This is a genomic window from Cohnella sp. OV330 (genome assembly GCF_900112065.1).
Lineage (GTDB): Bacteria > Bacillota > Bacilli > Paenibacillales > Paenibacillaceae > Cohnella.
In genome coordinates, this window is record NZ_FOKE01000017.1 from 1 (window position 1) to 91,333 (window position 91,333).

Annotated in this window: 87 protein-coding genes, 2 rRNA genes and 1 riboswitch; of the genes, 16 read left to right on the forward strand and 73 right to left on the reverse strand. The window is 60.3% G+C overall.

All coding sequences use genetic code 11. The features are described 5' to 3' along the window. The 10 genes from BM235_RS29185 to BM235_RS29230 form a co-directional block, all read right to left on the reverse strand. Nucleotides 1-162 (reverse strand): 16S ribosomal RNA (locus tag BM235_RS29185); the annotation flags it as partial. A gap of 490 nt (nt 163-652) precedes the next feature. After that, nucleotides 653-2,173: a lysine--tRNA ligase gene (gene lysS, locus BM235_RS29190; RefSeq protein WP_090117793.1), complete on the reverse strand. Its 1,521-nt coding sequence runs from the start codon at nt 2,171-2,173 to the stop codon at nt 653-655. A gap of 140 nt (nt 2,174-2,313) precedes the next feature. Continuing rightward, the gene (greA, locus tag BM235_RS29195) at nt 2,314-2,790 is read right to left on the reverse strand and encodes a transcription elongation factor GreA (protein WP_090117794.1); all 477 of its coding nucleotides are present in this window, start codon (nt 2,788-2,790) and stop codon (nt 2,314-2,316) included. Nucleotides 2,791-3,029: 239 nt separating this feature from the next. Then, nucleotides 3,030-4,049 (reverse strand): tRNA dihydrouridine synthase DusB, encoded by a 1,020-nt coding sequence (dusB, locus tag BM235_RS29200; RefSeq protein WP_090117795.1) that lies wholly within the window; start codon nt 4,047-4,049, stop codon nt 3,030-3,032. Between the two features lie 12 nt (nt 4,050-4,061). Beyond that, on the reverse strand, nt 4,062-4,565 hold the full coding sequence (folK, locus tag BM235_RS29205) for a 2-amino-4-hydroxy-6-hydroxymethyldihydropteridine diphosphokinase (RefSeq protein ID WP_369803571.1): 504 nt from the start codon (nt 4,563-4,565) through the stop codon (nt 4,062-4,064). Nucleotides 4,566-4,595: 30 nt separating this feature from the next. Further along, nucleotides 4,596-4,955, reverse strand: a complete 360-nt coding sequence (gene folB / locus BM235_RS29210; RefSeq protein WP_090117796.1) for a dihydroneopterin aldolase — start codon at nt 4,953-4,955, stop codon at nt 4,596-4,598. Between the two features lie 16 nt (nt 4,956-4,971). Beyond that, nucleotides 4,972-5,835 (reverse strand): dihydropteroate synthase, encoded by an 864-nt coding sequence (gene folP / locus BM235_RS29215; protein WP_090117797.1) that lies wholly within the window; start codon nt 5,833-5,835, stop codon nt 4,972-4,974. Continuing rightward, nucleotides 5,832-6,764: an aminotransferase class IV gene (locus tag BM235_RS29220; RefSeq protein ID WP_090117798.1), complete on the reverse strand. Its 933-nt coding sequence runs from the start codon at nt 6,762-6,764 to the stop codon at nt 5,832-5,834. Before BM235_RS29220 ends, folP begins: the two co-directional genes overlap by 4 nt. Then, the gene (gene pabA, locus BM235_RS29225; RefSeq protein WP_090117799.1) at nt 6,761-7,339 is read right to left on the reverse strand and encodes an aminodeoxychorismate/anthranilate synthase component II; all 579 of its coding nucleotides are present in this window, start codon (nt 7,337-7,339) and stop codon (nt 6,761-6,763) included. Before pabA ends, BM235_RS29220 begins: the two co-directional genes overlap by 4 nt. Then, a complete protein-coding gene (locus tag BM235_RS29230) occupies nt 7,336-8,964 on the reverse strand; it encodes an anthranilate synthase component I family protein (RefSeq protein WP_255374655.1) in 1,629 nt (542 codons plus the stop codon). The genes pabA and BM235_RS29230 overlap by 4 nt, the downstream gene beginning before the upstream one ends. A gap of 197 nt (nt 8,965-9,161) precedes the next feature. Here BM235_RS29230 and BM235_RS29235 point away from each other — a divergent pair, with 197 nt between their 5' ends. From BM235_RS29235 to BM235_RS29245, 3 genes are all read left to right on the forward strand, one after another. Further along, the gene (locus BM235_RS29235) at nt 9,162-10,325 is read left to right on the forward strand and encodes a copper amine oxidase N-terminal domain-containing protein (RefSeq protein WP_158544141.1); all 1,164 of its coding nucleotides are present in this window, start codon (nt 9,162-9,164) and stop codon (nt 10,323-10,325) included. Between the two features lie 123 nt (nt 10,326-10,448). Beyond that, complete coding sequence (locus BM235_RS29240; protein WP_090117801.1) at nt 10,449-11,897, forward strand: NAD-dependent epimerase/dehydratase family protein; 1,449 nt, start codon at nt 10,449-10,451, stop codon at nt 11,895-11,897. A gap of 113 nt (nt 11,898-12,010) precedes the next feature. Beyond that, nucleotides 12,011-12,391: a hypothetical protein gene (locus tag BM235_RS29245; protein ID WP_090117802.1), complete on the forward strand. Its 381-nt coding sequence runs from the start codon at nt 12,011-12,013 to the stop codon at nt 12,389-12,391. A 93-nt stretch (nt 12,392-12,484) separates the two neighbouring features. Here BM235_RS29245 and cysK read toward each other — a convergent pair whose 3' ends face one another. The 7 genes from cysK to nadA form a co-directional block, all read right to left on the reverse strand. After that, nucleotides 12,485-13,423 (reverse strand): cysteine synthase A, encoded by a 939-nt coding sequence (cysK, locus tag BM235_RS29250; RefSeq protein WP_090117803.1) that lies wholly within the window; start codon nt 13,421-13,423, stop codon nt 12,485-12,487. A 150-nt stretch (nt 13,424-13,573) separates the two neighbouring features. After that, on the reverse strand, nt 13,574-14,542 hold the full coding sequence (locus BM235_RS29255; protein WP_090117804.1) for a peptidylprolyl isomerase: 969 nt from the start codon (nt 14,540-14,542) through the stop codon (nt 13,574-13,576). Between the two features lie 24 nt (nt 14,543-14,566). After that, nucleotides 14,567-15,445, reverse strand: coding sequence for an Hsp33 family molecular chaperone HslO (gene hslO, locus BM235_RS29260; protein WP_090117870.1), 879 nt, complete (start codon nt 15,443-15,445; stop codon nt 14,567-14,569). Between the two features lie 77 nt (nt 15,446-15,522). Beyond that, nucleotides 15,523-16,287, reverse strand: a complete 765-nt coding sequence (locus BM235_RS29265; protein WP_090117805.1) for a type III pantothenate kinase — start codon at nt 16,285-16,287, stop codon at nt 15,523-15,525. Then, the gene (gene nadC, locus BM235_RS29270) at nt 16,284-17,183 is read right to left on the reverse strand and encodes a carboxylating nicotinate-nucleotide diphosphorylase (protein ID WP_090117806.1); all 900 of its coding nucleotides are present in this window, start codon (nt 17,181-17,183) and stop codon (nt 16,284-16,286) included. The genes BM235_RS29265 and nadC overlap by 4 nt, the downstream gene beginning before the upstream one ends. Further along, the gene (gene nadB, locus BM235_RS29275) at nt 17,176-18,789 is read right to left on the reverse strand and encodes an L-aspartate oxidase (RefSeq protein ID WP_090117807.1); all 1,614 of its coding nucleotides are present in this window, start codon (nt 18,787-18,789) and stop codon (nt 17,176-17,178) included. Before nadB ends, nadC begins: the two co-directional genes overlap by 8 nt. Before the next feature lie 41 nt (nt 18,790-18,830). Continuing rightward, nucleotides 18,831-19,769 carry a quinolinate synthase NadA gene (nadA, locus tag BM235_RS29280; protein ID WP_090117808.1) on the reverse strand — a complete coding sequence of 313 codons (939 nt, stop codon included), beginning with the start codon at nt 19,767-19,769 and terminating at the stop codon, nt 18,831-18,833. A 633-nt stretch (nt 19,770-20,402) separates the two neighbouring features. On the opposite strand from nadA, the gene BM235_RS29285 reads away from it, so the two are divergent. From BM235_RS29285 to BM235_RS29295, 3 genes are all read left to right on the forward strand, one after another. Further along, nucleotides 20,403-22,235, forward strand: coding sequence for a methyl-accepting chemotaxis protein (locus BM235_RS29285; RefSeq protein ID WP_158544139.1), 1,833 nt, complete (start codon nt 20,403-20,405; stop codon nt 22,233-22,235). 171 nt (nt 22,236-22,406) lie between these two features. Next, nucleotides 22,407-22,892, forward strand: coding sequence for an RNA polymerase sigma factor (locus BM235_RS29290; RefSeq protein ID WP_090117871.1), 486 nt, complete (start codon nt 22,407-22,409; stop codon nt 22,890-22,892). Beyond that, on the forward strand, nt 22,885-24,039 hold the full coding sequence (locus BM235_RS29295; RefSeq protein ID WP_090117810.1) for a hypothetical protein: 1,155 nt from the start codon (nt 22,885-22,887) through the stop codon (nt 24,037-24,039). Before BM235_RS29290 ends, BM235_RS29295 begins: the two co-directional genes overlap by 8 nt. Before the next feature lie 114 nt (nt 24,040-24,153). Here BM235_RS29295 and ftsH read toward each other — a convergent pair whose 3' ends face one another. The 12 genes from ftsH to BM235_RS29355 form a co-directional block, all read right to left on the reverse strand. Further along, nucleotides 24,154-26,172 (reverse strand): ATP-dependent zinc metalloprotease FtsH, encoded by a 2,019-nt coding sequence (gene ftsH / locus BM235_RS29300; RefSeq protein ID WP_090117811.1) that lies wholly within the window; start codon nt 26,170-26,172, stop codon nt 24,154-24,156. A gap of 104 nt (nt 26,173-26,276) precedes the next feature. After that, nucleotides 26,277-26,819, reverse strand: a complete 543-nt coding sequence (gene hpt, locus BM235_RS29305) for a hypoxanthine phosphoribosyltransferase (protein ID WP_090117812.1) — start codon at nt 26,817-26,819, stop codon at nt 26,277-26,279. 23 nt (nt 26,820-26,842) lie between these two features. Continuing rightward, entirely contained in the window at nt 26,843-28,291 is a 1,449-nt protein-coding gene (gene tilS / locus BM235_RS29310) for a tRNA lysidine(34) synthetase TilS (RefSeq protein ID WP_158544137.1), read from the reverse strand. 23 nt (nt 28,292-28,314) lie between these two features. Continuing rightward, on the reverse strand, nt 28,315-29,238 hold the full coding sequence (locus BM235_RS29315; protein WP_255374657.1) for a protein kinase domain-containing protein: 924 nt from the start codon (nt 29,236-29,238) through the stop codon (nt 28,315-28,317). Further along, nucleotides 29,222-29,974, reverse strand: coding sequence for a vWA domain-containing protein (locus BM235_RS29320; RefSeq protein ID WP_090117814.1), 753 nt, complete (start codon nt 29,972-29,974; stop codon nt 29,222-29,224). Before BM235_RS29320 ends, BM235_RS29315 begins: the two co-directional genes overlap by 17 nt. Nucleotides 29,975-30,089: 115 nt before the next feature. Then, entirely contained in the window at nt 30,090-31,226 is a 1,137-nt protein-coding gene (locus tag BM235_RS29325; protein WP_090117815.1) for a GerAB/ArcD/ProY family transporter, read from the reverse strand. Nucleotides 31,227-31,244: 18 nt separating this feature from the next. Continuing rightward, entirely contained in the window at nt 31,245-31,478 is a 234-nt protein-coding gene (locus tag BM235_RS32395; RefSeq protein WP_090117816.1) for a hypothetical protein, read from the reverse strand. Further along, nucleotides 31,468-32,619, reverse strand: coding sequence for a Ger(x)C family spore germination protein (locus tag BM235_RS29335; RefSeq protein ID WP_090117817.1), 1,152 nt, complete (start codon nt 32,617-32,619; stop codon nt 31,468-31,470). Before BM235_RS29335 ends, BM235_RS32395 begins: the two co-directional genes overlap by 11 nt. Before the next feature lie 40 nt (nt 32,620-32,659). Next, complete coding sequence (locus BM235_RS29340; RefSeq protein WP_158544135.1) at nt 32,660-34,099, reverse strand: spore germination protein; 1,440 nt, start codon at nt 34,097-34,099, stop codon at nt 32,660-32,662. A gap of 189 nt (nt 34,100-34,288) precedes the next feature. Continuing rightward, a complete protein-coding gene (locus BM235_RS29345) occupies nt 34,289-35,023 on the reverse strand; it encodes a hypothetical protein (protein WP_090117819.1) in 735 nt (244 codons plus the stop codon). A gap of 12 nt (nt 35,024-35,035) precedes the next feature. Continuing rightward, nucleotides 35,036-37,735: an Ig-like domain-containing protein gene (locus BM235_RS29350; RefSeq protein ID WP_090117820.1), complete on the reverse strand. Its 2,700-nt coding sequence runs from the start codon at nt 37,733-37,735 to the stop codon at nt 35,036-35,038. A gap of 263 nt (nt 37,736-37,998) precedes the next feature. Beyond that, nucleotides 37,999-38,874 carry an SDR family oxidoreductase gene (locus BM235_RS29355; protein ID WP_090117821.1) on the reverse strand — a complete coding sequence of 292 codons (876 nt, stop codon included), beginning with the start codon at nt 38,872-38,874 and terminating at the stop codon, nt 37,999-38,001. A gap of 118 nt (nt 38,875-38,992) precedes the next feature. On the opposite strand from BM235_RS29355, the gene BM235_RS29360 reads away from it, so the two are divergent. Next, nucleotides 38,993-40,165 carry a helix-turn-helix transcriptional regulator gene (locus tag BM235_RS29360; protein ID WP_158544133.1) on the forward strand — a complete coding sequence of 391 codons (1,173 nt, stop codon included), beginning with the start codon at nt 38,993-38,995 and terminating at the stop codon, nt 40,163-40,165. A 202-nt stretch (nt 40,166-40,367) separates the two neighbouring features. On the opposite strand, the gene BM235_RS29365 is transcribed toward BM235_RS29360, so the two are convergent. Beyond that, on the reverse strand, nt 40,368-40,985 hold the full coding sequence (locus tag BM235_RS29365; protein ID WP_090117823.1) for a hypothetical protein: 618 nt from the start codon (nt 40,983-40,985) through the stop codon (nt 40,368-40,370). A gap of 37 nt (nt 40,986-41,022) precedes the next feature. Then, nucleotides 41,023-43,629, reverse strand: a complete 2,607-nt coding sequence (gene spoIIE / locus BM235_RS29370) for a stage II sporulation protein E (RefSeq protein ID WP_090117824.1) — start codon at nt 43,627-43,629, stop codon at nt 41,023-41,025. 376 nt (nt 43,630-44,005) lie between these two features. Between spoIIE and BM235_RS29375 the strand changes: the two genes are divergently transcribed. After that, nucleotides 44,006-44,734, forward strand: coding sequence for a peptidylprolyl isomerase (locus tag BM235_RS29375; protein WP_090117825.1), 729 nt, complete (start codon nt 44,006-44,008; stop codon nt 44,732-44,734). Between the two features lie 528 nt (nt 44,735-45,262). Here the strand turns inward: BM235_RS29375 and BM235_RS29380 are convergent. From BM235_RS29380 to mazG, 7 genes are all read right to left on the reverse strand, one after another. Then, entirely contained in the window at nt 45,263-45,721 is a 459-nt protein-coding gene (locus BM235_RS29380) for a S1 domain-containing RNA-binding protein (protein ID WP_090117826.1), read from the reverse strand. Nucleotides 45,722-45,864: 143 nt separating this feature from the next. Then, nucleotides 45,865-46,182: an FtsB family cell division protein gene (locus BM235_RS29385; protein ID WP_090117827.1), complete on the reverse strand. Its 318-nt coding sequence runs from the start codon at nt 46,180-46,182 to the stop codon at nt 45,865-45,867. A gap of 116 nt (nt 46,183-46,298) precedes the next feature. Next, a complete protein-coding gene (yabQ, locus tag BM235_RS29390; protein WP_090117828.1) occupies nt 46,299-46,922 on the reverse strand; it encodes a spore cortex biosynthesis protein YabQ in 624 nt (207 codons plus the stop codon). After that, a complete protein-coding gene (yabP, locus tag BM235_RS29395) occupies nt 46,919-47,200 on the reverse strand; it encodes a sporulation protein YabP (RefSeq protein WP_090117829.1) in 282 nt (93 codons plus the stop codon). The genes yabQ and yabP overlap by 4 nt, the downstream gene beginning before the upstream one ends. A gap of 124 nt (nt 47,201-47,324) precedes the next feature. Beyond that, nucleotides 47,325-47,606: an RNA-binding S4 domain-containing protein gene (locus BM235_RS29400; RefSeq protein WP_090117830.1), complete on the reverse strand. Its 282-nt coding sequence runs from the start codon at nt 47,604-47,606 to the stop codon at nt 47,325-47,327. A 3-nt stretch (nt 47,607-47,609) separates the two neighbouring features. Then, entirely contained in the window at nt 47,610-47,882 is a 273-nt protein-coding gene (locus BM235_RS29405; RefSeq protein ID WP_090117831.1) for an HU family DNA-binding protein, read from the reverse strand. A 188-nt stretch (nt 47,883-48,070) separates the two neighbouring features. Next, complete coding sequence (gene mazG, locus BM235_RS29410) at nt 48,071-49,555, reverse strand: bifunctional methyltransferase/pyrophosphohydrolase YabN (RefSeq protein ID WP_090117832.1); 1,485 nt, start codon at nt 49,553-49,555, stop codon at nt 48,071-48,073. Nucleotides 49,556-49,750: 195 nt separating this feature from the next. Between mazG and BM235_RS31800 the strand changes: the two genes are divergently transcribed. Next, nucleotides 49,751-50,155, forward strand: coding sequence for a hypothetical protein (locus tag BM235_RS31800; protein ID WP_143106753.1), 405 nt, complete (start codon nt 49,751-49,753; stop codon nt 50,153-50,155). A 121-nt stretch (nt 50,156-50,276) separates the two neighbouring features. Here BM235_RS31800 and BM235_RS29420 read toward each other — a convergent pair whose 3' ends face one another. From BM235_RS29420 to spoVT, 3 genes are all read right to left on the reverse strand, one after another. Next, nucleotides 50,277-51,968, reverse strand: coding sequence for an oligosaccharide flippase family protein (locus BM235_RS29420; RefSeq protein WP_158544131.1), 1,692 nt, complete (start codon nt 51,966-51,968; stop codon nt 50,277-50,279). Between the two features lie 575 nt (nt 51,969-52,543). Further along, entirely contained in the window at nt 52,544-53,563 is a 1,020-nt protein-coding gene (locus BM235_RS29430) for a LacI family DNA-binding transcriptional regulator (protein ID WP_090117836.1), read from the reverse strand. 173 nt (nt 53,564-53,736) lie between these two features. Then, nucleotides 53,737-54,279 (reverse strand): stage V sporulation protein T, encoded by a 543-nt coding sequence (spoVT, locus tag BM235_RS29435; protein ID WP_090117837.1) that lies wholly within the window; start codon nt 54,277-54,279, stop codon nt 53,737-53,739. A 348-nt stretch (nt 54,280-54,627) separates the two neighbouring features. Here spoVT and BM235_RS29440 point away from each other — a divergent pair, with 348 nt between their 5' ends. From BM235_RS29440 to BM235_RS29455, 4 genes are all read left to right on the forward strand, one after another. Then, the gene (locus BM235_RS29440) at nt 54,628-56,259 is read left to right on the forward strand and encodes a plastocyanin/azurin family copper-binding protein (protein WP_158544129.1); all 1,632 of its coding nucleotides are present in this window, start codon (nt 54,628-54,630) and stop codon (nt 56,257-56,259) included. Nucleotides 56,260-56,272: 13 nt separating this feature from the next. Further along, nucleotides 56,273-57,049 carry a plastocyanin/azurin family copper-binding protein gene (locus BM235_RS29445; RefSeq protein ID WP_090117839.1) on the forward strand — a complete coding sequence of 259 codons (777 nt, stop codon included), beginning with the start codon at nt 56,273-56,275 and terminating at the stop codon, nt 57,047-57,049. Nucleotides 57,050-57,189: 140 nt separating this feature from the next. Next, complete coding sequence (locus BM235_RS29450) at nt 57,190-57,756, forward strand: RNA polymerase sigma factor (RefSeq protein ID WP_090117840.1); 567 nt, start codon at nt 57,190-57,192, stop codon at nt 57,754-57,756. A gap of 5 nt (nt 57,757-57,761) precedes the next feature. Next, the gene (locus BM235_RS29455; RefSeq protein ID WP_158544127.1) at nt 57,762-58,547 is read left to right on the forward strand and encodes an anti-sigma factor; all 786 of its coding nucleotides are present in this window, start codon (nt 57,762-57,764) and stop codon (nt 58,545-58,547) included. 369 nt (nt 58,548-58,916) lie between these two features. On the opposite strand, the gene BM235_RS29460 is transcribed toward BM235_RS29455, so the two are convergent. The 4 genes from BM235_RS29460 to pth form a co-directional block, all read right to left on the reverse strand. After that, entirely contained in the window at nt 58,917-60,083 is a 1,167-nt protein-coding gene (locus BM235_RS29460) for a peptidylprolyl isomerase (protein ID WP_090117842.1), read from the reverse strand. Further along, entirely contained in the window at nt 60,070-63,594 is a 3,525-nt protein-coding gene (mfd, locus tag BM235_RS29465) for a transcription-repair coupling factor (RefSeq protein WP_090117843.1), read from the reverse strand. Before mfd ends, BM235_RS29460 begins: the two co-directional genes overlap by 14 nt. 109 nt (nt 63,595-63,703) lie before the next feature. Then, nucleotides 63,704-63,934 (reverse strand): anti-sigma-F factor Fin family protein, encoded by a 231-nt coding sequence (locus tag BM235_RS29470; RefSeq protein WP_090117844.1) that lies wholly within the window; start codon nt 63,932-63,934, stop codon nt 63,704-63,706. 171 nt (nt 63,935-64,105) lie between these two features. Next, nucleotides 64,106-64,669, reverse strand: a complete 564-nt coding sequence (pth, locus tag BM235_RS29475; protein WP_090117845.1) for an aminoacyl-tRNA hydrolase — start codon at nt 64,667-64,669, stop codon at nt 64,106-64,108. A gap of 110 nt (nt 64,670-64,779) precedes the next feature. On the opposite strand from pth, the gene BM235_RS29480 reads away from it, so the two are divergent. Next, nucleotides 64,780-64,983, forward strand: a complete 204-nt coding sequence (locus BM235_RS29480; RefSeq protein WP_255374658.1) for a hypothetical protein — start codon at nt 64,780-64,782, stop codon at nt 64,981-64,983. 205 nt (nt 64,984-65,188) lie between these two features. Here the strand turns inward: BM235_RS29480 and BM235_RS29485 are convergent, their stop codons facing one another. From BM235_RS29485 to BM235_RS29560, 16 genes are all read right to left on the reverse strand, one after another. Then, complete coding sequence (locus BM235_RS29485) at nt 65,189-65,836, reverse strand: 50S ribosomal protein L25 (protein WP_090117846.1); 648 nt, start codon at nt 65,834-65,836, stop codon at nt 65,189-65,191. Between the two features lie 146 nt (nt 65,837-65,982). Then, nucleotides 65,983-66,939 (reverse strand): ribose-phosphate diphosphokinase, encoded by a 957-nt coding sequence (locus BM235_RS29490; protein WP_090117847.1) that lies wholly within the window; start codon nt 66,937-66,939, stop codon nt 65,983-65,985. Between the two features lie 91 nt (nt 66,940-67,030). Then, on the reverse strand, nt 67,031-68,455 hold the full coding sequence (gene glmU, locus BM235_RS29495; RefSeq protein WP_090117848.1) for a bifunctional UDP-N-acetylglucosamine diphosphorylase/glucosamine-1-phosphate N-acetyltransferase GlmU: 1,425 nt from the start codon (nt 68,453-68,455) through the stop codon (nt 67,031-67,033). 160 nt (nt 68,456-68,615) lie between these two features. Next, complete coding sequence (gene spoVG / locus BM235_RS29500; RefSeq protein ID WP_067781204.1) at nt 68,616-68,903, reverse strand: septation regulator SpoVG; 288 nt, start codon at nt 68,901-68,903, stop codon at nt 68,616-68,618. Between the two features lie 218 nt (nt 68,904-69,121). Continuing rightward, nucleotides 69,122-69,304, reverse strand: coding sequence for a hypothetical protein (locus BM235_RS29505; RefSeq protein ID WP_090117849.1), 183 nt, complete (start codon nt 69,302-69,304; stop codon nt 69,122-69,124). Nucleotides 69,305-69,368: 64 nt separating this feature from the next. Continuing rightward, nucleotides 69,369-70,280, reverse strand: a complete 912-nt coding sequence (locus tag BM235_RS29510) for a helix-turn-helix transcriptional regulator (protein WP_090117850.1) — start codon at nt 70,278-70,280, stop codon at nt 69,369-69,371. Nucleotides 70,281-70,483: 203 nt separating this feature from the next. After that, nucleotides 70,484-71,311, reverse strand: coding sequence for a pur operon repressor (purR, locus tag BM235_RS29515; RefSeq protein WP_090117851.1), 828 nt, complete (start codon nt 71,309-71,311; stop codon nt 70,484-70,486). A gap of 121 nt (nt 71,312-71,432) precedes the next feature. After that, complete coding sequence (gene ispE / locus BM235_RS29520; RefSeq protein WP_090117852.1) at nt 71,433-72,290, reverse strand: 4-(cytidine 5'-diphospho)-2-C-methyl-D-erythritol kinase; 858 nt, start codon at nt 72,288-72,290, stop codon at nt 71,433-71,435. A 185-nt stretch (nt 72,291-72,475) separates the two neighbouring features. Beyond that, a complete protein-coding gene (locus BM235_RS29525) occupies nt 72,476-72,661 on the reverse strand; it encodes a small, acid-soluble spore protein, alpha/beta type (RefSeq protein ID WP_090117853.1) in 186 nt (61 codons plus the stop codon). Between the two features lie 145 nt (nt 72,662-72,806). Next, on the reverse strand, nt 72,807-73,079 hold the full coding sequence (gene veg, locus BM235_RS29530; protein WP_090117854.1) for a biofilm formation stimulator Veg: 273 nt from the start codon (nt 73,077-73,079) through the stop codon (nt 72,807-72,809). A gap of 152 nt (nt 73,080-73,231) precedes the next feature. Beyond that, nucleotides 73,232-74,116 carry a sporulation peptidase YabG gene (gene yabG / locus BM235_RS29535; RefSeq protein ID WP_090117855.1) on the reverse strand — a complete coding sequence of 295 codons (885 nt, stop codon included), beginning with the start codon at nt 74,114-74,116 and terminating at the stop codon, nt 73,232-73,234. Nucleotides 74,117-74,218: 102 nt separating this feature from the next. Then, complete coding sequence (gene rsmA / locus BM235_RS29540; protein WP_304441425.1) at nt 74,219-75,136, reverse strand: 16S rRNA (adenine(1518)-N(6)/adenine(1519)-N(6))-dimethyltransferase RsmA; 918 nt, start codon at nt 75,134-75,136, stop codon at nt 74,219-74,221. Then, nucleotides 75,133-75,726, reverse strand: a complete 594-nt coding sequence (gene rnmV / locus BM235_RS29545; protein ID WP_090117875.1) for a ribonuclease M5 — start codon at nt 75,724-75,726, stop codon at nt 75,133-75,135. Before rnmV ends, rsmA begins: the two co-directional genes overlap by 4 nt. A gap of 251 nt (nt 75,727-75,977) precedes the next feature. After that, a complete protein-coding gene (locus tag BM235_RS29550) occupies nt 75,978-77,129 on the reverse strand; it encodes a 3D domain-containing protein (protein ID WP_090117856.1) in 1,152 nt (383 codons plus the stop codon). Nucleotides 77,130-77,443: 314 nt separating this feature from the next. Then, nucleotides 77,444-77,655: riboswitch (cyclic di-AMP (ydaO/yuaA leader) on the reverse strand. A 154-nt stretch (nt 77,656-77,809) separates the two neighbouring features. Next, entirely contained in the window at nt 77,810-78,607 is a 798-nt protein-coding gene (locus tag BM235_RS29555; protein WP_090117857.1) for a TatD family hydrolase, read from the reverse strand. Nucleotides 78,608-78,671: 64 nt separating this feature from the next. Beyond that, nucleotides 78,672-79,964 carry an HD domain-containing protein gene (locus tag BM235_RS29560; RefSeq protein WP_090117858.1) on the reverse strand — a complete coding sequence of 431 codons (1,293 nt, stop codon included), beginning with the start codon at nt 79,962-79,964 and terminating at the stop codon, nt 78,672-78,674. Nucleotides 79,965-80,280: 316 nt separating this feature from the next. Here BM235_RS29560 and BM235_RS29565 point away from each other — a divergent pair, with 316 nt between their 5' ends. Continuing rightward, nucleotides 80,281-80,529: an AbrB/MazE/SpoVT family DNA-binding domain-containing protein gene (locus BM235_RS29565; RefSeq protein ID WP_067781230.1), complete on the forward strand. Its 249-nt coding sequence runs from the start codon at nt 80,281-80,283 to the stop codon at nt 80,527-80,529. A gap of 90 nt (nt 80,530-80,619) precedes the next feature. Here BM235_RS29565 and rsmI read toward each other — a convergent pair whose 3' ends face one another. From rsmI to BM235_RS29620, 11 genes are all read right to left on the reverse strand, one after another. Continuing rightward, nucleotides 80,620-81,651: a 16S rRNA (cytidine(1402)-2'-O)-methyltransferase gene (gene rsmI / locus BM235_RS29570; RefSeq protein WP_090117859.1), complete on the reverse strand. Its 1,032-nt coding sequence runs from the start codon at nt 81,649-81,651 to the stop codon at nt 80,620-80,622. A gap of 3 nt (nt 81,652-81,654) precedes the next feature. Further along, nucleotides 81,655-82,467 (reverse strand): tRNA1(Val) (adenine(37)-N6)-methyltransferase, encoded by an 813-nt coding sequence (locus BM235_RS29575; protein WP_255374659.1) that lies wholly within the window; start codon nt 82,465-82,467, stop codon nt 81,655-81,657. A gap of 328 nt (nt 82,468-82,795) precedes the next feature. Next, a complete protein-coding gene (locus BM235_RS29580; RefSeq protein WP_369803573.1) occupies nt 82,796-83,179 on the reverse strand; it encodes an initiation-control protein YabA in 384 nt (127 codons plus the stop codon). A gap of 55 nt (nt 83,180-83,234) precedes the next feature. Continuing rightward, on the reverse strand, nt 83,235-84,035 hold the full coding sequence (locus BM235_RS29585) for a PSP1 domain-containing protein (protein WP_090117861.1): 801 nt from the start codon (nt 84,033-84,035) through the stop codon (nt 83,235-83,237). A gap of 41 nt (nt 84,036-84,076) precedes the next feature. Then, a complete protein-coding gene (holB, locus tag BM235_RS29590; RefSeq protein WP_090117862.1) occupies nt 84,077-85,060 on the reverse strand; it encodes a DNA polymerase III subunit delta' in 984 nt (327 codons plus the stop codon). A 57-nt stretch (nt 85,061-85,117) separates the two neighbouring features. After that, entirely contained in the window at nt 85,118-85,561 is a 444-nt protein-coding gene (locus BM235_RS29595; protein WP_090117863.1) for a YaaR family protein, read from the reverse strand. A 24-nt stretch (nt 85,562-85,585) separates the two neighbouring features. Beyond that, nucleotides 85,586-85,915 carry a cyclic-di-AMP receptor gene (locus BM235_RS29600; RefSeq protein WP_067781248.1) on the reverse strand — a complete coding sequence of 110 codons (330 nt, stop codon included), beginning with the start codon at nt 85,913-85,915 and terminating at the stop codon, nt 85,586-85,588. A gap of 144 nt (nt 85,916-86,059) precedes the next feature. Next, a complete protein-coding gene (gene tmk / locus BM235_RS29605) occupies nt 86,060-86,698 on the reverse strand; it encodes a dTMP kinase (RefSeq protein WP_090117877.1) in 639 nt (212 codons plus the stop codon). Between the two features lie 46 nt (nt 86,699-86,744). Further along, nucleotides 86,745-88,340, reverse strand: a complete 1,596-nt coding sequence (locus BM235_RS29610; protein WP_090117864.1) for a glycan biosynthesis hexose transferase WsfD — start codon at nt 88,338-88,340, stop codon at nt 86,745-86,747. Next, a complete protein-coding gene (locus tag BM235_RS29615; RefSeq protein WP_369803574.1) occupies nt 88,337-89,812 on the reverse strand; it encodes an aminotransferase class I/II-fold pyridoxal phosphate-dependent enzyme in 1,476 nt (491 codons plus the stop codon). The genes BM235_RS29610 and BM235_RS29615 overlap by 4 nt, the downstream gene beginning before the upstream one ends. A gap of 141 nt (nt 89,813-89,953) precedes the next feature. Beyond that, nucleotides 89,954-90,139 carry a sigma factor G inhibitor Gin gene (locus tag BM235_RS29620; protein ID WP_090117866.1) on the reverse strand — a complete coding sequence of 62 codons (186 nt, stop codon included), beginning with the start codon at nt 90,137-90,139 and terminating at the stop codon, nt 89,954-89,956. A gap of 157 nt (nt 90,140-90,296) precedes the next feature. On the opposite strand from BM235_RS29620, the gene BM235_RS29625 reads away from it, so the two are divergent. Continuing rightward, nucleotides 90,297-90,824, forward strand: a complete 528-nt coding sequence (locus BM235_RS29625) for a hypothetical protein (RefSeq protein WP_090117867.1) — start codon at nt 90,297-90,299, stop codon at nt 90,822-90,824. Nucleotides 90,825-91,008: 184 nt separating this feature from the next. Here the strand turns inward: BM235_RS29625 and rrf are convergent. Further along, nucleotides 91,009-91,125: ribosomal RNA gene (gene rrf / locus BM235_RS29630) — 5S ribosomal RNA — on the reverse strand. Nucleotides 91,126-91,333 lie beyond the last annotated feature (208 nt).

A 91,333-nucleotide genomic window follows, 5' to 3' on the forward strand; every position in this document is an offset into this window, starting at 1 on the left:
TTCCGAATGTTATCCCGGTCTTTAGGGCAGGTTGCCTACGTGTTACTCACCCGTCCGCCGCTAACTCAGTTTGTAGCAAGCTACAAACTAAATCCGCTCGACTTGCATGTATTAGGCACGCCGCCAGCGTTCGTCCTGAGCCAGGATCAAACTCTCCATAAAGGGTAGTTCGACTTGCTCATGATAAAGCTGGTATAACTTTTGCTTCCGCCCCGAAAGGCTTCAGCGTCCGTTTGTTTTAACGCTCGATGTTCAGTTTTCAAGGAGCAATCTCGTCTTCGCTCTCGGCCTCTTGCTCGGCGGCCTCTCAGCGGCGACTTGAATAATATATCACAGGCGCCCAGACGATTGCAACACCTTTTTAGAAAGAATTTTAAAAACATGAGAATCGCGTCTACATCGCTTAGCGAAGGCGGTTTATCTCCTGCATATTCCCCTAGCATACTTACCCTCTTTATAGAAGGTTCCCGCAGAATCGGAGCCATCGATCGGTCGATAAGCTCATTCCTGTCCGAAGGGGATATTGTTCAAATGGAACGCACGCGCATATACGCACGCTAGCTTGCTCGCCGAATGCCGCACCATTCTCGTACAAGCACGACAAATGAAAGAACCGGCCGCCATCAGGCGACCGGCTCTCCATCTATTCAAATTACTCCCCGCGCATATGCGGGAACAGCAACACGTCACGGATGGACGGCGCGTCAGTCAGCAGCATGATCAGGCGATCGATGCCGATGCCGAGACCGCCGGTAGGCGGCAAGCCGTACTCGAGCGCGCGGATGAAATCCTCGTCGAGATCCTGCGCCTCGTCGTTGCCCGCTTCCTTCTCCACCAGTTGTGCTTCGAAACGCTGGCGCTGATCGATCGGATCGTTCAGCTCGGTGAAGGCGTTGGCGTGCTCGCGGGCGACGATGAACAGCTCGAAGCGATCCGTGAAGCGCGGATCCTCGGCGTTCTTCTTCGCCAGCGGCGAGATCGCAACAGGGTGTCCGGTCACGAACGTAGGCTGAATGAGCGTGTGCTCGACAAATGTCTCGAAGAAGGCGTTCACGATATGGCCGAACGTCATATGCGGCTCGACCGGCACCTTGTGCTCCTTCGCCAGGCGATGCGCTTCCTCGTCGCTCATGTCGGCCGTGAAGTCGATGCCTACGGCCTTCTGGATCAACGAGGTCATGGACTCCCTGCGCCATGGCGCGGACAGGTTGACCTCCTGCCCTTGATAGACGATCTGCGTCGTGCCGAGCACTTCTTCGGCCAGATGAACGACCAGGTCCTCCGTCAGCTTCATGATGTCCTTGTAATCCGCGTAAGCTTCATACAGCTCGAGCATCGTGAACTCCGGGTTGTGGCGCGTCGACATGCCTTCGTTGCGATAGACCCGTCCGATCTCGTATACCTTCTCCAAGCCGCCGACGATGAGCCGCTTCAGGTGAAGCTCGATCGCGATCCGCATGTACAGCTGCATGTCCAATGCATTGTGATGCGTGATAAACGGCTTGGCCGCAGCGCCGCCGGCGATGGCGTGCAACGTAGGCGTCTCGACCTCGAGATAGCCGCGTCCGTCCAGATAACGCCGCATCGATTGGATGATGCGCGAGCGCGTAATGAACGTCTTTTGCACTTCCGGGCTGACGATCAGGTCTACGTAGCGCTGACGATAGCGCGTCTCCACGTCCTTCAGGCCATGGAACTTGTCCGGCAGCGGCAGCAGCGACTTGGTCAGGACGGTCAGCTCCGATACCTTGATCGAGGTCTCGCCGGTACGCGTCTTGAATACGGTGCCTTTGATGCCGATGACATCGCCGATATCGAGAATGCCGAACGCCTTGTATTGATCCTCCGGCACGGAGTCCTGACGCACGTAGATCTGAATCTTGCCCGTCAGATCCTGGATATGCGCAAAGGAAGCCTTGCCCATCGAACGCTTCTGCATGATGCGTCCCGCTACGCTAACTTCTTCGGCGAGCTCGTCCAGCTCTTCTGTCGACTTGGCGTCGAGGCGCGCGAGGATGTCGCCTGCGGCAGCCGTACGCTCGAACTTCGTGCCGAACGGATCGATGCCCAGCTTGCGAAGCTCGTCCAGCTTGCCTCGGCGGATCTGCAGCATCTCGCTGAGTTCGGCGGCGGTAGGTTCGGCGCTTGCCTGTTGATCCAAATCTTGACTCATGATGTACACCCTTTCCTAACTAAATATCCGTCAGAACGCGGGCCACCCCTCTTTCGTTCAAAAAAGCTTCCGCTGCCGGAAGCTTTTTCGCGCTCACAGATGGCCTTTTTAGCTGGCTTGGCACGGGGCCTCGCAGCGGATTACCTTTTGATATCTACGATCTTGTATTGAATAATGCCCGCGGGAACGCTGACTTCGACGGTCGTGCCCTTCGACTTGCCGATGATCGCGCGTCCGACAGGGCTCTCGTTGGAGATCTTGTTCTTCAGCGGGTCGGACTCTGCGGTGCCGACGATCGTATATTCAAGCGTCTCGTTGAATTCGAGGTCTTCGACGACGACGGTGGAGCCGATGCTCACGGTGTTGAGATCGATCTCGTCGTTGTTGATGATGCGAGCGTTGCGCAGCATCTTCTCGAGCGTGATGATGCGGCCTTCTATGAATGCCTGTTCGTTCTTGGCATCTTCATATTCCGAGTTTTCGCTGATGTCGCCGTAACCGATTGCAACCTTGATTCGCTCGGCTACCTCGCGGCGCTTGACGGACTTCAGGTTCTCCAGTTCCTCTTCGAGCTTCTTGAGCCCATCCGGGGTCAGAAGCACTTCCTTTTCGCTCATCTCACCGATCTCCTGTCGAAGATATGATATCCATGCCGGGCATGAAGGCTTGCTTGCGGAGGCTGCGCCGCGAACCGCGCGGCGGGACGCGCACCTTGAATACAGTTATATGGCGAATTGCCGCCGACATGACTGGGAATGTCCCGGCCAGCCGCGGCAATCTCGACCGTCTTGCGAATATTGCTTAGAATTATATTTCAACCCCTATTAAATGTCAATTAACAGGAATCGGCGCGAAATCAATGCACGACGGCGGGTCCGTCCTCGGTCTGCGCGGCGGCGTCGAGGTCGGCCAACGACTCCACGTATTCGTCGAGCCTGCGCGCGACGTCGGCGCGGCGCGTCATTTCCATGATCTCGTTTTTGACGCCCGCGGCATCCGGCAGCCCCTTGAGGTACCAGGCCAGATGCTTGCGCATCTCGCGTACCGCCTGCCCCTCGCCCTTAAGGTTGATCAAGCGGTCCATATGCAGCATGGCGATCCGCATCTTCTCCCCGGGATTCGGGTCAGGGAGTTTCTCTCCCGTGGTCAGGTAGTGGACCGTGCGGTACAGCATCCACGGATTGCCCAGCGCGCCGCGTCCGATCATGACGCCGTCGACGCCCGTATGCGCGAGCATGCGCTCCGCGTCTTCAGGCGAGAAAACGTCTCCGTTGCCGATAACCGGAATGGAAACGGCCTCTTTGACGTCCTTTATGATATCCCAGTTCGCGTGACCCGTATACAATTGTTCCCTGGTGCGTCCGTGCACGCTGATCGCAGCGCCTCCGGCACGTTCGACAGCCCGGGCGTTTTCCACCGCGTAGATATGCTCGTCGTCCCAGCCGATCCGCATCTTGACCGTCACCGGCTTCTCTGCGGCGTCCACCGCATAAGAGACCATCTCGTAGATCTTGGCCGGATCGAGCAGCCACCTGGCGCCCGCGTCGCACTTCGTGACCTTCGGCACGGGGCAGCCCATATTGATGTCGATAATGTCGGCGTTCGTGTTCTTGTCGACGAACTTGACCGCCTCGACGAGCGACTCCCGGTCGCCTCCGAAAATCTGCAGGCTGAGCGGCTTCTCCCGCTCGTCGACGAACAGCATCTCGAGCGTCCGCTGATTGCCGTGCAGTATCGCCTTGTCGCTGACCATCTCCGCGCACACGAGGCCGCAGCCGAACTCCTTGGCGATCAGCCGAAAAGCCGGGTTGCAAACGCCTGCCATCGGCGCCAGCACCACGTTGTTATTCATCTCCACATTGCCGATCTTCAGCATGTGATATCCCTCCTAGAGGCCGCGCGGCTCCAACCCGGAATCCAGACGGCGAATGCCTTCCCTCTCAAGCGTATCCGGCCCGAGCTGCGCTTCCCAAGGGAAGGCCTCGCCGGGCGCCCACACGTCCCTGAGCGGCGCAAGCACGAACGCCCGCTCCCCCATGCGGGGGTGCGGGAGCGTCAACTCGTCCGTCTCGAACGTCTCGTCCTCGTACGTCAGCAGGTCCAGATCGATGACGCGAGGTCCCCAGCGGAACTCGCGGACCCGGCCCATCTCGAGCTCGAGCGCGAGCAGCGCCCGCAGCAGCTCGAGCGGCGGCAGGCTTGTAAATAGCGCCGCGGCCATATTCAAAAAATTCGGCTGGTCCGTATAGCCGACCGGGTCGGTCTCGTACACGCCGGACACGCGCTCCACCCGTATGCCGGGCGTCTCGTTCAAGCGACGCAGCGCCTCCGCGAGAGACCGCTCCCGGTCGCCCAGATTGGCGCCGAGCGCCACATAAGCCAGCTTCATCATCGTTCAGTCCTTCTTATGCCCGCTGTTCGGTCATCTGGCGCGCGTGAGCTCCACCGTGACGCCGTCGAACGTGATGTCGAAGGGCGGATTCGGCTTCGTCACGCCTACCGTGACTTCATGGATTATAGTATACGTACCGAGTACCGCCGTTGCAATGCTCGCGGCCAGCTTCTCGATAAGCTTTACTGGCGGGCCTTCCACGATTTCCTTGACAAGAGCGTGGACCTCCGCGTAATTCACCGTATCGGCGACGTCGTCGCTCTCGGCCGCGCGGCTCAGATCGAGCTTCATGTCGAGATCCACGTAGTACTTCTGGCCGAGCTTGTTCTCCTCCGGGAATACGCCATGATATCCGAAAAACACCATGCGCTTTAACTTCATCGTATCCATTTCGTTCGTCGCTCCTTTAGGATGTCCGGTCGCCCGGCTTGGCTTGGCGGTATACGATCGCGTCCGTCATCGCCGCCACCCGCTTCATGAACCGTACGTCGTGCACGCGCACGATCTGGCAGCCCTGCGCGATGCCCAACGAAGTCGTCGCGCCCGTGCCTTCGACGACATCGTCGGCGGGAAGGTCGAGCGTGCGGCGAATGAATGTTTTGCGCGACGTCGCCAGCAGCACCGGATAGCCGAGCGCGTTCAACTCGCCGAGCCGTCCCATCAGCTCCAGGTTATCCTCATAGTCTTTGGCGAAGCCGATGCCGGGATCCAGCCAGATGCGATCGTCCGAGATGCCGGCCGCCTGGGCCAGCGCCACGCTCTCTCTCAAGTCGGCCAGCACGTCGGGCACGAACTCGCGGTAATCCCGCTGCCTGCGGTTGTGCATCAGGATGATCGGAGCCTTGGCATTGGCCGCCACCTGCGCCATCCGCGGGTCGTGCTTAAGGCCCCAGATATCGTTCAAAAGGTGTGCGCCGGCTCTAAGCGCGAGCTCGGCCGTATCGGCTCTGTACGTGTCGACGCTGATCGGCAACGGGACAGCCTTGCGGACCGCCTCGATGACCGGCAAAATCCGCCGCTGCTCTTCTTCGGCCGTCACGGGATCGTGCCCCGGACGCGTGGACTCGCCGCCGATGTCGATCAAGTCCGCGCCTTCTTCGGCCATCTCGACCGCGCGGCGAACCGCCGCCTCGACCGAATCGAACCGGCCGCCGTCGGAGAAAGAGTCGGGCGTCACGTTCAGAATGCCCATGATCAACGTCCGCTCGCCGAGCGCAAGCTCAAGGCCGTCGCGAAACCGGTAGTGTCTGTGATAGAGGACAGGATTCATGCTTCATCGCCTTTCTCCGCGGCAACCCGGTAAGCCGTCATCAGCCTACGGGTCCACGGGCCCGGGGCTCCGGCAGCATCGATAGTATCGACATCGGCGGCATTCGACGCGAGGCCGCCGCCGCTGACGCATGCCGGCTGCCCGTCAGGCTCCTGCGCCGCAACGACCGGCACGATCTCCTGAATCGAGTTGGTCACGAAGCATTCGTCCGCGCGCAACAGGTCGTCCCATGCATACCTGCCTTCGTGGCAAGCGAGACCCGCTCGGCTGGCCTGATCCAACACGTAAGCCCGGGTCACGCCCGCGAGCGGGCCCGTATCGAGGGACGGCGTATACAGCGCTCCGTCGCGGACCCAGAACACGTTGCTCACCAGGCCTTCGACGATCTCGTCCCGCTCGTTCAGGAACAGCCCTTCGGTGCTCGCCGAAGCGCCGCCGGCCTGAAGCTCCCGCTTCGCCGCGATATTGTTCATATAGTGGAACGACTTGAGCCGGAGCTCCCCGTTCTCTGGGCGCGTGCGCCGCAAGCGGAGCAGTCGCAGCGTCTTGCCCGGCCGCGTCGAAGGATCGTCCGCCCCGAGCGGCTTGGCATAGACGATCTCGCGCGGCGCTTCATACTCGCCCGCAGGGAGACCGATTTCGCCGCTGCCGGCGGACACCGACCAACGGATATATGCGTCGGCGAGGCCGTTCGCCTCGAGGAGCCGCGCGACGCCGGCCGCCATCGCGTCCGGATCCGGCCGATACGAGATGCCGAGCGCGGCGCAGCTCGCGGCAAGCCGCTCCGCATGCCTGCGCAGCAGCCATGGCCGGCCGCCATAGGTGCGGAACGTCTCGAACAGGCCCATCCCATACAAGAAGCCGTGATCGTAGACTGAGATCACGGCTTCCCGGCTATCCGTCAATTGTCCGTCCAGCAGCAACTTCATTGACGCAGGCCCGACTTGTAGTTCAGAAAGTTCTGCAGCAGCGTGCGGCCGTGGTCCGTCATGATCGACTCGGGGTGGAACTGCACGCCCTCGACGACATATTCCTTGTGGCGCAGCGCCATGATCTCGCCGTCCGTCTCCGCGCTGATCTCCAGGCAGTCGGGCAGCGTGTCCCGCTTCACGATGAGCGAGTGGTAGCGCGTCGCGGTGAACGGCGAAGGCACGCCTTCGAAAATCGTGCGGCCGTCGTGCGACATCTCGCTCGTCTTGCCGTGCATGAGCTGCGGCGCGCGCACGACGTCGCCGCCGAATGCCTGTCCGATCGACTGATGCCCGAGGCATACGCCGAAGATCGGAATCTCGCCCTTGAAGCGGTCGATCAAGGACAGGCTGATGCCCGCCTCGTTCGGCGTGCAAGGCCCCGGCGAGATCAGGATGTGATCGGGCGCAAGCGCGGCGATGCCGTCGAGGTCGATCTCGTCGTTGCGCTTGACGACGATGTCTTGTCCCAGCTCGCCCAGATACTGCACCAGGTTATAAGTAAACGAATCGTAATTGTCGATGACCAGAATCATGCCCAGTCCCCCTTCGCGTCGGCTCCCGTCCCGTCCGGGCTGAGTCGCTCCCCGTACTGTACAGCCTTCCAGAGCGCCTTGGCCTTGTTCAGGCACTCGTAGAACTCCCGCTCGGGATCGGAATCGATGACGATGCCGGCGCCGGCCTGTATATGGCAGAGGCCGTCCTTCGCCACCATCGTACGGATAACTATATTAAATTCCATATTCCCCGCGTAGTCAATCCATCCGATCGAGCCGGTATAGGCGCCTCTGCGCACGGGTTCGAGCTCCTCAATGATCTCCATCGTACGGATCTTGGGCGCGCCGGTGATCGTGCCGCCGGGAAACGAAGCGGCCAGCACGTCGAGACTGTCTTTGCCGTCCGCAATCCGCCCCTCGACCTGCGATACCAGGTGCATCACGTGCGAGTAACGCTCGATCGTGAGCAGCTCCGGCACGTGCACCGAGCCATAGGCGGATATGCGGCCGAGATCGTTGCGCGCGAGATCGACGAGCATGATGTGCTCCGCGCGCTCCTTCACGCTCGAGAGCAGCTCGTCCGCCATCGCCGCGTCCTCCTCCGGCGTTCGCCCGCGCCTTCGCGTGCCCGCGATGGGCCGCATGCTCACGCGCTCGCCCTGGCGCTTGACCAGAAGCTCCGGCGACGCCGACACGAGGCTGAAGCCGGGCAATCGCAGCAAGCCCATGTACGGCGAAGGATTAATGAGGCGCAGCCACTCATAGAGCGCTTCGGGGCTGGCCGTCACGGGCATCGTCTGCCGGAGGGACAGGTTCACCTGGAAGACGTCGCCCTGCCCGATGTACTGCTGGATCCGCCGCACCGCCCGCTCGAACGCTTCCTTGGAAAAGGAGGTGCGCAATCCCTGCGCGAATGCTTCGACGTCAAGGGCCAGTCCCTCCTCCGCCAGCAGCGTACGCGCCGCCTCCAGTGCCGACGCGGCCTCGGCCGCCGCGGCCCTCGCGACGATCCGGTCCCAGTCCGCCTTCATGCGCGCCGCATGCGCGCGCGCTGCTTCATATGCGGCCGCAATCGCCGATTCGCTGCTAGCTTCGCTTGGATCCGCATGAACGGCGAGGTACAGCTCGCCCGCCTCGTGATCCACGATCCACAGCTCGTCGATCAGCAAAAACGCGTAATCCGGCAGCCCCAGCTCGTCCGCCGACGTCTGCGGGAGCCGCTCCAGCGAGCGAGCGACGTCGTAGCTCCAGTAGCCGACGGCGCCGCCCGCAAACATCGGCAGCCCCGTATCCGAAGGCGCTCGGAAGCCGCGCATCGCCGAGCGCACGACCGAGATCGGATCGCCGTGCAATCGCTCGATCCCTCCTCCTGCAACCTCGCCGCTGCAGCGCCTTAGCTCGGCTTGGTCGCCTCGTCCGACCAACACCCCGCTTGGCCGGATGCCGAGGAACGTATACCGCCCGCCCTTGCCGCTCTCGAGCACGAAGGCTTCTTCGCCCGCCGCCTCCCAGGCGCCGCGCCAGAGCGGAACGCGATCTTCGCCTGCGGCCAACGCATGCTTTTCTATATAAGGCAGACGGTTGTATCCGTCGGCAGCCTCGCCGGCCTCCGACCGTTCGCCAAGCCACGTCCGCCATTTTTCCAACGATATCCGCGCTTCCAACTCCGCATATCCCCCTCGGAAGCTTTCTCGCCGACCATCGAACCGCGCAGCTTCCTATTCTTCCCTAAAGTATACAAACAATCGCATGCCGAGGATAGAGCGCCCGCTCAACCGCGCGCGAAACTTTAATAAACTCCGAATCGTCTCTAAATATGGGTATTGAAGGATGCAACGCTAAAAAGGGAGATGATCATCGCATGCTCAATAGAAATAAAATCCGGATGTTCGGGCTCGCCCTGCTGCTGGCGGCCGGTACCGCGGCGACGTCCGGCGGAACCGCGGTTCAGGCGGCTTCGGCCCCCAAGCCCATCAAACTCGTCGTCAACGGCAACGAGATCGCGTCCGGCACGGCGGCGCCCTACCTCGACGCCAGCGGCAGCGTTTTCGTCCCGCTTCGCATGGTCTCGCAGCTGCTCAAGTCCTATGTCGACTGGGACGGCGCCAAGAAGCTCGTCTCCGTCTACGCGCCGAACCGCACCGTGAAACTGACTCTTGGCAGCAAGACGGCGCAGCTTAACGACAAGTCCTTCGCGTTGAACGCAGCAGCCCGGATGAAGAACAACACGGTGTATGTGCCCGTACGGTTCGTCGCGCAGTCCCTTGGCGCCGACGTGAAGTGGCAGAGCGCGCAGCGCACGGTGACGATCGACGACGGCGATCCGTACGCAGTCGGCTACGCGGTTACGATGACCCCGTCCATGTTCTGGCTCGACAAGAAGACAGGCGACCTTTATCAGTCCGACCCGTCCAACAGTCCGGCCGTGAAGACCGGCAAGCTCGACTTTAAACAGCAGGAATTTTTAAGGCTCTCCGTCGACAAGCTCGGAACCAGCGGATTCGTCGTGACGGTGTCCGATATCTACGGCGAACCGCACATCAACGTCAACTACACGACAGCCTACGTCAAAAACAAGAAGCTCGCCGACCAGGCCACCGTCCATTATTGGCAGCGCATGACGCCGAACGTGACCACCCTTGGCAACCAAGCGGTGCTGACGGACGGCAAGTCACTGCGAATTCTGAATGCGGACGGCAGTACGGACAAGTCCTACGACCTGACGAAGCTGGGCGGGCTGGACGAAGTCTACGGCGTGGAGGGCATCGGCGCGAACTATCTGCTCATCCGGCCGAACACGACGGGCTTGCTGACGCTGGTCGACCCGGAGACGGGCAAAAAGAAGGCGCTCTACGAGCTGCTCGACCCGGCGGACCAGGAATATGCCAAGCTGAACGACGTTCCTTACCACGGCGATACGTTCACGGTTGGCGGCGAGCACGACGGCGTCATCGACCTCATCTACACCAGCGTTAAGGATGGCCAACAGCAGACCCTTACCGTTAAAATCAAAGACTGGCTGTAAACGCCGTAAGACGGTTGCCCGTTGCCTGCTAAAGCTCGACAGCCCCGCTCCCGGCGGGGTTTGTTACTTTTCAAACGATAACGGGTATGTGTCGGCAGAAGGATTCGAAGGAGCGCAGGCCTCATGAGCGAGCGGGAAGGCAGCCCGGCTAAAAGACCCGTCGTCGCCTTGACGGGCGCAAGCGGTTATATCGGCCGCAATCTGCTCCAACGGTTGACGCCATTCGCGGACGTGATCGCGCTATCCCGAGGCGGCGTGGAAGGTCGGGAGGCAGAGCCGCATACGAGCTGGCGCTCGTGCGACCTGTTCTCTTTGATCGACGCGGAACGGGGATTGGCGGGGGCGGACTATGCGGTGTACCTGGTTCACTCCATGCTCCCGTCGGCCAAGCTGACGCAAGCCCGGTTCGAAGACATGGATGTGCTGCTCGCCGATCACTTCGCCAGGGCAGCCAGCAAAAACGGCGTGCGCCAGATTGTCTACCTGAGCGGCATCATCCCGCCGGACGTGCCGCCTGGCGAGCTGTCCCGTCATCTGCGGAGCCGGCTGGAGGTTGAAAAAGTGCTCGCTTCGTACGGCGTGCCGGTGACGACGCTGCGGGCCGGCCTGATCGTCGGACCCGAAGGCTCTTCTTTCCCCATTCTGCTGAAGCTGGTGCGCCGACTGCCCCTCATGATCCTCCCCAAGTGGACGCGTACCCGCACGCATGCGATCGCCCTGCCCGAAGTGCTGGACGCTTTGACGGCGACGATCGGACGGACCGACCTGTACCGTCGCTCGATCGATATCGGCGGACCCGATGTCATGACCTACAAGCAGATGCTCGGCCAAACGGCGGAGGCGTTGGGGAAGAAGCGGCTCTTTATTCCCTTTCCTGCCTTCTCCGTGTATCTGTCGCGTCTGTGGCTCGCGCTGATCACCGGGACGCCCAAAGAGATGGCCTATCCCTTAATCGAGAGTCTGGTTCACCCTATGGTTGCAAGGAACGAGGAGCGTGCGAGCGGGATCGGGGAGGGTGTCATTACGTTCCGCCGGGCGGCGGAAGATGCGATTCGGGAAGAGCGGGAAAGGAAGCTTGGCCGCAATCGTGCAACGGGGAGACAGAAGCGGAGGCCCGGGAAGGATGAGCGCGCCGCCAAATCGGACGTCCGCTCCGTGCAGCGCGTCAGGCTGCCCGCCGGGATGGACGCCGATGCTGCGGCCAAGTCGTACCTCGGCTGGCTGAATCGGGCGGCAGGACCGCTAATCAAGGCGGTGCATGATAAGAAGGATATTTATCGGATCCGCATTGCAGGACGAAAGGCGCCCTTGCTGGAGCTCACGTACGCCGAAGAGCGGAGCTCGCCGACGCGTGCGTTGTATTACATTACGGGCGGCTCCTTTTCCAGCCGGAAGGAGACGCACCGCGGCCGCTTGGAGTTCTTGCAGGTTCCGGACTCCGACGAATGCATCATCGCCATTCACGACTACTTGCCGGCGCTGCCATGGTTCCTCTACAAGTATACGCAGGCCAAGATACATTTGTGGGTCATGTACGCGTTCAAGCGTTACTTGAAGAAACGAATTCAGTAGGCTCTCGCGAGATATTCTTAGGCCCGTGCGCCCGCATAGCCGCCTTCGCCCGCGCCTATACTACGGTGGATTATGCCGGCGCAGATGGCGCCGGGCCAAAGGAGGACGACGCGATGGCAGAACGGGCGGTGCTCGCTTACTTCAACACGCCGGACCAAGCCAGACAGGCGCTGGAGGGGCTGAAGTCTTTGCGCCTTAGTGAGCATGGGATCGACCGGTTCGACGGGTATCCGGGCGCCGGCATGGAGCATCTCGACCAGCTGGGCAATACGATCGCCGGCACGTTCCGCGGGCTGGGATTCATCACGCTGGGCGGGGACTTCGACAATCCCGACGCAGCCGTGCTGGCCGCGGCCAGCGTCAGCGCCAGCGGAATGAGCTCGGGCGGGCCGGACAACCGGGTGACGGGGCGGGATATTCTGCTGACGGCCATCGTCGACGAGGACGACTACGACCAAGCGGTGGAGATCTGTCGGCAAGCGGGCGCGCTATAGACGCAAACGGAGGGCCGGGGCCCTCCGTTTTTGCATTTCTCGGCCTAAAAATCCGGCCGCCCCAAAGGACGGCCGGATCGTCGGCCAACTCTATTAGTTGTCGAAGTTGAACAGCGGCGTACTCAGGTAGCGTTCGCCGTTGGACGGAACGACCGCGACGACGCGCTTGCCGGCGCCGAGCTCCTTCGCCACTTGCAGCGCCGCGAAGATGGCCGCGCCGGAGGAGATGCCGCACAGAATGCCTTCCTTCTTGGCAGCGGTGCGCGCCCACTCGAACGCATCTTCGTTTTCGACGGCGATGATCTGGTCGTAGATCTCGCGATCCAGAATCTCAGGCACGAAGTTCGCGCCGATGCCTTGGATCTTGTGCGGGCCGGCCTTGCCGCTCGACAGCAGCGGAGACGCAGCAGGCTCGACAGCGACGATCTTGACGCCCGGGAAATTGTCCTTCAGCACCTTGCCGGCGCCGGAGATCGTGCCGCCCGTGCCGATGCCCGCCACGAACGCGTCCAGCTTGCCGTCGAGGGAGTTGATCGCTTCGACGATCTCGGGACCCGTCGTCTCGAGATGGATCTTCAGGTTCGCCTTATTCTTGAACTGATCGGCGAGGAAGTAGTCCGGGTTCTCCTTGAGGAGCTCTTCGGCCTTCTTGACGGCGCCGTTCATGCCTTCGGAACCGGGGGTCAGCACCAGCTCGGCGCCATAGGCGCGAAGCAGGTTGCGACGCTCGAGGCTCATCGTCTCGGGCATGACGATAACCGCACGGTAGCCCTTCGCCGCAGCGACGAGCGCGAGGCCGATGCCGGTGTTGCCGCTGGTCGCTTCGACGATCGTGCCGCCCGGCTTCAGCTTGCCTTCTTTTTCAGCTTCTTCGACGATGCTGATGGCGATCCGATCCTTCACGCTAGCGCCCGGATTCTGATATTCGACCTTGACGTAAACCTCCGCGCTGCCCTCGGGTACGATGCGGTTCAGACGGACGAGCGGCGTATCCCCGATCAGGTCCGTGATATTCTGCACGATTTTTGCCATGTCGAATGATTCCTCCTTGGATAATGGCGGACGGCCTCGTCCATTCCCGTATTTCCGACAAATTCAGTCGGCTTTTATCTTTTCTCATCTTATCAACGTTGCACAAGAATGTCAATAGAAGGATAAATCCGAACGGCTAAATCCGTGCGTCTAAAACTGAAGCGCCCCGTCCAGCACTTTAGCCCCATATTTGTCCAGCAGCGACTGCTCGACCTCGGACAGCGGCGGCGCCGCCGACAGCGCGTATTCGCGCTTCGCCTCTTCCCGCTCCGCCTGCGCATCCTGCTCGCCCGCGCCTCGCCGACCTGCGACGAGCACGACCTCGTAGCCTGCGTCCGTACGGATCGGCCCTGCCGCTTCCCCGATCTCAAGCTTCGCGGCCGCCGCCAACAGCTCGGGCGCGACGAACGGATCGTCGGCCTCGACCCAGCCCAGATTGCCGCCGTCCGAGGCCGTATCCGCATCCTGCGAGTTCGCGGCAGCCAGCTCCGCGAAATCCTCTCCTTGCTGCAGCAGGTCCACCAGACGCTCGGCGTCCTTCTGCCTCCCCACGACGATATGGGAGAGCTTCAGCTCCTCCTTCGGCGCGAATTCCTCCGGATGATCGCTCATATACTGGTCCACGTCCGCATCAGTCACCTCAATGCCGCGGATCGCGAGCGCTTCAAGCTGCAATTTATAAAGGATGTCCTCGCGCACGTCCTCGCGCGTCATGCCAAGCTGCTGCTTCCGGGCATCATAGAAGGCTTCAAGACTCTCATAGCCTTCGCTCGCCTTGCGAAGCTCCTGATCCACCGCATCCTCCGTAATCGAGATGCCCGCGGATTGCGCTTCCTTCTGGACGGCCACGCGAAGCATCATCATCCGCACCGTCTGCTCTCCGTACGAATTCAGCAGCGCGTCCAGCAGCTGCCGGCGCGTGATGCGCGTCTCCCCTACGATCGCCACGGTATCGCCCGCTCCTCCCGGAGCTCCCGTCATCGAACCCGATGGGATGGGCTCGCTGCCAGGCGGCTCCGCCGTATGCGCCGGCTTGGCCGTGCAACCGGCCTCGGCAGTCAGCGCCCACGTCAGGGCAAGCAGAACGATCGGCTTCCCCAGCCGCTTCGTCTGCCACATGGCCGTATCCCTCCCTCTGCCATATTAAGAAGACGCGCGTTCCAGAATCTCGCGGAGCTGCTCGCCGTCGAATAGGTAAGATTCATTGCAGAAATGACACTCGACCTGGGCCTGGCCGTCTTCGTCGATCAGCTTGCGCAGATCGGCTTCGCCCATGCTGATGAGCGTGCGTTCTACGCGCTCGCGCGAGCAACCGCAGACGAACCGGGGCTCGATCGTGTCGTGGATCGTCAGATCGTCGCCGACGAGGAACCGCAAGATCCCTTCGGCCGTCTCGCCTTTGTCGAGCAGCGCGGTGACGTGCGGCATCGCGGAGACGGCCTGCTCGAGACGCGAGAGCTGCTCGTCGGTAATATTCGGCAGCACCTGAATGACGAACCCGCCGGCGTGCAGCACGGCGTTGTCGGTATCGACGAGGACGCCCAGCCCGACGGCGGACGGCGTCTGCTCGGATGCCGCGAAGTAATACGTGAAGTCCTCGGCCAGCTCGCCCGAGATGAGCGGCACGCTGCCGCGGTAAGGCTCCTTAAGGCCAAGGTCCTTGGTCACGTTGAGGAAGCCCGTCTTGCCCACCGCGCCCGATACGTCCAGCTTGCCCAGGCTGTTGCTCGGCAGATGCGTATGCGGATAGTCGACGTAGCCTTTGACTTCGCCCGCGGCGTTGGCGTCGACGACGATCTGCCCGATCGGTCCGTCGCCCTTCACCTGTACGGTGAGCTTCTCGTCTCCCTTGAGCATGAAGCCCATCATGGCCGCCGCCGTCGCGGTCCGGCCGAGCGCGGCCGAAGCCGTCGGAAACGTGTCGTGCCTCCGTTGGAGCTCGCGCACGAGCTCGGTCGTCTTCGCGCCGAAGACGCGCACGGCGCCGCCCCACGCGGTGCCTCTGATCAGTTCGTCCGTCACTTCATCCGCTCCTTTGCCTCTGTTATCGTAGGCCGGCTCGTCCGCCCGCGAGAACGGGCGCACGACGGCCGGGATTTCTATAGATTGCGTTCGTAAATGATTCTTAATCCTTCCAGCGTCAGCATCGAATCGACCGACTCGATCGTCTCCGACTCGCCGGCGATCAGCTCCGCGAGACCGCCCGTCGCGATGACGCGCGGCGTGCAGCGCTGCTCGGCGCAGATCCGCTTCACGATGCCGTCCACCTGGCCGGCGTAGCCGTAGATCGCGCCGGATTGGATCGCGGCGACCGTGTTGCGGCCGACGACCGCCCGCGGCTTGGCCAGCTCGACGCGCGGCAGCCTGGCGGCGCGTTGGTACAGCGCTTCGGCCGAGATGCCGATGCCCGGCACGATGACCCCGCCGAGATAAGCGCCCGTCGGGTCGATATAATCGAAGGTCGTCGCCGTGCCGAAGTCTACGACGACCAGCGGCGCGCCGTAATGCTCGATGCCGGCGACGGCGTTGACGATCCGGTCGGCGCCGACTTCCTTCGGATTTTCGTACCGGATGTTGAGGCCCGTCTTGATGCCCGGTCCGACGACCAGCGCCTCGCGGCCGGCATACTTGGCGAACAGGCGCTCGAGCGTAGGCATGAGCGGCGGCACGACGCACGAGACGATGACGCCGTCGATCTCGGCGGCCTGGACGCCCGCGATGCTGAACAGGTTGGTCAGCATGATCCCGTACTCGTCGACCGTCGCCGAGCGGTTCGTGCTGAGCCGCCAATGATGGAGAAGGTCCGACCCCTCGTACAAACCGAGCACGATGTTGGTGTTCCCGACGTCGACGACCAGAATCAAGAGACTTCCCCCTTCTTGGCTTCGTTCAGGTCCAGGCTGATGTCCAGCGCGTTGAACGAGTGGGTAAGCGCGCCGACGCTGATCACGTCTACGCCGGACGCCGCAACCTCGCGCACTCGTTCCGGACGAATGCCGCCGGACGCTTCCAATACGATATGGGGCGCGATGCCGCGCAGCTCGGCTGCGGCCGCCTTCATTTGCTCGGGCGACATGTTGTCGAACATGACGACGTTCGCGCCGGCGCGGGCCGCCTCGATCGCTTGCGCCAGCGATTCGGCTTCTACCTCGATCATCATCGTGTGCGGAATGCGCGACTTCGCCGACGCGACGGCCTCGGAGATGCCGCCGGCCGCCTTAATATGATTATCCTTGATCATGACCGCATCGTACAAGCCGAAGCGGTGATTGCTTGCGCCCCCGATGCGGACGGCATACTTCTCCAGCGTGCGGTGGCCCGGCGTCGTCTTGCGCGTATCGGCGATCTGCGCCGGATAGCCTTCGGCCGCGTCCACGTAGACGCGGGTCTTGGTGGCGATGCCGGACAGCCGCTGCAGCAGGTTCAGCGCGAGGCGCTCGCCGGTCAGGATGCTGTGCGTGGCGCCCTCGACGACCGCGAGCACGGCGCCGCGCTCGACGCGATCGCCGTCATGCGCCCGCGATTCAATCGCAAGCGACGGATCGATCACGCCAAATACGAGGCGCATGAGCGGCATGCCCGCCAGCACACCCGCTTCCTTCGCGTGGATAATGCCCTTCGAGCGGTGACCTGCCGGCACCGTCGACATCGTGCTGACGTCTCCGCTGCCGATATCCTCGGCAAGCCAGGCCCTCAGCTGCGCCTTGACGGCGTCGACCGCGGGTCCAGCGATCTCCCAGTCTTTTTCCGATTCAAACATCGCCTATGAACTCCTCTCCGATGCCCCGTTCCCTGTGCATCAGCGTATGCTTGCGCCAGAACAGATCGTCCTTATCCGGAAAGTCCTCCCGGTAGTGCGCCCCGCGGCTCTCCTCGCGCATGAGGGCCGCCTCCATCATCAACGTCGCGCAGGTGAGCAAGTTCGCGTATTCGAACTCCTCGCGCGTCGTCATCTCCGTCTGGTACAGCGGTGCCTGGCGGCGCAGTTCTTCGAGCCCCTTGGTCAAGCCGTGGGCCTCCCGCCTGAGACCGGCGAAGCGCACCATCAGCTTCTGAAGCTTCAGGCGGCGTTCCGCCATCTTGCCCGCAGGCGCGCCGATCCGCTCGGAGGCATATCCGGTACGCGCTTCGCGCGCAAGCGGCTCGAGCGAGCGAACCCGCTCCACGATGCGGCGGCCGAACACGATCGCCTCGGACAGCGAGTTGCTCGCCAACCGGTTCGCGCCGTGCACGCCCGTCGACGATACTTCGCCGCAGGCGAACAGCCGGGGGATGCTCGATTCGCCGTTCATGTCCGTGCGGACGCCTCCCATCATATAATGGGCAGCCGGCGCCACCGGAATCCAGTCCGTCGTCATGTCGAGGCCGTAATTCAGGCAAAATTCGTAAATATTCGGAAACCGGTGCTTGATCAAGTCCGGCGTCTCGTGCGTAATATCGATATAAACGTAAGTCGACTTGGTCAGCTCCATCTCGCTCAAGATCGCCCTGGCGACGATGTCCCGCGGAGCCAGCTCGAGCTGCGGATGATACTTGTCCATGAAGCGCTCGCCGCGGATATTGCGAAGGACGGCGCCCTCGCCTCGCACGGCCTCCGAGATCAGGAAGCGCGGCGCGCCGGGGTAGCATAGGGAAGTCGGGTGGAACTGGTTGAATTCCATATCGCGGATGACCGCGCCGGCGCGGTAGGCCATCGCGATGCCGTCTCCCGTCGCCACCTCGGGATTCGTCGTATAGCGGTAGAGCTGGCCGGTGCCGCCGGAGCAGAGGACGGTCGCCGCGCCTCGCACGATCACGCGCGAGCCGTCCGGCTTCTGTACGAGCGCGCCGACGCACTCGCCCTCCTCCGTGAGAAGGTCGAGCACGAAGCGGTCGTCCCACACCTCGATGTTCGGCACGCTCTGCACTTTCTCCGCCAGCGCGCGTACGATCTCGTAGCCCGTGGCGTCGCCGTTGGCGTGGAGAATGCGCCGCTGGCTGTGCGCGCCTTCCTTGGTCAGGGCGAGGTGTCCGTCCTCCTCGTCGAAGTGCGTGCCGTACTGGATCAGCGCCTGCACGCCGTCCGGTCCCTCGTGCACGAGCACGTCCACGGCCTCGGGATCGCAAAGTCCCGCGCCTGCGATCAACGTATCCTGGCGGTGGAACTCCGGCGAATCGTCCTCCGAGATGACGGCCGCGATGCCGCCCTGCGCGTAGCGCGTGTTGCTGTCGAACAGCGACTTCTTCGTGATCATAAGCACGCGGCGGTCTTTGGCCGCTTGAAGCGCCGTGAACAGGCCCGCGATCCCGGCTCCGATAATGATCATATCCGTCTGTACGGTCTCAAGCGCCGCCGGATCGAAATCGACGATATAACGTGGTATCATGGCCCTCTGCGACTCCCCGCCTGAAGTTATTGGTCTCTCGGTTACTTGACGAGCAGCATGCGCTCAAGCGACAGGCGCGCCTTGTCGGCGACGTCTTGCGGCACGTGGATCTGCGGCTGCATCGTTTCGAGCGCCTTGACGACCTTCTTCAGGTTGTTGACCTTCATGTTCGGGCAGACGAGGAATTTGCTCGCGAAATGGAACGTCTTGTCCGGGCTGTCCACCCGCAGCTGGTACCCCGTGCCGTCCTCGGTGCCGACGATGAACTCCTTGTGGCTCGATTCGCGGCAATACTTCAGGATGCCGGTCGTGCTGCCGACGAAGTCGGCCAGCTCGACGACCTCGGGCCGGCATTCCGGATGCACGACGAACTGCGCGTTCGGATACTTCGCGCGCATCTCGTACACGTCTTTGACGGTCAGCATGTCGTGCGTGTTGCAGTAGCCTTCCCAGATGATCATCTTCTTGTCCGTGTGCTGCTGCACGTAGTGGCCCAGGTTCTTGTCCGGGCACCAGATGACCTCGTCGCCTTCGACGGAATTGACGACCTTGACCGCGTTCGCCGACGTACAGCAGATATCGGTCTCGGCCTTCACGTCGGCGGACGAGTTGATATAGGTCACGACCTTGGCATTGGGATGCTTCGCCTTCAGCTCCCGCAGGCCGATCGGATTGACCATGTCCGCCATCGGGCAGCCCGCGCGCTCGTCGGGGACGAGCACGGTCTTGTGCGGCGCGAGGATCTTGGCGCTCTCGCCCATGAAGTGAACGCCGCAAAACACGATGACGTCCGCGTCCGTCTGCGCGGCCTTCTGGGCGAGCAGGAACGAGTCTCCGCGGAAGTCGGCCACCTCTTGAATCTCGTCGCGCTGGTAATAGTGAGCCAGAATGATGGCATTGCGTTCCTTCTTCAGCTGCGCCAGGCGCTCGCGCAGCTCGCGGTTCTGCTCCGCTTTGCGTTCAAGGGCTAAAGCTTCCATGGTGAGTCTCCTCCTGCGGCGTTGACGCCTGGATATGATTAATTGTGAAAATAAGCACAAATTAGGCCGCTTAACAAAAACGGGTTGCCAAAATCGCAACCGACGTCGGTGAGTCAACAATAAATTTACACTTGCCGGGGGGCACTGTCAATGAATGTTCACAGATTTCCGCAAGAAGTTTTACGTGTATTTATCGGCTTTCCAGAGGCTCGGAAACATTCGGGAACATGCGTTCCTCCGCGCATTCCAGAAGGCGACCGCAATAAATTCCAGCGCATCGCAAATTAGTCGTCATGAAACCGCATTCATTGATCGGCGCCGTCTATTAGAATGAGGAGTGACTTCAAACATTTCCCAATAAGGCAGGCGTTCTACATTGACCTCCTCTCCCGCATCCCTCGCTCCGCTGCACCGGAAGGACCCCCGCAGACGTTCGCTGCGTACGAAATGGATGCTCCTCATTTCCATTGCCGTATTTCTCTCGCTGACCGCAAGCACGCTGATGCTATTCGCTACGGTGAGGAGCTCGCTTCAACGTTCCTTTGCCGATGCCAATGCGGTACAGGTCGAGAGCGCGACGCGCGAAATGCGGATGCTGACCGAGCAATACGAAAAATCGCTCGAGCAGCCTCCATGTCAATCGGAACGCTGGCCGCGAGCGCGGGTCGTCCCGACGAACCGATTGCGCAGCTGCTCCGGGAGACGCAGGCCAAGGATCAGGCTCTGCAAAGCGTCTTCTTCATCCCCGCCTCCGACGGGCATACAATGGGGTCTACGAGCATGAATCCCCCGGCTGACGATCGGCAATCTTCAATATACCGGCTAGCCGCACAAGAGAAATCGACCGCATGGACGAGCGTCCACCTGGACGCAGCCACCGGCAAAATGACCGTCACCGCCGTCACGCCTGTCATGAAGGATTCGAAGCTTTACGGCGCAGTGGGCTACGATATCAGTCTCGCGGGAATCGGCGCGCTGCGGGAGTCGAACGAGTCGTTCGGCAAAAACAAGCTGATCCTTTTCGATGACCGCGGCCTCGTCGTCACCTCCTTCATGAAGGGGATGGAAGGAAAAAATATCGATCCGAACGCGAGCGGGCGGACGGAAGGCGCGGACGACGCGCTCGAGGATGTAGGCGATATGAAAAAAACGTTCGCATGGGTCGAGGATGTAGCCGCCGGCAAACGGGAGGATATCGCGTTCAAATGGAAGGGCGTACGGTATACCGGCACTGTCTCTTACGTTTACTCGATGAACTGGAACGTCGTCTCTTTCACCGAACGAAGCGCGCTTGACCGGAGTTTGCAAGGTTTTTTACGGATTAGCGCGGTCGCCCTTGTCATCGGCCTCGTCATCGGCGCCCTGGCCGCCCTCTATATTGCGACTCGGCTGCTGCGTACGATTAATGCCCTTCGCAAAACGATCGCCAAGACGTCGGACGGGGATCTGGTCGCGCAGTTCGACTATGCGGCAAACGACGAGCTCGGCGACTTGGCGGCGAGCTACAACGAAATGCTGCATCGCGTCCGATCGCTGATCGGGAAAGTGAATGTCGGCGTGTCCTCCGTCGAAGAGACGGCGCACGGCGTTATGCTCATATCGGGGGAAAACGGCAGAACCAGCCGGGAAGCCGCCCGTTCGACCGAGGAGATCGCGGCAGGCGCGGCGGGCACGACGCTGGAGCTGGAGAAAAGCTCCGAAGCCGTACGTTTTCTAACTCGTGAAATCGGCACGCTAAAGGTTCAATCCGCCGATATCGAACGCGAGCTTGCGACATCCGAGGTTCAGGTTCGGGACGGGGACGCTCGCGTCGCGCATTTGGAAGCTTCATTCGAGGAGCTCGAGCAAGCCTTCGGCCGGGTCGCCGGCATGGTCGACGATCTGTGCGCGCAATCGCAATCGATCTCCTCCGTCACCCGGGCGATCTCAGATATTGCCGAGCAGACGAATGTCCTGGCCGTGAACGCCGCGATCGAAGCCGCAAGAGCGGGCGCGCATGGCCGTGGCTTCGCGGTCGTCGCGGACGAGGTCAGACGGCTCGCGCAGCAAGCCCGGCACTCTGCGAAGCAGATCGAGCTGACGATCGCCGGCGTTCTGGAGCAGACCGGCAGCCTCGCGGAGATCATGAATCGCACCAACGAAGTTAACGGCATTCAGAAGGACGCAGTGTCGCACGTTAGTCGCGCGATGAAGCAAATCCAAACTTCAATCGCCCGGATGCTCGCGCACGTTGCCCATGAGCGCTCCACGATCGCCGACATCGATTCGCAAAAAGGCGTCGTCGTCTCTTCTATCGATACGATCCTGTCCGTCTCCGAGGAGACGGCAGCCTCCTCGCAGGAGATCGCCTCCTCGGTTCAAGCGCAAGCGTCTGCTGCGGCAGAAGTGTCCGAGCACGCAGCGCGCCTCGTCGAGCTGGTCTCCGAGCTGAAGGAGGATGTAGCGAGGTTTAAGACGGAGTTGTAGTAAGCGCGATATATGGAATCGGGAGGCGCGCGAGCGCTCCGATTCCTTTTTTTGTATAAAACGGAACCTCCTGCGCTTTTGCGGTGTCTAATCGGTGGAGGTGTTGCGCGCTTGGAAGAAACCCACTGGTCCTACACTGAAAATATAGATGCGGACGGGCTTCGCGAATTGATGCTGCAATACGGATCCGAGGTGTGGAACCTGGCCTTTGTCCTCACCAAACGCAGAGATCTCGCGGACGATATATCCCAGGACGTATTCCTTGCCGCCTACCGAAAGATCGATACGTTCCGAGGCGCTTCCTCCGTTCGCACGTGGCTGCTGTCGATCGCGCGAAATACGGCGATCAATCGTCTGCGTTCGGCCTTTCTGCGCCGCGTCACGCTGATGGATCGCATAGACGACAGAGCGCATGATGCCGGTCCATCCGCCGAATCCGAAGCGCTGCGGCGTTCATTATCCAACGAGATTTGGGAAGACGTCATGCAGCTTCCTCTTAAACTGCGCGAAGCGCTCGTGCTGCAGGCAAGGTACGAACTGACGGTTAGGGAGATAGCGCTGATCCTCGACCTGTCGGAGGGCACCGTCAAGTCCAGGCTGTCACGTGCCAGACAACGTATGATCAGGCTTAGAGAGGAGACGTGTAGATTTGAATGAAGACAGCCTTCCTTCGTGGTATGACAAGTTAAAGGTGGACGCATCTCGTACGCCAGGCTTTACGGAGGAGCATATGTCCGCAATCGAACGGATGGCGCACGGCGACAAGATGTCGTTAAAGCATTCGCATTCGCGTTCATATCGAAGCCTCCGAGGCTTTCGCGCAGCGTTTACCGGCGTTGCTGCCGCCGTGTTTGCAGGAGCCCTTTTTTTAAGTTACATGGGGGATGATCTGATTGGGCAGCGAGGTTCGGCGATCACGTCAACGCCTTCCGCTTCGGCAACCTCCGCACCGACGGCTCCCCCCAAACCCATCAGGATTGAGCGCCTTACCGGCTTGCTCGGCGAGCAGCTGCCGTTCAAGACAGAGGAAGTGGTCGGCATTCGGCTAGAGGACGACCACCATCGAATGCAGCCTTTCGAGGTGTCGAGCGATCGGTTATACGTTATTTTGCAAAACCTGAACGCTTTGGATATGGCCGCCGCGTCGATCATCCCGGGTCCGGAGCATTCCTGGGTGCCAAATGCGTATACCATGACATTCGAAACCGCTGGAGGCTCATATGAAATGGGCTATGATCCGAGCAGCAATACGTACGGCTTTTCCAATACCCTTGTGTTGGCCGACGATCAAGTCTGGATGCTGATGCAAAGTTACATCAATCCGAACGGCGAATGGGCGGGGTTCGACAGACTTAGCGAGCAAGCAAGAAACGAACAAAAGATCGTGGAAAAAGATCAAATCACGGAAACGACCTACGAGCGGAGCCGGTTCAACATCGACGGCCTCGACTACCTCGGTTGGGAAAAGAAGTTTCTCCCGCTATCCTCCGGCACGCTTTTCTTCGATGGTGTCCTTGGAGCCAAAGGATTAATTCAATCCTTAACGCTGCCCGGTCGCGAAAACGCATATCCGGATGTAATCAAATTGTCCGGCACGATCTTTTTTACGAATGGCGGAGAAGCCTATACTACGTCAGACGGAATTAAAGTCGGACTGACGCAAGCTGAGGTTATCGCCAAACTCGGCCCGCCAAACGCCCGCACGAAGACGCAATGGAGTTACCGAATCGGCGATAACCTTCGTTTTCACCTGCTTTTCGAGAGCGGCGTAGTGCGTTTTATCTCGCTGACCATGCCTGTCTAGCCAAATCATGCTCGGCAAGGTGATCCCCGAAGGCCCTCCGCTTGCTCGAACAAAACAAAAACCCGCGATCCAGCTGCACCGAGCAGCGGAATCGCGGGTTTGTTTGTATGAAAGTTACTTCGGCTCGTTATCCTCGTCGTTCCGTTGATCCGGATTCGGAGGGGTCTGATTGGCATTCGTCTCTTCGTCGCGCGGGGTGATGCGGACGCGGACGTTGCCGCCGAGCGTGTCGATCGTCGGCTCAACGCCGGTCGGCTCGCTGCCGGAATCGCCGCCGTCGCCATCGTTCGCGGCGTTGATGTCGCCCTTCTCGATGAGCGCTTTGATCTGCTCCAATTCGAGCGTCTCTTGCGAGAGCAGCGTATTGGCGAGCAGGTGCACTTCGGCGCTCTTCTCGGTGAGCAGCTTCTTGGCGCGATCGTAGCAAGTCTGAATGATCGTCTGCATCTCTTGGTCGATCTCGTACGCGATCGCATCCGAGTAGTTCTGCTCGTGACCGATATCGCGGCCGAGGAACACTTGACCTTGGGTCGCGCCGAACTGCATCGGCCCGAGCTTGTCGCTCATGCCGTATTCCATGATCATGCTGCGCACGATGCCCGTCGCTTGCTTGAAGTCGCTGTAAGCACCCGTGCCGATCTCGCCGATGAACAGCTCTTCGGCGACGCGGCCGGCCAGCAGGCCCGTGACCTTATCCAGCAGCTCTTGCTTCGTGACCAGCATGCGGTCTTCCTTCGGCAGCATGATGACGTAGCCGCCCGCGCGTCCGCGCGGAATGATCGTCACCTTGTGCACCATATCGGCATGCTCCAGGAAGAAGCCGACGATCGTGTGGCCAGATTCGTGATAAGCGACGATGCGCTTCTCGCGATCGCTGATGACACGGCTCTTCTTCTCGGTACCGACGATGACGCGGTCGATCGCTTCGTCGACCTCTTGCATCGCGATGTCCTTCTTGTTCTTGCGCGCCGCGAGGAGCGCCGCTTCGTTGAGCAGGTTCTCCAGGTCGGCGCCGGTGAAGCCGGTCGTCCGCTTGGCGATCGTGTTCAGCTTGACGTCCTTGTTCAGCGGCTTGTTGCGCGCGTGAACCTTAAGTACGGCCTCGCGACCCTTAACGTCCGGACGGTCGACCGTGATCTGGCGGTCGAAGCGGCCCGGGCGAAGCAGCGCGGGGTCGAGAATGTCGGGACGGTTGGTCGCGGCGACGATGATGATGCCTTCGTTCGCGCCGAAGCCGTCCATCTCGACAAGCAATTGGTTGAGCGTTTGTTCGCGTTCGTCGTGTCCGCCGCCGAGGCCTGCGCCACGCTGACGGCCGACGGCGTCGATCTCGTCGATGAAGATGATACAAGGCGCGTTCTTCTTCGCGTTTTCGAACAGGTCGCGGACGCGGGATGCGCCGACGCCGACGAACATCTCGACGAAGTCCGAACCGGAGATGCTGAAGAACGGCACGCCGGCTTCGCCTGCTACGGCGCGAGCCAGCAACGTCTTACCGGTACCCGGAGGGCCCACGAGCAATACGCCCTTCGGAATGCGCGCGCCGAGCGCGGCGAACTTGCGGGGATCCTTCAGGAATTCGACGACCTCGACGAGCTCCTGCTTCTCTTCGTCCGCGCCCGCTACGTCCTCGAACGTCACGCGCTTTTTCTCTTCATTATAGAGACGGGCCTTGCTCTTGCCGAAGTTCATCACCTTGCCGCCGCCGCCCTGCGCCTGATTGATCAGGAAGAAGAACAGGATGAACATAATGACGAACGGTATGATGGAGGTGAGGAACGTCAGCCAGAAGCTCTCGCCCTGCATCGCCTTGTTCTTAAGTTCGAAGCCCTGCGCTACCGCTGCGTCGTTGATCGCGTTGGCGTCGCGCTCGGTCTGAATCCGAGTCGAGAATGCATCGCCCTTGTGACCTTCGGGCGTCTGCCCTTCCTTGAAGTGGCCGGTCAGCAGATAGGTGCCGCGGTTGACCTGCATCTCGAGGTCCTGAATGGTCTTCGACTGGATCGCAGTCATGAGCTGATTGTAGGTGAGCGGCTCGGTCGTCGTATTCTTGCCGATGAAGAACTGGACGATGCCGACGGTCACCAAAAATATAAGCAAATAAAATCCCGTATTCCGGATAAACCGATTCATCCCTGACCTCCTCCCGACACGCTTTCATCATTTTACCATAGCCTGTCTTGGTATCTCAATAAAACGCGCGGCTGCGCGGAAAAACCATCGGAAGGCTGCAGCACTCAGCGGTTCGAGTAAATTTCTTCTTTTAAAATGCCCACGTAGGGCAGGTTGCGGTAGTGCTCCGCGTAGTCGAGACCGTAACCGACGACAAAAGCATCGGGAATGCTGAAGCCCGTATAATCGGCGTTCAAGTCGACGGTGCGGCGGCCCGGCTTGTCGAAGAGCGCGACGACCCGGACGGACTTCGCGTTGCGGCGCTCGAGCACGTCGATGAGATAGCTGAGCGTGAGGCCGCTGTCGATGATGTCCTCGACGATCAGGATATCGCGTCCCTCGACCGAATTGTCCAGATCCTTGACGATGCGGACTTCGCCGCTGGAGCGGGTCGAGTTGCCGTAGCTCGATACGGCCATGAAGTCCAGCTCGATCGGGATCGTGATGTTCTTGGACAGATCGGCCATAAAAATAAAGGCGCCCTTCAACACGCAGATTACCAGCGGGTTGCGCCCCTCGTAATCGCGGCTGACGGCGGCTCCCAATTCCTGTACCTTCGATTGGATCTGCTCTTCCGAGTAGAGTACTTCTTGAATGTCATTCTGCAATGCTGGGACCTCCCGGGCCGATATTAAACGGTATGATGGCTTGACTCCGAACATGTCACGCGGATGACCGCTCCCGCCGCCGAGTGCGGCTTCGGCACGGCGTGGCGCGAACGCCTGAGGCCCGGTATCCAGAGGATACGGCCGTCGCCGTCGACAAGCAGCGGCTTCAGGTGACGCAGGCTGCGAGGGACCTTCGCGTCGACGAGTATATCTTGCACCTTCTTGGAGCCGTTTAGTCCCAATGGCTCCATCCGGTCTCCCGGCATCCGGCTGCGCACCGCGAGCGGCAGCGCAAGCTCCGCCTCGTCAAAAAAGGCCTCCCAACGGGAGCCCGGCGAAGGGTCGCAGATCCCGGCCTCCCGGCTGAACCGGAATACAAGGCCGCACTCCGGCACCGCCACCTCGAGCCGTTCGGAACGCGCGGGGAGCTCCGCGACGGTATAGGCATAGCCGGCTTGCGCGTCCGGCGCAGGTCCTATGTACGCATAGCCATACTCCCGAAGCAGCACAAGTCCGCCCCCGATGTCGACGCGGGCGACTTCCGGCCGCGCTGCGGTCAGTATCGCCACGATCTCTTCCACCTGCTCGAATCGAGCCTGGGCATGCGGTCCTGCAAGACCATTTAATATTAGTTTAATCATTCTGCGTTGTAAAGCAAGGTGAAACCCCCGAACGAGACGCACGTCGAGCCGCCATCCCCCGCCCGAGCGCGTGGCCCCCGCGGCCAGCGCGCGACGGGCTTCGGCTTCCATATATTCGTCGTCAGCCGAGGCGAGCTCGGCTAGGCGGACCAACCCGGCGCGCAGGTCCGGATTGTACCGTTCGAGATAGGGAAGCGCTTCGAGCCGAATCGCATTCCGGACATAATGCGTCTTGGCATTGCTGCTGTCCGTCGCGAACGGCACGCCGTGCCGCTCGTTGTATGCGAGCAGCTCGCCTTTGGTTATACGCAGCAGGGGGCGAATGAGTTCCAACTCTTCCTCGGCACGCCGCATGGGAATGCCTGCCAGTCCGGTCACGCCGCTCCCGCGCAGCATCCGCATGAGCACCGTCTCCGCCTGATCGTCCGCATGATGGGCGATCGCGATCGTCTTGGCGCCGTGGCGCCGCGCGACGTCGCGCAGGAACGCGTATCTCCGCTCCCGGGAGGCGGCCTGCGAATTCAGGCCCGTCGCTTCGATGTACGCGGGCATATCGATCTCGGCCAGCTCGAACGGAATCCCCCAGGCAGCGGCGGTCTCGCGCACGAGCGCCGCTTCGGCATCGGACTCCGTCCCGCGGAACCCATGGTTGACGTGCGCCGCGATGACGAGCGAGCCGTCCCGGACGGCCGAGGCCTGCAGCAAATGGAGCATCGCCATCGAGTCCGGTCCGCCGGAGACGCCGGCGACGATGCGCGCGCCGGGACCGATGCCGAACGTATCCCTCAGCGACCTCGCGATCCGGACGGCCAAATCGTCTTGCGCCTCCACTCGTACTTCCCCCAATTCCCGTTCTATTGAAGCAGCCAGAAAGCGGCGGCGGATACGCACAGCAAGAGAGAGGCGGCGAACAAGCCCGCCATCCATCCAGGCACCTTGCCCCGGCTCAGATGGACGGCTTCTTCCGCGGCGGCGCGCATCCGATCGCGCCAATAATCGGACGCCTCCCGGGCGTCCTTGAACTTGCCGTAGAGGGCCAGCTCCATCCAGCTCTCCATCTTCTTCAGCTCGGCATGGCTGCGGACCAGCGCCATCAGCTCGCGCGGATGCCGATTCTGCGGCAGCAGCATCTTGGTCATATGCAGCAGGCGCTTGCCGTCAAGCGCGTGTATCCATAGCACGGCCACGGAAAATACGTCGTACGACGGATCCGCCGTCCGGCTGCCGGCCGACCAATAACCGCGGTCGTATACTTCCGTGAACTGGCGTACCGAACGCCCCATCGCCGTCATGCCCCCGTAATCGACGAGCGAGACGCGCCCGTAATCGGTGACGAGGATATTGTCGCTTTTGACGTCGCCGAACGCCCAGCCCGCCGCGTGCAGCTCCGCGAGCCGGTTCAGCAGACGATAACCGACGACGCCGTACCAGGCGCCGCCGTGCTCGGCCAAGTACGTCTTCACCGGCACGCCCGGCACGTATTGCATGACGTAAAACGGCAGGAGCCGGCCCTGCCACTCCGCGTCGTCCACGTCCAGCAGAAAAGGCGGACGCTTCCGCTCCCGCTGGTCCAGCGAGGCGAGCACGTTCGCTTCGGCTTGAAGGTCTTCGAGCTGCATGCCGATCTTCAGCGCGTAGGTCCGCAGCCCGCTAACCGCCATATAGACTTGCCCGTTCGCCCCGATCCCGAGCATGCGCTCCAGCCGGTATGAACGTCCGTTCCACTTCCCGCGCAGTACCGTTCCGGCCGGCACGCGCGCGTCAGACGACGTAGTCACTCCGCATCCCGTCCGTATCGTCGCGCCTCTCAGGCGCGGTTTGCTGCGGTTCTGTTTCCAGTTTACCACAAGTTTCCCGGAAAAACTCCACCACGCGCAAAAGCGCGGGGCCCGTCGGCGTCGTTCCCTTCATGCTGATGCGTCCGAAAATCTGGCCGATGCGGTCGGCGCGATCCGTCCAGTCCAGGTCCATCAGACAGGCTTCGTGCGAGCGATCGCCAGGGAAGTGGAAGACCGCGACCGCGCTCTCGCCGCGCCTCGCCTGCAGGCTAAGCGCCAGGTCCCGCACGGCTTCCTCGACGGCTCTCATCTTCGGCTTCATGCTCGCGCTGGCGTCGATCAGCAGCGCCACGCGCAGCTCCGCCGTTTCGCCCAAGTCTTCCATGACGCGCACGATCTCCGCCCGCTTGTCCGGCGGCAGCTCCGCCGCGGAATCGACGCCGAAGATTTGCCGAAGCTCCCTATTGACCTCGCCGCGAATCGTCCCTTGCACCGTCTGCCGCGTCATCATCTGCACCGTGCGGGACAGCAGCGCCGGCGATACGATCCGGCTCATGCCGCCGCCCGCCCGCGCGATCTCCGCGATCTCGAGCGCCCCCTGCTCGCCGATGCCTCCCTCGTCCACGATGCCGACGACATTGACGGAGATGCCTTCCGCTTGCGCGATGGACGCCGCGATGGCCGGGCTGTCCCCGACATTCGAGCAGCCGTCCGTGATCAGCAGGATTTGTCTCATGCGCCTCACTCCTTCTATCGCTATCATTCTAGCTTCAGTGTCGCCAAGAGAAGTGAGATTTAACCGTAGACGCGCGTGGCCCGTTAGGAACGAGAAAGGTAACGAGACGCAAGCGTCAGCTTCGAGGCCGCCGCGCATCGTCCGAACTCGCAAGGAGAGGCCCTCCTTCTCCGCTGCGGTTCCCCCTTTTTAGAAGCGAGATAAGCAAGAGCAGCAGAGGTATGACTACCGTAGGAAGCAACGTCGAAAAAGGACCGATCCGGAAATTATAGAAGGAAAGATCGGCCTGATGTACGAAGCTTCTGTGCGACATCGCGAAAAACAAAAGGCCCACAGGCAGCGCCAAGGCGCGAACGTGCTTCAGGGCGAAGATATGTTCGAACACCTGCATGAATACGAATTGAAGGACGATGATCTCGAACAACGTGAACACGGTCCAAATCCCGATGATCATGATCTCGATCCGCTCCAGATATTCGCCGAACCTGACAAGCTGTATGGCCGAAAAAAACGGAAAGGTGACGCTCTGAACGAGATTCATTCCCAGGGAGCCGAAGGATAAATAAGTCGCCGCGAACAAATAGAGGCCCGAGAGCGACAGCGCGATCAGCGTGCTCGGCAACAACTTCTTGCGATTCGTCACGCGGGAGAACAAAAAGCAAAAAACGATCGACTTGCCGAAGGGAAAGTACAAGGAAAGTAAACCGCCGAAGGCGATTTCCGGCGCCCGATGCTGAAAAAGCGGCAAGAACGGATTGATCGTGACGTTTTTATAAATAAAGACGACGATGACGAGCATGAAAAACAGGAAGAAACACAGCAGCACTTGAACCGTCCGGACGATCGCGCCGAGACCGAGGCTGGATGCATAGGCGGTCGTCAACGCGATGAGCAGAATAATCTGGCCGGATGAGGTGTTCGGAAGCACGACCGTTCGGTAAAACAAAGTCAACGCTTGAAAAGCCGCGCCCTGGATTTCCAGAATATACACCAGGTACAGACAAAGACATATCTTCGCAATTTGCTTGCCCAGCAATCGATCGAACACTTCGGTCATCGACAAGCCCGGATAATTCCGCTGCGCCAAATACAGGACGGCCAAGACGCCGAACGACATGGCGATTCCGCATAGATACGACAGCCACACGTCCTGCTCGAGCAGCTTCGCCTCCTGAAGAAACAGGGTCGAGAAGCCCGAAATAAAACTGAATATCAGGCAGATCCACGCGCCGGGGGAAACCTTCTCCTGCATTTGCTCGCCTCGTTCCTCCTACCTGATTCCCAATTTCTCGAGCATGTAGCTAGAGATCGGGCCGTAGATCCGTTTGTACGCGGACTCCACCGTGGGCATCGATTTTCCGATGACCGGGGCGCAGTACGCCGCGACGACGACGCACAATAAGAGCACCGCCGCCCCTTCTCGCCCGGACCCGCGTCTTTGCAACGCGATGCAGGCGCCAATCCCGTACCCGATCGCAATCGCGCACACCGCGTTATTCACCATCGGACTGCCCCTTCGAGTATTGGATCATGCCCAGTCTGTCGATCTTCACGTCCGCATGAACGTTGACCGGCATCGTCGGATAAATATCCTCCCAATTCGCCTTCGCGGCGGCCCAATGCTTGGGATGCCGCTGCGCGAACAACTCGGAGAAGCCGAGTACGTCCGTACGCACGTCATGCTGAAAATAAGCCAAGCTTTTGTCGATCCTGCGTTCCAGCTCTCTCGACGCCGACTGTTCGAGCTTGCCGATTTCTGCAGGGTTGTCGAGCGGCAAAGATCGGTCGATCTCCCCCATCGTCGCCGTGAAGCTTAATGCGATGTCGACGCAAGGTCTGCCGTTTCTAAATCCGGTATGGATGGATTGCCCGACTTCCTTAAAAAATAAGGTTGCGCGATCGGCTTCTTCGCCGACGGAGACGACGAACTCCATGTTTCTCCATCTGTTCTTGTGGGACAGCAGTTGAACGACTAGCACGTCGTCGCCCTTTATCCACTGCTTGAATTTTCCTTTATCGAAAACCGCCCCTCCTCCTAAGCTCAGCTCGTCTTTCGCATCGGCGGGCAGGCTGGCAATGCCGACCTTTCCGGTAACGAACCCTCTGTAGGGATCAGGCTGCCAGTTCGCGACTTCTTGAATGCTCAGCATGATGCTTTTTCCCCATTCTTTTTCATTGCGGACCTTGCCCAGCAAATCGTTGGACAACAGGTCTCCGCTGGCGCTCCTGACGTTCAGCTTGTCGGAAGCCTTGCCTTCGCTCACGATCAAGTAGCTCGATAGACGGACCTGACGATTGCGCATCAGGAAATCCATGATGCCGTAGAAGGAATGCCGGGCGGCTTCCTCTCCGATCAGGGCGAATTTATTATGCTGCCATATCATTCGGTTTCCGACGAGCCCTCGGAGATTTCTGGCGGTCTCCAGGAGGGAGCTGCCGCTGGCGCTGACGACCCATCCCGTGAGCTTGGCCGATCTCTCCGTGCTTTGGGATGTCGGCATGACGTTATAGGTGGACAGCGTGTAACGGTTCGTCTTTTCGTCGTAATCGATGCCCACGGCCATGATCAGCGTCAGATCGCTGATCTCCGTAACGTCCGGCGAGCAGCTTGCGGCGAGCGGAAGAAGCAGGCATAGCAGCAGCATGCGTTTGAAACCCGCTCGTTTTCTTTTGCAGGGCTCCAGGCTAAGAACCCCCCTTATTCCGGATTCGGTACTTAGCAGGAGGCAGGATGAATTGTTGAAGCGTCGCTCTCCACCCTTTGCCGCTAACCGGGTTCAAAAAGGGCACGCCGCATGACCGAAGGGAGCATAGATGAAAAAGAAGCGCGAGGAAACCCAGCGAAATGCCCAATACGCCGATATAAGCCGCGAGCAGCATGAACGGAAACCGAAGCATTCTAAACGATAACGCGGTGCTGAAGGCAGGGATCGTAAAAGAAGCGATGCCCGTCGTCGCGACGACGATGACCATCGGACGCGACACGATCCCCGATTGAACGGCGGCTTCCCCGATGACCAAGGCGCCGACGATGCTGACGGACTGACCGACGGCCCTCGGCAGTCGCAAACTGGCTTCCCGCAGAATTTCGAACGAGACTTCCATCAGGATCGCTTCGACAAAGGTCGGAAAAGGAACGCCCGCCTTGGAGGAGAGGAAAGCCATCATGAGCGGCGTCGGAATCATTTCCAAATGGAAAGTCGTCACCGCAATATACAAGGCGGGACCGAATAACGAGATAAATAAAGTAATCAGCCGGAGGACACGGAGAAAGTTAGCGAAATAAAACCGTTCGTAGAGATCTTCGCTGGGGTGCATCATCTCGAAAAAGGTGGTCGGCACGATCAGCGCGATCGGCGTTCCGTCCGAGATGATCGCCGCTTTGCCTCGATTCAAGGCCGTGACGACGCGATCGGGACGCTCCGTGTTCAACACTTGGGGAAAAGGCGACCATGTGTTGTCTTGTATCCATTCTTCGATTTGGGTGTTCGCGATCAGGATGTCGAGTCGAATTTTATCCATCCTGCTTTTCAGTTCGTTTAGAACGTCGGGGTCGATTTTTTTCTCGAGATAAAGCAACGTGACGCGCGTTTGGCTTTCGGTTCCCACGAGATAGCTGATCGTCTTCAAATCCGGCGTTTTTAACTTTCTGAATATCAAGCTTAGATTGGTATGCAGATCTTCGATAAAGCTCTCGCGCGGACCTCTGACATTGACCTCGATCTTCGGCTCTTCGATCGCGCGGGTCTCGTATCCGGGAAGCTTGATTCCGTATGCGGACGAATGATTGTCGACAAACAGGAGGATCCCGGCGTCGGCGATGAATGCCGCTGCGTCTCCGATCAGCGGTATGGACGCAACGCTTCCTACCGTATGCAAAGAGTCCAGGATCGTGCCGCCCGATGCCTGATCGAGCCGGCTTTGATCCTCGCTGATCTTGCGGATTATGAATTCGTTTAAGGCTTTTTCATCGATGAGCACGTTTATATATACAAGAATCGCACGTTCGTTATCCGTGCCGCTTATATCCCGTACGACCAAGTATTCATTTTGATCGAATAACTGCCGTATGAAAAGCACATTGCTTGCAGCGGACGTTTGAACGGGTATTTGCTTGTCCTCCATCATCCCACCGCCCTGAACCGTTCTGCGGCGCGCCTTCAACCCGCCTTGTCGCCCGATTATTATGGGAAAAATGCCTTTCTGTTATTCGCTTTGAAATTTTAGACATGCCGGCCGCTCGTCAACGGCTGCCCATACGCAAAAGAGACCCCGCGGGGTCTCTTTGAAAATCGATTATGCCGACTTCTGCTTCTACCGCCTGCCGATCCGGTCGATCTGGCGCACGTCCGCGAGCAGCGCGTCGATGACTTTTGCGGACGATTCCGCCCGCGCCCGCGTGTCCTGCACCTTGGTCATCAGATCGAACTGGATGAACTCGACCCGCTTCTTCGCGGCCCCGATGAATACTTGCTGCGCCGGCGTCTCGGGCTTCATGGCGTTCAGCTTGTCGAGGATCGCCTGCGCCTGCTGCCGCGTATCCTGCTCCATCGCCCTGCCGAAGGCGGCTGCATCGGACAGCCCGGCCAAGGCCAGCTCCGCGGCCTGCTGATAGTTATCGAGCAGCCCGTCGTACAGCGCCGAAGCTGCGGGATCGGCCGCGATCTCGAGGATGACGATCGGATTGCGCAGCTCGGAGAGCGGATCCGGCGGAAACGTCGACGCCGCGTCGATCAGCTCGCCGGTCTCCCGCAGAAAACCGTCGATATTTACGCGAATGCCCTCGATCTCCTGCTCGATCGGCTCCAGCTTCTCGACAGCGTACAGCACTTGGGCGAGGTACTGAACGTGCGCTTTATGGTACCGGAAAAAGTGATTCGTATAAGGACCGCCGCCTGCCAACTTGGCGAGCTTCTTGAGCAGGGACATTGCGCCCTGCATGGCGTATTGCAGCTTTTTCTTGTCGTAGACGGCCTTCGCCGTGCGGAGGAGCGACTTCTCCTCCAGCACTTTTTCCTCGTTGCGCTTGATCTTGAGTGCGTCTCCCATCGCGGACCCGCCTTACCTGGAGCCGGCGGCCACGAGCGAGGAGCTGCCCGAGCCGGCGTCATCCTTGTCTTCCTGGACGACCGGGGCCGGATTGAGCAGGGCATAGATCTGCGCCGCAGTCTGATCCTTGTCGGTGAGGATCTGGACCGCCAGCCGCTTCATCTCGACCTCGGCTTCGAGCAGCGAGTTGCGCAGTTCCTTCTCGCGGACCGACTCGGTCTGCAGGTTGCGGGAGTAGCTGTCGAGCGCTTCGCCTTGACCGAGCAGCGCTTCGACGACGATGCCGTCCGTCCGCAGCACGTGGCGGTTGGCGGCCAGGATGATGCCCGGTACCGAGATCGAAGTTCCCGTCGAGTCGTCGAGGTAGACCGACGTATAGTCCTTTTTGACGCGCAGGTAGTTCGACGACGGGATGACGTTGCCGTCCTCGTCCTTGAACGGCTGCTCCTCCACGAACCGATGGTGCTTATCCTGGTAGTCGAAAATATTGGCAAGCTGATAAATGATGGCGTTGCGTACCTCCGTGCGTTTGTCCGGCACGATCATCTCTTCGAGCAGCGCGTCAAGCTGCGGCAGCGTGACTTCGCGGTACACCTTCTCCTCCTTGCCGTTGACCGTGTCGATCGTGAAGTAACCGATGCGCACGTCCACGAGATGAAGCAGCGTGATGAACTCCTGGTTCATCTGGCGGAAAACGAAGTTGAGCGTGCGGCTGACGTTGATATTCTCGATCTCGCGGACGATCGTGGACTCCTCGCTCGTCGTGCTCTTATCCTCGTAAGTCGTGTTGATCTGCACGTCGCGGCGAGCCGAAGCTTTGGCCACGTGCTTTTGCGTGTTGTTGGAGACGTTCTTGGCGAACTGCTCCCGCGCCGCGTTGGTGCCGCCGCTCATGCTGGCGCTCACCTTGGCGCTGCCCCAGCCCCAGCTGGCTCCAGCTTCGGCCGCTACCTTATATTCGTTGCTCTCTTCGTAGTTTTTCTGATCCGCCTGCTCCTTCGCGATCGACTGCTCGAACTCCTCGGAGATGTCGTCCGTCACGGAGTCGAGGATCGTCGCCGCGCTCTTCATGGTCGTCTCGCTCTGGGCGTAGGAGCGGATGCTGATCTTGCTCTTCTCGCCCGGCAGCAGGGAAAACGTCTTGATCGTACGGCCCGCGCCGTAGTTGGCCAAGTAGGAAGACAGCCGGTAAGATTCGACGAGGATGATGCGCTTGAGCCGCGAGTTGACCTCCGGCGTGATCGTGACGTTCACGGCGATCGTCGTCTCGACGAGGTTGCCCGCATTGTCGTAGGCGCGCGCTGTGATCGTATGCTTGCCGCCTTCGTTCAACGTAAGCGTGCCCTTCCAGGTCGACCAGTCGCCCGGCGACTTCTCGGCTGCGCGGACCCCGACCGGGCTCAGGTCAAGCGCCAGCTCGACGTAGGCGATCCCTCCGGCGTCAGCCGCCGTGCCCGTCACCTGAATGACGGCCCCTTGCGAATACGGACCCGACACCTGCGCGTTGTTGGCCGGCGTGGCGATGCTCACGGTCGGCGGCGAGGCGTCGACCAGCAGCGTGATGCTGTGCGTTCCCGTGTTGCCCGCCGCATCGAAGGCTTTGGCGACGATCGTATGGCTGCCGCCGGTGAGCGTAATTGTCTTCTTCCAGTTCGCGTAGCCGTTCGCGCTCTCGGCCAGCTGCGCAGCCGTACCGTCGACGGACAGCTCGACGCGGGCGACGCCCCGGTTATCCCCCGCCGTGCCTTCCACCGTGACGTTAACGGCGGCGCCGCCCTTGCTGCTAAGCAGCGCGCCGGCGGACGGCGTGACGATCTTCACGGTCGGCACGACCGTGTCCGGCTCGGCGGCCAGCTGGACCGTGACGTTGATCTTGCTCGACGTCGTGAGCAGCGAGGCCGAATGTTTCGCCTTGGCCGTGATCGAGACAGGTCCGGCCGTCTTCAGCACGGTCGTAAAGGACCATTCGCTGCCCGACAGCGTCGCCGCCTGGAACGCGCCGGTGCCGATCTGCACCTGTACGTACGAGATGACGCCGGCGCCGCTCACGACCGATGCCGTGCCGCGAATCACCACCTCTGCGCCCGTATACGGGCCGGTGACCGTCGCATTCGCGGCCGGCGACGAGATGCTCACCGACAGCTCGACCGGATCCGGTTCCGGATACGGATCGGGATCGCCCGGCAGCGGCTCGCGCGGCAGCATCGAAGGGACGTACCCGTCCGTCTCCGCGGCGACGCCGCCTTCGGCCGATCTCAGCAGGCTGGCACGGGCGGACGGCGCCGCGTCCAACGCCGGCTCGGTCACCGGGGCCGCCTGCGTGAATACGTAGGAGAGCGCCCCGGTCATCGTCTTGGTGACGTTAAACTTGCGCCCCTCCGCCTCCTGGCGCTCGATCTCCTCCGGCGTCAGATTGGCGAAGCGGGTCGTCATCCGCTCTCCCGAATTCTGCTTCGCGAGGAGCACCTCAGCGGAAGAAAGCTCGGGTGCCGCCGCTGCGGCCGGAGCCGCCGCGAGCAGTCCCTCCCTCTGAAGGCTACTGTGCGCCGCGGTCGGCAGAAAGTAGCCATCGTGCAGCTGCAGGTCGATGAAGTTGCGGCCGCTGTATGCCGTCGGTTCCGGAACGTTGTAGCTCAGCACCGGCGCGACCCCGTTCGGTTGAAGCTTGATCATCGGTTCCTGGCCGGCTTTCGAGGGATTTTCGTTTGCCATTCCATCATTCATCTCCGTTTCGCTCGTTAAGGTAAAACGGCGGGATCACCGTCCGTTATCCACCCTAATTTTGTCAATTCGGGCGGTAACTAGCTAGTGTCGCCAGTCATGTGACCGTCATGAGACAAGAGTCTCGTCCGGACCCGGGCCGCCGCATCGGGAACTGTCGAAGGGGAGCCGAGTTTGTCGGGGAAAAAGAAAACCCTCGCGTTCCGGCCGCCGATCGCTCGTCGTGCCGTAACGCAAGGGTCTCGTCTCCTAACTTAGAAGCCCTGCTCCGCCGCGTACTTGCCCCAATGCGGGCGGCGTCCGTCCACATCGACGATGCCGTATTCGTCGGACAAGCCCCAGGACGTAAAGATCCCGCCGGTCTTGGCGAAGAGCTCCGGGTCGGCGGCCAGCGCCGCGATGCCCCTCGCCGCGTAGTAAGGCGTCTCCGACTGCAGGAAGTGAGGCTCCTGCGCCGCGCCGTCGCGCCAGTTCGCCTCCGTGACCCCGAAGTGGTCGAGCATCTCCTCCGAGCGGAGGAAGCCGGGCGTGACCGCCAGCGCCGTGACGCCGTGCGGCTTGAGGTCGACGGCCATTCCCTGCGCCAGATGGATCGCGGAGATCTTGGTCAGGCTGTAATAAAGGCTGCCCCGGTACCGGTAATCCCAGCCGTCGGTGATCTCCATCATAAGTCCTCGTTTCCGGGCCGTTAGCAGCGGAGCCGCATAGCGCGCGGTGATCAGATGCGACCAGACCGCTCTTCTTTGCATGGCCAGCCCCTTCTCCAGATCGTGCTCCCAGAAAGGCACGCCCCACTGCGTGAGCGACTCCCCGCCCCAGATGTCGTTGATCGCGATATCGAGCCTGCCGCCCTGCTCGTCCGCGATCCGCTCGAAGAGCGCGCGCACTTGGGCCTCCTCCGTATGATCGGTCCGCACCGCGATGCCGCGCCCGCCGGCGCCGCTTACCAATTCGGCCGTCTCGTCCACGGTCTCCTTCCGGCCGATGTCGGACAAGCTGCCGCGCACGCTCCGCCCCGTGCAATAGACGGTCGCGCCCGCGGCGCCCAACGTCACCGCGATCGCTCTGCCTAATCCCCGCGTCGCCCCCGCCACCACCGCGATTTGTCCTTCCAGCTTCTTTTCGTTCATCTTGACCAGCCTCCTATTCGTCGCGTTCGGACTCATTGTAGCGCGGAATTCAAGACATCCTTTGTCATATATAACTGTTAAAATGACAAAGAACCCTCTCGCGAAGGAGAAGATGACGATGAGAGCCGACAGGCTGCTTTCTATTTTGCAATGCCTTCAGACGCAGCGTCTCGTGAGCGCGCGCGAGCTGGCGGAGAAGCTCGAGATCTCCGAGCGTACCGTACATCGGGACATGGAGGCGCTCGCCCAGGCGGGATTCCCCGTCTACGCGGAGCGCGGGCCGCGCGGGGGCTGGATGCTCCCGGAGGGCTACCGGACGCGATTGACGGGCCTGACCTCGGAGGAAATCGCCGGGCTGGCGGTGCTCCAATCGTCGAGCGCGGTCAGCGATCTGAACCTGGCAGGGCCGACGGGAAACGCGATCGCCAAGCTGGCCGCGGCGCTGGCCGGGCCGGCTCGCGACGAAGCGGCCTATGTACGCAAGCATCTGCACGTGGACGGCGCGGGCTGGCATGACGCCAGAGAGCCCGCGCCTTATTTGGGACTCGTGCAGCAGGCAGTATGGGAGAGACGCAAAATGCGCATTCGTTATCCGTCCGGGGAACAGGCGGACGGCGCCGTAAGCGTGGTGATGCCGTGGGGGCTCGTCGCCAAGCGGCATACCTGGTACTTCGCGGCGGTCAAAGATCGTCGTGAGCCGGAGGAGAGACCGGCTGCGGGGAGCGACGCTGCTGGAGACGATGTCGGGAAAAGCGATGCTGCTAAAAGAGCGTCCGAGGCAACGGAAGGTTCCGAGGACGATTCGACGAGAAGGAACGCAGCGGACGAAGTCATGAACCGCGAACCTGACGGTCGCGCAGATCCTGCGATGCCCGAACCCCGTACCTACCGCGTCTCCAGGCTCGCTGCAGTCGAGCTGCTGGAGGAGCGGTTCGAGGTGCCGGACAACTTCGATCTGGCGCTGTGGTGGGAGCGGTCGATGGCGCAGTTCCGCCGCGAGCTGCCTGTCTATCCGGTGCGTCTGCTCGTACGCGAGGAGGCATGGGCCCGATTCTCGCGGGAAATCTATGTGCGCGTCAAAGCTTGCGCCGATGCCGCGGACGGGTGGAAAGCGGCCGACGCCGATTTTCACACGCCCGACTCCGCCCTCGGGATTCTCCTCGGGTACGGCGCTTCGATCCGGGTGCTGTCGCCCCGGGAGCTCGCCCGCTCGGTCTTTTCCGAAGCAAAAGCTCTCCTGGCGCTGTACGAGGGCCCGGATTCTGCTCCCCAGGACCAGGGCCATATATAAGTCATCTGACGCGGCGCAAGGCCGCTGCTGTTCATCATCACCGATTGCTTGTTGTCGTAGAGCCAGAAAACTTTACTCACCTCCGCGCGCTAACGCCGACATGGCATACGCTGATTCGTATATTTATAGGAACCCCTGCCGGGGAACAAGGTAAAATGCGAGGGCGGGCGATAGGCTGCCGTGCTGCCCGCGGGCGACTGCGTCATAACCAAGGTAGATTGCGCGCCGTCTCAACGTTCAGGCTCCCCGCCTCTGGCGGCCCGGTCGTGCTCACTTCCGCTTCCTGCCGCTCCACGTCCTGGCGCCGGCGACCCGGAAGCAGTCGTCCCTGCATGACTGCGGCCTTCATTCGCGCGAGCTGCCGGGTATCCGGCATTCGGCGCTCGCGGAGATCCTTCATGCGGTGAACGTCCATCGGATACGAGAGATCTCGTCGCGCCTTCCTGGGCGCGATCCGCGCTTGCGCATCTCCCCTGGCGTCCGGCGCTTCCGTCGCGTCCGGCATGTCCAACGCTCGGGCCGCCGCCTGTTCGGTCGCCGCCTGGATCGGCCGGACCAGATGCAAGCCGGATGGACGCCGACGATCGGCCAGGCTGCGCTTAGGCTGCATCGGCAGCGCTTGTCCGGCTACCGAAGACGACAGCCCCGGCGACGGACGCGCCGCCGCGGCCTCCAGCCGCCGTACGGCCAGATAGACTTGCTCGGCGATCGCCTCGATCCGTTCGTCGGTCAGCGTGCGGACGCTTCCGCCTGGCGCCTTCCGGTCGCCGAGCCTCACCTTATTACCCCCGCCAAGCTTGCTCTGAATCCGCAGCACCATTCGAATCGCTCCCTCTTTTATATTTGAAAACATCGCTTTAGCTCACCGTCCTTGGCCGCTCGAACCGGGATGCGCCCGACCACCGGAAGGACGCCCATTCGGGCTGATGTTTGCTGATGCGGGTGACGACGACCGTCATATCGTCCTTGACGCCGCCGCCCGGATGCTGCCGCAGGGCGATGTCCAGCAGCTCGTCCGCGATCTCCTGCGGATCCTCGGTCTCGATCTCCTGCAGCACCCGCTTCATCCATAGCTCCTTGTTCATCGCGTGCACGGCGTGGCCCGGCGAATCGAGGATGCCGTCCGTCATCATGACCAGCGTATCGCCCGGCTGCAGCTGGACCCGCAGCACGTCGATCTCGATGTCCTGCAGGATCCCGATCGGCAGATTGCCCGCGGCGATCGGGATGACCTCCCGGCCGCGCTTGATGAAGCTCGGCGTGGAGCCGATCTTCAGCATCGTCGCATTGGCGCTGTACAGGTCGATGAGCGCCAGGTCCACCGTCGCGAACGACTCCTCGGGCGAACGCAGCATGAGCACCGAATTGACGGACTTGATCGCGAGCCGCTCGTCGATCCCCGACTGGAGCAGCTGCTCTAGCATCGACAGCGCCGCGCTGCTCTCCATCCGGGCCCGCGCGCCGTTGCCCATGCCGTCGCTGAGCGCGACGGCGTACTTGCCGCTGCCGAGCTCGATCGCGCTAAAGCTGTCGCCCGAGAGCACGTCGCCGTCCTTGGCCGCGCCCGCCATGCCGGTCTCAACCTCGTATGCCTTCGCCGAACCGAAAGACACGGTCGTGAACCGGTCCGGCCGGTCGGAGGTTCGCTCGTGGCGGACGGACACGGTCTCGCCGAGAATGTCCGACAGGAGCGGCGCGATCACCTTGCGGCTTTCGTCGAAGCCGGGCTTGAACGCGTGGACGATCTCGATGTCGATCTGCCCCTCTTCGAGGCTCACGATATCGATGTGCTGGATGGCGAGGCCCAGCTTGTCCAGCTCCTCGCGGATCTGCTCCTCCTGATGGCTCTGCTCGCGCGCCTCCCGCCGGATCTCCTTCACCAAGTCGTCCATGACTTGGGAAACGCCCGACAGCTGCTCGGCGACGAGCATGCGGCTGTCCTGCAGCTGCGTCCGCCAGTGCAGATCGTGACGGTACAGCTCGTACTGGCGCTTGAGCACGTCGAGGACTTGCGGGACTCTGACGCACTGCTTGTGCAGCGGCTTCGGGATGTCGGCGGGAGAGAGCTCCGGCCGTTCCTCGACGGCGGACATCAGATCGGTCATCAGCTTGTAGGTCTGGAAAAACTGCTCGTCCCAGCAGGCTCCGCGCTTGTGGCAAGTGGCGCAGTTGCGTTCGTGGACGGCGTTGATGAAATGCTCGAAGTCCTGGTTTTGCCTGGCCGTCTCTCCAGCCTGCGTCATCTGCGTGAAGCTTCGGGACAGTTGGCGGAACACCTCGGAGAACCGCTCGACCCGCGCGGCCGTGAGGTCGCGAACTTTTTGCGCGTATTCTTGCTGATTGCGTGCATAATTGGAGGTACCCGGCACATATTGTGCTATAGAGTCCGTCCAAGACTTCGGCGTGAAGGCGATCAGGACGGAAGCGGCCAGCGAAGCCCAGATCGACGCCATCGTCTCGGCGGAGCTGCCCGTGTAAAGCGCGAGCACCGTCGTGCCCAGCAGAAGGCCGAACACGGCAGCCGCCTTGCCGCCTTCGCGGAGCAGGCCTGCCAGCAAGCCGCCGAAGGCGAGCAGGCTGATCTGCGGCACGGATCCGAGATCCGACAGGCTGAGGATGATCCCCGCGACGACGCCGGCGGACGTCCCGAGCGCCGGTCCCGCCGAGAGCGCGAACAGCAGGACGATATATCGCGTGAACACGGCGACCAAGGCGACGCCGTAGATCGTCCAGCCCGTGAGTCCCGTCATCACCGAGGCGAGCAGGATCATGAGGCCGATCCACTCCTCGTGCCGCAGCTTGGCCGCCTTCGAAGCCCTGGTCAGCAGCGGCATCGCATGCACGAAGAGCAGCGTGAGCACGAGGGACAATCCGGCTTCTACGCCGGTCAGCAGATACGGCAGCCAGCCCCTGTCGTCCTGCATGACGGTGCCGAACAGTCCGACCAGCAGGCAGGAAGCGAGGACGACGATCGGCGCGTGGGACAAGTCGGCGCGTTCATACGCTTCCAGCCCTCGATACAAGAGATAGATGACGCCGATCTGCGCAGCGATGGCAGCCGGCTCCGGGGCCTGCGCCCAGAAGCTCCCCGCGATCAGCCCAATCGCCGCCCACCAGGCATGCTCCCTGCGCATATAGAGCGTGACGCCGTAGTAAGCCGCCGCAAAAGGCGCAATCCCTTCCAGCATAGAGGCGCGGCCGAGCAAAAATCCGAGAATCGCGACCGCCAGCAGCCATAAACCCTTTTTCCTTTCCAGCGACGTACCCCATATACTTCGCTCCTTCGCGGCGCCCGCGTGGCCGACCGCGGCCAAGGCGACGCCTCCCGTCATTGAAGGCCCTTCCTTTCTGCCGAACCACTGCTTCCCTTTGCTTTTCCCGCTTGCCTTGCGCTTGTCCGCTGCTGCCGCGCCCGCGTCTTGCCCCGACCGGGGAACGAACGGAATGACGGATGGCTTGTCCATGCCTGGCACCTGCTTTCCTATGTTCGATCGCGTGAATGTTTTTAATTATAGAAGCGCGCATTCAGGAAGTTTGTCAGACCGCGTTGGCGAACGAAAAGTTTTTTCCGACAGATCCCACGTCCGAAAAGGCGCTTGGCGCGGTTCCGATTTATGGCGGCGCGATGCGGTTTATGCTGTCTTTCTCCGCTTCGGCATCCCTGAAAAACGTTTAAAACCGCCGCTATCCGACGGCATATCGGGGCCGCTATGCTGACGGCATTCGAGAACGGTTTGGCGTACGGACGCGAATCGCAGGCGACCTGCGGCGACATGGAATTACTTTCGGGCGATATGCTATGATACGGGGGTGAAAACAGGACAAGGGGGATTATGAAGAATGAATATCAAAAGGACGCGTGCCGTCGGCGTACTGCTCCTGCTCGCTGCCGTATTCCTGCTGGTCGCGGGCTGCGGCAGTCGCAACAATCAGAACGAAACGGGCGGCGCTTCCTCCCCGGCCGCGACCGCAACGGCTTCGCCATCGCCTTCGGCATCCGCATCCGAATCGGCGGCGCCTTCATTCGATCCATCCTCGGACAACGACCCGGTCGTCACGATCGAAATGGACAGCGGAGACAAGATCGTCATCGAGCTGTATCCCAAAGTCGCGCCGATTACCGTCAACAACTTCATCTCCCTGGCGAAGCAAGGCTTCTACGACGGCACCATCTTCCATCGCGTCATCCCCGGCTTCATGATTCAGGGCGGCGATCCGGAAGGTACAGGCGCGGGCGGACCCGGCTATACCATTAAAGGCGAGTTCGCTGCGAACAACGTGGACAACCAGCTGCTCCACACCCGCGGCGTCCTGTCCATGGCGCGGAGAGGGGACAGCAACGATAGCGCGGGCTCGCAATTCTTCATTATGGTGGCCGAGACTTATCCGTCGCTAGACGGACAATACGCCACCTTCGGCAAGGTCGTATCCGGCATGGAGGCGGTGGACAAGATCGTCGCGCTGCCGACCGAGGAGCAAGACCGTCCGGTCGATCCGCCGGTGATGAAGAAGGTCACCGTCGACACGAAGGGCGTGGATTATCCGGAGCCGGAAAAGATCGCTGAATAACGGCTCTGAGACAGCGCAAAGAAGACCGCCGGGAGATTTCCCGACGGTCTTCTTTTCATTCTATCCCCTCAAGCACACACCATGCATAAGTCCGCTGTATCCTCGCTTTTCACAGTTGCAGCATCCGCAGTCTTAAAAAGACATCAGCATGCTATTTGGCGACGCTAACGATGAGCAAGACGGCGAATAGCGCCATGAGCGCCATTACGAATTAGAAGAACCATCTTACGGCTGCGGGCATGGCGCTTAGATCCGCCCGTCGCGAAGGAACGCCGACGATCCGATTCATATGGTCGGTCACGTCGTTGAAGACGAGGTTCTCCTACGCGTCTTCCCGCACAACCTCCGTCTGTGTCTCATGCGTTCGATCCTTGCTCATGCGTATCCCTCCGTATTCGCTTACGAATAGGATGCCCTTCGCCGTCAAACGAAGCTTAAGTCGTCCGCAAGAAACAAATAAGCCGGACTGGCGAGTCCGGCTGCATATCTATATCGCACAACACGATCCAATTCCGGGAGGGGCTCCGATCAAGAACGGCGGCCGCCTCGTCCGCCACGCTTGGATTCTGTGCTCTTCTTCAGGTTGGAGATGCGTTCTTCGCTATCCTTCAGGAAGCGGGATACTTTGTCCTCGAAAGTGGCGCGGACCGGTCCTCCGGGTCTGAAGTTCCTGCCTCCGCGATCGCCTCCGCCGCCGCGAGGTCCGCGCGGGGGGTATTGCTGCTGTTGTTGTTGCTGTTGTTCGGGCGGTTTGTCTACCGCTTGCCGGATCGACAGCCCGATCTTCCCGTCTTTGTCCACGTTGATGACTTTGACGGTGACGGCGTCGCCGACCTTAAGGTGGTCCTTGACGTCCTTGACGTAGCTGTCTGCAATCTCGGAGATGTGCACGAGGCCCGTAACGCCGCCGGACAAGTCCACAAACGCTCCGAAATGCGTGATGCCGGTTACTTTACCCTCTAATTTGGAGCCCACTTCGATGGCCATAAAAACCGAATTTCCTCCCTGAAGAAAGTGTGCCGAGATCCTAGCGGCTTCAAACGATAAGTCCGGCTGTGCTGATTATAACCGATCTAGAAAAGCAAGGTCAACCGACGTCCGCCCTTGCGGGGCTTGGCCTCCCGGATTTCTCAAGGGGTTTTCGGCTCGACGATGATGGTTTTCTCGCCGGGACGAACCATTCCTTGCTGCCTGGCAATCTGTCCGATATACTCGTCGTCATGCAATCTGACGATCTCCTTCTTCAACGTCTCGTTCTTCAGCTGGACCTCGGATAGCTTGGTCTTCACGTCGTGCAGCTGCGAGGAGCGCTCGGACGTGTGCTGCTGCTGTACGACCAAGGTGTAGACCGCCCAGCTCATGAACAGGATGACGAAAAGAAGCAAAAGTTTAAGACGTCTCTTGAGTCCGACCGAAGCCGGGGTGTTCGCTGTCGTACGGGTTGGCATTCGGTCGTTCCTCCTAGAAGTCCTTGCGCGCTATAACATGGTGCACTAATTATAGCACAATCTCGAGAAACCGAAATATCCTTCTTGCGTCCCGCTTTGCGGACGGATCGTGTCGATTACTCGTCGGGATCGGACTTGTCGGCAGGATCGTCCGGCCCTCGCAAAACTTGCCAAACTTCCTTTACCCGCCCTGCGGCTCGCTGAAACCATTGCCCCGCCCGATTCAATTGCTTGCGAACCGGCAGCAGCCTGTCCCACAGCCAACGGCCCGGCGGTCCGAGCGGGCGGAGGAGCAATTTGACCAGCCATAGCAGCAGCGCGGCCGTCACGACGAAGACGGCGTCGAGCAGGCTCGCGAGCGTACGCACGATCCAAGTCAGAGGGACGACAAGCAAAATCCGCACGATTCGCCAGAGGAGCAGCCCGAGCTTGCGCAGCGTCTCGAACATCCAGCCTGCCGCCCGCAATACATAAGAGCTGAACAAGCCGAAGTATGCGCACACGCCGATGCCGATGCCCAGGAATACGTAAAGACGTACTTCGCCGTAATTGACGCCGAGCAGGATGCGGAACACGATCAGCGTAGCGGCGATCCAGTAGAGGAGATCGATCGCCGGGAGCAGCCAGCGGCGAAAACGAAGACGAGCGGCGGCGGCCCGATATATATCGAATACGGTGCCCATGCCGAGCCCGCACAGCATCATCGCGCCGATCGTCGACCAGTGGACGGCCGCGTTCACCGGAAGAGCTTTCCGAGCAGGCTCTTCGACTTGGCGGCGGCTTTGCCGTCCAGGTAGACGAACGAGTCGATCGTGCCTTCGATGGTCACGAGTCCTTGCTCCAGACTCAAGTTTTTCATATGAAGGTTATGCCCGCGCACCGCGAGCGGCCCGCAGGACGTGTCCAGCAGAAACTCCTCGCTGTCGAAGCTCTCGACCTGGCTCACGCCCGTGATATCCATCAATTTGCGGTTCTGCAGACGAACATCCTGCACCTTGCCGCTCTTTCCCTGGTCCATGGCGCGTCCCTCCTTTTAGATGAGACTAGCATATGGGCCTGTACGGGGAATTAGAACGGACATGCCGGAGAATCCGCGCGGGCATAAAAAAATCCTTTATCCCCGGTCGGGAGATAAAGGATCTTCAGAGGAAAAAGTCGTCGCTCTCGCGCTTGCGCACTTCTTCTTTGACGATAGAGTAGAGCCCTTCGGCGTCTTCCTTTTTGGTCGATTCGAGCAGCTTCTCCACGCGGACCGTCAGGATGCGCTGGCCATACTGGATCTCAAGCTCGTCGCCGATCTTCACGTCGGCGCTCGGCTTGGCTTCGCGCCCATTGAGAAGGACGCGTCCTTGATCGGACACGTCCTTCGCGACGGTGCGCCGCTTGATCAGCCGCGACACCTTCAAAAATTTATCGAGGCGCATGAATTACTTGACTGCGTCCTTCAGCTTGTTGCCGGCTTTGAAGGCAGGAACCTTGGAAGCGGCGATCTCGATCGTCTTGCCCGTTTGCGGGTTGCGGCCCACGCGGCCGGAACGGCTGCGCGTCTCGAACGTGCCGAAGCCGATGAGTTGAACCTTGTCGCCGGACGCCAGCGCGTCGGATACTTCGCCCAGGAAGCTGTTCAGTACGTTTTCTACGTCCTTCTTCGTCAGGCCGCTTTTTTCGGAGATGTTGTTGATCAGGTCGGTCTTGTTCATGGTTAATATTCCTCCCGTAATTGGAAATCCTAAATTGGTTGGCGCCGTTCGCCTTGAATCTTGTTGTTGACGCAAAAGCACGAAGGTTACTATTCTTCACCTGCCGATAAAATCCTGCAAAATCCGCGAAAAATTATTCGAAAAAAAGCGGAAAAGCGCGGCCTCGAGCGAAAAATAGAGCCTTCGAACTAGTCGGCGGCGTGTTTAGCCTCTTGCCACCAACCTTCCATCTCTAGTAAATCAGTTTCGTCAAACTTGCGGCCGCTTATACTTAACCGTTCTTCGATATAGCGAAAACGGGCGGCGAACTTGCGGTTCGTGCCTGCTAGCGCCTCTTCGGGGTCCGCATGGATAAAGCGCGAAGCGTTCACGACCGCGAACAAGAGATCTCCGAACTCCTCCCGCTGCCGCTCCGCCGACTCGCCCTTCACCGCCGCCTTGAGCTCGTCCAGCTCCTCGGCGATCTTGTCCCATACGCCCTCGAGATCCGGCCAGTCGAAGCCGACGCCGGACGCCTTCTTCTGAATCTTGTGCGCGCGCGGGAGCGCCGGCAGGTCCTTCGGGATGCCGTCGAGGAGCGACACGCGCTCCGGACGTCCCTTGAGCCGCTTCTCCTCCGCCTTCATGGCTTCCCAATTGCGCAGCGCCTCTTCGGCGTCGCCCGCATTCTCGGTGCCGAACACATGCGGATGGCGGAAGATCAGCTTGTCGTTCAGCTCGGCGAGTACGTCGAACACGTCGAATGCGCCCGTCTCCTCCTCCATCTGACTGTGCAGCAGAATCTGCAGCAGCACGTCGCCGAACTCTTCCTTCATGCCGTCCGGATCGTCGAGATCGAGCGCTTCGATCGCCTCGTACGTCTCTTCGATGAAGTTGCGGCGGATCGACTGATGCGTCTGCTCCCGATCCCAAGGGCAGCCCTCGGGGCTGCGCAAGATCGATACGATCTCGTGCAGCCGTTCGAACGATCGCCGCTGGAGCCGGGTATCGTCGCTGGCGGGAACGTAGACCAGCGTCAGGTTGCCGTAGTTCTCCTGGCGGTCCAGATCGTGGAGCGGAATACGCGCGATGCGCTCTTCCCCCGCGATGCCAAGCGCCTGGCCGAGCACGATCTCGTGATCGTCCGGGTAGACGCCCATCAGCGTGAGCTTGACGTCCGAAGCGGTATAAGCGTCGTAAACCTGGCCGACGACGGTATGCAGCGACGGGCGCAGGTGCTCGCGCTTCAGGCCGGCGGCGTCCAATAGCTGAAAGCCTTCGATCGGATCGAAGCCCAGCCGCACGAACGCCTGGTCGAGGAAGCTCTCCCCGCCCAGGATGCGAAGCGAGACGCCTCGCGCTTCGGCGCGCTGGCGCAACAGCTGCACGGTGCGCTCCGCGACCATCGGATGGCCCGGCACGGCGTATGCGACGGCCTGCTCCGGATTCGCGGCCGCCTGGCCTAGAAGCGTCTCCGCGATGTCTTCGTACACCCGTTCGAAGCTGTCGCTCCGCTCGTACAGCGCGTCGAACGGCTCCATCGCGATGCCGCGCCTCGCGAGATCCGCGACTGCCGGGTGGTCCGCGGTGCGGCAATAGCGAATGTCTGCGGACTCCAGCGACTTCAGGATGCCGAGCGTCAATTGATCCTCTCCGCCGGAGCCAAGCCCGACGACGATGATGGATGGGGGCATGCGATACTCATCCTTTCCGGTGCTCGAAGGTCGATAAGCCAGTATAGGTTTAAAATGGGGGCGAAGTCAAAATGAGGAGTGAGATGCGGCGAGGGGACGTGCGATAGGGGTCTGAGGACCGTTATTTTCTTACATAGCCCCGCCATTCAATCGATAGCGGCACTGAGCACCGTTATTTTCTTACGTAGCCCCACCTTGCGCACAATAGCGGCTCTGAGCACCGTTATTTCCCTACTCCCACTCGCCATTCCCATAATAGCGGCACTGAGCGCCGTTATTTTCCTACTCCCGCTCGCCATTCCCACAATAGTGGCACTGAGCACCGTTATTTCCCTACTCCCACTCGCCATTCCCATAATAGCGGCACTGAGCGCCGTTATTTTCCTACTCCCGCTCGCCATTCCCACAATAGTGGCACTGAGCACCGTTATTTCCCTACTCCCACTCGCCATTCCCATAATAGCGGCTCTGAGCACCGTTATTTCCCTACTCCCGCTCGCCATTCCCATAATAGCGGCACTGAGTGCCGTTATTTTCCTACTCCCGCTCGCCATTCCCATAATAGCGGCACTGTGCGCCGTTATTTCCCTACTGAGCTAGCTACTTTTTACCGTTTTAACGCTATCCCTTTGAATCAGGAAGGCTTGGTACGGAGCGTTGCCTGATCGAAGGGGATAGCGTTAAAATACCCCGCCGGCAGACGATCGGCGGGCACGCGAAGTTAAGGCGAGGGCGGCGTGCCGCCTTGTTCGGCCGCAGTCTTGCCCTCCCGGCGCGAAGCCGGCTGCAGGCGGAGCAGCCACCGCTCGGCGCGCGAGCCGGAGATGCCGGGGAGCGCGCGCCATTCGCGCGGACCGATCGCGCCGGAGGCGGCCAGCGCCGCCGCGAAGGCGAGCGCGCCTAGCGCGATGCACGGCAGCGCCGTGAGCAGCGCCGCGGCGCGCGGAGCAAGCCCGCGCGTAAGCGCGGACAGCGCGAGCGAGCCGCCGCCGGCGGTCGCGGCGAGTGCCGCCAGCGCGAGCGCGGGCCGGCCGGCGGAGACGAAGCGCGGGGCGGGCAGCGCACCCAGGCGGTGCAGCGCGCGCAGGTTGAGTGCCGCCGCGACGCCATACGCGCAGGCGGCTGCAGCTGCAGCGCCGGCGATGCCGAAGGCCGGCACGAGCGCGGCGTTGAGCGCCGCCTTGACGAGGGCGGCAAGGGCCAGGTGGACGGCCGGCGCGCGCAGGTCGCCGAGCCCCTGGAGCACGGCGGCGCTGACGGCCTGCAGCGCGGCGCCGAGCGCGGCGGCGCCGAGCACGGCCATCGCGGCGGTCCCGCGGGCGTCGGCGAACAGCGCGACGTTGATCGGCCGCGCGAGGATTGCCAGGCCCACGGCGGCCGCGCCGCCGAACCACCAAGCCAGCCGCATGGCGAAAGCGGCGCGGGCTGCGCTCTCGGCGTCGATGCCGGGCGCGGAGCCGCGGCCCATCGTGAGGCTGGGAACCAACGCCGCGGCGGCCCCGCCGGCAGCCATGGACACCAGCTGCAGCAGCGCGACGCCGCGGTTGTATTCGCCGAAGGCGGACATCGCGGCGGCAGCCGTGTCGCCCGCGCTCTGCAGGAACCGCGGCAGCGTAAACGCGTCGATCAGGCCGAACAGCGGCGCCACGACCGAGCCGGCGGCGACGGGCAGCGCGACACGTATAATCCGGCGAAGCAGGACGCGGCCAGGCTCTCTCGGTACGGCGGCTTCCGCATCTGCGGCGGAAACGCTGCACTCGTCGCGATCGTAGGCCCGGCTGCGCCGACCGGAGATCAGCATCGCGGCCAGGCCGGCTGCCGCGCCGGCCGCCAGCCCGCCGTGCACGGCGGCAGCCGTCGATGCCGCCGACCAATCCCGCTGCAGCGCCCAGCCGAGGGCGCACAGCATGAAGGCGACGCGGGCGCATTGCTCCGCGAGCTGGGACAGCGCCGGGCGGCCCATCTCGAGCCGTCCCTGCGAATAGCCGCGCAGCGCGGCCGTCAGCGGCGCCGCGAGCAGCGCCAGCGAGGAGGCGCGTATCGCGTCCGCCGCCTCGGGCGCGCCCATCCAGGCGGCCAGCGGGCCGGCCGCCGACCACAGAACGACGAACGCGAGCAGCCCGCTCGCCGAGAGCAGGACGGCGGCATAGCGAAGCAGCCGCCGCGCGCCGCTTTCGTCTCCTGCGGCGACGCGCTCGGCGACGAGCGCGGACACCGCGACGGGGATGCCCGCCGCCGCCAGCGTCATCCACATGACCGCCAGCGCGTACACGGCGCTGTACAATCCGAAGACGCGGTCCCCTGCCAGATTTTGAAGCGGTATCTTCTGCAGCGTGCCGATGAGCTTGGACAGCAGCGCGGCGCCCCCGAGCAGGGCGGCGCCGCGCATGAGTTGCGAGGATTGGCTTTTCAAGACGCTTGGCCGGCCGCGGCATGCCGCGTTCGGCGCTCCTCCGTTCCTGCGAATAAGTGAAATCATTATAGCACAGGGAGGTAGCGTCCGAATTGCACTGCAAAACCGCATATCCGCACTTCTCGCCGCCGGCACGGCGACCTAACGGCAAAAAGAGCGCCGCTCCATCCGACTTGCGGACAGCGCGACACTCCTATGACCGATAACTGCCAGCACGCTTTTTCGAATTCGCTCGTCTCCGCGCTACGCTCCGCTTTCCACTTTTCGCAAGATAAATAGTCCCGACTGCTCCTCCGCGTAGTCTGCGAACGAGCGCCCCTCATTCATAAGAACAGCGCCGGCAAGACGCTTGACCGATCTGCTGTCCAGGTCGTCCGGCAATGCGCGGCATGAACGGCCAGACGTTCGCCTAGCCGCTCGGGCAAGTCGGGCAGCCTGCTGGGATGCGACGAACGCGCCGAGCATGGCGATCCGCGTGTAATAATCGAATTGCACAACCGTGAGCGTTTTCCAAAACGTTTCGGTTTTTGAGGAAACAAACACGCCTTCAGTCATCATGGCGTGAAGCCAAACGATTACACGGATAAAGGCGCGGTGCTCTGACGGACGATCAATTCAGATTGAAGCGTAATCTTGCGGCCGATGTCCCGGTTCTCCAGCATATCCACCAAAAGCTGCGCGGCTTGGTAGCCCATCGCGTAGCGGTCCTGGCGAATCGTGGTCAGCGGCGGCGAGCAGTGCGCGGCGATGGCGATATCGTCGTAGCCGACGATCGACATGCGCTCCGGCGCCCGGTGTCCTAGCCGCTCCAGCGCCCGCAGCGCGCCGAGCACCATCAGGTCGCTTGCGGAGAAAACGGCGGTCACGCCTGGATGCTGGTACAAAATGCCGTACATCGCCTCGAACCCGCCTTCTTCCTTAAAACCCCCGTTGTAGATCAGCTTAGTGTCGAAGGGAATGCCGGCGGCCGCTAGCGCGAGCTTGTAACCCTCCAGCCGGTCTTGGCTGACGGCGGCTTCGTCGTGACCGTTGATCATGGCGATCCGGCGGTGGCCGAGCCCGATCAGATGATTCACGGCCGCGGCGGCGCCGCGTACGTTGTCCGTCGTGACGTGCCCCACGTTGCGGCTCTCGGCGGGAATATCGATGAGCACGCACGGGAAGTTCGTCTTGTGAACGACTTCCTCGAGGTACGGGTCGTGCAGCCGAAGGCCTGACAGAATAGCGCCGTCGACATTGCGTTCTTTGCACAGATCGGCGTACGACTTTGACAGCTGCTTCTTCGGATTGGTGCTGAAAAGCAGAATATCGTAGTCGAGCTCGACCGCGCGGTCGTTGATGCCGCACAGCGTCTCGAAGGCAAGCGAGTCCTTCGCGCCTTCGCGGTTGATCTCGGACAGAATCACGCCGATGGTCCGCGTCTTCTTGGTCACGAGGCTCCTCGCCACGGCATTCGGGCGGTAGCCCATCTGATCGGCGAGCGTCTGTATGCGCTTGCGGGTCTTCTCGTTCACGTCGCTGTAGCCGTTGAGCGCCCGAGAGATGGTCGTAATGGATACGCCGGCGGCCTTGGCCAGGTCTTTGATTGTCGTCAACGCATCCACCCCTTCTCCAAAACGTTTCGGAAGCTCGTGAATTCATTATAATTCTTCATGTAACCTTTGCAACGTTAAATTAAAGCATATCTGCACAAAAAAAGCTTCCGGGTCCGGATCTCTCCGTTCGCGAAGCTTGATTTGTGTCTGATTAAGCGACCGCGTTGCAGCTGTTATTGCTCCATCTGCTTGGCTAGGAACCCGGCAGCCGTCTCGACCATCTTGCTTTCCATCTCGCCCATTTTCCTGCCCTCTTCGCGGCTGAGCAGCACGACCGTCCCGATCGGATCTCCGCCGGCCACGATCGGCGCGGCCACGAACGCGCTCAGCGTCTCGGTGTTGTCGCGCAGCAGGTCGAATTGCCCCCCGCTTGCTTCAAGCGTGATTTTGCGGCTTTCCATGCAATTTTCCAGCGTCTGTCCGATCGGCTTTTCCAGATATTCCTTCTTGGACGTGCCGGCAACGGCGATGACGGCGTCACGATCCGAGATCAGACAAATATGACCCGTGCTCTCGGCGAGCGACTCGGCGTACTCCTTGGCGAAGTCGCCCAGTTCGCCGATCGGCGAATACTTTTTAAGAATGACTTCCCCGTCGCGGTCCACGAAAATCTCAAGCGGATCTCCTTCGCGGATGCGGAGCGTCCTGCGGATTTCCTTCGGGATGACTACCCGGCCCAGATCGTCGATGCGGCGTACTATTCCGGTTGCTTTCATGGTTGCGAGATGCCCCACTTTCCTTGGATGTTTTGGACCATGGCCCGAAGCCGCATCAGTTACGGCATACGGCATGTATGACGAACGCGGTAGCTCAGGGATAAGGATTGATCTTTTACCATGGGAGTAGTATTTAACCCCTCCCAATTTCTTATGCGCTCGCCCACAGGCGGGCATATCGACCAGTCCTCGGTTTCCATTAATTACCCTGCGTCGCCTTGGAAGAATCAATGAAAGCGATTTCCGCCATTTTGCCCCCTTTTCGGTTTTTTTCATTTCGTTCAAACCGCTTTTCCTTCTCGTGCGTTACCTCTAACATCACCCAACTCATATTTGGAGGTCATGCGAATGAACGGATTCGGAAAGTGGATGGCAGCATTCTCTCTTGGCGCGGTCCTGCTGATGCCGGCCCTGGCGTCGGCGGCGGATACGCCGGCCGCAACGGTCCAGCCCGGCGGCGCGGCGGTCAAGACGGACGGTCAAGCGGCCGCGGAGCTGGGCTTGCTGATCGGCGAGGGCAGCGGCGTCACCGTCGAGTACTTGGCTAAAGGCACGACGCGCATCCAAGCGGCCATCATCTCGCTGAGACTGCAAGGGAAGCTGGAAGCGGCCAAAGCATACGAAGGCACCGACAGCTTTGCGGACGCCAATCTCGCCGGCGCGAGCAACCGGCCGATTCTGGCCTTCCTGCACGGCAATCCCGAATACGGCTGGAAGGGCGAGGGCGCGAACCGTTTCAACCCGCTCGCGCCCGTAAGCTCGCAGCAGCTGTACAAAGTGCTGCTCGAGACGCTGGGCTACCGTTCGAATACGGACTTCGCCTACAAAGATACGGAAGCGTTCGCGTCCGGCAAAGGACTGGCCTCGATCGCCGGCACGCCGGCTCTTACGAATTCGCATATGGCTGCCGCGCTGGTCGAGTCGCTGTCGGCGCCAACCGCGATGGGACACTCGCTCTTCGACATGCTGCAGATGGAAGGCGTTCTTCCGGCAACCGCGAAGCTGCCGGCCGGAGAACGTATCACGCTGCGACATGATGCCGCCGGCGACGCCTATTTAGCCGACGGGAAAGGTCTCACGCTGTACTATTTTTCGAACGACGCGGACGATCTCGACGCTTGCCAAGGTCAATGCGTCGCCAATTGGCCGCTGCTGACCGCCGACGAGCTGCGGATTCCGGCCGGCCTGGATTCGGCGGACTTCACGGTCGTCACGCATGCGAACGGCGTTAAGCAGTGGATGTACAAAGGCTGGCCGCTCTATCGGTTCGTCAAGGACGCCAAGGCTGGAGACACGCTAGGCGAGGGCGTCGGGGGCATATGGTTCGAGGCGAAGCCGGACTATCGCGTCATGATCGGCAAGAGCGCGGAGCTGGGCAGCTACCTGACCGACAGCGCGGGCCGCACGCTCTATTATTTCGACAAAGATACGCCGCAGACCAGCGCCTGCACGGACAACTGCCTGGCGAACTGGCCGGCCTACGGCGCATCTGCCGGGAAAGTGCCGTCCACTTTGAACGCGGCGGACTTCGGTACGATTACCCGCCCAGACGGAAGCAAGCAGGCGGCTTTCAAAGGCTACGCGCTCTATTATTTCGTGAAGGACACGAAGCATGGCGACGCGACCGGCCAGAACGTTAACCAAGCGTGGTTCGTGGCGGACCCCGCCAAGTTCACGGGCACGACCGCAGGCCAAGTTGCGCCCGCGGCGCCTGCCGAGCAGACCGGCAAGACGTACCGCGTCGACATTAAGGACTATTCGTTCGGGTCCGGCCCGCTTACGGTCGAAGCCGGTTCGACCATTATTTTCACGAACTTCGACGATATGAAGCACAATGCGGTAGCGGTGGACGGCAGCTTCGCAGGTCCGCTGCTCGCCAAAGGCGAATCCTATACGATCAAGTTGGATAAGCCCGGAACGTACGATTATTACTGTCAGCCGCACAAATCGTTCATGACCGGCCAAATTATCGTAAAATGAGAGGTGCAGGCGAATGAGAAGCTTCCTCGCGGCGCTCCTAGTCGCAGTCATGCTGGCGCTGTCCGCTTGCGGCGCTTCATCCGATAAATCGGCTGAGGCGGATGACGAGCATGCCGCCCACTCGGCAAGCGCCTCGGCGCAGACGCAGACGGCCTCTGCTTCGGCGGAAGACGGCGCGCAGCCGACAGCGAGCCCGCAAGCCTCGGCGCAGGCGCAGACAGCCGCCAGCACGCCGACTGCGACGCCGGAACCCGCAAGCGCTACGCCGAAGCCGACTGCGACGCCGCAAGCGCAGCATTCCGGCGGAACCGATGACGGCGGCGGACATTCGGGCGGAGCGGACGACAGCGGCAGTCACGCCTCCGCATCGCACAAGCCGTCTCCTTCGGCGGACGCGGTCAAGACCGCCAGTCCGCGCCCGTCTTCGGGCACGAAGGGAACCCCGTCGCCGTCGCCCAAGCCGTCTCCCTCCGCCTCGGCGCAGGATGACAAGCACGGCGGTAAAGGCGGAAGCGACGACGAGAAGCCGGCAGCCAAGACGTATGTCGTCGAGATCGCCGACTTCAGCTTCACCGTGGAAAAGCTGGAGATTCATCCGGGCGACTCGGTCAAGTTCGTGAATCGAGATAAAGTCAAGCATACCGCCACCGCTGACGACGGCTCCTTCGACACCGGCCTTCTCGGCCAGGATGAATCGAAGACGGTGGTTTTCGAGAAAGAAGGCGAATTCGGCTATTATTGCACGCCCCATCCGGGCATGAGGGCGACGATCGTCGTCAAGGCCGATTGAGCGCCCGCGCGCACATATCCGAGCAGGGAGACCGGCAAGCCGGTTCCCCTGCTTTTGCCGTATCGCCCGCCGCGATCGACCGATTGGAACGCCGCATGCGCGAAGGCGTTCCTCAAGCCGACCTTGGAGGCTATGCCCCTATGCATCATTTATCCGACTATGAATTAATGCTGCTTGTCAAGCTCAAGCGGCAAGAAGCGCTGTCCGTCCTATACGACCGTTTCGCGAGTCTCGTCTATTCGTATGCGTTCAGAGCCGTCCGGGACGAGCAGGCCGCGCGGGATATCGTGCAGTCGGTATTCGTGCGGCTATGGACGACCGACTCCGATTACAGCGAAGAAAAAGGCAAATACGCCAACTGGCTCATTACCATCACCCGCAATATAACGATCGACTGGCTGCGCAAGCAGCGCAGAGAGTCGGCAGGCATCGTTCCCTATACGTCCGAGCAGCTGGCGAGCATTCCCGGCGACGAAGACGCTTCGCCCGAAGCCAGCGTCGAGCGCGAATCGCTCAAAGGTCAAATTCGCGTCGCCTATCGCTATTTAACCGGTCCTCAGATCGAGCTGCTGGAGCACTTTTACTGGCAGGGCTTCACGCTCAGGGAGCTGGCGGCCCGATACGGGGAACCGCTCGGCACCGTGAAGAACAGGCTTCATCAGGCTTTGAAAATATTGCGCAGACATCTGGCCTTGGAAGGAGAGTGATGACGATGCATGATAAGCAAAAGCCGCTATGCGATCTGTGTCTATCCGTGCTGACCGGCGAGTGCAGCGACGAAGAGCGGCTCGCTTTCGAACGTCATCTTCCGGGCTGCGAAGCCTGCCGGGCCGAATGGAACGATTTGCAGCTCGCATGGGGGGCGCTGTACGCTGACATGGAGAACATCGAACCGCCCGAGGATCTGAAGCGCCAAGTAATGAATGCAGCGCTGGAGGCGGATCTGGCTATCGCGAGAGCGGGCGGAAAAAGAGAAGCAGGCCCTGTCGAAAACAGACGGGAAAACAGACGGACGGGAAGAAGCCGCTGGCTCGCGGTCTCCGCATCCGTGCTCCTGATTCTGCTGGCGGCTAGTTCCGTCTGGAATTTCAAGCTCTCCCGGGAAAACGATGCAAGCCCGCTGCCGATCGAACGGGCGCTATCCGTGCCGGCATCGCAAGTAAAGCTCGCCGTCCCGCTCCAATCGGAGGCGCCCGAAGCTTCCCAGGCGTTCGGCATCGCCTGTATCGTCGACAACGGAAAGAGCCGCCAATTCATCGTCTACGTCTACGGCGCTTCGCCGACCAGCGGCGATGAAGCCTACCAGGTCTGGCTGCTCAAGGACGGCGTCCGCAAGAGCGCAGGCACCTTCCGCGTAGCCGACAACGATCAGGGCCTGGGCGTGCTGGCCATGCCGATCGAGGCGGCGAACCTGGACTTCGACAAGATCGGCATCACGCTCGAGCCCGACGACCGCGGGGATCAGCCGCGCGGGGAAAAGATGTTCGGCTCTGTCTAATAGGCGTCTTAAAACACCGCAAAAACCAAAAATCCGTCAGGGAAGCTCGTCCTGACGGTTCTTTAAGGTTTTGACGGGAAAGTAATAACTGCAGTAATACATCTAATTTTACCGGTATCGGCCATATTGAAAAGGATAGATGCAAAAGTGCATTTAATTCCATCAAGTAAACGAACTACCGGTACATGATTCGAATATAACTGCACATTTGCACTTATTTCATCACGCGCAGCTGCTCGCCAGAAAATAAGTGTACAAATGCAGTTATTTCGACAATAAACCTACGCTCGCAGATATTCATCGAAGATCATTTCGGATTTGCCAAAAAAAGCACCCGGCTCCGCAGCCGGGTGCTTTCATGCATTCTTTTTACTTGCTGGATGCGCTGGCCGATGGGGATGCGCTGGCCGAAGGGGATGCCGGCGCGCTGGCCGAAGCCGACGCGGATGCCGAAGCGCTAGCCGATGGCGACGGGGAAGGCTCGGCAGGCAGCGTGACCTTGATCTTCAGCTTGTCCGTTTCTTCCTGAATGTACGTCTGCATCTTCGGATCGACGAGCGTCGAGACGATCGCGTCCATGTCCGTCTGGGACAGCTTGTCGTAGGTCGCGGCTTCGCGAGCTTCGACCTTCATCACGTGGTAGCCGTACTCCGTCTTCACCGGATCGCCGATGACGCCGATCGCCTGCGTGTTGGCCGCGTTCTTGAATTCTTCGACCCAAGTCTTCGCTTGCGTCTTATCATACAGGCCGCCGTTGTCCTTGGAGCCGGTGTCGTCGGAGTATTCCTTCGCCAGCGCGGTCCAGTCTCCGCCGTCCTCCAGCTTCTTCTTCACTTCTTGCGCGCGCTTCAGCGCGTCCGCGTCGGAACGCTCCTTGTTCGTAGCAGGATCCGTGAAGGAGACGAGGATATGGCGTACCGTGTCGACGTTGTAGTCGGCCGGTGCCTTGTCGAACTCTGCTTTGACGTCGGCGTCTTTGATGGTCGCCTTCACTTCGTTTTCCTTGGCGGTGCTGATCTCTCCGCCCGTCGCCAGCGTGACGACGAGGTCGACCATCTCGTCTTCGGTGATGTTGTTCGTCTTCATCGCGTCCTTGAGGGACGCGCCGTTCGTCTCGTCCTTCAGCGCCGTGTCGAGCTGCTTCTTGAACTCGTCGGCCTGCGCCTTGCCGGCTTTCTTCTGCTCGTCCGTCGCGCGTTCCGCGAACGCCTTTTGCAGGATGTATTGCTTGACGATCTCTTCCTTGTACTGCGGGATCGACAGATACATCCCCATCTGCGGGTTGGTCACGTTCATGAACGCTTCGTACTTGCCGAATTCGGCTTGCTTCAGCTCTCCGCCGTCCCAGGTGGCGAGCACGGTGTCCGGATCTATGCTAGCGGTCGGGCTGGCCGAGGCCGAGGCCGAAGCGGACGCCGACGCGCCGGAATTTTCGTTTTTACCTTTGCCGCAAGCGGTTGCCATCGCGGCGAGCAGAACGAGGGCCGCCAGCAGAAAAGCGAACCGACGGTACGTTCCGCGTTTATTGTAGGGCATTTTGCAATTCCTCCTTGGATTTTGTCGCTTCTTTATATTGTAACAGAAACTCTTCTACGAGCGCCAACATGGAATCGTCGTCGAGCCCCTTGACCCGGATGCGCACGAGCGGATGCGGCGTCTGCTGCACTAGCTGCACCCGGCCTTGGTATCGGCCCTCGAGCGCCTTGAATTTCTTGGCGTCGAGCTCCGCGCTGCGGCGCTCCTCGAACTTGATCGTCAGGTCGTCGTTGCGGTTGACGATCGACTCGATGCCGTAGACCCGCGCGAGCGCCTTAATTCGCGCTACGCTCAAGAGGCTCAGCACCGGCTTCGGCGGATCCCCGAACCGGTCGACCAGCTCCTCGAGCAGGTCGCTGACGTCGTCTCCCGAGGCCGCCGCAGCCACCTTCTTGTAGATCTCGATCTTCTGGATGCTGTCGTAAATATATTCGGGCGGCACGTAGGCGTCCACGCCAAGGTCGAGCTGCGTGTTGACCGGCGGCGGAGGCGGCGCCTTCTCGCCGTGCCACTCGGCCTTGCGCGCGTTGACCTCCTCGGCCAGCATCTGCGAGTAGAGGTCGAAGCCGACGGACGCGATGAACCCGTGCTGCTCCGCGCCGAGCAGGTTGCCCGCGCCGCGGATGGAAAGGTCGCGCATCGCGATCTTGAAGCCCGAGCCGAGCTCGGTGAACTCCTTGATCGACTGCAGCCGCTTTTCCGCCACCTCGTTAAGCACTTTGTCCCGTTGGTAGCCGAAGTACGCATAGGCGATCCGGTTAGACCGTCCGACGCGTCCGCGCAGCTGGTACAGCTGGGACAGGCCCATCTTGTCCGCGTCGTGCACGATCAGCGTGTTGACGTTCGGGATGTCCACGCCCGTCTCGATGATGCTCGTGCTGACGAGCACGTCGTATTCGCCGTCGAGAAAGTCCAGGATCGTGCGCTCGAGCTCCTGCTCGGACATCTGGCCGTGCGCGACCGCGATCTTGGCGTCCGGCACGAGCGCCGAGATCTGCTCGGCCATCTGGTAGATGCCCTGCACCCGGTTGAACAGGAAGTAAACCTGTCCGTCCCGCGCCAGCTCCCGCTCGATCGCCTCCCGGACGAGCGTCGGGCTGTATTCGACCACGTAGGTCTGGACGGGAAAACGGTTCTCCGGCGGCGTCTCGATGACCGACAGGTCGCGCACGCCGAGCATCGACATGTGCAGCGTCCGCGGGATCGGGGTCGCCGTCAGCGTCAGCACGTCGACGCTCGTCTTGAGCCGCTTGAGCTTCTCCTTGTGCGAGACGCCGAACCGCTGCTCCTCGTCCACGATGAGCAGGCCGAGGTCCTTGAACACGACGTCCTGCGACAGCAGCCGGTGCGTGCCGATCAGCACGTCGACGGTGCCGGCCTTGACGCCCTTGATCGTCTCCGTCTGCTCCTTGCGCGTGCGGAACCGGCTCAACACCTTGATGTTGAACGGATAGCCGGAGAAGCGCTCGCGGAACGTCTCGTAGTGCTGCTGCGCGAGGATCGTCGTCGGCACTAGCACGGCGACCTGCTTGCCCTCGATGGCCGCCTTAAACGCGGCCCGGATCGCGACCTCCGTCTTGCCGTAGCCGACGTCGCCGCAGAGCAGGCGGTCCATCGGCCGGGGCTTGCGCATGTCGGCCTTGATCTCCTCGATCGCGCGCAGCTGGTCGGTCGTCTCGTCGTAGGGGAACATCGCCTCGAATTCCTGCTGGTACGGCGTATCCTCGCTGAAGCCGTAACCCTGCGTGGCCTGGCGGTCGGCGTACAGCTTGATCAGGTCGTCGGCGATATCCTTGACCGATGAGCGCACCTTGGACTTGACCCGGTTCCACTCCGCGCCGCCGAGCTTGCTTACCTTCGGTTCTTTTTCGTCCGAGCCGACGTACTTCTGAATCAGGTCGAACTGCTCGACCGGAATGGACAGCTTGTCGCCGCCCGCGTAGATGACGTGCAGGTAGTCCTTGTGGATGCCGCCTACTTCAAGCGTGCCGATGCCCATATATTTGCCGATGCCGTGGTTCTGGTGGACGACGTAATCGCCGACCTTCAGCTCCGTATAGCTCTTGATGCGCTCGGCGTTGTCCATGCGGCGGTCGACGCGGCGCGCCTTCCGCTGCTTCTGGGTGAACATCTCGCCCTCGGTGATGACGACGAGCTTGACGGAAGGCATCTCGAACCCGCTCTGCAGGTTGCCCTCTACGATCTCCGGCGTCTCGATCTGATAGTCGTCGAGCACGCGGCGCATCCGCTCGGCCCGCTCAGCGCTGCCAGCGAGCATGACGATATGCGCGCCGCCCTTGCGCCAGCGCTCCATCTCCGCCTTCAGCAGGTTCATCTGCCCGTGGAAGCTCTGCATCGAGCGGCAGACGAAGTTCACGATGTTCTGCGGCTGCGTGTGCGGGATCTGGCGGACGAACAGCGACAGGTACACCGTCTGGAACGTACGCGGATACAGCGCCTGCTCCGCCGGCACGGCCAGCGTGAAGCCGGGCAGCGACTTGCCTTGCGACAGCAGATGCGTCGACCATTCGGTCTCGTCCCGCTCCAGCTGGCGCGCCGTCTCGGCGAGTCGGTTCGGCTCGTCCATGATGAGCAGCGTATCCTTGGGCACATAATCGAACAGCGTCTGTCTTTCGGGGTAGAGCAGCGAGATATATTTATAGATTTCGGAAAAGTACGTATTTTGGCGCAAGTCGTCGATTTCCCGGGTAATCTCGGATTTCAGGCGCTCCTTGGCCTGGCGGTCCGCCATCTTCTCCAGCTGGCCCTCGAGCAGCTCGAAGGCATGCTGCGCCGCGTTCGCGAAGCGCCGCTCGTCGGCGATGATCTCGCGGCACGGACGCACGGTATAGCTGTCCAGCTTTTCGATCGAGCGCTGGTCCGCCGGATCGAACGTACGGATCGAGTCGATCTCGTCGTCGAACCATTCGACGCGCACCGCGCTCGCGCTCGTGAGCGGGAAAAAGTCCGCGATGCCGCCGCGCACGCTGAGATGCCCCTTCTGCTCCACGCGGTCCACGCGCTCGTAGCCGAGCCCGATCATGCGCCGGAGGAATTCGTCCATCGGCAGCGTCTCGCCCGCGCGCAAGGTGATGAAGGCGCTCGCCATCGTATCCTTGCTCGGCTGGAAGCGGCGCACGCCGGAGAAAGGCACGACAATAACCCCGCGGAAGCCTTCCGCGAGTTGAAGCAATGCATCCATGCGCCTAGCCGACGTCTCCGGACTCGAGATCGCCGTCTCCGCGGCGATCAGCTCGTTGGCCGGGTAGAGGAGCACTTCCTCCGCGGTCAGGCATTCCTGCAGGTCCTCCGCCATCTTCTGCGCGGAGAACATATTGTGCGTGACGACGAGCACGGGTCTCCCCAGCTCCCGGACGGTCGCGGCGATCATGACCTGCCTGGCCGAACCGGACAGCCCCGCCACCAGCTGCTCCCGCATGCTGCCCCGAAGGCCTGCGAGGACGGACTGGAAGTCGGGGTCGGTAGCTAACGTATTCATTAGCGGCTTCATCGCTTTTCCCCTTATACGTGCAATCTACGTTCACGTTCATTCAAAAAGAAGCCTGGGCGTAAAGCCGAGGCCTCTTATATCGTTCGTTTGTCGCAGCGGACGGCGGCGCTTATTGGAGCGGATTGCTCAGCAGCGCCAGTTCGGGGTGATGGTCGAGCGCCTGGCTGCAGTAATCGCAGACCACCTGCACCGTCACATCTCCGTTTGAATTATACGCTATTATACGCTTTCGCTCTTCGGGGGTCAAGAAATGCAAGCCCAGCCTATATTCGGATACGTCGGCCCCCTCGAATCGGCCAAGCGGCGTGCGGCAGTGTCGGCAAACGTAGTTCACAGCCATATGGGTATGCCTCCTGAAGGCAGATTATGCGGCCATGGACGAGCCATGGAGCCGCGCTTCCTTCAGTATGCCCGACCATCGGCGATTTTAAGCGGAAATGGATGACGCATCCTGCGGATGACCGTTTCTCCTCGTTTTGCGCGCGCGCTCGAGGTTCTGCTTTCCCCCGTATTACTTGCCGTTGAACTTCGCCATCGTCTCCTCGAACGGGTGATCGAGCGCGTACTCGATGGCGTCGCATGCGTCAGAGATCATCGTCCGCAGCGCTTCCTGCTCGCTCTTCGGAAATACGCCAAGCACGTAGTCGACCACCTTCATGCCGCCGACGGGACGCGAAATGCCCATACGCACCCGGTTGAACGACTGGGTCCCCGTATGCGCGATGATGGATTTGATGCCGTTGTGGCCGCCCGCGCTCCCTTGATACCGAAGCCGGATCTTGCCCGTCTCCGTGTCGAGGTCATCGTAAACGATGATGCCGTCTTCAAGGGGGACCTTGTAATAATCCATCAGCGCCCGCACCGACTCCCCCGACAGATTCATATACGTCATCGGCTTCAGCAGCGCCACCTTTTCGCCGCGCACCCGCGCTTCTCCGTATAGGCCTTTGCACTTGCTCTGGTTCACCTGCGTGCTCCAGCGCCGCGCCAGCTCGTCGACGACCATGAAGCCCGCATTGTGCCGGGTCGCCGCGTATTCCGGTCCGGGATTGCCTAGGCCTACGATCCATCTCATCGGTAATTCAGCTCCGTTTCAACATAATTTTAAGGGCAAGCTGCAACGAATTCGCCTGCCGCAGTGTCATCTAGGTTACATAGCACAAACGCCAGGGGTGGTGATGATCAATGATGTACATCAACGGCCAGACCTTGTCCCATGACAGGCACTTCGCCGACCATATCGTAGCGGAGGTGCCCGTTCAGATCTATCGGAACAAGGAGCACAGCGACATCGGGTTCATCGAATATTATGGCAAAGAATACGTGAAGGTCAACAACAACGTGTATTGCCGCAAGTCGTTTACGTTCATCTCGAGGCCCGGGTACTAGTCGAATCTCAAGCAGAGAGCCGTCCGTCCGAAGGGACAGGCGGCTCTCTGCTTTATTTTATCCACAAAGCATCCACAATTCTGTGAAAAAACAAGAAAGGCGCTTTGCTCGAAATCCCTTGGTAAATAAGAAACGCCAAGGCTATCCACAGCCCGGCGCTTCTTGTTCACATATGTGGATAAGTGTGTGCATGCATGGGAGATGCTTAGGCGTCCGTCTCCACGGCTTGCGCCGCGTCGTGATGCTTCGCATTCTCTTCGGACGCGTCGGCCGAAGCGTCCGCCTCCTCGGCGGAGATGTCCTTCTGCGGCGCGAGCACGGCGATGACTACGGTCTCTTCGTCCTGCAGCGGCTTGACGCCGGGCGGGAACGCGAGCTGTCCGATCGTCAGATTCTCGCCGAAGCCCAGGGACGAGATGTCTGCCGTGACGGACTCGGGCAGGTCGCGGGCGACGCACTCCACTTCGATCTCGTGAAGCACGACGGTCAGCAGGCCGCCTTCTTTTTCGCCCGGGCTCGTGCCCGAGACTTCGACGCGGATCGGCGCCTTGATCTTCTCGTTGAGGTTGATCTGGTGGAAGTCGACATGCAGCACCTGACCGCTGAGCTTATCCCGCTGTACGTCCGTCAGCAGGACGGATTGGCTGCCGCTGCCCGGCACCTCGAGCTGAAGCACCGCATGCGCATGTCCGCGCATCAGCGCCGAGAGCTCCTTGCTGTCGAGAGCGATGGGACTCGGCTCTTGCAAGCCCTTGCCGTACACGACGCCGGGTACCCGGCCTTGTATCCGAAGCTGCCTAAGCGCACCTTTCGTAGAGCGCTGGCGCGATTCCGCACGCAATGTCGTCGTCATACCGATTCCTCCCGATTGCTGCAAAATTTGAAGACATGCATTTATTTTACCCTTCGGGAGGGGGCGCTAAACAAAAAAGGCAATCCGTGCGGCCGCAAAAGAAGGCCGCGACCAACTCCAAGGAGTCGGCGCGGCCCTCAAGCGATTCAAGCATGTGGTTCGAAAAGCTTGCTGATGGATTGTTCCTCGTGAATGCGCACGATCGCTTCGCCCAGCAGCGGCGCGACGGACAATACGCGCATCTTGGTAGAAGCGCCCGGCGAGCGGAGGGGGATCGTGTCGGTCACGGTCACCTCGGTGATCGGCGACGACTCGAGCCGCTCCATAGCTTGTCCGGACAGCACGGCGTGGGTGCAGCAGGCGTAGATCTCTCGCGCGCCCGCTTCCTTGAGCGCCTGGGCGGCCAGACAGATCGTGCCGGCCGTGTCGATAATGTCGTCGATCAGGATCGCCGTTCGTCCGGAGACGTCGCCGATGATGTTCATGACCTCGACGACGTTGGGCTCCGGACGCCGCTTGTCGATGATGGCGAGCGGCGCCTGGAGCTCGTCCGCCAGCCGACGCGCCCGTACCACGCCGCCGTGGTCGGGGGAGACGACGACGGGGGCGATGAGACCCTTGCTCTGGAAGTAGTCGCCCAGAATCGGGACGCCGAGCAGATGATCGACCGGGATGTCGAAGAAGCCCTGGATCTGCATGGCGTGCAGGTCCATGGCGATGACGCGGTGCGCGCCCGCCGTCTCGATGAGATTGGCGACCAGCTTCGCGGTGATCGGGTCGCGGGATCGCGCCTTGCGGTCCTGGCGGCCGTAGCCATAGTAAGGGATGACGACGTTGATCGTCTTGGCGGAGGCGCGCTTAAGCGCGTCGACCATGACGAGCAGCTCCATCAGATGCTCGTTGACCGGCCAGGAGGTCGATTGAACGACGAACACGTCCGCGCCGCGCACGCTCTCGTTCAGCCGGATGTGGATCTCTCCGTCGCTGAATCGGGTAACCTTTACGTCGCCGAGCGGCACGCTGATATGCCTTGCTATCGCCTCCGTCAGGCGTGGATTCGAGCTGCAGGAGAATAGTTTCAGGGTGTTGTCGGGATAACTCATAAGCGCCTCGCTTTCGTGAGGTCGACGAGCGTCGCGCCCGCGCCGGGGCGCAGGGCGGCGGCGCATCGCCGTCCGTTTGAATCAATCCCGCCTATGCGCGGGTGTCTTCGCCGTCCTTGAGCTTCGCGGCGGCTTCCTTCTTCGACTTGGCCCTTGACCGGAGCTTATCCGCGTAGCCGTCCTTGTTCTCCTGTCGGGCGCGCGCGATCGCGACGCTGCCGTCCGGCACGTCGTGCGTGACGGTAGAGCCGGCGACGACGTAAGCGCCGTTGCCGATGGTCACCGGGGCGATCAGGTTGGAATTGCTGCCGATGAAGGCATCGTCGCCGATGACGGTCTTCGATTTATTATACCCGTCGTAGTTGGCGGTAATCGTCCCGCAGCCGATGTTGGTGCCGCTGCCGACGACCGCGTCGCCAACGTAGCTCAGATGCGGCACTTTGCTGCCTTCGCCGATCTCGGCGTTCTTGATCTCGACGAAGTCGCCGATCTTGACGTTGTCCGCGAGCTTCGTGCCCGGCCGCAGGTAAGCGAAGGGACCTACGGCGCATCCGGCGCCGAGCTGCGCCGATTCCGCCACCGATTGGCGGATCGTCGTGCCGTCTCCGACCGTCGTATCGGTTAGATCCGCCGACGGCCCGATGACGCAGTCTTCGCCGATGACCGTGTTGCCCCGCAGGACCGTGCCCGGATACAGCACCGTGTCCGCGCCGATCGTCACGCCCGCCTCGATATAGGTGCCGGCCGGATCCACGATCGTCACGCCGTTCGTCTGGTGACGCCGCGCGATGCGCTCCCGCATGAGCCGCTCCGCCTCGGACAGCGCGATGCGGTCGTTGACGCCGATCGACTCGGCCGGGTCTGCCGCGACCGAAGCGGAGATGCGCTCTCCGCGCGCCTGAAGGATGCCGATCACGTCGGTGAGGTAGTACTCGCCTTGGGCATTGTCGTTCGTGACGGCGGCGAGCGCCTCGAACAGCTTCAAGTTGTCGAAGCAATAAGTGCCGGTGTTGATCTCCCGGATCGCCGCCTGCTCAGGCGTGCAGTCCTTCTGCTCCACGATGCGGTGCACGCTGCAGTCTTCGCCGCGGACGATGCGTCCGTAGCCTGCAGGCTGCGCGAGCTCCGCGGTCAGGATCGTAGCGGCTGCGCCTTCGGCCGTATGCAGCGCGATGAGCGCCTCCAGCGTCTCCGAGCTGACGAGCGGCGTGTCGCCGCAGACGACGATCGTCACGCCGTCGGCAGTGCCGATCGCCGGCGCGGCCTGAAGCACCGCGTGTCCGGTGCCGAGCTGCTGCTGCTGCAGCGCGTATTCGACCGAATCGCCCAGCGTCCGCTGTACGGCCTCCGCGCCGTGGCCGACGACGACGACGGCACGCTCGCAGCCGATGCCCCGGACCGCGTCGAGCACGTGCCCCACCATGGGCTTGCCGCATACCGGATGCAGCACTTTATATAATTTGGATTTCATCCGCTTGCCTTGTCCGGCAGCCAGAATCACAGCCATTCTCGTCATATCGGGCGAATGCCTCCTTTTCCCGCTTCCCGCGCGCACGGTCTTTTTCACTTGTGATCATAGCTTATTACAAAGCAAATGAAAAGAGAGCCGTCGCCGGCTCTCGCGATGCTACTTCCTATTCTCGGCGCATATCGTCGCCTAAGCGCGAACACAAGCACTACGCACCTTCGACCAGCACCTCTTCTTCCTCCACGGCGGCGCGCTCGTACTCGGCGAGTACGGCGGACTGGATCTTCTCCCGCGTGCCCGAAGAGATGGGATGAGCGATATCTCGGAATTCTCCGTCGGGCGTACGTTTGCTTGGCATCGCAACGAACATGCCGTTGTTGCCGTCGATCACGCGAATATCATGGACGACGAACTCGTTGTCGATCGTGATAGACGCGATTGCCTTCATTCGCCCCTCGGAATTAACGCGGCGGAGTCTGACATCTGTAATTTGCACTTGTGTTCACCACCTTTGCCCCATCAGAAGACTTGGTGTAATATTCCACAAAATCGTGCGGATTCCTTCTTAAATCTGGTAAAACTAGTCCATTATTTTAAATATTTTTTCAGTGCCGGATATTGTCGACATCGTACGCCGCCATTGGCTTTTTTTCGACAAAAACTCCGTCTTCGCGCGGCGCCAGGCCATCGGAAAACGGAGTTCCAAACGCCGCCTTACAACCATCTTCCCAGCGCGGCGATCAACATCTGAACCCCGCCGCGCGAAGCCGTCTTCGCCGTTCGCCTCGCCTTTCGACGGTCAGCCCATTTCCAGGCTTCGCGGTTCACCGCTTCGATCTCGCGTCGATGCTCGCGAACCTGCTCCTCCAGCATATGGTGGTGGTAAATCATCGTCATGGCCATACCCCTCTCATAGGAACGTATGTGCCTATTATAAAAAAAGAAGTATGACAGCTGTCTGTCATACTTCCTCGTACCGCGCGCACAAATTCGCGAGCTTGGTGCGCAGCTCTTCTCTGAGCCATTCCGGCTCTTCAATAAAGGCGCTGCCGCCATAGCCGAGTACCTGAGATAAAAGCCAGTCCGAATCCGTCGGATTCACGATTCGCACGGTCAGTTCCCCGTTCGGCTCAAAGTTTTTTTCTTCCGCATAGAAGCAGTCCAGCGCCGAAGCCACGGCATCGGACGCGAATCGGATGACGGCGCCCGTCATATCCCGTTCGCGGGACAGTCCCTCTCCGACGTTCAGCTCCGTCGGCGCATGCTCGCGAAGCACCGGCTCCTCCGTCAGGCTGAGATCCGTGATCCTCGACAGCTTGAATACCCGATAATCGGCGCGCGTGCGGCAGTAGCCGTGCAAGTACCAAGCGTAATATTTGAAATGCAAGGTTACGGGCTCCACCAAGCGATCGATGCGGTCGTTCTTCGCGTTGACATAGCGGAAGCGGACGACGCAGCGTGACGTGATCGCCTTGCGCAGTTCGTGCAACAGCTCGTTGTTCATCCGCCAGCTGCCCAAATCCAGCGTAAGGCTCGGCACCCGCTCGGAAGACTGAACCGTACGCAGCCGATCGAGCGTCCGCTCCGTTCGAGCGTCCCTGAACACGGTCTTCGTGCTGCTAAGCAGCGTAATGAGGCTGTTCACGTCATCGGGGGCGAGGAGACTCCGATCCATCTTGTATGCCTCGATAATGCCGAATCCGCCGTTGGAGCCTTGGTAGGAGACGACCGGTATGCCTGCAGCGCAGATCGCCTCGATATCCCGGTAGATCGTCCTCGGCGATACCTGATGTTGCGCAGCGAGCGCCGCCGCCGATATGACTTCCTGATTCAGCAAAGCATATGTAATCGAAATGAGCCTCTCCAGCTTCACTGCCTATCACCGCCAAGGGAACGTATGGTCCCCTTTATTATACGCTGGAATCCTCGCCCAAGCGATGCTTTGCCTCGCAAATAAGCTGATGGTCCTACCGCAAGTCGGCAGAAACAATAGAGAGATCGACAAAAAACCGCCGGCTTCGAATTCGAAGCCGACGGTTTATCCTCGCGTTATCGATTCCCCCGTTCCATGCTTGATTAGGATTGAAAGAAATTGCCCGGCTGAACCGCGATATGTCTCGTCTTCAGATCGACCTCGGTAAGCCGTGCCAGGGAAATATAATCGTGCAGCAGACGCTCCTCGTTGTCCACCTCGCCCGATTCGACCAGCACGCCTACGCCGGCCACGATCGCCCGGAATTCGCTGAGCAGGTCGACCATGCCTTGAATCGTCCCGCCCGCCTTCATGAAGTCGTCGATGATGAGCACGCGGGACTGCTCCTTGAGCGCGCGCCGGGCCAGCGACATCGTCTGGATGCGCTTGTTGGAGCCGGAGACGTAGTTGATGCTGACGACGGAGCCCTCCGTCACCTTGTGATCGCGCCTGACGATGACGACGGGAACGTTCAGGTACTGAGACGCGGCGTGCGCCAACGGGATGCCCTTCGTCTCCACCGTCATGATGACGTCGATGTCCCGATCCGCGAACGCCGTCGCGAACATGCGACCGAGATCCTGCAGCAGTCCGGGCTGGCCCAGCAGGTCGGTCATATATAAATATCCGCCGGGCAGCAGGCGATCCGGCTGCTCCAGCATGCTGCATACTTCCTCGATCTTGCGGAGCGCCTGATCCTTGCGGCACTTCGGGATGAAGCGCACGCCGCCGGCGGCGCCCGCCAGCGTATGGAGCTCGCCGATCCCTTCGTCCTCGAATACTTCCTTGATGATCGCGAGATCCTCGCTGATCGAAGACTTCGCGGACTGGTAGCGCTCTGCAAATGCTGTCAATGATATTAACGTATGGGGGCGATCGAGCAGATATTGCGTCATTTCTACGAGCCGCGCACTGCGCTTTAACTTTTTCATCGGATCCACCCCGTCCAAAACCGAATATTATAACGATATCATAACACTTTTATCCGGTTTTGGGCAAGGCGTGGAAAAGGTTGATGGCAACCTTTCTTACACTCGTTGGAATGCGTGACCTTTAGGTAAGCATGCGGACGACGTAGACCTCTTTGCAAAACCCGCGCAGTCCGTTGTAAATACGGGCAAGCTTCGACTCCTTGGACACGAGCCCGAAGACGGTCGGCCCGCTGCCCGACATGAGCACGCCGTCCGCGCCGAGCCGCGTCATCACTTCCTTGATCTGCCTGACCTCCGGATAGTGGGATAGCGTCACTTTCTCCAGCACGTTGCCGAGCGCGCCGCACATCCGTTCGAAGGACCCCTCGCGCAGCGCCTCGAGCATGTCCGGCACGGAAGGATGCGTCCCGACTTCGTTCACCCGGAACCGCCCGTACACGTCCGCGGTCGAGACGTTGATGGGCGGCTTGGCCAGCACGACCCAACACTGCGGCGGGCTGTCCAGGCTCTCGAGTCGCTCGCCGCGCCCGGTTGCCAGCGCCGTGCCTCCCCGCACGCAGAAAGGCACGTCCGAGCCCAGCTCGGCGCCGAGCGCTTCAAGCTCCGGCACGCCGAGATTCAGATCCCAGAGCCGATTCAGCCCGCGCAGCGCGGCGGCGGCATCGCTGCTTCCGCCCGCGAGGCCGGCGGCCACCGGGATCTGCTTGTCCAGATAAATATATACGCCTTTCTTGACGCCGTAACGCTGCTTCAGCAGCTTGGCGGCCTGAAAGGCCAGATTCTTCTCGTCAAGCGGGATAAAGCCGGCTTGGCTGGCCAGCACGATCTGATCGCGCTGGAGCTCCTCGAGCGCGAGACGATCGGCGAGATCCACCATCGTCATGACCATTTCCACTTCGTGATAGCCGTCTTCCCGCTTGCGCAGCACGTCGAGCACCAGATTGATTTTCGCCGGCGCCTTCTCGTATATTTTCGTCATATGCCCACCTGCCAGACCTTCTGCTTCGCCTGATTCCTGTCGTTCCAAAGCTTAACATATTATAACAAACCCCCGCCCGAATTGCGATTTGGCAGGGACTATCCTATATATGCAAAAGCCGGGGATGCCCCCGGCGGCTTCTTCTTCCAGCTATGCGCCAGCCCGGCGAAGTCGCCGGAGCCGTGTCAGTCCTGCTTGCGCGCCAGCGACTGTTCGGCGAGCTGGATCGCCCGCTTGACCATGTTCCCGGCATCCTTGGTGCTGATGGCGCCCCAGCCTTCGCTCTCGACCTTCCCGTAGAAACCCAGATCCTTGGCGAGCTCCGTCTTGAACGATTCAGTCATCGTCCGTCCTCTGCGCCTGCGGCTCATACAGATCCCTCCCCGTTTGGCTATGACGACGCTGCGCGACGAGCTGCGCCGCCGTCACCGGTTAGGGTGTCCCCAAGACGTCCCGCGAATGCAAAACAGGCAGCCGAGCCTGTAACGGCGCGACTGCCTTAACGATCCCGAAAGCTCAGTGCTGCAAATCGATGCGGACCTGACCTTGTTCACTGCACAGCATGACTTCGACGGACTCGGTTAGAATGTCGGCATAGCTGTACGAGACGCGTTTGAACGCATTCTGCTCCTGGTCCAGCTTGACGATGAACACCGACGGGTAAATTTCTTCGAGAACTCCCGTGCGTTCGATGGTTTTACGGCGGCCACCGTTGGCGCGGAGCATGATCTTGGACCCGATATGCGGCTCCAAGCTTCGTTTGATATCCAGAAGCGCGTTCTTGGACATGTCCACTACCACCTCTTTCCCTGTAAATTATACCTAAACACAGGGGAGGTGTCAAGTGGTCAAATATTATAGCAGTGGACAAGAATTATTGTCAATAATGTTTTAGCATTATCATTTTATTTTTAAGCAAAATGAGTCTGAGGAAATAGGATTCAGCCAAATTCCGAGGCCGGGATCGTGGGGACGATGTTGGTCGGCTTGATATTCGGAAGTCCGATCCGGTATTTGCCCAGCGACTCCACGCCGCCGACGCCCCGCATGCCGCTGATCGTATGCGAGATGACGTCGGGCAGGTCGATCGTCTCCCTGAACGGCGTGAAGGCCGCGCGGACGGCGACATAGACCGGATCGAGCGCGTGGATCATGATGCGCGCCGGCGAGCTGGCGAAGTTCGCTCCCGCGGACATCAGCGCCTCGAAGTGCGATTGGCAGGCGCCCGCGACGACGATGAGGGAATCCCTGCTCTTGTCGTAGCTGCGCGCAGTCCGGACGGCCTGAATGAAGTTGCCCGTGTTTTTATAACTCGACAGCTGCTCGTAGTCGGTTCTGTTCTTGTAGACGCCGTCGTGGCCCGTGATCACCACGATATCGGGCATCACCTTCGGCAGCAAGTCGGCTACCGCCGCAGCCATCTGCGATTCGTGGCAGTGCACGCCTTCGGCGGGCATGCGCAGCTGCCTGTATACGGCCATGCTCTTTTTCAAATAATTGACGTCGCCGTCCAGATGGAGCACCTTGCCCGGCATCTCGAAGTACGGTTTGCGCTGGCCGGACGAAGCTTCTTCTTCAATTCCCTCCTGGGCGTGGGCGCGCTCCGCCTGCATTCGTCTCACCGATTCGCTGGCCTGCACGCGAGCCGTCCGGGGGCCGCGCAGCTCGTCCGGGTTCCGTACCTGCTCGAGGTCTCCGACGGGCGCATCCGCGAGCAGCCGATAATCCGTTCCCCGCAGCACCGCCGTATTTTGCAGCAGGGCTGCGATTCGGAACAATACATCGCCGCCGTACGATTTGCGGACGACCAAGTCCCCTAGCTTCATGGGCGAATCACCTCTTCGTCTATCCTATGGAGAGGCAAGCCCGAAGGTGCACGCATTAACGCGAACGAGGGTCCCCGCCGGCATGGCAGGGACCCTCGGATTTTATTCGATCATGCCGGCGGCGGCCAAGGCCTCGGACAGCGTCGCGAACTCCTGAAGCGACAGCGTCTCGCCGCGGCGCTCCGGCTTCACGCCGCATGCCTCGAGCAGGCCGGCGAGCTCGCCCTTGCGCTCCTTGCCGATGAGCGCGGCCAGGTTGTTGTGCAGCGTCTTGCGCCGCTGCGTGAAGGCCGCGTGCACGACGCGGAAGAAACGCGCCTCGTCGGAGACTTCGACCGGCGGCGCCTGGCGCTTGGTCAGCCGGATGACGGCCGAATCGACGTTCGGCGCAGGGATGAAGGCGCCGGACGGCACGACGCAGACGATGTCCGGCACGCAATAGTACTGAACGGCGATGCTGAGCGTGCCGTAGTCCTTGCCTCCGGGCTTGGCCGCCATCCGCTCGGCCACTTCCTTCTGGACCATGACGACGATCCGGTCGAGCGGCAGCTTCTGCTCGAGCAGCGTCATGACGATCGGCGTCGTCACGTAATACGGCAGGTTCGCGACGACGCTGACCTCGCTGCAGCCGGCGAAGCGCTCCGCCCACAGCTTCGCCAGATCGGTCTTCAGCACGTCGCCGTGCACGACGGATACGTGCGGGTAGGGCGAGAGCACCTCTTCGAGGATCGGGATAAGCCGGTTGTCGATCTCGACCGCGGCGACCTTGCCCGCTTCCTGCGCCAGCCGCTCCGTTAGCGCGCCGATGCCCGGTCCGATCTCGAGGGCGCCCTTGTCCTTGTTAAGGGCGGCGGCGTCCACGATCTTGTCCAATATATTTTTATCGATCAGAAAGTTTTGGCCTAAGCTTTTCTTGAAGGTAAAACCGTGCTTGCGGATGATATCCTTCGTCCGCGTCGGCGTCGCGATGTCCATGGCGCCCATGGCCGTCCCGCCGGCGCCGCCCGCCTGCTTCGTCATTCGCCTACTCCCTCTCTCGTCAGCTGCCTTAGCGCCTCGGCGAACTCCGCACGCGTAATGCGAAACATGCCGAGCCGCTTGTAAAACTGCTTGCCGTTCGCATAGCCGATGCCCAGCAGCTCGCCCATGCGCTCCCTGCGGCTCGCGGCGGCCGGATGCACGATCAGCCCCGCATCGATCAGGTCCGCCCAGGCGATCGCGGGCTCGCCCGCTTCCGCTTGGGTCGCACCGCTGGCCGTCACGTCGGCCGCCGCCTGCGCGCCGCCGCCTGCCGACGCCCGCACGCGAGCCAGCGCCGCGCGAATCGCCTCCGGTCGCGCATGCTCGACGCCGATGCCGTCTTTGCCGCGCGCATCGGCCTTCGCCAAGAACGCATGGCTGCATCCCGGCACTCTCGCCTCGATGATCTTGCGTATCTTCTCGCCCGGCACGTCCGGATCCGTAAAAATAATGACGCCCCGCCGCTCGCGGGCCAGCTCGATGCGGCGCAGCACCTTTTCGTCGATCGCGGAGCCGCCCGTCTCGATCGTATCCGCGTCGACCGCCCTGCGGATCGCCACGGTATCCTCTTTGCCTTCCACGACGATCATCTCCGCTATCCTAGCCAGGCCGATGCCGTTCACCCCGTTCGCTCCGTTCGTTCCGTTCGTTCCGTTCGTTCCGTTCGCGTCGTTCTATATGCCTTATTATAGCCCACATCCCGCAAATGACAAAGGGAAGGGGCCAGAGCCCCTTCCCGGAATGCGGCGATCCGACCAGACCGCCGCGAAAAAAATGTAGCCGCTCGACATAAATTAGACACAAAATCGATAATAGCGGGTAATGATGACTAAGAACCTAATCAGTCGGCGGATGGCTTAACCGGACCGATCACGTATACGGTGTTGCCGCGTTTCTTGCCGAACTTATTCGCATACCTCTCGCTGTCGTAATACACGTCGATCTTCTTGCCTTTGATCGCGCTGCCCGTATCTTCCGCGCGGCGGAAGCCGATGCCTTCGATGTAGACCCACCAGCCTAATGGCACGACATCCGGATCGACGGCGATCGTGCGGCCCTCGGATACCGTGGTTCCCGAAGCCGTGATGCCATAGCCCGCATCGCCGACATCCTTGCCTGTCGAAGCCGGACCTGCGGAATACGCGGTTAACGTGACGCCTGACAAGACGCTCTTCACCTTCACGGATTTGCCGTTTAATTGGAGCGTCTTTACGGCGCTCGCCGTTTTGTTGTAAGCAAGCGATACGACTGCCGCTTTTTTCTTCGCTCCGACGGCCACGACTTGCTGAACGATCGGCTGCTCAAGCGATTTGTAGACCAGCTGCTCGTCGACGAGCTTGCCGTCTTCGTAGACGCGCTCGAACTTTTTCACCAGCAAGCCTTGCTTGCCCGTCTGCACGACCTTCGTCTTGCCGACCAGCAAGTTTTGGTCCGCTGTCTTGACGACTTTGTACGCCAGCGGATGCTCGGTCGTGACGACCTCCCGCTTGACGCGGACGACCTTCACCTGCAGACCCTCGTCGATCTTCGCCGTGACGGCCGGCGTGACTTTGTCTTCGGCGGAAAGCGTGATGCCTTCGTCCTTCAGCAGATCGCCGACCGTCTGGAGTGTTGTATATTTGGTCTCTTTCTTCCCGTCTGCGACGAGCTGAACGCTCATTGCTCGATCAATGACGACACGCGTGCCGTCCTCTACGGAGGACGTGAGCGCTGCCGACAACCGATCGTTTGGACCGACCGTGATGCCTGCCTCCTTAAGCAAGGCGGAGACATCGGAAGTACGGGTTTGGATGACGGTAGATTTCCCGCCGTCCACGACGGTCACGCTCTTGGCGGACGCGCCGTGCAGCAGCATGATGAGACAGATGGTAAGAGCAAAGGACAAGATTGCGCTCAAGAGAATCAAACGCAGATGCTCATGCAACCATCGCGCTGCGGTAAGCTTGCCGGTCGGTCGTGGATCATGGGTCCCTTGAAGGGGAATTGCACCCATTTTCTCGTTCCTCCTTCATAGCCTCGCCGTCGACTGTTTTACATGATATTCGTCTGACGCGACTATCCATTTGTGATAACGGCGCTGGAAGCTTCGTGTGGAGCGGCTTGCACACGAGCGAATTTGCGCCGCCTTGCCCAGCTGTAAAGGCATGTCATGCGCCTGCCAGTCGATCCCTTTGGTGCTTCCGAGGAGCGGTCTTTGTCGGCTTGTTGCGCCGAATACGTGAATTCGGGCACAAAAAAAGCCTGCGACAGAGGGCCTGGTCGTGGCTTCCGCTCAACTGGACGAGGGACGATGGGGCGGCACGAGGTTGCCTCTCTCTACTACGCTTGCGAGGTTAGCTGTCGGGTTCGGGCGTTGAGAGTCTGCCCTAAGCATCGGTCGGTCGGCCGTCAGCCGGACGGCGCCCGTCGTTTGCTATTCACCCCAAGATTGCTCGGCCGCTCGGACATCGGCAAGTGCCGATATCGTCCGCGTCGGGTCCCCCGCTCTCCCGGTTAGGGAGATTAAGCGCACTGGAAAAGGAATGTCATATTCGGACTTCTGGATTAGATAATAACCCGCATGCCCCGAAGGTGTAAAGAACGTGCAAAGAGCGAATTTCAGCGTTTTAAGGCAAATTTAAGCCATTTTTTTAGGATTTCAGGAGCAAAAGCTAGTTTTTTCTTAGAAAATATTTATTTTTCTTCGATTGTTGGCGCTTTATCTCCGAGTCGGAAACAGACGCGCGCATTTCTTTCCGTAATTTCTTCTATTTTTTCCCTAGAAAGGCCTGTGATTTCCGCAGCGGAATCAGCCACGAATTGCACGTAAGACGACTCGTTTCGCTTGCCTCGATAGGGGTGGGGGGTAAGGTAAGGCGCATCCGTTTCGATCAACAATCGGTCCAAGGGGACACGCGCCAGCACCTCTTTGGGAACGCGCGCGTTTTTGAAGGTGACGGGACCTCCGAAGGAGATATAGAAGTTCATGTCCAGGCATTGCTTGGCCGTCTCCCAGCTGCCGGAGTAGCAGTGCATGATGCCCCCGATCTCGGCCGCTCCTTCTTCGCGAAGGATACGAACGACATCTTCATGGGCGTCCCGATTATGGATGACGATCGGCTTGCCGAGCCGCTTCGCCAATCTGATCTGTTCGCGGAATACGATGTGCTGGATATCCTTCGGCGATGTGTCCCAATAGTAGTCGAGACCGATCTCGCCGATCGCCATGACCTTGGGATGGCTGCATAGCGATTCGATCCAGGCGAGATCTTCTTCCAAACGCATGTCGACGGCATCCGTCGGGTGCCAGCCTACGGCCGCGTAGATGAAATCGTGCTTTTCGGCCAGCGCGATGGTCGTCGGGATCGTCTCCCGATTGAAGCCGATGTTCACGATCGTGCCGACGCCCGCTTCCTTCGCGCGCGCGATCACTTCTTCTCTGTCGTTGTCGAACTTCGTTGAATCCAGATGGGCGTGCGTATCGAAAAGCATGTCGCGGCAGGTCTCCTTTTGGCGAATGATTGAGCATGGGCGGGGATCGAGCGAGATGGGCGTTTTATAACCCCAGCAGCTCCCGAATCTCCGGCTTCAGACTATTGATATGAGGGAGCACCAGGTCTTCGGGATAATAGATATAGTACTTCCCGGTATGAAGTCCCGCAATCGACCGGACGATATCGCTTTTCAGAGAGATCTCGGTCAATCGGTCTTTGTCGTCCAATACGAGGACAGGCGTCTTTTCTTTGGGTTCGGGATCCGGAGATCCCGGTTTGTATACGTCGTACGGCAGGTTCGTCGGCGTGTCCATCTGCAAGTGATAATCCGGGTGAAGGCCGATCCGTTCCCACGCTTCGCGCAGCTTCGCCTCCAGTGTTTCGTGCTCACCTTCGAAGGGTACATACTTGTACAACCTGCGGTTTAAAAACCGTTTACATAAGTCTGCCAGTATGTCATCCTCTTCATCCGCCCATTGGCCGAACGCGGTCTGCACCATCGCCTCGTCCAGCGCCAGATAGTCCCGGAGCCCGATCGTGCCGTTCAATAACTGCGCTAGCGGCGGCAGCAGGAACTTGAACGCATGGCCTCTTCGGTACAATTCGCGCGCCCTCATGAAGATTTGCCTCAGTACGATATCCGAACTGCGCGTCACGGGATGGAAGTAAATCTGCCAATACATTTGATATCTCGACATCAGATAATCCTCTACGGCATGCATCCCGCTCTCCTTCACGACGATCCGTCCCCGATAAGGACGCAGTACGCGCAAGATCCGATCCAAATCGAAGGTGCCATAATTCACGCCGGTAAAGTAGGCATCCCTGAGCAAATAATCCATGCGGTCCGCATCCATCTGACTGGACACCAGACTCACGACGATCGGTTTGTCGTACGTCTTGCAGATGACTGCTGCGACCTTCTGAGGGAAGTCCTCGCTTACTTCCTTTAATACCTGGTTGATCTCGGTATCTCCAAGTATAATCGCGCAGGACCATTCTTCGTGGTCCGTATCGAACACCTGTTCGATTGCGTGGGAAAAAGGACCGTGTCCGACATCGTGCAGCAAAGAAGCGCATAAACTGACCATTTTTTCCTCTTGCGGCCAGTCCTGGTATCCGTTACGCTCAAATTGACTGATAATTCTTCGCGTGATATCGTATACGCCCAGCGAATGGGAGAACCGGCTGTGCTCTGCCCCATGGAAGGTCAGGTACGAAGTGCCCAACTGGCGTATGCGCCTCAATCGTTGGAACTCGGCGGTATTGATGAGTTTCCAGATGGTCGCTTCCTGCACGTAGATGGACTGGTGAACGGGGTCCTTGAATACTTTTTCCTCCCGAAGACGGTACATGCTCGATCACCTCGTAGGTTTGGGCTTCACATTCGACAAACGATTATAATTTTGTCGAATAGTGTCATTCGTAAATTTAAGAACTAATCCCATTTTTTACCTAATATATCGCTGAATTGGGGCTAAACTGTGGAAGTTAGCGGGTATTCAGCTAAATTTCAGCTAAAGAAGCCGCTATTTCTGGTTGACTTATTTGGGAATCGTTGGTACGATAGAGTACGGAAAACAAAGAATTTTGTCGAATGATGGCGAATATGCGGAGGTTCTCCGACATTTCGTTTAATCTTATTTTACGCGAATGAGGGAGGATTTCCAAATGTTGAAGTCGACGGGCATTGTACGGAAAGTAGATGAACTGGGTCGCGTGGTCATTCCGATCGAGCTGCGCAGAACGCTGGGTATCGGAGAGAAGGATGCGCTGGAAATCTACGTGGACGGCGAGCGCATCATGCTGAAGAAGTACGAGCCGGCTTGTATCTTCTGCGGCAACGCGGACAACGTGATTTATTTCAAAGGAAAAATCGTTTGCAGAGAATGCTTGAAGGATTTGCCTGCAACTGTGTGACAAATTAGAGAATTTCGTTTATAATGGAAGAAGCACTTACCAACATCGTTATTTCTAACCTTTTTATATCTCCTTGCACCCCTCCCGGACTTAGTCCGCGGAGGGGTCTTTTTCTTCTTCAAGCAGCATCTGGTATACTTCCCTGCGGGACACGCCCAGATCGCGCGCCGCGAGACGCATCGCTTCTTTGCGGTTTTCTCCGTTCTGCGCCTCGTACCTGGCAACATGCTGAGCCGTCGTCAGCTCGGACCACCATGCGTCGCCGGGATCTGCCGCCGAAGCTGCGGACGCGTCTGCGCCTTCGATGACCAGGCAGCATTCGCCTAGCGGCGGATTCGCTTCTATATATCGAAGGCAAGCTTCCGCCGTCCCCCGCACGATCTCCTCGTGCTTTTTCGTCAGCTCGCGCACGACCGCCATCCGCCTGCCGCTCCAACGCTCGGCGACCGCCTCCACCGTTTTTTTGAGCCGATGCGGGGACTCGTACAACAGGAGCGTGGCCTCTTCCCGATCCAGGCGGGAGAGAAAAGACTCCATTCCCTTGCGGTCGCGCGGAGGAAATCCCGCGAACAGGAATCGGTCCGTCGGCAGACCCGACACGATGAGCGAGGAGAGCGCGGCGTTAGCGCCCGGGATGGGAACGACCGGGATTCCCTCCGCGGCTGCCGCGGCTGCCAGATCGGCACCCGGGTCGGAGATGGCGGGCATGCCGGCGTCGCTGACGAGGGCGATCGAGCTGCCTTCGGCCAACAGTCGGACAAGCTCAGGTCCGCTTGCTCGCTTGTTATGCTCGTGGTAGCTGACGAGGCGCGTCGAGATGTCGAAGTGCGTGAGCAGCTTTCGCGTCTGTCGCGTATCCTCTGCGGCGATGAGATCCGCTTCCTTCAGCATGCGCACGGCACGGAAGGTCATGTCCTCCAGGTTGCCGATCGGCGTAGCGACCAGATAGAGCGTGCCCGGACCGCCCGCAGCGCGCGCGCCGAAGCTTTTCTGCACTTGCGCCTCCGAGGTGTAGGTATTCTCCGTATGCTCGCGCGCATTCGCTTCACGGGCTTGCTCGTTCCCGGACGAATCGGCTGCTTGCTTCAACTTCTGTGCACGCCGTTCGCGTTTCTCCTTCATCGCTCAATCCTCCGCCTTTTCGCTCGCTTCAGTGCCGTTCAATTCCTTTTTACGCCCATAAAATACGTCCAGCAGCTCCCCTGTATAGGTACGGCCTTCTCCCTCGTATACGATCAGCGGCGGGAGCAGCCGGAGCTCCGGACGTCCGCCCAGGCTGGCCTCGATCAGCACCATATTCGCTTCCGCTCCCGCGCGCGAATGCACGAAGCGCATGCGCTTCGGCTCGAGCCGGTACCTCTGCATCGCGGCCATGATCTCCGCCAGTCTAGACGGACGATGGACCATGGAGACGCGCCCGCCCTCGCGAATGCTGCGCGCCGATGCCGATACGACATCCTCCAGCGTGCATCCGATCTCATGACGGGCGAGCGCTTGATGCATGTTTCCCTTATGCTCTCCGGATCCGACAGGTTTGTACGGCGGATTCACCGTTACTGCATCGTATGCCTCGTCTCCCTGCAGGGCGGGCAGCGTCTTGAGATCCGCTTCCCGAATGGCGATCCGCGACTGCAATTCATTGTAGGCGACGCTTCGCCTCGCCATGTCCGCTAGCCGGGGCTGCAGCTCCACGCCCTCGATCGCCGCATCGGTCCGCGTCGAGAGCAGCAGCGGGATCACGCCGTTCCCCGTGCATAAGTCGAGGATTCGTCCCTTTTTCGGTATTCCCGCGAATCTGGCGAGCAGAACGGCGTCCAACGAGAAGCTGAAAACCTCTTTGCTCTGTATGATTTTATACGCGTGCGTCAGCAGGTCGTCCAGGCGTTCGCCTTCCAGCAACGATGGCTTTCCAAGCACGATGTTATCGTTTTCATTCAACGCCCAACGCACCGTCCCGAATTTTTTCTTCTATTATATATGCGTCATTTCGTACCGCTTTTGGTACCGCTTTTGGTACTGCTTTTGGTACTGCTTTTGGTACTGCTTTTGGTACTTCTTTTGGTACTGCTTTTGGTACTGCTTTTGGTACTCCTTTTGGTACTGCTTTTGGTACCGTTTTTTGTTCCTTAATTACGTCTCTAAGCTTACTCGATTTGCGGATTCAATGCCAGCGTTCGGAAGGCTGGAGAGGTGGCGGAACGAGCGACTGCAAAAAAAAGCCGGCTCCCCCGGATTGGAGAGTCGGCCGTACGCGGTTAAGAACCAACTAAGGCTTGCTAAGAAACGAGAGGCAGAACAAGCAGTCGCCTTCCATGCGCAAATGCCCGTAGTATACGTTGCAGATATGGAAGCCTTCGTGGTACAACCGGGCCAGGTTGTCGTAGCCTTCGCCAATGGACGACCCGGCCGCAGTCTCGGCTTGCTCCTGCTGACGGGTATCGGCCGGTTCCTCCGATACGTCGACCGCAGGTTCTGCCGCGAATTCAATGGTCTCGCGCTTGAAGATTTTGCGCAGCTGCTGGTTCTCGATGCGCAGCCGCTGGTTTTCTTCGAGCAATTCCTTAATCTTGAGCTTCAGCGAGCCGAATTCCGTATGGAGGCCGCCTAGCTTCGCCTCGAGTTCATCCACGCCTAAGTATATATCCTTCATGGGCAAGCTCCACCTTAAAGCCAGGTTGTGTCGGTGACGATAGGTGCTGCAGGAATTACTTTACGACGACTTCTTCGAAAGGAAGCTCTTTGACCTTGCCGACCTCGAACAGCTGAACGTGAACGCTGCGGCTGCCCGCATTGAGCCCAACGACTTTGCCGTCTCCGAACGAGGTGACGACGATCTTGCCGACGGCAGGCATCTCTTCCTTGGCGCTCTCATAGTTGTCGTGCTCGAACTTGAGACAGCACATGAGGCGGCCGCACAAGCCGGAGATCTTGGTCGGGTTCAGCGACAGATTCTGGTCCTTCGCCATCTTGATCGAGACCGGCTCGAAGTCCCCCAGCCAGGAGGAGCAGCAGAGCACGCGGCCGCAGGGGCCGATGCCCCCCAGCATCTTCGCTTCGTCCCGCACCCCGATCTGACGGAGTTCGATACGGGTCCGGAATACGCCGGCCAGGTCCTTCACCAGCTCCCGGAAGTCCACGCGTCCCTCAGCCGTGAAGTAAAAAATAATCTTGTTGCGGTCAAACGTGTATTCGACGTCCACCAGCTTCATGCGGAGCTGATGGTCCTTGATTTTCTGTAATCCGATGGCAAAAGCGTTTTTCGCCGCGTTCCGGTTTTCCTCGACTGCATGCGCATCGCTGTCCGCAGCGACGCGTATAACCCTCTTGAGCGGAAGGACGACGTCGGCCTCGCCGACGGTCTTCGGTCCGATGACGACCGTGCCGTATTCGACGCCTCGCGCAGTCTCGACGATGACATGCTGGTCCTTGGCTACCGGATGTTCGGCGGGGTCAAAATAATAGACCTTGCCCGCCTTCTTGAAGCGGACGCCGACAACCTCGTACAAAACTACCCCTCCCGTACGCCGCCGCAGACGCTCCGATGCGGTTAAACCGCCGTCTGCGCGGACGTCACTAGAAATTGCTCGAAAGCGAGCTGCGGTTGCACGTTCGCCTTGATGCGGCGGACGGCGGACAGCGCCGCTTCCATCGACCGGGTCCAGGCATGGACGCTACGGGTCCAAGCCTGCTTGGAGAGCCATTCCGCTTGATCGGGAAAGACGAGCCTCTCCTCTCGGCCGGTCATGACGTAAATCATATCTCTATACCATAAAGCAAACAGTTGCAGCAAAATGTCGGTATGCTCGGCCAGATCCGTCTTAAACACCTGTGTCTGCGCGGTTAGCAGCACGCCAGGGAACCGGGACGGGATCTCCCTGCCTAATTGTATCACTACGTTTCGGATTTCTGCAAACCAATTCTCGGCTGCCAGCGCCCGCGCGGCTTCGAACCCCGCGGACAAATGAACGACCGATTTCGCGATCAGAGGCGGCGTGCCCTCTCGCACGAGCAGCGCCTCCATCGCCTTCGGATCGCCCGGCGTGAACGGCACGTGCTGCGTTCGCGATACGATCGTAGGCAGCATCGCCTGCTCGCTCGGCGCGATTAGGATCGCTACGACGGGCGACGGCGGCTCCTCCAGAAACTTCAGCAGGCTGTTGGCCGCTTGAACCGTCATCGTCTCCGCCGCTTCGATCACGTAGATCTTGCGCTGCGAGCCGGCGCTGCGATACGACAGCTCCCGCTGCAGCTCGCGGATCTGATCGATCTTCACCGTCTGGCCGTCCGGGACGATCCGGTGCAGGTCCGGATGGTTGCCGTGCTCGACTTTGCGGCACGTCAGGCATTCGCCGCAGGCATCGTCGCCGCCGCGCTCGCACAGCAGCGTCATCGCGAAGGCCTGCGCCATCGCGCTTCTCCCAGACCCCTGCGGGCCCGCGAACAGGTAGGCGTGCGCGATCTTGCCGCTGCGGAGCATGCCCTGCAGGAGCCTCTTGGCCCGATCCTGGCCCGGTACAGATGCGATCGCCATTGCGCTGAACCTTCTCTCGTTGATGAACTAAAATTTATTGCAACGGCTTGAGCGCCGTTAGAATACCAGGTTAATCAAAAGTCCCCGAATCTCGCCAACCCTTTGCAGTAGCTCAAGCCGGCCTTCTTCGCTGCCTAGGAGCTCCTCGCCCATGGCCACGAGCATCGAATCGACTTCCTCCAATATTTTGTACCGCTTGCCGCGTCCGCGACGATCCCAGCCCTTCGTCTCCTTCAGGGCGATGCCGCGCTTGAGCGTATCTTCAAGGAAGCCCTTGACCATCATCCGATACAGCTTAAGCTCGCGGACGGTCATCGAACGCATGAGCCTGTCGCCCTGCAGGCGAATGTCCTCCAGCTTGCGCTGCAGCTCCTCCTGGGAGCGCCCCTCTTCGTTCTGCTGCATCAGATCGCCGAAGTTCGGCATCTCGCGCGGACGGGCGTTCGTATCCGTCCGTTGAATCTTATTGTTTGGGGGAAAATAACCCGGCTGGATCTTCATCCCGCTTCACATCCCGCCTGATAGTTAGAAGTGTTCGAATCGTTCGACCGGGACCACGAAGACGGCTGCGCCGCCCACCTGCACCTCGACCGGAAATGGAATATAGGAGTCGGCTGCGCCGCTGACCGGAGAAACAGGGGTAACCAATTGGTCGCGCACTTTGCAGTTGGCACGGATGACGTCGAGCACCTGCTGTACCCGTTCGTCCTCGATCCCGATCAGGAACGTCGTATTCCCGGCCTTTAAAAATCCTCCGGTACTAGCGAGCTTCGTCGCGCGGAACCCTTCTTTGATGAGCGCATTGGAGAGCCTGTTGCTATCCTTGTCTTGTGCTACGGCGATGACCAGCTTCATCCATCATTCCTCCCAATTCAATGTAATATGAGCTTCTCTTTATAAAATTTGACGCCGCGGCTTCAAATCCTGCCCCGGAACGCATATTTGCAAGCGCTATCTCCGAGTGGGCATGACAGCAAGCCGCTCTTAGCCGTTATTATCTTATTCAGTCCGGTCGAAAAAGCGATCTAGTACGCCCGCAACCGCCGCGAACACGTCTTCGATGCCCGGATTGGCGTCGACCCGCACGATCCGGTCAGGAAATCGCGCCAACGCCTGTAGATAGCCTTCGCGTACGCGATGGTGAAAGGGTAAAGACTCCAGATCCAGTCGATTGATCTCCCTGTCCCCGTGCGCGTGGATCCGCTGAATGCCGACCTCGGGATCGACGTCCAGATAGATCGTCAGATCGGGAAATCCGCCTTCGATCGCGAACGCGTTGATCGACATCACCTCGTCGATGCCAAGCCCTCTGGCGAACCCCTGGTAGGCCAGACTGCTATCGATAAAGCGGTCGCATAAGATCGTCTTACCCTGTTCGAGGGTAGGTACAATCTTTTCGACGAAGTGCTGCCTGCGGGCCGCCGCATACAGCAGCGCCTCCGTGCGGCCGTCCATGGCGGTATTGCCGTTGTCCAGCACGATCGCGCGAATCTGCTCCGCGATGGCGATGCCGCCGGGTTCGCGCGTCGCTACGACATCCAAGCCCTTCTTGCGCAGATAATCGAGCATCATCACGGCGATCGTCGATTTTCCCGCGCCTTCGTTGCCTTCTATGGTAATGAAATGGCCTCTCTTCATCATGCGAATGCCCCGATTCTATATAATAGACAGACGCCCCTCGCGTCTACTCTTCTCTATTATAGCCTGAAAGCTTCGCAGGTTGAACGATTATCGTCGACTGCCTGCGATTACCGCTGCTGGCGGCCAACGTCCGAATCCCCCACAGCAGCCCGTAAACAGCGGCCGCAAGCGCGCTGGCCGCCATAATATCGAAGCATACGTTGAACATGAAGAGATGTTTGCCGAGATCCGCCTCCCCGTCTCCCATGAGCGACACGGTCACGGCCATCGCGCCCGCGGCCCCGATGACTGCAAGCGTCTCCGCCAGCAGTCTGGCGCCGGGTCGACCGGCGCTTCTACCCCACCAGGCGGCTAGCAGCGCATAATAAACGGCGTAGCATGCGACAAACCATGCGAGGGTATTCGGCATATGCCGATGCTTCCATTCGCTCCATGCGCTGAACGCATAGGACAGCTCGCTGCGCTCACGGCCGGCAGACTCGCTATAATTTCCCAGGTAATAGGGTCTGATGGCCGTACCGTTGTCTGCGGCCTTCTCCAGCTTGCTCACGAACCGCTCGGGATGCCGTGCGTAGTACAAGGCAATGTCTCTGTGCGATAGCCGATCCAACACCTCTCGCCGAAGCGTAGGGTCGCTCTGGGGGACGATCGTATCCTTCTGAAAATAGTTCGTGCCCGCCAATCCCGCGTACTTGTCCGGAATGCCCAGCTCTTGCATATCCCGCTTCAGGTTCGACGTATCCTTGAGCGCGCCGAAAAAAATCGATTGATACAGATTGATATGCCTGAGCTGATCCGGCGCCAGCGCCATCATAAGGACCGCCGATAGCGCAAGGATGCCTGCCCCGATCCTTCCGCGCAACCGCCAGCCTCTATCGGGACGCAGCGAGGCCATTCGCCAAGCCAGGAGAGCCAGCAGGAAGCCAATAGGGGCGTTTTGAATCTTCGAGGTTGCCAAGGCGACGCCGGCGGCCACGAACAGCGCCAACAACCATGCGGACGGAGGACGGACGGTTTGCTGCGGATCATCAGGCTCTGCCGAACTTCGCCTGTCCGATTCGACCCGCGATGCGATCGCGGCCGCTGCGCCTAAGGCGAGCAGGGTAGCGACCAAAGCATACGGCTCCCCGAAGAAAGATTGATAATACGCGGTATAGCCCACGTCGCAAAAGATAACGATGCCGATGATCGCCAAAAGCGCAGCGGCGACGCCGGTCGTGTATTTGCCTCGCATCGCCGGTGCATAACGCACGAGAATCCACAGCGCAGTGAGCATAAGCGCCATATAGCAGAAGCCCAGAACGCGAATATCGAAGGTATGCGGATCGACAAGTCTCCCTATTCCTCCGGCGATAGCCACGAGCAGCACATGCGTGGACACATATCCCCCGGAAGTAAAACCGCCGTAGCGATAGAGCTGATGGGCATAACCGAAGTAGCGGTCCGCATAGGACTCCTGCGGGTCCGCGTAGGCAATGCCCGAAGCGCCCATGACGCGATTGAAGTCGCCATTGTCCGCCACCCCGAGGACAGGCGGCACGAACAGCAGGTAGGCAATGATAGCCGCCGCTGCGCCCAAGGCGATCCAAGCTGCGATCATCCGCGATTCGGGCCTTTTACGCGTCGCTGTACCGTTCATACGTTATCCCCTTCCGTCAGGACTCGAATGGTCGCCAAGGATTCGTCCGACGCCCCCTGGAATCGCGCTCCCGCGGCCGCTAGGCGTTTCAGCTCCTCTATGGCGTCTGTAGATATAGGTTCTCCCGGATACAGAAGAGGAATGCCGGGCGGATACGGAATGATCCATTCGCCGCAAATACGGCCCGCTGCCGCCTCAAGGGACACGCTTGATGTATGGGGGGTTCGTCTTCTGATCGTAACTGGCTCCGAGATCTGACCGTATGTAAAATCGGATGACGATTGAATAGTCGGGACCTTCTGACTGAGAGAGCTACTCGAGCTTCTTGTAACCAGCTCTCCGGCGATTTCGTTAAGCGCTCGAAGCAAGACGTCCCCATCTTCTTTTCTCGTACCGGGTCCTAGCGCCAATACCGCATAGTTCGCATCCGCCATCTCGGCGACGCAGCCATTCTCCTCCAGCTTCGCTTGAAGCTCGAATCCGGTCAGCCTATCATGCTTATCCTTAATGGATAGCTTCAACGGATCGTCTGCATTCAGCGCCTCGAAGGACAGTCCGGCAAGCGCTTCGCGCACGGTTCGGGACACCGCTAGGGCCGGCTCGAACAAGTCGGAGCCTTGCACTTGGATTTCCCTTCGGGCCAGATCAAGCGAAGCCATCAGCGGATAAGACGGACTCGAGCTCTGTACCATGCCAAGCGCCTGCCGAATGGCCGGCCGGTAGACAAGATCGCCTTGCATATGAAGCATGGCGCTCATCGTAAGCGAGCTCAGCATCTTATGCGTCGATTGAACGACCACGTCCGCTCCGGCTTGGAGCCCGCTGCCGGGAAATGCCGGATGAAGACCAAAATGGGCACCATGCGCTTCATCGATCAGCACAGGTATTTGCTTAGCATGCGCTGCTTTAACCAGAGGCACCAGGTTTGCGGTCATTCCATAATAGTTGGGACTGCACAGAATAATAGCTTTGGCTTCCCCATAAATTTCAACAGCGCGAACGACAGTCTCTACGCGGGGAGCAATAGCGATACCTGAGCGGTCATCCAGTTCAGGCGTCAAAAAAACGCATCTGGCGCCCGCAAGCGCCAGACCGTGAATGATGGACTTGTGCACGTTGCGTTGTACCAGCACGATATCGCCCGGATCGCAGATCCCGAGGATCATCGCCAGATTGCCTGCAGTACTTCCTCCGACGAGAAAACGTGTCTCCTCCGCGCCGAAGCACGCCGCAGCCAAATCCTGCGCCAGCGCGATCGCTCCGCTCGGATCATGTAGATCGTCCGAATCCGATAGCTCGGTAATATCCATATTTATCAAGAATCCGAAGTCCGCTGTAGCTCCCTCGTACTCATCGATGACAGCTCGCTGCTTATGCCCCGGGACGTGGAAAGGGGTCAGCTCTTTTTTAGCATGGCGTACAAGCATATCGAATAACGGCGCTTGCTCGTGCTTTGCCGATCCCATTTTCATTCCTCGCTTAGTTTCATAAAATTTTACATAATCACCATTATATCAAATCCTTTAGCAAGCCCCAAACAACACAAAAAAGCGCCGTTCCTTCGGCACTTCTTCGTATTCTATTCTGCGTTAAATTCTTTGTGGAGCCTGCCGTCAGCCTTCCGTATGAACCCACAATTGCTTCAATTGCTGCACGAAGAACGGATAACGTTGATCCTCGACCTGCGTATTCACCATTTCCGACTCGCACGAATGACAGATAAATGAACTCATGATCCGAATGCCTTCCCGATCGCGATGTCCGCATACGATGCAGGTTTTGCTATCTTCTTCATTCATGGCATTCCCGCCTTTGGTTGGCTTAATACGAATAGTATGCCTCATACTCTATGAAAATATACGCTTGCTAGCGCGCTGCGCCAAAGAACTTAACAAGAACGGCAATTCAAGCCGATAGTAACTACAGAAACCCTAGAGCCGTACAAGGAGATCCTCTATGAAAATGCTCGAGCCAGCGCGCGAGGCCACCGTCTATCATTATAAGCTGATTCGCAAAATTCCGATGCGACCAGAAACTAAATATAGCTATATGACGACCGCTCTTTTAGGTGCAGGGTTCGTCACGGGCTTTTACGCGTGGAAAGGGCTTGAGTGCATGGCGGTTGGCCTGATCGTCATGATACTCATTCACGCAGTCGTTCTGCGCATCACGTTGCGCCGCGTAGACGCCGCAGCCGGCAAACGCTGGAGCTTCCGCATCGACTGGCCCTGGATCGGCCCCCTGCCTGTCATGGACACGAGCCTCGGCCTCTTCCGCCGCCTTCACTTCCATCTGATGCTGGTCGGTTGCTGCGCCTCTGCACTTCTCTATCCTTGGGCCCATCCGGCTCTAGTCATATCTCTGGTATACTGGCACTTCTGGCTGCTCTCTCCACGTCTTACGCTGCTCCTGCGTATGCGCAAGGAGCGTGGCAATGGCATCATCCGCTTGTCCGATACGGAAGTTTCCTACTATCACATTTAATGTTCAGAAGAGGACGTTAGTTCCGCTTTTTGCTGCTGCTGCCCGGCAATACTGGAAAGCCTTAGAGCTATTAACGTCTCTCCTGTCCCCCAACAATCGCCGCCACTCGCACCCTCTGAACGCCAAATTGCGCAATCAACGAAAAACCACCTTCCGAAGAAGGTGGTTCTCTTTACTGCATTTAGCCTGGCGACGTCCTACTCTCCCAGGACCCTGCGGTCCAAGTACCATTGGCGCTGGAGGGCTTAACGGTCGTGTTCGAGATGGGTACGCGTGGGACCCCTCCGCCATTACCACCAGACCTACTGTTTGGCGTTTGCCATACAGCGTTGCAGCTTACAGAGCTTGCGCCCTGAAAACCGGATGCGAAACGAATTTGCGCTAGAAATTCTCTTGCCTGTGTAGCTTAACCGTTGGTCTGCATGCATGCAAACCGTAGGATAAGCCCTCGACCGATTAGTACTCGTCAGCTACACCCATTACTGAGCTTACACCCCGAGCCTATCAAC

Bases quoted from the DNA above. Each gene is read 5' to 3' on its own strand.
- lysS (WP_090117793.1), bottom strand. From the start codon at position 2,173: ATGAGTCAAGATTTGGATCAACAGGCAAGCGCCGAACCTACCGCCGCC.
- greA (WP_090117794.1), bottom strand. From the start codon at position 2,790: ATGAGCGAAAAGGAAGTGCTTCTGACCCCGGATGGGCTCAAGAAGCTC.
- dusB (WP_090117795.1), bottom strand. From the start codon at position 4,049: ATGCTGAAGATCGGCAATGTGGAGATGAATAACAACGTGGTGCTGGCG.
- folK (WP_369803571.1), bottom strand. From the start codon at position 4,565: ATGATGAAGCTGGCTTATGTGGCGCTCGGCGCCAATCTGGGCGACCGG.
- folB (WP_090117796.1), bottom strand. From the start codon at position 4,955: ATGGATACGATGAAGTTAAAGCGCATGGTGTTTTTCGGATATCATGGC.
- folP (WP_090117797.1), bottom strand. From the start codon at position 5,835: ATGAATCCTGTCCTCTATCACAGACACTACCGGTTTCGCGACGGCCTT.
- BM235_RS29220 (WP_090117798.1), bottom strand. From the start codon at position 6,764: ATGAAGTTGCTGCTGGACGGACAATTGACGGATAGCCGGGAAGCCGTG.
- pabA (WP_090117799.1), bottom strand. From the start codon at position 7,339: ATGATTCTGGTCATCGACAATTACGATTCGTTTACTTATAACCTGGTG.
- BM235_RS29235 (WP_158544141.1), top strand. From the start codon at position 9,162: ATGCTCAATAGAAATAAAATCCGGATGTTCGGGCTCGCCCTGCTGCTG.
- BM235_RS29240 (WP_090117801.1), top strand. From the start codon at position 10,449: ATGAGCGAGCGGGAAGGCAGCCCGGCTAAAAGACCCGTCGTCGCCTTG.
- BM235_RS29245 (WP_090117802.1), top strand. From the start codon at position 12,011: ATGGCAGAACGGGCGGTGCTCGCTTACTTCAACACGCCGGACCAAGCC.
- cysK (WP_090117803.1), bottom strand. From the start codon at position 13,423: ATGGCAAAAATCGTGCAGAATATCACGGACCTGATCGGGGATACGCCG.
- BM235_RS29255 (WP_090117804.1), bottom strand. From the start codon at position 14,542: ATGTGGCAGACGAAGCGGCTGGGGAAGCCGATCGTTCTGCTTGCCCTG.
- nadC (WP_090117806.1), bottom strand. From the start codon at position 17,183: ATGTTTGAATCGGAAAAAGACTGGGAGATCGCTGGACCCGCGGTCGAC.
- nadB (WP_090117807.1), bottom strand. From the start codon at position 18,789: ATGATACCACGTTATATCGTCGATTTCGATCCGGCGGCGCTTGAGACC.
- nadA (WP_090117808.1), bottom strand. From the start codon at position 19,769: ATGGAAGCTTTAGCCCTTGAACGCAAAGCGGAGCAGAACCGCGAGCTG.
- BM235_RS29285 (WP_158544139.1), top strand. From the start codon at position 20,403: ATGTCAATCGGAACGCTGGCCGCGAGCGCGGGTCGTCCCGACGAACCG.
- BM235_RS29290 (WP_090117871.1), top strand. From the start codon at position 22,407: ATGCTGCAATACGGATCCGAGGTGTGGAACCTGGCCTTTGTCCTCACC.
- ftsH (WP_090117811.1), bottom strand. From the start codon at position 26,172: ATGAATCGGTTTATCCGGAATACGGGATTTTATTTGCTTATATTTTTG.
- BM235_RS29320 (WP_090117814.1), bottom strand. From the start codon at position 29,974: ATGAGACAAATCCTGCTGATCACGGACGGCTGCTCGAATGTCGGGGAC.
- BM235_RS29325 (WP_090117815.1), bottom strand. From the start codon at position 31,226: ATGCAGGAGAAGGTTTCCCCCGGCGCGTGGATCTGCCTGATATTCAGT.
- BM235_RS32395 (WP_090117816.1), bottom strand. From the start codon at position 31,478: ATGGTGAATAACGCGGTGTGCGCGATTGCGATCGGGTACGGGATTGGC.
- BM235_RS29335 (WP_090117817.1), bottom strand. From the start codon at position 32,619: ATGCTGCTGCTATGCCTGCTTCTTCCGCTCGCCGCAAGCTGCTCGCCG.
- BM235_RS29340 (WP_158544135.1), bottom strand. From the start codon at position 34,099: ATGGAGGACAAGCAAATACCCGTTCAAACGTCCGCTGCAAGCAATGTG.
- BM235_RS29345 (WP_090117819.1), bottom strand. From the start codon at position 35,023: ATGGGAGACGCACTCAAGATCAAGCGCAACGAGGAAAAAGTGCTGGAG.
- BM235_RS29350 (WP_090117820.1), bottom strand. From the start codon at position 37,735: ATGGCAAACGAAAATCCCTCGAAAGCCGGCCAGGAACCGATGATCAAG.
- BM235_RS29355 (WP_090117821.1), bottom strand. From the start codon at position 38,874: ATGAACGAAAAGAAGCTGGAAGGACAAATCGCGGTGGTGGCGGGGGCG.
- BM235_RS29360 (WP_158544133.1), top strand. From the start codon at position 38,993: ATGAGAGCCGACAGGCTGCTTTCTATTTTGCAATGCCTTCAGACGCAG.
- BM235_RS29365 (WP_090117823.1), bottom strand. From the start codon at position 40,985: ATGGTGCTGCGGATTCAGAGCAAGCTTGGCGGGGGTAATAAGGTGAGG.
- spoIIE (WP_090117824.1), bottom strand. From the start codon at position 43,629: ATGGACAAGCCATCCGTCATTCCGTTCGTTCCCCGGTCGGGGCAAGAC.
- BM235_RS29375 (WP_090117825.1), top strand. From the start codon at position 44,006: ATGAATATCAAAAGGACGCGTGCCGTCGGCGTACTGCTCCTGCTCGCT.
- BM235_RS29380 (WP_090117826.1), bottom strand. From the start codon at position 45,721: ATGGCCATCGAAGTGGGCTCCAAATTAGAGGGTAAAGTAACCGGCATC.
- BM235_RS29385 (WP_090117827.1), bottom strand. From the start codon at position 46,182: ATGCCAACCCGTACGACAGCGAACACCCCGGCTTCGGTCGGACTCAAG.
- yabP (WP_090117829.1), bottom strand. From the start codon at position 47,200: ATGGACCAGGGAAAGAGCGGCAAGGTGCAGGATGTTCGTCTGCAGAAC.
- BM235_RS29400 (WP_090117830.1), bottom strand. From the start codon at position 47,606: ATGCGCCTCGATAAATTTTTGAAGGTGTCGCGGCTGATCAAGCGGCGC.
- BM235_RS29405 (WP_090117831.1), bottom strand. From the start codon at position 47,882: ATGAACAAGACCGACCTGATCAACAACATCTCCGAAAAAAGCGGCCTG.
- mazG (WP_090117832.1), bottom strand. From the start codon at position 49,555: ATGCCCCCATCCATCATCGTCGTCGGGCTTGGCTCCGGCGGAGAGGAT.
- spoVT (WP_090117837.1), bottom strand. From the start codon at position 54,279: ATGAAAGCAACCGGAATAGTACGCCGCATCGACGATCTGGGCCGGGTA.
- BM235_RS29440 (WP_158544129.1), top strand. From the start codon at position 54,628: ATGAACGGATTCGGAAAGTGGATGGCAGCATTCTCTCTTGGCGCGGTC.
- BM235_RS29445 (WP_090117839.1), top strand. From the start codon at position 56,273: ATGAGAAGCTTCCTCGCGGCGCTCCTAGTCGCAGTCATGCTGGCGCTG.
- BM235_RS29450 (WP_090117840.1), top strand. From the start codon at position 57,190: ATGCATCATTTATCCGACTATGAATTAATGCTGCTTGTCAAGCTCAAG.
- BM235_RS29455 (WP_158544127.1), top strand. From the start codon at position 57,762: ATGCATGATAAGCAAAAGCCGCTATGCGATCTGTGTCTATCCGTGCTG.
- BM235_RS29460 (WP_090117842.1), bottom strand. From the start codon at position 60,083: ATGCCCTACAATAAACGCGGAACGTACCGTCGGTTCGCTTTTCTGCTG.
- mfd (WP_090117843.1), bottom strand. From the start codon at position 63,594: ATGAAGCCGCTAATGAATACGTTAGCTACCGACCCCGACTTCCAGTCC.
- BM235_RS29470 (WP_090117844.1), bottom strand. From the start codon at position 63,934: ATGGCTGTGAACTACGTTTGCCGACACTGCCGCACGCCGCTTGGCCGA.
- pth (WP_090117845.1), bottom strand. From the start codon at position 64,669: ATGAGATGGATCGTAGGCCTAGGCAATCCCGGACCGGAATACGCGGCG.
- BM235_RS29480 (WP_255374658.1), top strand. From the start codon at position 64,780: ATGATGTACATCAACGGCCAGACCTTGTCCCATGACAGGCACTTCGCC.
- BM235_RS29485 (WP_090117846.1), bottom strand. From the start codon at position 65,836: ATGACGACGACATTGCGTGCGGAATCGCGCCAGCGCTCTACGAAAGGT.
- BM235_RS29490 (WP_090117847.1), bottom strand. From the start codon at position 66,939: ATGAGTTATCCCGACAACACCCTGAAACTATTCTCCTGCAGCTCGAAT.
- glmU (WP_090117848.1), bottom strand. From the start codon at position 68,455: ATGACGAGAATGGCTGTGATTCTGGCTGCCGGACAAGGCAAGCGGATG.
- BM235_RS29505 (WP_090117849.1), bottom strand. From the start codon at position 69,304: ATGACGATGATTTACCACCACCATATGCTGGAGGAGCAGGTTCGCGAG.
- purR (WP_090117851.1), bottom strand. From the start codon at position 71,311: ATGAAAAAGTTAAAGCGCAGTGCGCGGCTCGTAGAAATGACGCAATAT.
- ispE (WP_090117852.1), bottom strand. From the start codon at position 72,290: ATGACGAAAATATACGAGAAGGCGCCGGCGAAAATCAATCTGGTGCTC.
- BM235_RS29525 (WP_090117853.1), bottom strand. From the start codon at position 72,661: ATGAGCCGCAGGCGCAGAGGACGGACGATGACTGAATCGTTCAAGACG.
- veg (WP_090117854.1), bottom strand. From the start codon at position 73,079: ATGTCCAAGAACGCGCTTCTGGATATCAAACGAAGCTTGGAGCCGCAT.
- yabG (WP_090117855.1), bottom strand. From the start codon at position 74,116: ATGAAGCTAGGGGACTTGGTCGTCCGCAAATCGTACGGCGGCGATGTA.
- rsmA (WP_304441425.1), bottom strand. From the start codon at position 75,136: ATGACGAAGCAGGCGGGCGGCGCCGGCGGGACGGCCATGGGCGCCATG.
- rnmV (WP_090117875.1), bottom strand. From the start codon at position 75,726: ATGATCGTCGTGGAAGGCAAAGAGGATACCGTGGCGATCCGCAGGGCG.
- BM235_RS29550 (WP_090117856.1), bottom strand. From the start codon at position 77,129: ATGGGTGCAATTCCCCTTCAAGGGACCCATGATCCACGACCGACCGGC.
- BM235_RS29555 (WP_090117857.1), bottom strand. From the start codon at position 78,607: ATGCTTTTCGATACGCACGCCCATCTGGATTCAACGAAGTTCGACAAC.
- BM235_RS29560 (WP_090117858.1), bottom strand. From the start codon at position 79,964: ATGTACCGTCTTCGGGAGGAAAAAGTATTCAAGGACCCCGTTCACCAG.
- BM235_RS29565 (WP_067781230.1), top strand. From the start codon at position 80,281: ATGTTGAAGTCGACGGGCATTGTACGGAAAGTAGATGAACTGGGTCGC.
- rsmI (WP_090117859.1), bottom strand. From the start codon at position 81,651: ATGAAGGAGAAACGCGAACGGCGTGCACAGAAGTTGAAGCAAGCAGCC.
- BM235_RS29580 (WP_369803573.1), bottom strand. From the start codon at position 83,179: ATGAAGGATATATACTTAGGCGTGGATGAACTCGAGGCGAAGCTAGGC.
- holB (WP_090117862.1), bottom strand. From the start codon at position 85,060: ATGGCGATCGCATCTGTACCGGGCCAGGATCGGGCCAAGAGGCTCCTG.
- BM235_RS29595 (WP_090117863.1), bottom strand. From the start codon at position 85,561: ATGAAGATCCAGCCGGGTTATTTTCCCCCAAACAATAAGATTCAACGG.
- BM235_RS29600 (WP_067781248.1), bottom strand. From the start codon at position 85,915: ATGAAGCTGGTCATCGCCGTAGCACAAGACAAGGATAGCAACAGGCTC.
- tmk (WP_090117877.1), bottom strand. From the start codon at position 86,698: ATGAAGAGAGGCCATTTCATTACCATAGAAGGCAACGAAGGCGCGGGA.
- BM235_RS29610 (WP_090117864.1), bottom strand. From the start codon at position 88,340: ATGAACGGTACAGCGACGCGTAAAAGGCCCGAATCGCGGATGATCGCA.
- BM235_RS29615 (WP_369803574.1), bottom strand. From the start codon at position 89,812: ATGAAAATGGGATCGGCAAAGCACGAGCAAGCGCCGTTATTCGATATG.
- BM235_RS29620 (WP_090117866.1), bottom strand. From the start codon at position 90,139: ATGAATGAAGAAGATAGCAAAACCTGCATCGTATGCGGACATCGCGAT.
- BM235_RS29625 (WP_090117867.1), top strand. From the start codon at position 90,297: ATGAAAATGCTCGAGCCAGCGCGCGAGGCCACCGTCTATCATTATAAG.